Genomic DNA, 112,232 nt, shown 5'->3' with positions numbered 1-112,232 from the left:
CGCCGCGGGCGCCGAGGGCCCGGCGCCCTTGCGCGCGCCGCTTCCCGCCCCGCGGACCGAAGCGCGAATCGAGGCGCCCGCCCGCGCGGCCGCTTCGACGCCGGACGGCGCGGCCCCCTGGGCGACGCCCGCTCCGCCCGGCAGGGCCGCGGCCCCGGATGCGCGGGCCTCGGGCGCGGCGCCGCTTCCTTCCGGCCCCGCGGCGCGGATCGTCGCCGAGGGCCTCGCCGCCGCGCGCCGCGGCGACTGGCCCGCGGCCCTGCTGGCCGAACGCGCGCTGGATGCGGCCGCAGAGCCGGCGGGCGCCGACCTTCTGCGCTGGCTGCGTCTGCGCGCGGGCGAAGGGCGCTGGCGCGAATATGCCGACTTCCTCGCCCGCAACCCCGGCTGGCCCGACGCCGCCCGGCTGCGCCGCGCGGCCGAGCGCGCCGCCGCCGATGCGCCGTTCGATCAGGCCCCGCCCCCGGCCGAGATCGTCGCCTTCTTCGCCCGAACGCCCCCCGCCACGGGCGCCGGCGCGCTGATGCTGGCGCAGGCGCTGCGCGCCCAGGGCCGCATCGACGCCGCCCGCGCGGCCGCGCGCGCCGCATGGCGCCGCCTGTCCCTGACCCCGTCCGAGCAGCGCGCCTTCGAGCGCGAATGGGGCGCGGCGCTGGCCGGCGCCCATGCGGAGCGTCTCGACATGCTGCTCTGGCGCGGCCTGAGCGGCGAGGCCATGCGCATGGCGCCGCATCTGGACGCGGATCTGATGGCGCTGATGCGCGCGCGCATCGCGCTGCGCGAAGGCCGCCCGGGCGCCGAGGCCGCGCTGGCCGCCGTTCCCGCCCGGTTGGCCGCGGATCCGGGCCTTGCCCATGACCGCTTCGCCTTCCTGCTGGCGCGCGGCCGGCTGGACGAGGCCGAGGCGCTGCTGCTGTCCCGCCCGCCCTCCGAGCAGGGCCTCGGCCGCCCCGCCGCCTGGGCGCGCGGTCGGCTCCTGCTGGCGCGCGAGGCGTTGCAGCAGGGCCGCGCGCGCGACGCCCTGCGCATCGTCTCGGGGCACGGGCTTGACGATGGCGCGCGCATGGCCGAGCTGGAATGGCTCGCCGGCTGGATCGCCCTGCGACGGCTCGACGATCCGGCGCGCGCGCTGACGCATCTGCGCGCCTTCGACGCCGCCGTCTCGACCCCCGTCAGCAAGGGGCGGGCGGGCTACTGGCTGGGCCGCGCGCTCGAGGCCGCCGGCAAGGCGGACGAGGCGCGCGCCGCCCATGCCCGCGCCGCCGCCTTCCAGACCACCTTCTACGGCCAGCTGGCGGCCGAGCGGATCGGCGCCCCGCCCGACCCCGCGCTGACGGGCGCCACGCCGCTGCCAGACCCCGAACGCGCGCCCTGGCTGCGCGGCGGGCTGGCGCGCGCCGGGGCGCTGGCGGCCGAGGCGGGCGCGCCGGATCTGGCCCGAAGGCTCCTGACCGCGGCCGCGCGCCAGGCGCCGACGCGGCGCGACCGCGAGGCGCTGGGCGCGCTGGCGCTCGACCTCGGGCGCCCCGACATCGCCATCGCCATCGCCAAGACGACGCGGGCCGCCGAAGGCGACGCCCCGGCGGCGCTGCTCTACCCGATCGTCGATCTTGGCCCGCCCGAGCCGGGCGTGCCGCGCGCCCTGGCGCTGGCCGTCGCGCGGCAGGAAAGCGAGCTGGCCCCCGAGGCCGTCAGCCCCGCCGGCGCGCGCGGCCTCATGCAGCTGATGCCCGCCACCGCGCGCAAGGTGGCTTCGGCGCTGGGGGTGGACTACTCGCGCGACGCGCTGACCTCCGAGGGCCGCTACAATGCGCGGCTCGGGCAGGCCTATCTGGCCGAGCTCATGCGCGAATTCGGCGCCGAGCCCCTGGCCGCGGCCGCCTACAACGCCGGCCCCGCGCGCGTGCGCGAATGGCTCGAGCGGCTGGGCGATCCGCGGCGCGGCCAGATCGAGATGCTCGACTGGATCGAGTCCATCCCCTACCCCGAGACCCGCAACTACGTCATGCGCGTGATGGAAAGCGTCCATGTCTACGCCGCCCGCCTGAGCGGCGCGCCGCAGCCCCTGTCGCTTGGCGCAAGGCTGGGCCTGCGCTGACGCAACCGGCCACGCCGCATCCGCGCCCGGGCCGGAGCGCGCCGCCGACGCGCGCGCCCGGCGACGCATGCGAAACGCTCCCCGCGCCGGCCGCGCGGGCGGGCGACGCCGCCGCGCGGGCGACGGCCGGCGCCCCCGCCGCCGGCGCGCGGCCGGGCTCAGCGCGCCGCGCGGCGGGCCATCTGGCGGGCGACGAGCATCTGCTGGATCTGGCTCGTGCCCTCGTAGATGCGCAGAAGGCGCACGTCGCGGTAAAGCCGCTCGACGGGATACTCGGCCATGTAGCCCGCCCCGCCATGCACCTGCACCGCCCGGTCGGCGACGCGGCCGGCCATCTCGGTGCAGAACAGCTTGCAGGCCGACGCCTCGAGCTGCGCGCGCCCCTCGCGGTCGTAAAGCGCCGCGGTCTCGCGCACCATGGCGCGCGCGGCCAGAAGCTCGGCCTGACTGTCGGCCAGCAGCGCCTGCACCAGCTGGTGCTCGACGATCGGCTTGCCGAACTGCACGCGCTCCATGGCATAGCGCAGCGCCTCGTCCAGCATGCGCTGCGCGGTTCCCACCGCCACGGCCGAGATGTGGATCCGCCCGCGGTCCAGCACCTTCATCGCCGTGCGAAAGCCCTTGCCCTCGTTCCGGGGGCCGCCGATGATCGCGTCCTGCGGCACGCGCACGTCGGTCAGGCGCACGTCGCAGGTCTTGGCGCCGCGCTGGCCCATCTTGCGGTCGGGCGGGCCCAGCTCCAGCCCCGGCGCGTCGGCCGGAACCAGAAAGGCCGTCACCCCGCCCGCGCCCGGATCGTCGGGATTGGTGCGCGCCATCAGCGTGAACACCCCCGCGCGCGGCGCGTTGGTGATGTAGCGCTTGACGCCGTTGATGACGAAATCGTTCCCGTCGCGCCGCGCCGAGGTGCGGATATGCGCCGCGTCCGAGCCGTAATCGGGCTCGGTCAGCGCGAACGAGGCCGTCACCTCGCCCGAGGCCAGCCGCGGCAGCCAATGCGCCTTCTGCTCCTCGGTTCCATCCATCAGGATGCCCTGCGAGCCGATGCCCAGATTGGTGCCGATCAGCGAGCGAAAGGCCAGCGAGGCGCGGCACAGCCGCTCCACCAGCCGCACCTCCTGCGACATGCTCAGGCCAAGGCCGCCGTATTCCTCGGGGATCGTCAGGCCGTAAAGGCCCATCTCGCGCATCTGGGAGACGATCTCGGGGGGGATCTCGTCCTCGGCCTCGACGCGCGGCTCGGCCGGGATCAGGCGCTCTTCCACGAAACGGTCCACGGCGTCGATCAGCTGCGCGAAGGTCTCTTCGTCCACCATCGGGGTCTTCCTCGGTTGCCGGCTGCTGATGTCGAAATACGCGAAACGCCGTTCCGAATCCAGCGCCGCGCCGCCCCGCCGCGCCGCGTCTGGACGCGCCCGCCCCCGGCGCCCTACAAGCGAGGCCGACCACAGCGAAGAGGCGCATGATGAACATCCTGATCCTTGGCGGCGGCGGGCGCGAGCACGCCCTGGCCTGGGCGATCGCCCGCAGCCCCGATTGCGGCAAGCTGATCTGCGCGCCGGGCAACGCCGGCATCGCCGCCGTCGCGCGCTGCGTCCCGGCCGACATCGAGAACCCCGCCGCCGTCATCGCCCTGTGCCGGGCCGAAGACATCGACTTCGTCGTCATCGGCCCCGAGGCGCCGCTGGCCGCGGGCGTGTCCGACGCGCTGCGCGAGGCGGGGATCGCGGCGTTCGGCCCCTCGCGCGCGGCGGCGCAGCTCGAGGCGTCCAAGACCTTCGCCAAGCAGATCTGCGACGCCTGCGGCGCGCCGACCGCCGCCTGGGCCCGCTTCGAGGACCCCGAGGCCGCCAAGGCCCATGTCCGCGCGTCGGGCGCCCCCATCGTGATCAAGGCCGACGGGCTGGCCGCGGGCAAGGGCGTGGTCGTGGCCGCGACCGAGGACGAGGCCCTGGCCGCCATCGACGAGATGTTCGCCGGCGCCTTCGGCGCCGCGGGCGCGGCGGTGGTGATCGAAGAGTTCATGCCCGGCGAGGAGGCCAGCCTGTTCGTCCTGACCGACGGCGAGCACGTCCTGCCCCTGCCCGGCGCGCAGGACCACAAGCGCGCCTTCGACGGCGACAAGGGCCCCAACACGGGCGGCATGGGCGCCTATTCGCCCGCGCCGGCGCTGACCCCCGAGATCGAGCGCCGCGCCATCGACGAGATCGTCCTGCCAACGATCCGGGAAATGGCCCGCCGCGGCGCTCCCTATCGCGGCGTGCTCTACGCGGGGCTGATGATCGGCCCGTCGGGCCCGCGGCTGGTCGAATACAACGCCCGCTTCGGCGACCCCGAATGCCAGGTTCTGATGATGCGCCTGGCGGGCGACATCCTGCCCGCCCTGCGCGCCTGCGCCGAGGGCGGGCTCGAGGGCGTGCGGCTGGACTGGCGCCCCGAACCGGCGCTGACCGTGGTCATGGCTGCGAAGGGCTATCCGGGCGCCTACGCCAAGGGCGAAGAGATCCGGGGCCTCGAAGCCGCGGCGGCCGACCCGGACGTCGAGATCTTTCACGCCGGCACCCGCGCCGAAAACGGCCGCATCCTGTCGAATGGCGGGCGCGTGCTGAACGTGACCGCGCGCGGCGCGACGCTGGCCGAGGCCCGCGCCAAGGCCTACGAGGCCATCGCCCGCATCGACTGGCCCGGCGGCTTTTGCCGCAGCGACATCGGCTGGCGCGCGCTGTCGCGCTGAACGCGGCGCTTCGGCAAACGCGCCTGGCGCCGGACCGGCCCGGGGGCGCGCGCCCGGACGCGCCCGGCGGCGTGCTTGAACGAGCCGGCGCCGCGAACTCGCCGGAACGGCGCGCGCCGGGCCTCTCGGCCACCGCCAACGGTCGCCGCCGCGCAGCCGCACGCGCGACGGCCAGCCCGCCAATCAGCCGGTCGTGCAGCGCAAGACCGCCGTCAGCACCGAAGGGTCGGCCCGCATCGATTTCTCGACCGGCTCGCAACCCGTGGCGCGGCGCATGGCCTCGGCGCCGCGCAGGGCCATGAGCTCGGCGCTGGCGCCCCATGCCCTGCTGAGCCGAATGGCCTGCGCCTCGTCGCCCGCGCGATAGACGTCGAAGCTCCAGCCGTCGACCTCGACCCTTGTCGGCTCGGCGCCCACGAAGCGCATTCCCGGCGACGAGCACGCCGCCAGCGCCAGCGCCGCAAGCGCGGCCGCGATCCATGCCCTGAACATCGCGCCTCCTCGTTCCATCGGTCGGCGTCAGGGTGCGCGCAAGATGGTTTCCAAAGGGTGAACGCGCGGGCCATGTCCGCCGCGCGCCTCGTTGCGTCGCTTTTCGCCCTGCCCGCGCCGGCGCGCACGCGCTACCATGCCCGCGGCCGCCCGGCACGGCGCGGCGCGATCACCGGTGACGGGCACGGATGACGGGGCGAAGCATGGCGCTGGACGACGGCAAGGGCGTATGGAAGTCGGGGCGCGGCAAGGGCCGCAAGACCCCCAAGGGACGGCAGGTCTCGGACTCGGCGCTGGCCGAGCTGCGCGCGCTGCTGGGCGACCGGCCGCGCCGGCGCGACCTGCTGATCGAGCATCTGCACCTGATCCAGGACGCGCGCGGCCACCTGCCCGCCGATCTGCTGCGCGCCCTGGCCGAGGAGATGGGCCTGTCCCAGGCCGAGGTGTTCGAGGTGGCCACCTTCTACGCGCATTTCGACGTGGTGAAGGAGGGCGAGACCCCGCCGCCGGCGCTGACGATCCGGGTTTGCAGCTCGTTGTCCTGCGCCATGGCGGGCGCCGAGGCCCTGCGCGAGGCGCTTGCCCGCGGGACCGACCCGGCGCAGGTGCGCGTGCTGCACGCCCCCTGCATGGGCCGCTGCGACCTTGCGCCCACGGCGCAGCTGGGCCGGCGCCACATCGACCGCGCCACCCCCGAGGCCGTCCTGGCCGCCGTCGAGGCCGGCCTGACCGAGCCCGAGCTGCCCCGCTGGCAGGATCTGGCCGCCTATCGCGCCGAAGGCGGCTACGAGACGCTTCTGGCGCTGCGCGCGGGCGCGCGCACGCCCGAGCAGGTGCAGGACGCGCTGCTCGAGGCCGGGCTGCGGGGCATGGGCGGGGCGGGCTTTCCGAGCGGGCGCAAATGGTCCTTCGTGCGCGCCGAGCCCGGGCCGCGCTACATGGCGGTGAACGCCGACGAGGGAGAGCCGGGCACCTTCAAGGACCGCGCGCTGCTCGAGTCGACGCCGCATACGGTGCTCGAGGGCATGCTGATCGCCGCCTGGGCGATCGAGGCCGAGCGCTGCTTCTTCTACCTGCGCGACGAATACCCCGCCGCGCTCGAGATCCTGCGCCGCGAGATCGCCGCGCTGGAAGAGGCGGGGCTGATCGCGCCGGGCCATGTCGAGCTGCGCCGCGGCGCCGGCGCCTATATCTGCGGCGAGGAAAGCGCGATGCTCGAAAGCATCGAGGGCAAGCGCGGCCTGCCGCGTCACCGCCCGCCCTATGTGGCCCAGCGCGGGCTGTGGGGCCGCCCCACCCTGGTTCACAACGTCGAGACGCTGCACTGGACGACGCGCATCTGCCGCGAGGGGCCGCAGGTTCTGAACGGGGTCGAGCGCAACGGCCGCCGCGGCCTGCGCGCCTTTTCGGTCTCGGGGCGGGTGAAGCGGCCGGGGGTGCACCTGCTGCCGGCCGGCTCGACGATCCGCGACGTGATCGAAGCCGCGGGCGGCATGCAGGACGGCCACGTCTTCAAGGCCTATCAGCCGGGCGGCCCCTCGGCCGGGATCCTGCCCGCCAGCATCGACGACGCGCCGCTGGATTTCGACGCGCTCGACGCGCACGGAACCTTCATCGGCTCGGCGGCGATCGTGGTGCTGTCGGACAAGGACCGCATCCGCGACGCGGCGCTCAACATGCTGCGCTTCTTCGAGGAGGAAAGCTGCGGCCAGTGCACCCCCTGCCGCGTGGGCTGCGAGAAGGCCGTCAAGCTGATGGAGGCCCCGCGCTGGGACGCGCCGCTGCTCGAGGAGCTGTGCCAGACCATGGCCGACGCCTCGATCTGCGGGCTGGGCCAGGCGGCGCCCAATCCCATCCGGCTGGCGCTGCGCCACTTCGCCGACGAGCTGGACGCCGAAGGCTGAGCGCCCTACCCGACCAGCCGCGCCGGGATCAGCCCGCGCAGGGCATTGCCGACGAAAAGCCGCGCGCCGCGCAGATCCTCGGGGCGCAGCTTGGCCTCGCGCGCGCGCCCGGCGGCCAGCAGCTCGGCCCGCAGCACGCCGGGCAAGAGGCCGCAGGACAGGGGCGGCGTCTCGAGCCCCGCTCCGCGATCGACGAAGACGTTGGTGATCGCGCCCTCGCACAGCTCGCCGCGCAGGTTCAGCAACAGCGCCTCGTCCACGCCGGGGGGCGCGGCGGCGCGCGCGGCCTCGTAGGCGGCGCGGCGCGTGGTCTTGTGCCCCAGCCACGGATCGGCCGGGTCGAGCCGCACCGCCGAGATCGCCACCCGCCACACCGCGCCGGGCGCAAGCGGCGCGAAGGGCGTCCAGGCGACTTCGACGCGCCCGTCCGCGTCCAGCGTCAGCCGCACGCGCCACAGCCCGCCGGCGGGCGCGGCGTCCAGCGCCGCCTCGACCGCGGCCATGTCCAGCGGCCGCCCCAGCGCCGCGCAGGAGCGCGCCAGCCGCGCCATGTGCCCCGCGCGGCGCGGATAGACCCCGTCGCGGCGCAGCATGGTCTCGATCAGCGCCGGGGCCCCGTCCTGCGGCGCGGCGCGGCCGTTCAGGCCGGCCCCCGCGCCACGTCCGTCGCGAAGCGGGCCTTGAGCAGGCATTCCTCATACTCCTTGCGCGCGGTCGAGTCCTGAACCAGCCCGCCGCCCACATTGAACACCGCCTCGCCGCCCGGATGCAAAGACAGCGTGCGGATGGCGACGTTGAAATCGGCGCCCCCGTCGGGCGAGACCCAGCCCACCGCGCCGCAATAGACGTCGCGCGGCGCGTGCTCGAGCGCGCGGATCGCCTCCATGGCCCGCACCTTTGGCGCGCCGGTGATCGAGCCGCAGGGGAACAGGCCCGCGAACAGCTCGGCCAGCGTCAGGCGCCGGCGCAGCCGCGCCGTCACGCTCGAGACCATCTGGTGGACCGTGGCGTAGGTCTCGACATGGAACAGCCGCGGCACGCGCACCGAACCCACCTGCGCCACGCGCGCCAGATCGTTGCGCATCAGGTCCACGATCATCAGGTTCTCGGCGCGGTTCTTGGCGTCCTCGGCCAGCCAGCGGGCGATGGCGCGGTCGGCCTCGGGGTCGGGATCGCGCGGGGCGGTGCCCTTCATCGGCCGCACCTCGATGCGGCCGTCGGGGAACAGGCGGAAGAAGCGCTCGGGCGAGCGCGACAGCACCTCGGGCCCGACGCCCAGCGAAACCAGCGCCCCGTGGCGCACCGGCTGCACCGCGCGCATGCGCGCGAACAGATCCGCCGCCGCGCCGCGCGCGCGCGCGCGCATCGGGAAGGTCAGGTTCACCTGGTAGAACTCGCCGGCCCGGATCCACGCCGCGGCGCGGGCGAAGCGCGGCGCGTAGTCGTCGAAGCTCCAGTCCGGCGCGGGCGCGGACAGCGCTGCGCGCGAGGGGTCGGCCTGCGCGAGCAGCGCCGCGCCCTCTTCCGCCGGGGCCGGCGCGTCGAAGACGCCGAACAGCATCAGCGGCGCGCGCCGCCCGCGCGGCGTCAACGGCCCGAGACGGGGCTCGAGCGCATAGCCCAGCTCGTAGGAAGCATAGCCCGCCAGCCACGCGCCCTGCGCGCGCGCCGCCTCCATGCGCGCGAAGCAATCGGCGACCTCGGCCGGCTCCCACGCCGCCAGCAGCCGCCGCGGACGGGCGAACAGCAGCGGCGGGGCCTCGGGGCCGTTGTCGAACAGAACGTAGCGGCGCATGCGGCGACCTTGCGGCTTGGGCCGGCGGCCCCTGGGCGGGCGCCGGCGCGGGACCGGCGGCACGCTATGCCATCGAATCGCCGCCGACGAAAGCCGCCGCGCGACGCGCCGCGGTCCGAAGGCGGCGCGGCGCATATTTCGGCGCGCGCCCTTGCGGCGCGGCGGCAAAGGGCGTATATGGCGTGACACATAGCGGCGACGTCCCCGCCACGGGGGCCTCGACCGGACCGGGAAGGGCGGGCCGCTAAGGCCCGCCCTCCGCGTTTTCAGGAGACCCGACTTGACCGACCTGGTCGCCAAGACACCGCTGGACCAGCGCCTTGCGCGCATCCTGCGCCCCACCGTCGAAGGGATGGGGTTCGAACTGGTGCGCGTGCGCTTCACCGGCGCCGAGCGCAAGGCCACGCTTCAGGTGATGGCCGAGCGCCCCGACGGCGTGATGGAGGTGGACGACTGCGCGCGGCTTTCGCGGGCGCTGTCGGCGGCGCTGGACGTCGAGGACCCGATCGAGGGGCGCTACGCGCTCGAGGTCTCGTCGCCCGGCATCGACCGCCCGCTGACCCGCATCGCCGATTTCGAGCGATTCGCCGGCTGGGAGGCCAGGATCGAGACCGACGTCATGATCGACGGGCGCAAGCGCTTTCGCGGCGTCCTGCACGGGGTCGAGGACGGCGAGGTCCTGATCGAGATCGCCGAGGGCGTGATCGGCCTGTCCTTCGATCTGATCGCCGACGCCAAGCTGGTGCTGACGGACGAGCTGATCGCCGAATCGCTGCGCGCGCGCAAGGCGGCCGGGCTGGCGCCCGAGCCCGCGCCCGACGCCTTCGACGAGATCGAGACCGAAGAAGACGACGACGAGGATTCCGCCGCCGGCAAGGGCGGCGCCCGCGCGGCCGGGGCCGCGGACGAAGATGCGAACACGGAGGCCTGAGAATGGTCAGCGCGAACAGACTTGAGCTTTTGCAGATCGCCGACGCCGTCGCGCGCGAGAAGCTGATCGATCCCGAGCTGGTGATCGAGGCGATGGAGGACAGCCTGGCCAAGGCGGCGCGCTCGCGCTACGGGGCCGAGTATGACATCCGCGCCCATATCGACCGCAAGACGGGCGAGCTGACCATGGCCCGCGCGCGCGAGGTGGTCGAAGAGGTCGAGAACCACTTCACCGAGATCTCGCTCGAAGAGGCGCGCGCCATGAACCCCGAGGCCGAGGTGGGCGACTTCATCTCCGAGCCGCTGCCGCCGATGGATTTCGGCCGCGTCGCCGCGCAGACCGCCAAGCAGGTCATCGTGCAGAAGGTGCGCGAGGCCGAGCGCGAGCGCCAGTATGAAGAGTTCAAGGACCGCGTCGGCCAGATCATCAACGGCGTCGTCAAGCGCGTGGAATACGGCAACGTCATCGTCGATCTGGGCCGGGGCGAGGGCATCATCCGCCGCGACCAGCTGATCCCGCGCGAGATGCACCGCACCGGCGACCGCATCCGCGCCTACATCCGCGACGTGCGCCGCGAGGTGCGCGGCCCGCAGATCTTCCTCAGCCGCACGGCGCCCGAATTCATGGCCGAGCTGTTCAAGATGGAGGTGCCCGAGATCTACGAGGGCACGGTCGAGATCAAGGCCGTCGCGCGCGACCCCGGCTCGCGCGCCAAGATCGGCGTCGTCTCGCATGACAGCGGCGTCGATCCGGTGGGCGCGTGCGTGGGCATGCGCGGCTCGCGCGTGCAGGCCGTGGTGCAGGAGCTGGGCGGCGAGAAGATCGACATCATCCCCTGGTCCGAGGACCCGGCCGCCTTCGTGGTCAACGCGCTGCAGCCCGCGGACGTGGTCAAGGTGGTGCTGGACGAGGACGCGCGCCGCATCGAGGCCGTCGTGCCCGACGACCAGCTGTCGCTGGCCATCGGCCGCCGCGGCCAGAACGTGCGCCTCGCCTCGCAGCTGACCGGCTGGGACATCGACATCCTGACCGAAGAGGCCGAAAGCCAGCGCCGCCAGGCCGAGTTCGCCGAGCGCACCAAGCTGTTCCAGGAGCAGCTCGATCTTGACGAGTTCCTGGCCCAGATCCTGGTCTCCGAGGGCTTCGCCTCGCTCGAGGAGATCGCCTATGTCGATCGCGACGAGCTGCTCTCGATCGAGGGCCTCGACGAGGACACCGCCGCCGAGCTGCAGACCCGCGCGCAGGAGAAGCTCGAGGAAGCCAACGCGAAGGCGCTGGACGAGGCGCGCGAGCTTGGCGCGGCCGAGGACCTGATCGCCTTCGAGGGGCTGACCCCGCAGATGGTGCTGGCGCTGGCCAGGGACGGCATCAAGACCCTGCGCGACTTCGCCGAATGCGCCGACTGGGAGCTGGCGGGCGGCTACTCGACCATCGACGGCAAGCGGGTCAAGGATGACGGCATTCTCGAACCCTTCGACGTCTCGCTCGAAGAGGCGCAGGAGCTGATCATGCGCGCCCGAGTCGAGCTGGGCATGGTCGATCCGGCCGATCTCGAGCCCGCCGAGGACGAGGAAGGGGCCGAGGGCGAAGGCGAGGATGCCGCGACGCCCGCCGCGGAGGTCCGGGCCGAGGCGTGACGCCCCGGCCCGCACGGCGCGCCCATGACCCGGGGCGGACGGCTCAAGACGCGCGAGCAGCCCGAGCGGCGCTGCATCGCCACCGGCGAGAGCGCCCCGCGCGAGGGGCTGATCCGCTTCGTCCTCGGGCCTGACGGGCAGGTCGCGCCGGATCTGGCCGAGCGCCTGCCCGGCCGCGGCGCCTGGGTGACGGCGCGGCGCGACGCGCTCGAGAAGGCCGTGCGGCGGGGGCTTTTCTCGCGCGCGTTCAAGACCCGGGCCGCCGCCGCGCCCGATCTGCCCGAGCGGGTCGAGGCGCTTCTGGCGGCGCGGCTGACCGAACTGATCGCGCTTTGCCGAAAGGCGGGGCTTGCGGTCACCGGTTTCGAGAAGGTAAAGGCCCGGCTCAAGAAGGGGCCGGTCGCGGCGCTGATCGAGGCGCGCGACGGCTCCGAACAGGGGCGGGCCAAGCTGCGCCCCCTGGCCGGCAAGGCCCCGATCGTGGATTGCCTGAGCAGCCGCGAATTGGGTTTGGCCTTTGGCCGGGAATTTGTGATACATGCCGCCCTTGACGAGGGCGGACTGGCCCAGAGCGTGCTCCGCGAGTCGCTGAGGCTTTCCGGCTTTCGAACTTGCGACGACGCGCAGGACATGACGACTCCCGCACAGGGCGGGAAAAAGGACGGTTGATGAGCGATACTGACGGCGACAACAAGACGGGCGGCACCATCCGGACGCGAGGCGGCGGCGGCGGGGCCGGGCGCGTGCGGCCGGGCATCGGCCAGGGACGCTCGAAAACCGTCGTGGTCGAGACCAAGCGCAAGCGCGTGATCAAGCCCAAGGCGCCCGGCGCGGCGGCCAAGGCCGCGGGCGGCGCGAAGGCGGGCTCGGCCGCGGCGGCCGAGAAGCCGGCGGCGCAGGCTGCGACGCCCGCGCCCCAGGCGCCCCAGCAGGCCGGCGGCGCCGGCCGCGCGGCGCGCGCGGCGCAGGGGCCCAAGGGACGCGGCGCCATGCTGCAAAGCCTCTCGCCCGAGGAATACGAGCGCCGCAAGCGCGCGCTCGAGGCCGCCAAGCGCGACGAAGGCGCCCGCCGCGCCCGCGAAGAGGCCGAGGCCAAGGCCCGCGAGGAAGAGCGCCTGCGCCTTCTGGCCGAGAAGGAAGAGCGCGAGCGCCGCGAGAAGGAAGAGCAGATCCGCCGCGAGCGCGAAGAGGCCGCCAAGGCCGAGGCCGCCGCCGAGGAGGCCCGCCGCAAGCAGGCCGAAGAGCGCGCCAAGGCCGAGGCGCAGACCCGCGCCCGCCCGGCCGAAGAGGCCGCCGCCCCGCGCCCCGACGACCGCGGCCCCGCCCGCGGCCCGGCCGGCAAGCGCGGCAAGGACGGCGCCGACCGCCCCGGCCCCCGCGGCCGCGACGAGGAACGCCGCCGCTCGGGCAAGCTGACCATCTCGCGCGTGATGTCCGACGACGAGGGCGGGCGCCAGCGCTCGGTCGCCGCCATGCGCCGCCGCGCCGAGCGCGAGAAGCGCAAGATGCGCGGCTCGGAAACCCGCGAGAAGGTCGTGCGCGACGTGCAGGTGCCCGACGCGATCACGGTGCAGGAGCTGGCCAACCGCATGGCCGAACGCGCCGCCGACGTGGTCAAGACCCTGTTCAAGAGCGGCATGATGGTCACCATCAACGACACGCTCGACGCCGACACCGCCCAGCTGGTGGTCGAGGAGTTCGGCCATCGCGTGGTGCGCGTGTCGGAAGCCGACGTCGAGAACGTGATCGAGACCGCCGAGGACCGCCCCGAGGACCTCAAGCCGCGCGCGCCCGTGGTCACGATCATGGGCCATGTGGACCACGGCAAGACCTCGCTGCTGGACGCGATCCGCAACACCAACGTCGTCTCGGGCGAGGCCGGCGGCATCACCCAGCATATCGGCGCCTATCAGGTGACGACCGAGGGCGGCGCGAAGATCACCTTCCTCGACACGCCGGGCCACGCCGCCTTCACCTCGATGCGCGCGCGCGGCGCGCAGGTGACCGACATCGTGGTCCTGGTGGTGGCGGCCGACGATTCGGTCATGCCCCAGACCATCGAGGCGATCCACCACGCCAAGGCCGCCGGCGTGCCGATGATCGTGGCCATCAACAAGTGCGACAAGCCCGACGCCGACCCCGAGAAGGTGCGCCTCGAACTGCTCCAGCACGAGGTGGTGGTCGAGAAGCTGTCGGGCGACGTGCAGGACGTCGAGGTGTCGGCCAAGACCGGCAAGGGCCTCGACGAGCTGCTCGAGGCCATCGCGCTCCAGGCCGAGATCCTGGACCTGAAGGCCAACCCCGACCGCCCCGCCGAAGGCGCGGTGATCGAGGCCAAGCTGGACGTGGGCCGCGGCCCGGTCGCCACCGTGCTGGTGCAGCGCGGCACGCTGCGCCGCGGCGACGTGTTCGTGGTGGGCGAGCAGTGGGGCCGCGTGCGCGCCCTGATGAACGACCGCGGCGAGCGCGTCGAAGAGGCCGGCCCCTCGGTCCCGGTCGAGGTTCTGGGCCTTCAGGGCACGCCCGAGGCCGGCGACGTGCTGAACGTGGTCGAGGACGAGGCCAAGGCGCGCGAGATCTCGGACTACCGTCAGCGCAAGGCGCGCGAGATGCAGGCCGCCCGCGGCGCGCGCGCCACGCTCGACCAGCTCCTGGCCCAGGCCAAGGCGGATCAGGACGTGGCCGAGCTGCCGATCGTGGTCAAGGCCGACGTGCAGGGCTCGCTCGAGGCGATCGTCCAGGCGATGGAGAAGATCGGCAACGACGAGGTGCGCGTGCGCGTGCTGCATGCCGGCGTGGGCGCGATCACCGAATCGGACGTGACGCTGGCCGAGGCCTCTAAGGCCCCGATCATCGGCTTCAACGTCCGCGCCAACGCCCCCGCGCGCGAGGCGGCGAACCAGAAGGGCGTCGAGATCCGCTACTACTCGGTGATCTACGACCTTGTGGACGACGTGAAGGCGGCCGCTTCGGGCCTGCTCTCGCCGGAGATCAAGGAAACCTTCCTGGGCAACGCCCAGATCAAGGAGGTGTTCAAGGTCTCGGGCGTGGGCAAGGTGGCCGGCTGCGTGGTCACCGAGGGCGTCGCCCGCCGCGCCGCCGGCGTGCGTCTGTTGCGCGACAACGTGGTGATCCACGAAGGCCGCCTGAAGACGCTCAAGCGCTTCAAGGACGAGGTGGCCGAGGTCCGCGCGGGCCAGGAATGCGGCATGGCCTTCGAGAATTACGAGGACATCCGCCCCGGCGACGTGATCGAGATCTTCACCTCCGAGAAGGTCGAGCGCACGCTCTGAGGCGAAGCCGCCGCAAGGAACGGCGCGGCGACCCGCTCGCCGCGCCGTTCGCGTTCGCCCCGCCCGGCCCCGGCGCCGGACGCATTTGAAAGGATGAGGCATGAGCGCCAAACGCTTCGACGACGGCCGCGGCCCCAGCCAGCGCCAGCTGCGCGCGGGCGAGCTGATCCGCCGCGCCATGTCCGACGTGCTGATGCGCGGCGAACATCACGACCCCGAGCTTGCCCGGCACACCATCACCGTGACCGAGGTGCGCTGCTCGCCCGATCTGCGCCATGCGACCGTGTTCGTCATGCCGCTGGGCGGGCGCGAGATCGACCAGGCGCTGGACGCGCTCAAGCGCGCCCGCGCCACGCTGCGCCGCGCCCTGGCGCGGCATGTGACCATGAAATACCTGCCCGATCTGCGTTTCGTCCTGGATGAAAGCTTCGACCGCATGGACGAGACGCGCCGCCTTCTGTCCGAGGAGCGCGTGCGCCGCGACGTGGCGCATGACGACGCCGAGGCCGACGGCCCCGGCGATGCGGGCAAGGGCGGCCCCCAGGGCGACTGACCGCGCGGCGGGCCGGGCGCGACGGGCCGTTCCCCGCCCCCGCTCGGCCGCATGAAGGAGCTGCGAAGATGGCGCGACGCAAGAAGGGCCTGCCGATCGACGGCTGGCTGGTGGTGGACAAGCCGCAGGGCATGACCTCGGCGCAGGTGGTGTCGAAGGCGCGCTGGGCGCTGCGCGCGCAAAAGGCGGGCCATGCGGGCACGCTCGACCCCCTGGCGACGGGGGTTCTGGCCGTGGCCTTCGGCGAGGCGACCAAGACCGTTCCCTATGTGACCGACGCGCTCAAGGCCTATGCGTTCACCGTGCGCTGGGGCGCCTCCACGACGACCGACGACGCCGAGGGCGAGGTGATCGCCCGCTCGGACCTGCGCCCGGACCGCGCCGCCATCGAGGCCGCCCTGCCCGATTTCGAGGGCGAGATCATGCAGACGCCCCCCGCCTTCTCGGCGGTGAAGGTGGACGGCGAACGCGCCTACGACCTGGCCCGCGCGGGCGAGCAGGTGGCTCTCGCCCCCCGCCCCCTGTGGGTCGAGAGCCTGACCCTGACCGACATTCCCGACCCCGATCACGCCGTGTTCGAGATGGTGTGCGGCAAGGGCGGCTATGTGCGCGCGATCGCGCGGGATCTGGGCCGCGTCCTGGGCTGCGGCGGCCATGTCACGCAGCTGCGCCGCATCTGGGCCGGCCCCTTCGAGCTGGCCGACGCGGTTTCGATCGAGGCGCTCGAGGCCATGCGCGACGACCCGGACGCGGCCGCGCGCCTGCTGCCGGTCGAAGCGGGGCTGAGCGGCCTTGAGGAAATTCCCGTCACCGCCGAGGGCGCCGGCCGCCTGCGCGCCGGCCAGCCCGCCCCGGCCCTGCGCGCCGACGCCGAATACGGCGACGCCGTCTGGGCCTCGCATGACGGACGGGCGGTGGCGATCGGGGTCTACAAGGGCGGGCAGGTGCATCCGAACAGGGTCTTCGCCGCCGATTGACGCCGGCGCCGGCGCATTGACTTTTAGCGAATTTGCACCGAACATGAACGCTGATGATCTTTTACGGCACGGTGGGATTCGCATGATGAAAGGCATTTTCAGCTGGCTGGCCGCGGCCGCCCTGACGGCGACCGGCGCGCTTGCCGCGCCCATCACGGGCAACGGCGACCCCCTTTCCGATCCCGCCGCGGCGGGGGCGGTCAAGTTCGACTTCGAAAGCGTCGCTCCGGGCGCCTACACGGTCCTTGACCTGGGCCTGGTGAAGCTCAGCGGCTGGGACCTGCGCTTTGGCGGCAAGACCGCCGCGCCGCTGCATGTCGACAGCAAGTTTCCCATCGACCACGCCTCGGCGCTGCCGACGCCCTTCGGCCCCTACAGCCATTGCGGCGATTACGTCTGCTACGACACTTCGGGCAAATACAACACGCAGGGCCAGAGCCTGAGCAACGGCGAGGAATCGATCAACTACGACGACGGCGGCGCCCCCCTGCCCTACGTCACGCAGATCGAGTTCCTGTTCGCGGCCCCCGCCACCTTCTTCGCCATGAACCTGGGCGGGCTCGACAACACCTGGGAGCTCGCGACCTACGACGCCTCGGACGCGCTCATCGACTTCCTCGAGATCGCGCCGCAGTTTTCCAGCTCCACCGGGCAGTATTACGGCGCCAGTTCGGCGGCGGGCATCGTGCGCGCGACGCTGACCTCGCGGCTGGGGTTCGCGCAGAACGACCCCAATGGCGAGATGATCCTGCTCGACAACCTGACCGTCTCGGTTCAGCCGACGCCGGCGCCCCTGCCCGCGGGGCTGCCGCTGATGGCCGCGGCGCTGGCAGCGCTGGGCTTCGCGGCGCGCCGGCGCAAAAGCTGAGCCCGACGGGTGCGAACGGATGCGGGGCGGCGCGCCGGCGTCGCCCCGTTTCGTTCGGCGCGGCGCGATCGGCAGAATGGGCTTCCATTTTCCGCAGATCCGGGGCATATGACGGTCTTCTCCGACGACCTCGCTGGACGACATCCCGGCGCGCGCCGGCGGAGAACGGCGCATGACGCCGACCGCAACAACCATGACAGCCCAAGGAGGCCACGATGTCGATCGCTCCCGACGTCAAGGAAGCCGTGATCAAGGAATACGCGACCAAGGAAGGCGACACCGGTTCGCCCGAGGTCCAGGTCGCCATCCTGACCCACCGCATCAACGCGCTCACCGAGCATTTCAAGACCCACAAGAAGGACAACCACTCGCGGCGTGGCCTTCTGAAGATGGTGTCGCAGCGGCGCAAGCTGCTCGACTACCTCAAGTCGAAGGACGAAGGGCGCTACAAGTCGCTCATCGCCCGCCTCGGCATCCGCCGCTGACCCTGGCAAGGCGCGCTCCGCACGGGGCGCGCCTTGCGCAAACCGATGGGACCGGCCCCTGGGCCGGGCCCGCCGCCCCGCAAGGGGCACGGCCCCCGCGGGCCGCCGACGTCCGACGCGTTTCCTCCCCCGGCCCCGGGTTGAAGCGATGGGATATGGAAAATGGGGCCCGCCCCGAATGGGGGCGACACGCGGCCGACGCCACCGGGCGCCGACCGTCCGAAAAGGAAAAACGCATGTTCGACATCGTCAGGAAATCCATCCAGTGGGGCGGCGAGACGCTGACCCTCGAAACCGGCCGCATGGCCCGTCAGGCCGACGGCGCCGTGTTCGCCACGCTGGGCGAAACCTCGGTGCTGGCCACCGTGGTCTATGAAAAGAAGCCCAAGCCCGGATTGGACTTCTTCCCGCTCTCGGTCCACTACCAGGAGAAGTATTACGCCGCGGGCAAGATCCCCGGCGGCTTCTTCAAGCGCGAGGCGCGCCCCACCGAGAAAGAGACGCTGACCTCGCGTCTGATCGACCGGCCGATCCGCCCGCTCTTCGTTCCCGGCTTCAAGAACGAGACCCAGATCATCATCAACGTTCTGAGCCATGATCTCGAGAACGACCCCGACATCCTGGCCATGATCGCCGCCTCGGCCGCGCTGACCCTGTCGGGCGCGCCCTTCCTGGGCCCGATCGCCGGCGCGCGGGTGGGCTACGCCAACGGCCAATACATCCTCAACCCCAAGGTCGAGGACATGCAGCGGCTGAACGAGAACCCCGAGCAGAAGCTCAACCTCGTGGTCGCCGGCACCCGCGACGCGGTGATGATGGTCGAATCCGAGGCCTACGAGCTGTCCGAGGACGAGATGCTGGGCGCCGTCCAGTTCGGCCACGAGCAGATGCAGCCGGTCATCGACCTGATCATCGAGATGGCCGAAGAGGCCGCCAAGGACCCCTTCGACTTCCAGCCCGAGGACAACTCGGCCCTCATCGCCCGCGTCAAGGAGCTGGGCGAGGACAAGATGCGCGCCGCCTTCGCCATCACCGACAAGCAGGCGCGCCAGGCCGCCATCGCCGCCGCCCGCGCCGAGGTGATCGAGGCGCTGAACGAGGGCGCCGAAGAGCCGGTCGACCCCTCGGCCGCGATGGAGGCGCTCAAGAAGCTGGAATCGATGGTGCTGCGCGGCGACATCATCTCGGGCGGGCGGCGCATCGACGGGCGCGACCTGACCACCGTGCGCCCGATCGATTGCGAAGTCGGCCTTCTGCCGCGCACCCATGGCTCGGCCCTGTTCACCCGCGGCGAGACGCAGGCGCTGGTCGTGACCACGCTGGGCACCGGCGATGACGAGCAGATCATCGACGCGCTCGAGGGCGAGTGGCGCGAGCGCTTCCTGCTGCACTACAACTTCCCGCCCTTCTCGGTGGGCGAGGCGGGCCGCGTCGGCCCCGTCGGCCGGCGCGAGATCGGCCACGGCAAGCTGGCCTGGCGCGCGCTGCAGGCGGTGCTGCCGCCGGCGACCGACTTCCCCTACACCATCCGCCTCGTGTCCGAGATCACCGAGTCGAACGGCTCGTCCTCGATGGCGACCGTCTGCGGCGCCTCGCTGTCGATGATGGATGCGGGCGTGCCGCTCAAGGCGCCGGTGGCGGGCGTGGCCATGGGCCTGATCCTCGAGCAGGACGGCCGCTTCGCGGTGCTGACCGACATCCTCGGCGACGAGGATCACCTGGGCGACATGGACTTCAAGGTGGCCGGCACCGAGAAGGGCATCACCTCGCTCCAGATGGACATCAAGGTGGCGGGCATCACGCCCGAGATCATGAAGCAGGCGCTGGCGCAGGCCAAGGACGGCCGGCTGCACATCCTGCGCGAGATGTCGCGCGCCATCAGCTCGGCCAGCGGCTTCTCGGTCCATGCGCCGCGCATCGAGACCATGCAGATCAACCCCGACAAGATCCGCGAGGTCATCGGCGCCGGCGGCAAGGTCATCCGCTCGATCGTCGAGGAATCGGGCGCCAAGGTCGACATCAACGACGACGGCGTGATCAAGATCGCCTCGGCCGACGGCGCGGCGATCGAGAAGGCGAAGGAGCTGATCAACTCGATCGTGGCCGAGCCCGAGGTCGGCAAGATCTACACCGGCAAGGTGGTCAAGATCATGGATTTCGGCGCCTTCGTGAACTTCTTCGGCAAGCGCGACGGCCTTGTGCATGTCAGCCAGATGACCTGGGACCGCGGCGCCAACCCGCGCGACATCGTCAAGGAAGGCCAGGAGGTGAAGGTCAAGCTGCTGGGCTTCGACGATCGCGGCAAGGTGCGCCTGTCGATGAAGGTCGTGGACCAGGAGACGGGCGAAGAGATCAAGCGCGAAGACGCCTGATCGCCCGATCCCGCCCCAAGGAAGCCGGCCGCGCGCGATGCGCGGCCGGCTTTTTCGCGCCCTGGCTGCGCCGGCGGGCTGGCGCGCCGCCCGGCGCGGCACTATAAGGCGGCCATATGGTTCACGCGCGAATCCGCGCCGTCAGGATTTCCGACCGATGTCACCCGCCGCCAGGGGCCTTGCCTTCGCCGCTCTCGCCATCACCATCTTCGCCGTCCAGGACGGGCTGTCCAAGGCCCTGGCGGCCGAGCATCCGCCGCTGCTCATCGTCATGATCCGCTACTGGGCCTTCGCGCTGTTCGTGGTCCTGATGGCCGCGCGGCGGCCGGGCGGCCTGCGCGCCGCCGCGCGCAGCGCGCGGCCCGTGCTGCAGATCCTGCGCAGCACGCTGCTGGCCGCCGAGGTTGTGGTGGCCATCACCGCCTTCGCCACGGTGGGCCTGGTGGCGACGCATTCCATCTTCGCCTCGGCGCCGTTGGTGGTCGCGGCGCTGTCGGTCCCGCTCCTGGGCGAGCAGGTGGGCTGGCGGCGCTGGACGGCGATCCTGGTCGGTTTGTTCGGCGTTCTGCTGATCCTCAAGCCGGGGGCCGAGGTGTTCGACCCGCGCATCCTCATCGCCGTCGCGGCGATGATCGCCATGGCGCTCTACGGCGTGCTCACCCGTCTGGCCAGCCGGTCCGATCCGTCGCAGGTCAGCTTCTTCTACACCGGCGTCGCGGGCGCGGCGGCGCTGACCCTGGTCGGCCCGTTCTACTGGCAGCCGCTCGCGCCCGAGCACTGGCCGCTGATGGGCGCGCTGTGCGTGACGGGCATCGCCGGGCACTATTTCCTGATCCGCGCCTTCGAGGCGCTGCCCGCGGTGGTCGTCCAGCCCTTTTCCTACCTGCAGCTGGTTCTGGCGTCGATGATCGGCATCTGGTTCTTCGGCGAGTCGCCCGATGCGCTGACCATCCTCGGCGCGGCGATCATCGTCGGCGCGGGCCTGTTCACCGCCTGGCGCGAAGCGCGGCGCGGCGCGGGGCGCGTCGCGGCTTGACCGCGGCGCGAAAGCGGGGGCTCATGGGCCGTCGCCCCTGCGGAGCCGCCCATGCGCATCGCCACCTTCAACGTCCAGAACATGCGCCTGCGCATGCGGGACGGCGCGCCGCGGCTTGACGGCGCGCGCGACCGGGATGCGGACGAGGACGCCGGCGCCGACGCGCTCGACCCCATCGACCGCCGCCTGACCGCGGCGGTGCTTCGCGCCGCCGACGCCGACGTCGTCGCGCTGCAGGAGGTCTTCGACCAGGCGACGCTGGACCATTTCCACGACGCCTGGCTTGCGCCGGCCGGAGCGGCGCCCTACCCGTTCCGCCACTGCCTGCCGGGCAATGACGGGCGCGGGCTGGACGTGGCGCTGATGAGCCGCCTGCCGCCCTTGCGGATCCAGAGCCACGCGGCCGAGACCCCGCGCAGCCTGGGCGTGGCGCCCCCGCCCGGCATCGACCCCGACGCGCCCCTCTTTCGCCGCGATTGCCTCGAGGCCCGCATCGGGGCGCTGACGCTGTTCGTGTGCCACTTCAAGGCGCCATGGCCAGATCCCGAGCGCGCGGCCGCCCTGCGCCGGGCCGAGGCGGCCGGGCTGCGGCGGCTGATCGAGCGGCGCTTCGCCGAACCGGCGCGCGCCCTGTGGCTGGCTCTGGGCGACATGAACGAACCCGCCGGCCTTTCGGCAACGGGCGCCCTGGCACCGCTGGCGGACGGTTTCTGCGTGGACCTGCTCGAGCGCCTGCCCGAGGACGAGCGCTGGACCTGGGCCTCGCCCGACGGGCGGGGGGCCGGCAGACCCGACGCCATGCTCGCCTCGCCGGCGCTGGCGGCGCGCTGGCCGCAGGCGCGGCCCCGGATCATCCGCGCCGGGCTCGACCGCCTGGCGGGCCCGCCCGCACGCTCGGGGCCGCCGCGCTTTGCCCAGGTCGGCCCGCACCGCCCCCATGCCAGCGACCATGCGGCGGTGGTCATCGACCTGCCCGGGGCCGAAACGCAAACGGCGCCCGAAGGGGCGCCGTGAGCAAGGCAGGGTTCGCGCTTGCGGTCAGCTGCGCCGCCGCCCCAGCGCCGCAAGCCCGGCGAAGGCGCCGAGCAGCAGCGGCAGCCCGGCCGGCAGCGGCACGGGGCTGGGCGAGGGGTCGGAGAGCGGGGTGAAGCTGCTCACGCCCTTGGCCTGCACGGCGTAGTCGCCGGTGCGCAGCACGCTCTTTCCATCCACCACCCAGGAATCGCAGAAGAACGAGGTCGGATCGCAGAACCCCGACTGAAGGGTCGCGGTGTAATGCGGCTGGCCGTCATAGGTGAACCCGTCGGCCAGGGTCTTGCCCGGGTCGGTCGCGGCCAGGGGCGTGTTCTGATACTGGGTCAGCGCCAGAAAATACGTGCCGGCGCCCAGCGGCCCCGAGATCCGCGCGTCATAGGGCTGCCCGGTGACGGGGTCGGACCCGACGCCGGCGCCGTCATCGTTCCCGGCGAGGAAGGAGCCGTCGGCGGCGAACAGCCACAGCGCGGGATCGAACCCGCCCGCGGGGACCGACGTGCCGTCCTCCATCGTGCCGCCCGCATAGCCGAAGGTGCGCAGATCGACCGAGCCCGACGCGTCCAGCGTCAGCTGGAACAGCGCCACGCCGTCATCGGCGGCGAAGGTCCCGGTCGCCGTGAACACCGGCGTGACCGTCGCGGCCATGGCCGGCGCCGCGGCCAACCCCGCCATGAAACCCGCTGCGGCCACAACGCCCTTGATGCGGTCGACAATCATTTTCTCACCTCGGTCTGCAATCATGCCACGCCCGACCGGCCCCCGGTCACGCTTTCGGTTACGCTTGGCGCATTGTTAACACATCCGCGCGATCATTGCATGCCCGGATGCGGGCCGCTCAGATGTTTTCGGGCTGCGCCATGCCCAGCACGTGATAGCCGCCGTCCACATAGATCACGTCGCCGGTGGTCGAGGCGCCGTAATCCGAGCACAGGAACAGCGCCGCGCCGCCGACATGCTCGAGCGCGGCGTTCGCGCGCATGGGCGCGTTCGCCTCGACCTGCTTGTAGACGCGGCGCGCGCTGCCCACGGCCGAACCGGCCAGGGTGCGCATGGGGCCGGGGCTGATGGCGTTGACGCGCACGCCCTGCGGCCCCAGATCGTTCGCCAGATAGCGCACCGACGCCTCGAGCGCCGCCTTGGCCACGCCCATCACGTTGTAGTTGGGCATGACGCGATGCGCGCCCAGGAAGCTGAGCGTGACGATCGAGCCGCCCTTCTTCATCAGCGGCATGGCCCGGCGCGACAGATCGACCAGCGAGAAGCACGAGATGTCGAGCGAGTTGAGGAAGTTCGCGCGCGTGGTCTCGGCGAAGCGGCCCGTCAGCTCCTTCTTGTCCGAATAGGCGATGGCGTGGATGAGGAAATCCATCTCGCCCCACTCGGCCTCGATGGCGGCGAAGACGGCGTCGAGCGAGGCGTCGTCCTGCACGTCGGCGGGCAGGATGATCTTCGCGCCGACCGATTCCGCCAGCGGCCGCACGCGGCGCTCGAAATTCGCGCCCTGATAGGTGAAGGCCAGCTCGGCGCCATGCTCGTGCAGCACGCGCGCGATGCCCCAGGCGATCGAGTGATCGTTCGCCACGCCCATGACAAGCCCGCGCTTGCCCTGCATCAATCCGGTCATCGCGTTCCCGTCAACCATGATAGCGGCTCAGCACAAGCGAGGCGTTCGTGCCGCCGAAGCCGAAACTGTTGGACAGGACCGTGTCCAGCCCCGCGTCGTCGATGCGCTTCATGGCGATCTCGTCGGGGTGGATGGCGGGGTCCAGCTCCTCGATGTTGGCCGAGGCGGCGATGAAGTCGTGCTGCAGCATGAGCAGGCAGTAGATCGCCTCCTGCACGCCGGTCGCGCCCAGGCTGTGGCCGGTCAGCGACTTGGTGGACGAGGCCACGGGCTGGTCGTCGCCGAAGACGCGGCGGATGGCCTCGATCTCGCCCACGTCGCCCACCGGCGTCGAGGTGCCGTGCGTGTTGATGTAGTTCACCTTGCGGTCGCCCAGCCCCTCGATGGCCAGGCGCATGCAGCGCTCGCCGCCCTCGCCCGAGGGGGCGACCATGTCGTAGCCGTCCGAGTTGGCCGCGTATCCGGTGATCTCGGCATAGATCTTGGCGCCGCGCGCCTTGGCGTGCTCGAGCTCCTCCAGCACCACCACGCCCGCGCCGCCGGCGATGACGAAGCCGTCGCGGTTCTTGTCGTAGGGGCGCGAGGCCTTCTGCGGCGTGTCGTTGTATTTCGAGGACATGGCGCCCATGGCGTCGAACAGGCACGACAGCGTCCAGTCCAGCTCTTCGCCGCCGCCGGCGAAGACGATGTCCTGCTTGCCCCACTGGATCTGCTCGGCGCCCGCGCCGATGCAATGGGCCGAGGTCGAGCAGGCCGAGGTGATCGAGTAGTTGATCCCCTTGATCTTGAACGGCGTCGCCAGGCAGGCCGAGTTGGTCGAGGACATGCCGCGCGTGACCATGAACGGCCCCATGCGCTTGGGCGAGCCCTTCTCGATGACGGTCTTGTGCGCCTGGAACAGGTTCTTGGTCGACGGCCCGCCCGAGCCCATGATCAGGCCGGTGCGCGGGTTCGAGACCTCGTTCTCCTCAAGCCCCGCGTCGGCGATGGCCTGCTGCATGGCGATGTAGTTGTAGGCCGCGCCGTCGCCCATGAAGCGCAGCACGCGCTTGTCCACCAGCGCGGGGATGTCCACCTCCGGCTTGCCGTGGACCTGGCTGCGGAAGCCGTGCTCCTTGTATTCGGGGGCGAAGGAGATGCCCGAGCGCCCCTCGCGCAGGCTGGTCAGCACCTCGTCGGCGTTCGCGCCGATCGACGAAACGATGCCGAGCCCCGTGATCACAACGCGTCTCATCCGCGCCTCCGTGCGTTTGCGCCGCCTGCCGACAGGCCGTCACGCCTCGTCCTGAAAAAGCCCCACCCGCATGTCCCTGGTGGTGTAGATCAGCTCGTCGTCGGCGAACATGCGGCCGTCGGCGATGCCCAGCTTGAGCTTGCGGTCGATGATGCGCTTGAAGTCCACCTCGTAGCGCACGAGCCGCGTCTTGGGCGTCACCATGGCGGTGAACTTGACCTCGCCCACGCCCAGCGCGCGCCCGCGCCCCGGCATGCCCTTCCAGCCGAGGAAGAAGCCCGTCAGCTGCCACAGCGCGTCCACGCCCAGGCAGCCGGGCATGACCGGATCGCCGAGGAAATGGCACTGGAAGAACCAGAGGTCGGGCTTGATGTCGAATTCGGCCGTGACCTGACCCTTGCCATGCTCGCCGCCATCCTCGGTGATCGAGGTGATGCGGTCCATCATCAGCATGGGCGGCGCGGGCAGCTGCGCGTTGCCGGGGCCGAACAGCTCGCCGCGCGCGCAGGCCATCAGATCCTCGTAACCATAGCTGTTCTTGCGGTTGGTCATGAATCCTCCGAACGACCGACAAAGCGCCCCGGCGCGTGGGTTTCGCCTGCGCCGCGCCTCTTTCGCGCTTCCCTAGCACCGCGCCGCGCGGATGCGCAAGCGCGCGGGTCGGCGCGCGAAAGGATGCGCCTGCAACCGTTGCGCGCGGAACGGTCTTGATGCGAGCCGCGCGCGCGGGGTATCAGTCGGGCATGGAGCCGCTTGCCGACATCCGCGCGCCCGAGGCCGAGCGCCGCGCCGCCGCATGGCTGGCGCGCGGCGGCCTGCGCCCCACGCGCCAGCGCCGGCTTCTGGCGCGGCTGCTGGTGGGCGACGGGCGCAATCGCCACGTCACGGCCGAAGGGCTGTTCGAAGCCGCGCGCGCGGCCGGCGAGGGCGTGTCGCTGGCCACGGTCTACAACACGCTGCGCGCCTTCACCCAGGCGGGCCTTCTCAACGAGATCACCGTCGATGGCGGGCGCGCCTGCTTCGACACCTGCGTCGAGGATCACGCCCACTATTACTGGGAGGATGAGGGCCGCCTGACCGACGCGCCCCGCGGCGCGGTCGCGCTCAAGGCCCTGCCCGAAGCCCCAGAAGGCGCCGAGGTGGCGCGCGTCGACGTCGTGATTCGGCTGCGCCGGCGCGCGCGCTGAGGGCGCCTCAGTCGAAGGTCTCGTCCGGGTCCACGCCCCACAGCTCGGGCTTCGCGATCCAGCCCGAACGCCCCTCGACCCGCGCCTTGCACCAGCGCTCGCGGCACGAGTCGAGCGCCACGATCACCCGCTCTTCCAGCCAGGCGACCACGGGCGCGTCGGGCGCGGGGCGCGCGCGCAGCGCCGCGCGCGGAACCGTCACCGCCGCCGTGCGGTCGCCGCGCAGCAGCGAGTAATGCACCCAGCCCACCGCGCCGTCCATGTCGCGCACGCGCCGCCAGTGCTCGTGCTCGGCGATGACCTGCAGCGGCATGCCGCGGCGCACGAACACCCAGTCCACCCGGTGGTTCAGCCCCGGCCCGCGGCGGGCGTTGGCCCGCCCCGCCTTGAGGCTGACATAGCGCGGCAGCGGCAGCCCCGTGACCGGCCCGCGCCCCGCCGCCGCGGCCGCGCCGCGTCGCGCCGCCAGCGCCAGCCCGGCCCCCAGCATCATCGCGCGTCGCGAGATCGTCCGCCTCATCCGCATCGCCTCAGCCCGTCCGTCATGCGCGCGCCGGCGAACGGGCCGCATGGACCCCGCCCGCCTTTGCGGTTAAGTCTATTTCAGATTTCGCTGCGGAGGAGAAGCCCATGACATCAGGCAAGCTCAGGGTCGTCGTCACGCGTCGCCTGCCCGAGCCGGTCGAAACCCGGCTGCGCGAGCTGTTCGACGTGGACCTGAATCTGGACGACGCGCCCATGAGCCGCGAGCAGCTGGCCGACGCCATGCGCCGCGCCGACGTCCTGGTGCCCACGGTCACCGACCGCATCGACCAGCGGCTGCTGGCGCAGGCCGGACCGGATCTGAAGCTGATCGCCAATTACGGCGCGGGGGTCGACCACATCGACGTCGAGACCGCCCGCCAGCGCGGCATCCTCGTCTCGAACACCCCCGGCGTGCTGACCGAGGACACCGCCGACATGACCATGGCGCTGATCCTGGCCGTTCCGCGCCGCCTGAAGGAAGGCCTGCGGCTGATCGAGAACGACGAATGGGCCGGCTGGTCGCCCACCGGGCTGACCGGGCGGCGCATCACCGGCAAGCGGCTGGGCATTCTGGGCATGGGGCGCATCGGCCAGGCGGTGGCGCGGCGCGCGCGCGCCTTCGGCATGCAGATCCACTACCACAACCGCCGGCGCCTGCACCGCTCGATCGAGGAATCGCTCGAAGCGACCTGGTGGGAAAGCCTCGACCAGATGCTGGCGCGCATGGACGTCATCTCGGTCAACTGCCCGCACACGCCGGCGACCTACCACCTGCTCAGCGCGCGCCGGCTCAAGCTGCTCAAGCCGACGGCCTACATCGTCAACACCTCGCGCGGCGAGGTCATCGACGAGGCGGCGCTGGCGCGGATGCTGCGCGCGGGCGAGCTGGCCGGCGCGGGACTGGACGTGTTCGAGCGCGAGCCCGAGGTGAACCCCGAGCTCAAGGGCCTCGACAACGTGATCCTGCTGCCGCACATGGGCTCGAACACCATCGAGGGCCGCATCGAGATGGGCGAGAAGGTCATCATCAACATCAAGACCTTCGCCGACGGCCACCGCCCGCCGGACCTGGTTGTGCCCTCGATGCTCTGAGGATCGACCGGAAGGATTGACGGGCGCGCGGGGATCGCCGAAATTGGACTGAATTCTAAATGAATTTGGTCCATTTCGTCGCATGAGGTTCCCATGGCCACGCGGCTCGAGCAGATCCCCGTCGCGCATGACTACGCCCCCGGCGCGGCGCCGGGCTTCTGGGATCGCTATCTCGACGTTTTCCAGAAGCTGCTGCGCAATGACGGCTTCATGACCGTCATCGTCATCCTGAGCCTGCTGCTGGCCATGTATGCGGTCATCGCCGTGCTGCGCTGGCGCGCGCGGCGGGCGCCGCAGCACGCCCAGCCCGAGAAGGACAGGCTGAGCGAAGACCTGGCCGAGCTGCGCCGCCGGCGCCAGCAGAAAGCGGCCGAACTGCGCAAGATGGACGCCGCCTGACGGCGCGCAGCGCAGGCCGCGGCGGCGGGCCGAATTGATGCAAATTTTATGCGTTTACGATTAGAACGCTGGAGGAATCCCGCGTTCAGTGATATGTCATGTTCATTGACGGAGCTGAACAGGGGGCTGCCATGACCGGCAAGTTCGTTCACGCTCCGGGCCTCCTTGACGAGTCCCTGAGCGACGCGTTGAGTTGGTTGCTTACCGGCCATGTCGTCGAGTTGATTGTGGTGGCCATGATCGTCAGCACGGTGTGCGCCCGGGTCTTCAGCGGCAGCCGCTACTGAAGAGCGAGGGCCAGCCGCCGAAGCGCGGCCTGTGCGCGATCCTTGCACGATTTCCTGGTTTCGCCGCCATGACGCCGCCCCGCACGGGCGCGGCGTCATCGGCGTGCGCAAATCCCGGACCCGGGCAGGCGCGGCACGCGGGCCGTGGCCCCTGACGCCTGCGCACCGCCGAATCCGCCAGGGGCCTCAGGGGGCCGCCGGCGCGTCCCCCGTCCGCGCGAGCCCGGCGCACACCGCGCAGGCCGGATCGCGCGCCACGCCCATGACCCGCACCCGCGCCTCGAGCGCGTCGTAGATCAGCAGCCGGCCCGACAGCCCGCGCCCGGCGCCGACGATCTCCTTGACCGCCTCGACCGCCTGCATCGCCCCCATCACGCCGGCCAGCGCCCCCAGAACCCCCGCCTCGGCGCAGGCGGGAACCTGCTCGGCCGAGGGCGCGCGCGGAAAGACGCAGGCGTAGCACGGCCCGCCCTCCCACGGCTTGTAGGTCGAGATCTGCCCCTCCCAGCGGCCGATGGCGGCGGCCACCAGCGGCTTGCGCAGGCGCGCGCACACGGCGTTGACCAGGTGGCGGGTGGCGAAGTTGTCCGACCCGTCGACCACCAGATCGTATCGCCCGATCAGCGCCTCGGCGTTGTCCTCGTCCAGCCGCACGGGATGAAGGCGCACATCGACATGGGGGTTGATGCGCGCCAGCGCGTCGTGGGCGCTGTCGGTCTTGGGCCGGCCCAGATCGGCGACGCCGTGCAGGATCTGCCGCTGCAGGTTCGAGAGCGACACCGCGTCGTCGTCGGCCACGCCCAGAACGCCCACCCCCGCCGCCGCCAGATAGGCCAGCGCGGGCGATCCCAGCCCCCCCGCGCCCACCGCCAGCACCCGCGACGCGCGCAGGCGCGCCTGGCCGGGGCCGCCGATCTCGGGCAGGACGATGTGGCGCGCATAGCGCTCGAGCTCTTCGTCGCTCAGGGCCATGGGGTCAGACCCCGTCGAACAGCGGCGTCGAGAGGTAGCGCTCGGCGAAGCTGGGCAGGACGACGACGATGCGCTTGCCCTCCATGCCGGGGCGTTCGGCCACCTCGGCCGCCGCCGCGATCGCCGCCCCGGACGAGATGCCCCCCGCGATGCCCTCGGCGCGGGCCAGAAGGCGCGCCGTGTCGAACGCGTTCTCGTTGCCGATGGTCAGCACCTCGTCGATCACCTCGCGATCCAGGATCGAGGGCACGAAGCCCGCCCCGATGCCCTGGATCTTGTGCGGTCCGGCCTGGCCGCCGGACAGGACCGGGCTGTCTTCGGGCTCGACCGCGACCACGCGCAGCGCCGGGTTGCGGGCCTTGAGCGCGCGGCCCACCCCCGTCACGGTGCCGCCCGTGCCCACGCCCGCCACCAGAACGTCCACGCGCCCGCCCGCATCGGTCCAGATCTCTTCGGCGGTGGTCAGCTCGTGCACGGCGGGGTTGGCGGGGTTGTCGAACTGCTGGGGAATGACCGCGCCGGGGATCTCGGCGGCCAGCTCTTCGGCGCGGGCGATGGCGCCGGCCATGCCCCTGGCCGGGTCGGTCAGCTCGAGCCGCGCGCCCAGAAGCGCGACCATCTTGCGCCGCTCGAGCGACATGCTTTCGGGCATGCACAGGATCAGCCGATAGCCGCGCGCCGCGCACACGAAGGCCAGCGCGATGCCGGTGTTGCCCGAGGTCGGCTCGATGATCGTGGCGTCGGGACCGATGCGGCCCTCGCGCTCGAGCGCCTCGATCATGGCGACGCCGATGCGGTCCTTGACCGAGCTCATGGGGTTGAAGAATTCCAGCTTGCCCAGAAGCTCGGCCTTCAGCCCGAGCTCGGCGGCAAGACGCGACAGGCGCACAAGCGGCGTCGCGCCCACGGTCTGGGTGACGTCGTCATAGATGCGTCCGCGGGGCGGGTTCACATGCATGCGCTTTCTCCGGTTCGGGCGCGGGCCCTTCGGCCCGGCGGCGGGTCACGAGGCGGGTCAGATGGTGAAGTCGGGCACGTCCTTGCCCGCGCGCGGCACGCCCAGCTGGGCGGCGCGGCGGCAAAGATCCTCCATGGTGATCCGGTCGAGGCGGGCCAGGAACTCTTCCTCCAGCTCGTCCCACAGCGGCACGACGACCGCCCGGCCCAGCGCCCCGCGCGAGGGCGGCTCCTCGGCCTCCTGATCGATGGCCGAAACCACCCGCACCACGTCGCCGACCGTGACCTTGCGCCGCTCGCGCGCAAGGGCGTAGCCGCCGCGCGGGCCGCGCACGCCCTTGAGCACGCCCGCGCGCACCAGGCGCTGCATCACCTGTTCGAGATAGCGCTGCGGGATGCCTTGGCGTTCGGTGATGTCGCGCGCCTGCACCGGGTCGGGGCGGGCGTTGTAGGCCACGTCCAGAACCGCCTCGATGGCCAGCACGGTCTTGCGGGAAAGCTTCAGCATGATCGCGTCGCCGTCCTTTCGCTCATCGCTCGTCACCGCCGAGGCCGGTCGAGCCGAAGCCCCCCGCCCCGCGGCGCGTGTCGCCAAGCCGGGTCGAGAGCGTCCATCGCACGCGCGCGACGGGCGCCACGACCATCTGCGCGATCCGGTCGCCATGGCGGATGACGAAGGGCGCGTCGCTCAGATTGATCAGCAGCACGCCCACCTCGCCGCGATAGTCGCTGTCGATGGTGCCGGGCGCGTTGGCCACCGTCACGCCATGGCGCAGCGCCAGGCCCGAGCGCGGCCGGATCTGGGCCTCGAGCCCCGCCGGCAGCTCGACCGCCAGCCCCGTGGGCACGACCGCGCGGGCCATGGGCGCCAGGGCCATCTCGCCGCGCTCGGGCAGATTGGCGCACAGGTCCATGCCCGCGGCGCCGGCGGTGGCGTAGGCGGGCGGCGGCAGGTCGGGGTCGCGGCCGGGCAGCAGGCGCAGCGCGATCTCGATCTCGGGCGGGGCGGCGGAGATGCGGCTCATGGGGCGGCCTCGTCCTGCTTCAGGCGTTCGGCGATGCGGGCGGCCAGGCGGCGGGCCACCTCGGCCTTGCTGGCGCGGGGCCAGTCTTCGGCGCCCTCGGCGGTGATCAGCGTGACGGCGTTCTCGGCGCCGCCCATCACCCCCGTCCCGGGCGAGACGTCGTTGGCCACGATCCAGTCGCAGCCCTTGCGCAGGCGCTTGGCGAGGGCGTTCGCAAGCACGTCGTCCGTCTCGGCGGCGAAGCCGACCACCAGGCGCGGGCGCCCGGCCTCAAGGCGCGAGACGGTGCGCAGGATGTCGGGGTTCTCGGTCAGCGCAAGGGCGGGCGGGCGGCCGCCGGGGTCCTTCTTGATCTTCGAGCCGCTGAGCGCCTCGACGCGCCAGTCGGCGACGGCGGCGGCGAACACGGCCGCGTCGGCGGGCAGCGCGGCCATGACCGCGTCCAGCATCTGGTGCGCGGTCTCGACCTCGATCACCTGCACCCCAGCGGGACGCGGGGCGCTGGCCGGGCCGGTGACGAAGACCACCTCGGCGCCCAGGTCGCGCAGCGCCTCGGCGATGGCGGCGCCCTGCGCGCCCGAGGAGCGGTTGGCGATGTAGCGCACGGGGTCGATGGGCTCGTGCGTCGGGCCCGAGGTGACGATCACGCGCCGCCCGCGCAGGGGGCCGTCGCGCAGCATGGCGGCGATGGCCTCGAGAATGCGGGCGGGCTCGGCCATGCGGCCCGGGCCATGCTCGCCGCAGGCCATCTCGCCCTCGTCCGGGCCGACGGTGCGCACGCCGTCGGCGGTCAGCTGCGCCAGGTTGCGCTGCGTGGCCGGATGCAGCCACATGCGCACGTTCATGGCCGGGGCGACGAGCACGGGCTTGTCCGTGGCCAGAAGCAGCGTCGAGGCCAGATCGTCGGCATGGCCGCCCGCCATCCTGGCCATCAGGTCGGCCGTGGCCGGCGCCACCGCCACCAGATCGGCCGCGCGCGAGAGCTGGATGTGGCCCATCTGCGCCTCGTCGCCCAGGTCGAACAGGTCGTCGCGCACCGCCTCGCCCGCCAGGGCCGAGACCGACATGGGCGTGACGAACTGCGCCGCGGCGCGCGTCATGACCGGCGTCACCGCCGCGCCGCGCGCGCGCAGAAGGCGGATCAGCTCCAGCGTCTTGTAGGCCGCGACGCCGCCGCCGATGATCAGCAGCACGCGCCGGCCGGCCAGATCGGCGGCGCTCATGACGGTCGCCTCATGGGCTCATCTCCCCGGAAAAGGGCCTGGAACGGCGCGGCGGGAAATCCGGCCTTGTCCGAAACGCGACTGTAATTTGCATGAATGCCCAAGGCAACCGACGCCCGGCGCCGCCGCTCAGAGCAGCAGCGCCACCGCCGCGGCCGCCGCGGCGCCCGCCAGCGCGCCCGCCAGCGCGGGGCCCAGCCGCGCCGGCGCGTCGTCGGGCTCGGGCCCGGCGACGGCGGCGCGGCGCAGCGCGCGCTCGACCACGTCGGGCAGGCGCGGGCCGAAGCGCGCCAGCACCGTCGCCGTGCGCCGCAGGTCGCGCAGCGCCGCCGCGGGGCCCAGATTGGCGTGCATGAACTCTTCGACCACGGGCTGGGCGGTGCGCCACATGTTGACCTGCGGATCGAGCGTGCGCGCCACGCCCTCGACCACCACCATGGTGCGCTGAAGCAGGATCAGCTCGGTGCGGGTCTGCATGCCGAAACGCTCGGTCACCTCGAACAGATGCGACAGCAGCCGCGCCATCGAGATGCGGCTGGCGTCCTGGCCGAAGATCGGCTCGCCGATCGAGCGCAGCGCCTGCGCGAAGGTTTCGAGATCCTGCCCCTCGGGAACGTAGCCGGCCTCGAAATGCACCTCGGCGACGCGGCGGTAGTCCTGCTGGAGGAAGCCGTAGAGGATCTCGGCATAGACGCGCCGCGTATAGGGGTCGATCCGCCCCATGATGCCGAAATCCAGCGCGATCAGCGTGCCGTCGGGCGCCACCTTCAGATTGCCCTGATGCATGTCGCCGTGGAAGAAGCCGTCGCGCAGCGCGTGGCGCAGGAAGGTCTGGATCACCCTGCGGCTCAGATCGCGCAGATCCACGCCCGCCGCAGCGATGGCGGGCACGTCGCTCATGGGCAGGCCGTCCACCCATTCCAGGGTCAGAACCCGGCGCGCGGACAGGTTCCACACCACCTCGGGCACGGCGAAGCCGGGATCGTCGCGCGAATTGGCGCGGAACTCGGCGGCGGCCGAGGCCTCGAGCCGCAGGTCGAGCTCGGTCGCCACCACCTGCGCGAAGTGCCGGCACACCGCGCGCGGCCGCAGCCGGCGCGAGGCGGGCAGCATCAGCTCAATGACCTCGGCGATGAAGAAGAAGGCGTCCACATCCTTGCGAAAGGCGCGCTCGACGCCCGGGCGCAGCACCTTGACGGCGACCTTGCGCCCGGTGGCGCGATCGACCGCCGGGTGGACCTGCGCGATCGAGGCGGCGGCGACGGCGGGACCGAACTCGGCGAACAGCTCGTCGGCGGGCGCGCCGAGCTCGCGCGCGATCTCGGCGCGGGCCTCGGCCTCGGGGAAGGGGGCGAGCCGGTCCTGCAGCACGCTCAGCTCGGCGGCGAGCCGCGCGCCGACCACGTCGGGGCGGGTGGACAGGGTCTGGCCGAACTTGACGTAGGCCGGTCCCAGCGCGGTCAGCGCGCGCGGCAGCGGCGGCAGCGCCGGATCGCCCGCCAGCCCCAGCGGGGCCAGCGGCCAGCCCAGGATGCGCGCCGCCGCCCGCAGCGCCGGCGGCGCCTCGAGCGCCTCGAGCACCTCGTCCATCGCGCCGGTGCGCTGGAAGGTGGCGCCGGTGCGCGCCAGCCGCCACAGATTCGCCAGAACGCCCATCAGATGCGCCAGCCCGAATGCAGCGCCGCAACGCCCATGGTCAGGTTGCGGTAGGCCACGCGCCCGAAGCCCGCGTCGCGGATCATCTGCGCGAAGCTCTCCTGATCCGGGAAGCGGCGGATGGATTCGACCAGATACTGGTAGCTGTCGCGATCGCCCGCGATCACCTGCCCCATGCGCGGGATGACGTGGAAGGAATACAGGTCATACAGCTTCTGCAGCCCGCCCACGGGAATGCGGCTGAACTCGAGGCACAGGAACCGCCCGCCCGGGCGCAGCACGCGCCGCGCCTCGGCCAGCGCCGCCTCGATCCGCGTCACGTTGCGGATGCCGAAGGCGATGGTGTAGGCGTCGAAGCTGCGGTCGGGAAAGGGCAGCGACATGGCGTCGCCGCACACCCAGTCCAGGCTGTCGCCCATCTCGGCGGCGTCGGCGCGCTTGCGCCCCTCGACCAGCATCGATTCGGTCATGTCGCACACCACCGCATGCCCGCGCCCGCGCACCCGGCGCAGGAAGCGGAAGGCGATGTCGCCCGTGCCGCCCGCCACGTCCAGAAGGCGCATGCCCGGACGCGGCGCCAGCCAGTCCATCATCGCATCCTTCCACAGGCGGTGGACGCCGGCCGACATGACGTCGTTCATGACGTCGTATTTGCTGGCGACCGAGGTGAACACCCCGTGCACGAGGCGGGCCTTTTCGCGCTCGGGCACGTCGCGAAAGCCGAAATGGGTTGTGGCGTCGGGGCTGGGCCCGCTATCGGGATCATGGGTCATGGGGGTGGATATACCCCGCGCCGCGCCGGAGCAAAACATGCCAGAGCTGCCAGAGGTCGAGACAGTAAGACGCGGCCTTGCGCCGGCGATGGAGGGGCGGCGCATCGCGCGCGCGCGCCAGATGCGGCCGGACCTGCGCCGCCCCTTTCCGCCCGATTTCGAGCTGCGCGTGAGCGGAACGCGCGTGCTGCGCCTGCGGCGGCGGGGAAAATGCCTCCTGCTGGACCTCGATTCGGGCCAGACGCTGCTGATCCACCTTGGCATGAGCGGGCGCATGCTGATCGAGGACGCCGCCCCCGGCGCCTTCCATCACCAGCGCGCCGCGCCGCGCCGCCACGACCATGTCGTGTTCGAGATGGAGCACGGCGCGCGCATCGCCTTCAACGACGCCCGGCGCTTCGGCGCGATGGACCTGCTTCCCACCGATCGGGCCGAATCGCTGCCGCCGCTGGCCGGCCTCGGCCCCGAGCCGCTGGACGATTCCTTCGACGCCGCCGCCCTGCGCGCGCGCCTCGCGGGGCGGCGCACGCCGATCAAGACGGCGCTGATGGATCAGCGCGTGGTGGCGGGGCTGGGCAACATCTATGCGTCCGAGGCGCTGTGGCGCGCGGGAATCGCCCCCTCGCGCCCGGCGGGCCGAATCGGCGCGGCGCGTCTCGAGCGGCTGACGCAGGCGATTCGCGACACCCTGCGCGAGGCGATCGCGGCGGGGGGATCCTCGCTGCGCGATCACCGGCAGGCCAATGGCGAGCTGGGATATTTCCAGCACGCTTTCGCCGTTTACGGGCGCGAGGGCCTGCCCTGCCTGCGCCCCGGTTGCGCGGGAACGATTCGCCGCACCGTTCAGGGCGGAAGATCAAGCTTCCATTGCCCCGCCTGCCAGCGATAGCGTGCCACGAAGCTTGAACGCGCGGGCCGGGCGCCCTACCACGCCCCCCGCAGCGCCGCCCGACGGGGGCGGCGAAACGAAACGACGGCAAGGGAAGCCTCCGATGGCATATGAAACGCTGATCGTGGAAACGCGCGACCATGTCGGGCTGGTGAAGCTCAACCGCCCCGAGGCGCTGAACGCCCTGAACCAGAAGCTGCTCGGCGAGCTGATCTGCGCCCTGCGCAAGTTCGACGAGGACGACGCCATCCGCTGCATCGTCCTGACCGGTTCGGAAAAGGCCTTCGCCGCCGGCGCGGACATCAAGGAGATGTCCGAGAAAAGCTACGTCGAAGTGTTCCGCGAAGACCTGTTCACGGCCTTCCACGACGATTTCCTGCGCATCCGCAAGCCCATCGTCGCCGCGGTGGCGGGCTATGCGCTGGGCGGCGGGTGCGAGCTGGCCATGATGTGCGACTTCATCATCGCCGGCGACAACGCCAGGTTCGGCCAGCCCGAGATCAATCTGGGCGTGATTCCCGGCATCGGCGGCACGCAGCGCCTGACGCGCTTCGTGGGCAAGTCGAAGGCCATGGACATGAACCTGACCGGCCGCTTCATGGACGCGGCCGAGGCCGAGCGCTCGGGGCTGGTCAGCCGCGTCGTGCCCGCCGACAAGCTGCTGGACGAGGCGCTGTCGGTCGCCGCCAAGATCGCGGAAAAGCCCCTGCTGGCCGCCATCGCGGCCAAGGAGGCCGTCAACCGCGCCTACGAAACCACCCTGGCCGAGGGGGTGCGCCACGAGCGGCGGCTGTTCCACGCCCTTTTCGCCACCGAAGACCAGGCCGAGGGCATGGCCGCCTTCCTCGAGAAGCGCGCGCCCCAGTTCCGCGGCCGCTGAGCCCCAGCCGCCCGCCCCCGGGGGCGGGCATTGACGCATGGGGGGCGCGCGTGTATAGACGCCCCTCATCCATCGACAGATAGGAAACGGATCACACGCATGGCCAACTCGCCATCCGCTCGCAAGCGCATTCGCCAGACCGAGCGCCGCACCGCAGTGAACAAGGCCCGCCGCAGCCGCATCCGCACCTTCATCCGCAAGGTCGAGGAGGCGATCGCCGGGGGCGACCAGTCCGCCGCTCTCGAGGCGCTGCGCGCCGCGCAGCCCGAGATCATGCGCGGCGTGACCAAGGGCGTGTTCCACAAGAACACCGCCGCCCGCAAGATCTCGCGCCTGGCCCGCCGCGTGAAGATGATGGCCGCCGGCGCCGCCGACGCCCAGGCCTGAGCCCGGCGCCCGAAGCGCGGCCATGGCCGCTTGACGCCGCCGCCCCGCACCGCCGGGGCGGCGACGCTTTTGCGCGCGCCCGCCGGCGGGGAATGTTCGCATTTTCGCCCGCTTGATGAATCGCCCGCCCGCGAAGTATGATCTTGCGGCGCACGCTATCGCGATGATGCGCTCGAATCTGCAAGCACACGACAAGAACAAGTCGCCCCGCGCGAAGTAGATTTCGCGCGGAAACTTTGCGCGCACCGACCGAATCCCGCCGAATACTGCGGCTTTTCCGTTTCACGGAACGGGTTTACGAAATATCAACCAAGACCGGTCGCGAGTCGGCTTGCGAGTCACGCCGCTCAGGGCCTAGGATCGGCCGGCGATTCCCATCCTCGACCACAACCGAAAGCGTGCCGCGTTCATGACCGAACATGCCGAGATCGCCGTGGGCGAAGCCGACCCGACCGAAGCCTTCGCGACGCTGCAGAACGACGCGGGCGCCGCGCTCGTCGACGTGCGCACCCGCGCCGAGTGGACCTTCGTCGGGCTGCCCGATCTCAGCGCCCTGGGCAAGCAGGTCTGGCCCGTCGAATGGCGCTTCTTCCCCGGCATGTCGGTCAATCCGGCCTTCATGGACGAGCTGCGCCGCGCGCATGGCGACCAGCCGCCCTCGACGCTGTTCTTCCTGTGCCGGTCGGGCGCGCGCTCGCTCGAAGCGGCGCGGCATGCCGCCGCGGCCTATGCCGAGGCGGGGATGAAGGTGCGCTGCGTCAACGTGGCCGAAGGTTTCGAGGGCGATCTTGACGCCGAAGGGCATCGCGGAACGCTCAACGGGTGGAAGGCGCGCGGCCTTCCCTGGCGCCAGAGCTGACGGCGCCCGACCCCGCGCCGCCGCCGCCCCGCCGGGCGGCATGGGCGCCTTTTCGAGATTCGCGGGACAGGGCGCGGCAGACGCCCGGCCGACAGGTGAGAGAGAACATGGCTGACATGCTGGACGGCGACGCTGCGCATCTGACCCCCGCCTGGACCCGCATCCGCGAGATGACGCGCTCCGAGATCGGCTCGGCGGCGTTCGAAAGCTGGATCAACCCGCTCACCCTCATCGACGCGCGCGACGGCGCGGCGGTGCTGACCGCGCCGACCAACTTCATCGGCGACTGGGTCGAGCGCCATTATGGCGACGTGCTGGTGCGCAACATCGCCGCCGAGTTCGACGGCGTCACGCGGCTGAAATTCGTCGTCCGCCCCGCGCGCCGCCCCGCCGCCCGCCCGGCCGCGCCCGAAACCCCGCGCGCCCAGCCCGAGGCGGCCCCGCGCATGGCCGAGACGCGCGCCGAACCCGCCCCCCGGCCTCAGGCCCAGCGCCGCGCCGAGCCCGACGAGACGGCGCAGGAGGACCTGCCCTCCTCGCCGCTCGACCCGCGCTTCACCTTCGACCGCTTCGTGGTCGGCAAGCCCAACGAGCTGGCCCACGCCGCCGCGCGCCGCGTCGCCGAGGCGCCCGAGGTCACCTTCAACCCGCTGTTCCTCTATGGCGGCGTCGGCCTGGGCAAGACGCATCTGATGCACGCCATCGCCTGGAAGCTGACCGAGGACGGGTCCGAGCGCCGCGTGCTTTACCTGTCGGCCGAGCAGTTCATGTATCGCTTCGTGCAGGCGCTGCGCTTCAAGGACACGATCAGCTTCAAGCAGCTGTTCCGCTCGGTGGACGTGCTGATGGTGGACGACGTGCAGTTCATCGCCGGCAAGGACAGCACGCAGGAGGAATTCTTCCACACCTTCAACGCGCTGGTCGATCAGGGCAAGCAGATCGTCATCTCGGCCGACCGCGCCCCCGGCGAGATCGACGGGCTCGAGGAACGCATCAAGTCGCGCCTGCAATGGGGGCTGGTCGTCGACCTGCACCCCACCGATTACGAGCTGCGCCTGGGCATCCTGCAATCCAAGCTCGAAAGCATGCGCGCCGCGCATCCCGACGTCGAGATCCACCCCAAGGTGCTCGAATTCCTGGCCCATCGCATCTCGTCCAACGTGCGCGTGCTCGAGGGCGCGCTGACGCGGCTTCTGGCCTTCGCCTCGCTCGTCGGGCGGCCGGTGGACCTGGACATGACGCAAGAGTGTCTGGCCGACATCCTGCGCGCCAACGACAAGAAGGTCACCGTCGAGGAGATCCAGCGCAAGGTCGCCGCGCACTACAACCTGCGCATGTCCGACCTGCTGTCGCCGCGGCGCGCGCGCGCCATCGCCCGCCCGCGCCAGATCGCCATGTATCTGGCCAAGACGCTGACCTCGAAATCCCTGCCCGAGATCGGCCGCCGCTTCGGCGGGCGCGACCACACCACGGTCATCCACGCCGTCAAGACCATCGAGAAGCTCAAGGACACCGACAGCGCCATCGCCGAGGATATCGAGCTGCTGCGCCGCATGCTCGAGGCCTGAGCGCGCCGAAAGCGCTTGCGCCCGCCCCGGCCGCGGGGAATCCTTGCGCCCCGAGCCGCCGCCCGCATGCACGCAACGGGCCGCCGCGGCGCAACGGCCAGGAGCGCCCCATGTCCCACGTCTTTCCCCGCCACACGAAGGCTCGCCTGCCGCTCGTCGCGCGCGGCGAGGGCTGCTATCTGATCGACGCCGACGGCAAGCGATATTTCGACGGCTCGGGCGGCGCGGCGGTGTCGTGCCTTGGCCATGGCGACCCCGAGGTGACGGCCGCGATCAAGGCGCAGCTCGACAAGGTCGCCTTCGCCCATACGGGCTTCTTCACCTCCGAGCCGGCCGAGGCGCTGGCCGACCTGCTCATCGCCCATGCGCCCGGCGCGCTCGACCGGGTCTATTTCGTCTCGGGCGGCTCCGAGGCGGTCGAGGCGGCGATCAAGCTGGCGCGCCAGCATTTCCTGGAAATCGGCCAGCCCGAGCGGCGGCGCGTGATCGCGCGGCGCCAGAGCTATCACGGCAACACCCTGGGCGCGCTGGCCGCCGGCGGCAACGAGTGGCGCCGCGCCCCCTTCGCGCCGCTGATGATCGAGACCACGCACATCTCGCCCTGCTACGAATACCGCCTGCGCCGCGAGGACGAGAGCGCCGAGGAATACGGCCGCCGCGCCGCCGACGAGCTCGAGGCCGAGATCGAGCGCCTGGGGCCCGAATCGGTCATGGCCTTCATCGCCGAGCCGGTCGTCGGCGCCACCGCCGGCGCGGTCCCCGCCGTCGAGGGCTATTTCAAGCGCATCCGCGAGATCTGCGACCGCCACGGCGTGCTGCTGATCCTGGACGAGGTGATGTGCGGCATGGGCCGCACCGGCGCCCTCTTCGCCTGCGAGAAGGACGGCGTCGCGCCCGACATCCTGTGCATCGCCAAGGGGCTGGGGGCGGGCTACCAGCCCATCGGCGCCATGCTCTGCACCAGGTCGATCTACGACAGCATCGAAAACGGCTCGGGCTTCTTCCAGCACGGGCACACCTATGTCGGGCATCCGACGGCCTGCGCGGCGGGGCTGGCGGTGGTCTCGGCGATCTTGAACCGGGGCCTCGTGGCGCGCGTCAACGCGCTGGGCGCGGCGCTGAAGGACGCGCTGCACGAACGCTTCGGCCAGCATCCCAATGTGGGCGACATCCGCGGGCGCGGGCTGTTCCTGGGCCTCGAGCTGGTCGCCGACCGCGCGAGCAAGGAGCCCCTCGACCCAGCGCGCGCGGTTCACAAGGCGATCAAGGCCGCCGCCTTCGAGGCCGGGCTAATCTGCTACCCCATGGGCGGCACGATCGACGGGCGGCGCGGCGATCACATCCTTCTGGCGCCGCCCTTCGTGATGGAAGAGCGCCATGTGGACGAGATCGTCGACAAGCTGGGGCGGGCGCTGGACGCGGCGCTGGGCGCGGCGGGCTGAGCCGCGCCGCGCTCAGGCGCGCGGCGCGTAGTCGGCCGGATCGACCGTTTGCGGGCGCCCGTCCAGCGCCAGCGCGGTCACCCGCGCGGGCGTGCGCGCGATCACCTTGCCGCCGCGGATCACCGCCAGCCGCGTCGCCTTGAGGCGAATGGCCTCGATCGGGTCGGCCGCCTGCAGCAGCACCATGTCCGCCCGCCGCCCCGGCTCGAGCCCGTAATCCTCCAGCCCGAGAATGCGCGCGGGGATCGTGGTGACCGCCTCGAAGCACCAGCGCATGTCCTCGCGCGAGGAAAGCTGCGCCACATGCAGCCCCATCGACGCGACCTCGAGCATGTCGGCCTGGCCCAGCGAATACCACGGATCCATCACGCAATCGGCGCCGAAGGCCACGTCCAGCCCCGCGTCGCGCAGCTCGCGCACGCGGGTCAGGCCGCGGCGGCGCGGGAAGGCGTCGTGCCGGCCCTGCAGCATGATGTTGATGAGCGGATTGGGAATCGCGGCCAGCCCGGCTTCGGCCATCAGCGGGATCAGCTTCGAGACGTAGTAGTTGTCCATCGAATGCATCGAGGTCAGGTGCGAGCCCGCCACCCGCCCCTGCAGGCCAAGGCGCGTCGTCTCGAAGGCCAGCGTCTCGACATGGCGCGAAAGCGGATCGTCCGTCTCGTCGCAATGCATGTCCACGCGCAGGCCGCGCTCGGCCGCGATCTCGCACAGGCGCCGGACCGAGCGCGCGCCCTCCTCCATGGTGCGCTCGAAATGGGGAATGCCGCCGACGACCTCGACGCCCATGTCCAGCGCGCGCAGCAGGTTGGCCTCGGCCGTGGGGTCGCGGAACAGCCCGTCCTGCGGGAAGGCGACCAGCTGCAGGTCGATCCATGGCGCCACGCGGCGCTTGACCTCGAGCAGCGCCTCGACCCCGGCCAGCCGGTCGTCGCACACATCCACATGGCTGCGGATCGCCAGCAGCCCCTGCGACACGGCCAGGTCGCAGTAGCGCAGCGCGCGCTCGACGATCTCCTCGGGCGTCTGAAGGGGCTTGAGCTCGCCCCACAGCGCGATGCCCTCGAGCAGCGTGCCCGACGCGTTCAGACGCGGCCGACCCAGCGACAGGGTCGCGTCCATGTGGAAATGCGCGTCCACGAAGGGCGGCGAGACCAGCCGCCCGGCGGCGTCGATCTCTTCGCGCGCGCGGGCGTCGATGCGCGGCGCGATCTGCGCGATGCGCCCGCCCGCGCAGGCGATGTCCACCCCCGCGCGCCCGTCGGGCAGCGCGGCGTTGCGCACGATGAGGTCAAGCATCGAACCCTCCGGCATGGTCAGCGCTGGCCCTTGAACCACGGAACCAGCAGCGCGCGCGGGTATTCGGCCCGCCGCGCCGCCAGCACCAGCGCCAGAATGGACAGAAGATAGGGCGCCATCAGGAAAAGCTGCCCCGGAACCTGGCCGCCATAGGCCGTCTGCAGGCGCACCTGAAAGGCGTCGAACGCGCCGAACAGCAGCGCGCCCAACAGCGCCTTGCCCGGCCGCCACGAGGCGAAGATCACCAGCGCGATGCAGATCCAGCCGCGCCCGTTGACCATGCCGAAGAAGAAGGCGTCGAAGGCCGACATGGTCAGGAAGGCGCCGCCCACGCCCATCAGCGCCGAACCCGCCGTGACCGCCCCCATGCGCAGCCCATAGACCGAAAGGCCCTGCGCATCGACCGCGTCGGGGTTGTCGCCCGCCGCGCGCAGCGCCACGCCCAGCGGCGTGCGCGCCAGCGCCCACCACACCAGCGCCGTCATGGCGAAGGCCAGCCACGTCAGCGCGGTCTGCTGGAACAGCGCCGGCCCCAGAAGCGGAATGTCCGACAGAAGCGGCACGTCCATCGGCTGGAACGGCGTGATGCGCGGCGGCGAGGATACGTCGGGCAACGCCGTGCGATAGGCGAAATAGGCCGCCGACGTCGCCAGCATGGTCACGCCCAGCCCCGAGACGTGCTGCGACAGCCCCATCGGCACCGTCAGCGTGGCGTGGATCAGCCCGAAGGCCGCCCCGGTCAGCGCCGCGGCCAGCACGCCGCCCCACAGGCTTGCGCCCAGCCACACCGCCATCCAGCCGGCCATGGCGCCGGCGGTGAAGATGCCCTCGATGCCCAGATTGAGCACCCCCGCCCGCTCGCAGATCAGCGCGCCCAGGACGCCGAAGATCAACGGCGTGGCGATGCGCACCGCCGCGGCCCAGAAATTGGCGTTGGTCAGGATGTCGAGCAGCTCCATCACGCGCCCTCCCCGGCCTTGCCCGCGCGCACCGCCACCAGGCGGTTGCGCGCGAAGAAGCCGCCCACCAGCACCGACAGCAGCGACAGCGCCACCACCAGATCGGCCAGGTAGTTCGACACGCCCAGCGCGCGGCTCATCGAGTCGGCGCCCACGAACACCGCCGCGATATATGCCGCCGAGGCCGCCACCCCCAGCGGCGACAGCCCCGCCAGCATCGCCGCCACGATGCCCGCATAGCCGTAGCCGGGCGACAGATCGGCGGTCAGATAGCCCTTGAGCCCCGCGACCTCGCCCGCCCCGGCCAGTCCCGCCAGCGCGCCCGAAACCAGCGCCGCGCTCATCAGCGTGCGGCCCACGGGTATGCCGGCATGGCGCGCGGCGGCGGCGTTCTCGCCCACGGCGCGGATCTTGAGCCCCCAGACCGTGCGCGACAGCGCCACATGCGCCGCCACGACCAGCGCCAGCGCGATCGGCAGCCCCGCATGCAGGCGCGTGCGCTCGGCCAGGCGCGGCAGCGTCGCCTCGTCCAGCACCGGCGCCGATTGCGGCCAGCCCATGCCCATCGGGTCCTGCATCGGGCCTTCGAGCATCATCTGCACGAACAGGATGACCACGAAGTTCATCAGGAGCGTCGTCACCACCTCGTCCGCGCCGAAGCGGATCTTGAGCCAGGCCGGCCCGGCCATCCCGGCCGCCCCCGCCGCCGCGCCCGCCGCCAGAACCAGCGGGATCAGCAGCCAGGACGGCCCCGACACCGCGCCCGAGCCGACCGCCGCCGCGGCCAGCGCCCCAAGGTAAAGCTGCCCCTCGCCGCCGATGTTCCAGAGCCGCGCGCGAAAGGCCAGCGCCGCCGCCAGCCCGGTCAGGATCAGCGGCGTCGCGCGCGTCAGCGTCTCGGACAGCGCAAAGCGCGAGCCGAAAACCCCCTTGGCCATCAGCGCATAGGCCTCGGCCAGATCGGCCCCGGCCAGCGCCAGCGGTATCGCCGCCAGCGCCAGCGCGGCCGCGGCCGAAAGGACGGGAACGGCCGCGGCAAGCGCGCGGCTCGGCGTTCTTGGCTCGACGCGGATCATGCGGCCTCCTCGGCGCCGCGGCCGGCCATCATCAGCCCGATCTGCGCGCGGTCGCGCGCGGGCGCCTCGGTCAGCCGGCCCTCATGCATGACCACGACGCGGTCGGACAGGGCCAGGATCTCGTCCAGGTCCTCCGAGATCAGCAGCACGCCGGCGCCGCGCGCGCGCGCCTCGAGCAGGCGGCGCGCGACCTCGTTCGCCGCGCCCAGATCAAGGCCGCGCGTCGGCTGGTTGGCCAGGATCAGGTCGGGCGCGCGCTCGAACACCCGCGCCAGGATCAGCTTCTGCATGTTCCCCCCCGAAAGCAGACGCGCGGCGCCGTCCGGCCCCTGGCCGCGCACGTCATAGGCCGCGCAGGCGCGTTCGGCCTCGGCGCGGATGCGGCCGCGGCGCAGGAAGCCGGCGCGCGAGACGGCCGGATCGTCGAGCCGCTCGATGATCAGGTTCTCGGCCAGCGTCATCGAGCCGACGACGCCGTCATGGTGACGGTCCTCGGGGATGCGGCCGACGCCCGCTGCGATCATCGCGGCGGGATCGAAGCGCGCGGGCGCGGCGCCGCGCAAGAGCAGCTCGCCCTTCTCGGGCGCGGCCAGTCCCGAAACCAGCGCCGCCAGCGCCGCCTGCCCGTTGCCCGAGACGCCGGCCACGCCGACGATCTCGCGCGCATGCACGCGCAGCGAGGCGCCGCGCAGCCCCGCGCGCCCGCCCGCGCCCGCCAGCGTCACCTCGCGCAGCTCGAGCACCGGCTCGCCGGGGGTCATGGGCGGGCGGGGCGGCGATTCCACGTCCTGCCCCACCATCATGCGCGCGATGGCGGGCAGGTCGGCCTCGTCGGTGCGCATCTCGCCGACCTTGCGGCCGTGGCGCAGCACCGCGATGCGGTGGGAAAAGGCCAGCACCTCGCGCAGCTTGTGGCTGATGAAGATGACCGACAGCCCCTCGCGCGCCATGGCGCCGAGCGTCTGGAACAGGCCGTCGGCCTCTTGCGGGGTCAGAACCGCCGTCGGCTCGTCCAGCACCAGGATGCGGGCGTCGCGATAGAGGGCCTTGAGGATCTCGACCCTCTGGCGCTCGCCCACCGTCAGCCGGCCCACGGGCGCGTCAAGATCCACGTTCAGCCCGGTGCGGGCCATGATCGCGTCGATCTTGCGCCGCGCCGCGCCGGTGCGCCGGCGCAGCGCGAACAGCGGCTCGGCCCCCAGAAGGATGTTGTCGAGCGCCGACAGGTTCAGCGCCAGCGTGAAGTGCTGGTGCACCATGCCCACCCCGGCCCGCAACGCCGCCTGCGGGCGCCCCAACGGCAGCGCACGCAGCGCGCCGTCGGCCCCGTCGGCCACCTCGATCGCGCCCGAATCGGGCAGGTAGTGGCCGAACAGCATGTTCATCAGCGTCGTCTTGCCGGCGCCGTTCTCGCCCAGAAGGGCCAGGATCTCGCCCCTGCGCAGGTCGAGATCGATCGAATCATTGGCCAGGACGGGGCCGAAGCGCTTGGTCAGCCCGCGCAGCCGCAGCACATGCGGCGCATCGGTTGGCGGCATGGTGAGATCCGTTTCACGAGCGAAGACGGGCGCGCCCGGACCCGGGCGCGCCGCGAGCGCCGCGCCCGCGCGAGGCGGGCGCGGGCCGGTTCAGTTGTCCGAACGCGGGGCCTCGTCGTTGACCTTGACGCGGAACATGCCAGAGAGGATCTCTTCCTCCTTGGCCTTGACCATGGCGCGCACGTCCTCGGGAACCAGCGCGGGGTCCATGACCACCGAGCCGCCGCCATACTGCATGTAGCTGTAGACGCCGTAATCGGCGGCCTCGAACTTGCCTTCGCGCACCGCCTCGATGGCGCGGTCGATGGTCGGCTCCATGTGCCACAGGGCCGAGGCCAGGATCGTGCCCGGATAGTCGGCCGAGGTGTCGATCACGTTGCCGATGGCCTTCACGCCGCGCTCGACCGCGGCGTCGGCGACGCCGAAACGCTCGGCGTAAAGCACGTCGGCGCCGGCGTCGATCATGGCGAAGGCGGCCTCCTTGGCCTTGGGCGGGTCATACCAGGAGTTGATGAAGCTGACCATGAAGCGCACGTCCGGGTTCACCGCGCGGGCGCCGTCCATGAAGGCGTTCATCAGGCGGTTGACCTCGGGAATCGCGTAGCCGCCCACAAGGCCGATCAGGTTCGACCTGGTCGCCTTGCCCGCGACCATGCCGGTCAGGTAGCTGGGCTCGTGAATCCAGTTGTCGAAGACCGAGAAGTTGGGCTGGGCGGGGCCGAAGCTCGAGCCCATCAGGAAGGCCGTGTCGGGATAGTCCGCCGCCACCTTGCGCGCCGCGCGCTCGACCGCGAACACCTCGCCCACGATCAGCTGCTTGCCGGCCTCGGCGTATTCGCGCATGACGCGCTCGTAATCGGTGTTGGCGACGTTCTCGGAATAGACGTAGTCGATGTCGCCGCGCTCCTGCGCCGCGACCAGCGCCTTGTGGATGCGGCTGACCCACTGCTGCTCGACCGGAACGGTGTAGATGGCCGCGACGGACAGCTTCTCGGCCGCCCAGCCGGGCGCGGCCGCGGCCGCCGCGCCGGCGGCGGCCAGCGCCATCAGCCCCCGCCGGGTCATTCGCGTGAGAGAAAATCGCATGAAGGTCCTCCTTGCTGGCGGCGCCATGCCCGAGCGCCGGCGCAACAGGGATACTGCGCGATGTTTTACCGCATGGTCAACGGCGCCGCTAAGGCATGAACGCCTCGATGACGAAGGGCCCCGGCTCGCGCGTCGCGTCGGCGATGGCGCGGGTCAGGGCGGCGCAATCCTCGACGCGGCGGCCGGGCACGCCCATGCCGCGGGCGATCTCGACGAAGTCCAGCTCGGGACGGTCCAGCTCGAGCATGTTCAGCGCCTGAGGGCCCGGATTGGCGCCGACGTTCATCAGCTCGCCCTTCAGGATGCGGTAGGCGCGGTTGGCGAAGATGACGGTGGTCACGTTCAGCCCCTCGCGCGCCTGGGTCCACAGGGCCTGGATGGAATACATCGCCGAGCCGTCGGCCTGCAGCGCCACCACCGGCCGGTCGGGCGCGCCCAGCGCCGCCCCCGTCGCCAGGGGCGGACCGATGCCGATGGCGCCGCCGGTGATCGCCAGCCACGAGCACGGCGCCGCATGGGCGCAGCCCTCGAAGATCTTGCGGCCCGAGGTGATGCTTTCATCCACGACGACGGCGTTCTCGGGCAGGGCGGCGGCGATGGCGGCGGGCAGGGTGTCGGGCGAGATGACCCCGCCGGCCGGCGCGTCCGGCGTCCGGCGGCGCGGCGGCGCGGCGGGGCGCACGCCCATGCGCTCGGCCAGCATCCGCGCCGCGGCGGGGCCGTCCTGGTCGAAATCGGCCAGGGTCAGGACCTCGCATTCGGGCGGCAGGATCAGCGAGGGCTTGCCCGGATAGGCGAAGAAGGCCACGGGCGGCGCCGCCTCGATCAGCACCGCGCGGCGCACGTCGCGCAGCAGCGCCAGCGCCTGATCGACCGGATAGGGGATGCGGCGCGGCGCGCAGCGGCCGGCGCCGTGCTCGATGCGGCGGTTGGCGCCGGGCGCAAGGAACAGCGCCCCCGCCTTGTCGGCCGCCGCGCGCAGCACGGCCATCGCCTCGTGGTCCTCGAGCACCGCGCCGCCGGCGATGATCGCCGCCGGGGCGCGCGCGTCCAGCATCTGCGCGGCGCGGGCGACGGCCGCGTCCTCGACCGCGCGCGGGCCGGCCGGGGCGACGGGCGCGGGCGGGCGGTAATCGGCGGGCACGGGGTCCCATCCCGCCTCGCCCGGGGCGATCAGCGTGGCGATGCGCCCCGGCCGGCCCGCGGCGGCGGCCACGGCGGCGACGCCGTCATGGGCGATCTCGGCGGCCGAGCGCGCGCGCCGCACCCAGTCCGAGAACGGCGCCACGGCCGCGTCCAGATCCGCCGTCAGCGGCGCGTCGTAGGCCAGGTGGCGCGAGGCGTGATCGCCCACGAGGTTGACCATGGGCGTGCGCGCCTTGCGGGCGTTGTGGATGTTCGCCGCCGCATTGGCGAAACCCGGCGCCAGGTGCAGCAGCGTGACCGCCGGCTTGCGCGTCATGCGCGCATAGCCGTCCGCCGCCCCCGCGACCACGGTTTCGGCCAGGCCCAGCACGCAGCGGATCAGGCCCGTGCGGCCCAGCGCGTCGACGAACTGCATCTCGGAAGTGCCGGGATTGGCGAAGCACATCTCGACGCCCGCGCCATGCAGGGCGCGGACCAGGCTTTCGGCGCCGTTCATCGGCTGTTCGGTCATTGGCTTTCCTTGACTTTGCGCGTTCCGCGGCGAGGTCAGCGCGCCCCGCCCGATGCGGGATCGGCGGGCGCGGGATCGGCGGGCGCGGGATCGACGGGCAGGACGGGCGGCGAGCGCTGCTCGATCTCGGCGCCGGCGGCCAGAAGCACATCCTCGCGAAAGCGCGGGCCGATCAGCTGCACGCCGATCGGCGCCGGGCCGAGCGGCGTTTGCGCCGCGCCCGTGGTCACGACCAGGCCGGGCAGCCCCACCAGCGGCGTCGCCAGCTGGGTCAGCTGCGCGCGCCAGACGCGGGCGAAGCCCTCGGGGCCCGACACGTCCAGATGATCGGGAAAGGGCGGCTCGGCCGAGACGGGGCACAACAGCACGGGAAACCGCTCGAGAAACAGGTTCCACGCCCGCGCCAGGGTCACGCGCCGCTGCAGCGCGTCCATCAGCGCCTCGAAGCCGCTGCGCGGGCACATGCGCTCGAGCTGCGAGACGACGAACAGCGCGTCCGGGTCCCCCTCGCGCTCGAGCGCCTCGGGCCCCATGCGCCGCATCTCCGACAGCCACAGGATCAGCTGCAGCTCGGCGGCCTCGCGCATCGGGGGCGCGTCGGTCTCTTCGACCTCCCAGCCGGCGTCGGCCAGCTTCTCGGCCGCGCCGCGCAAGGCGGCCTCGACCGCGGGATCGGGCGCAAGCCCCTCGGGCGCCGGGCACAGCGCCGCGCGGCGCGGCAGGTCGGGACCCGTCAACGGAACCGGCGCGTGCCACGGATCGCGCGGATCGGGCCGCGCCATGGCCGCCAGCGCCAGGCCCAGATCCTGCACGCTGCGCGCCAAGGGCCCCGAAACCGCCATCAGCTGCGCGCCGATGTGCCGATCCCCGGCGCTGAGATTGGCCGCCGCCACCCGCCCCAGCGAGGGGCGAAGGCCATGCACGCCGCACGCATAGGCGGGATAGCGGATCGAGCCGCCGATGTCGGTTCCATGCGCCACCGCGCCGATGCCCGCGGCCAGCGCCGCGCCCGCCCCGCCCGACGAGCCCCCCGGCGTCAGCGCCGGGTTGCGGGGATTGCGCGTGGCGCCGTGCAGGCTGTTGCGCGTGAACCAGCGCAACGAGAAGGCGGGCGTGTTCGTCCGCCCCACGATCAGCGCCCCCGCCGCGCGCAGGCTGGCGACGACCGGGTTGTCCTCGGCCGCGATCAGTCCGGCCTGGATGCGCAGCCCGTTGGTGGTGGGATGCCCCTTCTGATCGACGTTCTCCTTGACGGTGACGGGAACGCCCGCCAGCGGGCCGGGGTCCTCGCCGCGGGCCACGGCCTCGTCCACCGCGCGGGCGTCGCGCAAGGCGTCCTCGGCCGTCAGGCGAACCACCGCGTTGATGGCCGGGTTCGCGGCCTCGATGCGCGCCAGCGCGGCCTGCGCCGCCTCGCGCGCCGAAATCTGCCCCGAGCGCACCAGCGCCGCGATGCGAAAGGCCGGCAGCGCCCAAAGGGGGGATGCGTCGTCGGGCATGGCTTCCTCCTGCAGCAAGCGCCTTGCGCCAGCGCAGCACAGGCGCGGCGGCTTGTCCAGCCTGCGGAACGGAGTTTCGGAAGATCCGGAGCCACGAGGGCCCGCCCCGCCCGGCGCGGCCCCAAGCCCCGGCCGGCGGCGCAAGGCGGAGCGCCCCGCGACAGGCCGCCGGCACGCGCACGCGCCGCCGCGCCGCGAGGCCCTGCGACGGACTTGCCGCGGCGATTCGCCCGGCGGCCCATCGCGACCCGGCCGGGCGGCGCGGCGAGGGCGCGCGTGGCTTCGCATTTCGGATTCGCATTTCGGATTGCGGCGACGCCAGGCCGCCTGTCGCGGCGCGGCCGCCTCGACAATGGCGGCGCGGCCCGCTAGGCGATGAAACATGAACACGCCGCGCGCCGCCTCCGCCACGCACCCGCCGGCTCCGCGCCTTGAATGGCGCGGCGTCGCGGCTTTCGGCGCGCGGCGCATCGACCCCGAGGAGGCGCAGGCGCGCATCCGCGAGCTGGCCGTGCGGCTGGCGCCCGCCGGACCCGCCCTGGCGATACCCGCCGAGGACCCCGCCGAAGCGATGCTGGCGCTGTTCGCCGCCCTGGCCGCCGGGCGCGACGCCTGCGTGGCCGAGGCGCGCCAGATCGAGCGCCTGGCCCGGGGCGGGGATGCCGCATGCCTCGAACCCTTCGCCGATGCGCTGTCGCGCGCGGCCGGCGCCGATCGCGGCCCGAAGGCCAACCCCGCGCCCGGGCGGCTGATCTGCTTCTCGTCCGGCGTCACCGGCGCGCCCAAGGCGGTGCTGCGCAGCCAGGCCTCGTGGATCGCCAGCTTCGGCGCCCAGGCGCCGGACGGCGCCCCGCAGGCGGGCGAGACCGTGGCCATCGTGGGAACGCCCGCCCATTCGCTGCCCCTGTACGCCGCAGCCGAGGCGCTGCACCTCGGCGCGACGGCGCTGTTCCTGACCGGCCTGGCGCCGCGCGCCCAGATGCGCGCCGCCCAGGAGGCCGACATCCTGTGGGCGACCCCGACGCAGCTGCGCCTGATGGCCGCCGCCGGCCCGCCCGCCGCGCGCCCGCGCCTGGCGCTGAGCGGCGGCGCGGCGCTTGACGCGGCCGCACGGGCCGAGACCGCGCGCGCCTTTCCGAACGCGCGGCTGATGAGCTTCTACGGCGCCGTCGAGACCAGCTTCGTCGCCATCGCCGGCCCCGACGACCCGCCCGAAGCGGCCGGGCGCCCCTTCGCCGGCGTCGAGCTGCGCCTGCGCGCCGAGGACGGCGCGCTTGCCGCGCCGGGCCGGCCGGGCCGCGTCGAGGTCCGCAGCCCCTATCTTTGCGAAGGCCCGGCCTTGGGCGCCCCCGCCCCCGAGCGCACGCCCGACGGCTTCGTGCGCCTGCCCGAAATCGGGCGGATCGACGGGGCGGGGCGGCTCATCCTGCTGGGGCGGGCCGCGCGCATGACCGTGATCGCGGGGCGCAACGTGCATCTGGAAGAGGTCGAAGCCGCCCTCGCCGCCCTGCCGGGCGTGACCGCGGCCGCCGCCCTTGCGCTGCCCGACCCGCTGCGCGGCGCGCGCCTTGCGGTGGCGGTGCACGCGCCGCAGGCGGACGATGCCGCGCGCGCCGCCCGGCTCGAGGCGCTATGCCGCGCGGCTCTGGGACCCGAGCTCAGCCCCCGCCGCGTCGCGGTGCTGACCAGCTGGCCCATGCTGCCGGCGGGCAAGACCGACCTTGAGCGGATCGCGCAGCTTCTGGGCGCCGAGAGCAGGCCGCCCGCCCGCCCGCCCCGACGCCGCGCAAGGCCGGCCGCCGGACGCGCATGAGCCCCGCGCGCCTCCATCGCCCGCGCGCTCCATGAGAGCGGCGCGCACCCCCGCCCGCGCCTTCATCGCGACGGCCTTCCGCACGGCCGTCGCGCCGCGCGGGGGCGCGCTGGCGCGGCTGGACGCAAGCGAGCTGGCGGCGCCGGTCATGCGCCGCTGCCTCGACGAGGCGGGCCTGCCCGACGAGGCGCTGGACGAGGTCGTGCTGTCGAACGCGCTGGGCGGCGGCGGCAATCCGGCCCGCCTCGCCCTGCTGCGCGCCGAACTGCCCGAACGCATCCCCGGCCTGACCATCGACCGGCAATGCTGCGGCGGGCTGGACGCGGTGATCCTGGCCGCGCGGCTGATCGAATCGGGCGCCGCGCAAGCCGTGCTGGCCGGCGGCGCGGAAAGCTGGTCGCGCCGCCCCATCCGCCTGCGCGTCGATCCCGACGGCGGCCCCCCGACGCCGTATGAACAGCCGCCCTTCGCCCCCTGGCCCGAGCGCGATCCGCCCATGCACGAGGCCGCCGAGGCGCTGGCCCGGCGCCTGGGCCTGACGCGCGCCGAGCAGGACGCCTGGACGCGCCGCAGCCATCATGCCGCCCTGGCCGAGCGCGCGCGCCTGCGCGACGAGATCGTCTCGATCCCCGAGGCGCCGCTCGAGGCCGACCCCTACGCGCGCCGCCTGACGCCGCGGCTGCTGGCGCGCGCGCGTCCGCTCTCGGGCCCCGACGGAACCGTCACCGCCGCCAACGCGGCCCCCGCGGCCGACGGGGCCGCCTTCGTGCTGGTGACGGCCGAGCGGCTGCTGACGCGGCTGCGCGTCGCGCGGCCCGTGCGCGTTCTGGCCGGCGCCAGCCGCGGCGGCCCGCCGGAACTGCCCGGCCTTGCGCCCGTCGCCGCCATCGAGGCCGTGCTGGCCGAGATCGGCGCCCGCCCCGCCGACCTGGCCGCGGCCGAGATCATGGAAGCCTATGCGGCGCAGGCCATCGCCTGCCAGCGCGGCGCGCGCATCGACCCGAGCATCGTCAACCGCGGCGGCGGCGCGCTGGCGCGCGGCCATCCGATCGGCGCCTCGGGGGCCGTGCTGGCGGTGCGGCTGACGCACGAGCTGCGCCGCTCGGGCGGCGGGACCGGCGTCGCCGCCATCGCGGCCGCGGGGGGCGTGGGCACGGCGCTGGCGCTCGAGGCCTGAGGGGGCGGGATTTTCGTTGACCTGCGGCGCGCAATTCTTAACTTCGCACTCGTTTTGCAGCGCAACAATCCAGGGCCGGGCCGAAGCCGCATGGACGAGGACGCCATCGAACTGACCGGGCTGCGCGTGCTGCGCGGCGGGCGCCCTGCCCTTGACGGCGTTACGCTGCGCCTGACCGAGCGGCGCATCGGCGTGGTCGGGCGCAACGGCTCGGGCAAGTCGACGCTGGCGCGCGCCATCTGCGGCCTGGCCGAGCCCGACGCCGGCCGGGTGCTGCTGGGCGGCGCCGACCCGGCGCGCGACCGGGCCGCGGCGCTCGAACGCGTGGGGATCATCTTTCAGAACCCCGACCACCAGATCATCTTCCCCACGGTCGAGGAAGAGATCGCCTTCGGGCTCGAGCAGCAGGGCCGCCCGCGCGCCCAGGCCCGCGCCGCCGCCCGCGCCGCGCTGGCCGCCCATGGCCGCGCCCATTGGGCCGAGCGCCCCTGCGCCGCGCTGTCCGAGGGCGAGAAGCACCTGGTGTGCCTGATCGCCGTTCTGGCCATGGCGCCGCGCACCATCGTGCTGGACGAGCCCTATGCCGGGCTCGACATTCCCACCTCGCGCCGCCTGCACCGGGTTCTGGACGCGCTCGAGCAACGGGTGGTGCTGGTCACCCACGACCCCGCCGCGCTGGCGCGCTACGACCGGGTGATCTGGCTCGAGCAGGGCCGCGTGCGCGCCGACGGCCCCGCCGGCCCCGTTCTGGCCGCCTTCGCGCAGGAGATGGAGCGCCTGGGCGCGCTTGACGCCGACCCGCCGGCGGAAGAGGCCGCCCAGGCGCCCGCCCCGCAAGCCGCCCCGACCCCCGCATCCGCCGATGCCGCGCCATGGCGCGCCGACGCAAGCGCCGGGTCCGCAGCGGCGGGGGCGGGGGGCGAAGGGGCCTCGCAGACCGAGGGGGCGGGGACGGGCGCGCCGGGCGGCGCGGAGGACGGCGAAGCCGAGGCCCGGAGCCGTGCAAGGGGAACGCCATGCTGACGCTGGCCCTGCCCTTTCGCACATGGGCGCATGACGTGCCCGCCGCGCCCAAGCTGGCGGCGCTGGCCGCGGCGACGGCCGCGCTGTTTCCGATCGACGACCTGGCGGCGCTGAGCGCGGCCGCCGCCGCCAGCGCGGCGCTGCACGTCTCGCTCGGCCCCGACCGGCGGCTGGGCGCGGCGCGCGAGGCGCTGCGCATGCTGCGGCCCTTCGTCTGGGTGCTGGCGCTGGTGATGGGCTGGCACCTGGCGACCGGACAGACGGCCGAGGGCGCGCGCGTGTGCCTGCGCCTCGTGACCGCGGTCAGCCTGGCCAACCTGGTCACCATGACGACGCGGCTCGACGATCTGACCTCGGTGGCCGAGCGCCTGGCCGCCCCGCTGCGGCCGCTTGGCGTGCAGCCGCGCGCCCTGGCGCTGGCGGCGGCGCTGGCGGTGCGCTTCACGCCGGTGTTGACGCTGCGCGGCGCCCAGCTGTCCGAGGCCTGGCGCGCGCGTGCGCGCCGCCGCCCCGGCTGGCGCCTGGCCGCCCCGCTGTGCCTGAGCGCGCTTGACGACGCCGAGCGCGTGGCCGAAGCCCTGCGCGCGCGCGGCGGCGCGGCGCCGCCGGGGCGCTCTTCTTCCCCCTCGCCCTTCCCCCAAGAGGGCGGATCCGCAACCTCCCCTCACCGGAGACCATGACCATGGAACGCAAGATCGCAATGACCGCGCTGTTCGCGGCGCTGACCGCGGCGCTGGGCCTGCTGCCCAAGCTCTCGCTCGCCTCGGGCGTGCCCATCACCGCCCAGACGCTGGGCGTCATGCTGGCCGGCGCCGTGCTGGGCGCGCGGCTGGGCGCGCTGTCGGTGCTGCTGTTCCTGGCGCTGACCGCGCTGGGCCTGCCGCTGCTGGCCGGCGGGCGCGGCGGGCTTGGCGTGTTCATGGGGCCGAGCGTGGGCTTCCTGCTGGGCTGGCCGCTGGGCGCCTATGTCACCGGCCTGGTCATGGAGCGCCTGCGCGTCGGCGGCGTGTTCGTCACCGCCACTCTGGCGGCCGTTCTGGGCGGGATCGTCGCCATCTACGTGCCCGGCATCATCGGCATGGCGGCGATGCTGGACAAGCCCCTGCCCGAGGCGGCGCTGCTGGCCCTGCCCTTCATTCCCGGCGACCTCATCAAGGCCATCTGCACGGGCCTTGTCGTCAACGCCATCTGGCGCGCGCGCCCCGAAGCGGTGGCGTCGCTGCGCTGACGCCCTTCACGCGCCGCCGCCCGGCGCCCGCAGGGCGGCGGCCTGCCGGAACAGCCAGCGCAGCTGCGCCGGGGTCTCGATCGCGCCGGGCCGCGCGGCGCGCACCTGCGCGACGGCCCGGCGCGGGGGCGCGCCGGCCTCGATGAGCAAGAGCGCGGCGATCGTCCCCGTCCGCCCCAGCCCGGCGCGGCAATGGATCGCCAGCCGCCCGCCGCCCCGCGTCAGGCGCCGCGCGCAAGCCGAGATTCCGGGCCAGCGCGCCATCGCCTCGGGGGCGGGAACGCCGAAATCGGCGATGGGAAAGCGCAGCCATGCCATGCCGCGCTCCTGCACGGCCGCGCCCAGCCCCGATGCGCCCAGCGCAGCCAGCTCGGGCTCGGGCAGCAGGCTCAGCACCGCGTCCGCGCCCCAGCGCGCCAGCGCGTCCGCATCCTGCGCCAGATCGCGCCCCTCGGCGCCGGGGCAGGCGCAAAGGCCCAGCCGCCCGGCGCCCAGCGGCAGCTGGTCGATGCGCAGCCAGGCTTGCGGCACGCGCTCAGCCCCGCGCCCGGCCCGCGAGCCGCGGCCAGAACAGCTCGACCAGCACCGAGCCCGTCACCGCCGCGATGGCCAGCGCCTGCAGCGCCGAAAGCGGGGTGCCCAGAAACGCCATGGCCAGCGCCGCCGCGATCACCGGCTTGAGGAAGAACAGATAGCTGGCGCGGGTGATGTCCGCCGCCGCCGCCAGGCCCCCGATCCACAGGAACTGCGTGATGGTGGTGTTCCACAGCGCCAGCGTCGCGATCCAGGCGGCCTCGGCGGGCGGGCGGTCGAACAGCGTGCGCGGATCGACCGCCACGCCGAAGGCCAGCGCCACGCCCAGCCACAGCCCGACGCCGCCGATCATCAGCGAGACCGCCGTCACCGGCAGCGCCCCGTGGCGCGCGATCAGCGGCTTGACCCGCACGGCGTAGAAGGCGGCCAGCACCGCGCAGGCCAGCGCCAGCAGAACGCCCCAGATCGAGTCGCGCCCGGCCAGCAGCTTGTCCAGCAGCCCGTCGGTGATCAGCAGCGCCAGCCCGGCCACCGCCGCAAGGCCGGTCACGATCTTGACCGCCGTCAGCCGCTGGCCGTTCAGGATCAGGTTGGCCAGCCCCACGAAGATCGGGATCGTGGTCACCAGCGTGGCGACCTGGATGGGCGAGGCGAAATCCAGCGCCCAGTGAAAGGCCAGATACGCGCCCGACACGCCCGCAAGCGACAGCCAGGTCAGCTCCCAGGGGCTTTCGCGCAGCGGCGCCAGCAGCGCCCGCGGCCCCGCCGCCGGCAGCGCCAGCAGCACCAGCCCCGCGCCGCCCAGCAGATAGCGCCAGACCGACAGCTCGGGCCCCGACACGCCCGAGGCCTTGGCCACGAATTCCGAAGAGGCATGGCCCAGCACGCCGACGAACACCGCCGCCAGCGCCAGGCGCGGAGGAATGTTCATGCGCCCGCCCCCCCTTTCGCCGCGCCCTCGATCTCGGCGCCGAAGCGGGCAAGGCTGCGCGCCAGGCGCTCGGGCCGCTCGGCGGGCAGAAGGTGGCCGGCGTCGGGCCAGTCCTCGCGGCGGGCGTCGGGCAGACGGGCGAACAGCTCGTCCACCACCTCGCGGTCGAGGAACACGCGGTCCTGCAGGCCGGTGACGTTGAGCACGGGCAGGGTCAGCCGCTCCCACGGCAGATCCCAGTCGGCGGCGCCCGCGTTGCGCATCAGGTTCATGTGTCCATGCGCGGGGTCGAGCGGGGCGTAGTCCGCGCGCAGGAAATCGGGGCGCACGCGGGCGGCGTGCTCTTCGTTGACCAGCAGCGGCAGCAGCGCGTCCAGGAACAGCGCCACGCCCCCGGCGCCGACGATGCGCGGCATGGCCTCGTTCACCCAGGCGATCCGCGGCCCGATCCGGCGCAGCGTGTTCAGAAGGACCAGCCCCCGCGCCCGCGCGCCGCGCAGAACCGCGTGAGCGGCGAAAAGCCCGCCGATGGACAGGCCGGTCAGGATCGGATCGTCGGGGGCCTCGGCCTCGAGCAAGCGCACCAGGTCGTCCACGATCAGATCCGGCGTCAGCTCGGTTCCCGGCGCGAAGTCCGAGCCCTCCTGCCCGCGGAAGTTCCAGCTGAGCGTGCCGAAGCCCCGGGCGCGCAGCGCGGGCGCGACCTCGGCCTCCCAGGCGGCGGCGCTGCCGGTCAGCGCGTTGACGAACACGAAGGTCGGCGCGCCCGCACGGGCGGGCCGCTCGTGGCGAAAGCGCAGGCGCTCGGCGGGGCCGAGCTCGAGATGGTCAAAGGTCATTGCGCGTGGTCCTCCCCTTGTCCCTTGCCCGCAAGCGCCGCGCCGGGTCCCTCGGCCGCGGGCGGCGTTCCCTCGGCCCGCCCGGCGCCCCGGCCAAGGCAGGCGCCGGCCTTGGCCGCGGCCGCGCGGCAATGGCGCAGGGCCAGCGCCTCGGCGCGGTCGGCGTCGGCGGCGCGCACGGCCTCGAGGATCGCGCGGTGCTCGTCCCAGGCCGGCGGCGGCGCCTGCGGGTGCGTCAGCACCGCGCGCATCGAGCGGCGGAAATGCACCCAGTGCGGGCGCGTCACGCGCTCGATCTGCGGATTGCCCGACAGCTCGTAGAGCGCGGTGTGAAAGCGCATGTCGGCGTTGATCCGCTCGGCCAGCCCGGCGCGCGCGCCCTCGGGGCCGGCGAAGCGCTCGGTCAGCGCCCCGAGCGGGGCCAGCTCGGCCTCGGTCAGCGCGCCGCGGCCGACCCGCTCGGCGCACAGCCGCGCGGCCAGCGCGTCGAGCGCGCCGCGCAGCTCGTAGAGCTGGGCGACAAGCGCGGGCTCCATCGGCGCGACGGTCAGCCCCTTGCGCCCGAGCGGAACCAGGATGCCCTGCGCGCCGAGCAGGCGCAGCGCCTGGCTGACCGGCTGGCGCGAGACGCCCAGCGCGGCGGCCAGGCGCTCTTGCGCCAGGCGCTGGCCGGGGACCAGGTCGCCGTCCAGGATCGCGTCCACGATCGCGTCGCAGACGCGGTCGGTCAGGGCGGCGTCGGGGCTGAGCGGCTGCATCGCGGCGGCGTCCTTCGGGGCGGCTTGCGCCGAACAAAACAGAATACGGAATTCAGAATTCCGCATTCGCCGACGCCCGTCAAGCGCCGCGGCGCGCGCGAGCCGAGGATGGACGGCGGCGCGGCGACATAATAAGAAGCCCTTATGTCCTTCGCCGAGCACGCCGCCGCGCCCGCGGGCGCGCCCCCGAACGCGCCGCAAGACGCGCCGCCAGCCCACCCGCCGGTCCGCTTCCTGGACCGCGCGACGCCGCCGCACATCGCCACGCTGGTGGCCATGGCGGCGCTGTCGGCGCTGGCGATGAACATGTTCCTGCCCTCGATGCCCGGAATCGCGCGCTGGTTCGGCGCCGATTACGCGCTGATCCAGCTGGCGGTGTCGGGCTATCTGGCGGTGACGGGCGTGCTGCAGCTGGTCATCGGCCCGCTGTCGGACCGCTACGGCCGCCGGCCGGTGGCGCTGACGGCCTTCGCCATCTTCACCCTGGCCAGCATCGGCTGCGTGCTGGCGCCCAATGTCGAGACCTTTCTGGCCTTTCGCGGCCTTCAGGGCGCGGTGGCGGCGGGCATGGTGCTGTCGCGCGCCATCGTGCGCGACCTGCACGAGCCCGCCGCCGCCGCCAGCATGATCGGCTATGTGACCATGGGCATGTCGCTGGCGCCCATGGCCTCGCCCATGCTGGGCGGACTGCTGGAAGAGCTGTTCGGCTGGCAGGCCAACTTCCTTGTCATGGCGGCCCTTGGCGCGGCGACGCTGGCGCTGGCATGGGCCGATCTGGGCGAGACGAACCGGGCGCCCTCGCCCAGCCTGCTGGCGCAGGCGCGCGGCTATCCCGAGCTGGTGCGCTCTCAGCGCTTCTGGGGCTATGCGCTGGTGACGGCCTTCACCTCGGGGGCGTTCTTCGCCTTTCTGGGCGGCGCGCCCTTCGTGGCCAGCGTCATGCTGGGCATGGAGCCGGCGCGGCTGGGCTTCTATTTCGGCTTCATCGCGCTGGGCTACCTGGCGGGCAACTTCGTCACCGGGCGCGTGGCGCGGCGCGCGGGCATCGACCGGATGCTGATCTGGGGCACGACGCTGACGCTGGCGGCGGTGTCGCTGCCGCCGATCCTTTACGCGGCGGGGCTGCGCCACCCCATGGCCATCTTCGGCCCGCTGCTGGCGGTGGGGCTGGGCAACGGCCTGACCATGCCCAACGCCATGGCCGGCTTTCTGTCGGTGCGCCCGCATCTGGCGGGCGCAGCCTCGGGATTGGGCGGCGCGCTGATGATCGGCGGCGGCGCGGCGCTGGCGGCGACGACGGGCGCGCTGCTCGGCCCCGAGACCGGACCCTATCCGCTGCTCCTGATGATGCTGGGCGCCAGCGCCATGGCGCTGGTCTGCACGCTGTGGGTGCTGCGCGTCTCGCGCCGCAAGGGGCCGGTCGGCGCAGAGCCCTGACCGCGCGCCCCTTTCGCGGGCGCGTCGGGGCGCTAGCCTGCAAGGAACGGGCCCGACGCCCGGCAAGGAGGATGCCATGCCCAGCCAGCCGCCCCGCCTCGAGCCCGACGCCGACGCGCTGGCGCGCCTTGCCCCCGACGGCGCGAGCGTCGCCATCGCCAAGGACCCCGGCGCGCCCATGGCGCTGACCCGCGCCCTGATCCGGCGCGGCGCGCGCGGGCTGCGCCTGGTCACCGTGCCGACCGGCGCCATGGCGGCCGACATGCTGATCGGCGCCGGATGCGTGGCCCGGATCGAGACCGCCGGCGTCTCGCTCGGCGAGTTCGGCCCCGCCGCGCGCTTCGCCGACGCCGTGCGCGCCGGCGCGGTCGAGATCCGCGACGCGACATGCCCCGCCGTCTACGCCGCCCTTCAGGCGGGCGAGAAGGGACAGCCCTTCGCGACCATCCGCGGCATCATCGGTTCGGACCTGATGCGCGCGCGGCCCGACTGGAAGGTGATCGACAACCCCTTCGCGCCGGGCGACAGGGTTGTGGCGCTGCCGCCGCTGCGGCCCGACCTGGCGCTGATGCACGTGGCGCTGGCCGACCGGCGGGGCAATCTGTGGGTCGGCGGACGGCACGAGCTCAAGACCATGGCGCATGCGGCCCATGCGACGCTGGCCACGGCCGAGCGCATCGTCGAGGGCGACCTGGCGGCCGACCCGGCGCTGGCGCCCAACCTGATCGGCGGGATCTACGTCGCCGCCCTGGCCGAGGCGCCGCGCGGCGCCTGGCCCACGGCCATGCCCGGCGCCTATGCGCGCGACGACGCCCATCACCGCCTTTACGCCGCCGCCGCGCGCAGGGCGGACTCGTTCGCCGACTATCTGCGCCGCTTCGTGCTGCCGCGCGAGCAGGCCGCATGAGCGCCGCGCCCCCCGCCGACCAGCCGCCCGCGCGGCTCGAGGAGCTGCTCATCGCCGCGACCGCGCGCCTTCTGTCGGGCTGCGGGCACATCGCCGTCGGGGTGCTGTCGCCCATTCCCGGCGCGGCCGCGATCCTGACCGGGCTGCGCGAGGGCGCGCGGGTGACGATCATCGGCTCGGAGCTGCCGCAGCACCGCTCGGATGGCGGGGTCGAGCTGTTCGACCTGGCCGCGCAGGGGCGCATCGACGCCTTCTTCCTGTCGGGCGGGCAGATCGACGGGCGCGCGAATGTGAACCTGACCGGCATCGGCGCGCATCCGCGCATGAAGGTGCGCTGGTCGGGGGCTTTCGGCTCGGCCTTTCTCTACTACATGGTCCCGCGCGTGATCCTGTTCCGGCAGGAGCACACGCGCCGCGTCTTTCCCGAGCGGGTCGACTTCGTCACCGCCCCCGGCGTCGGCCCCGAGGGCGTGCTGCGCCCCGGCGGCCCCCACGCGCTGGTGACGGGGCTGTGCGTGATGCGCTTCGACCGCGGGCGGGCGCGCTTCGCGCTCGAGTCGCTTCATCCGGGCGTCACGCTGGAAGAGGTGCGCGACAACACGGGCTTCGACTTCGACGCCCCGGCCCGCCCGCCGGTCACCGCGCCGCCGGATCCCGAGACGCTGGCGCTGATCCGCGGCGAGGTGCTGCGCCGCATCGCCGACCCCTACCCCGCCTTCGCCGCCGGCCTGGCCGCGGCCGCCGGGCCCGAACCGCGGGCCCAATGACGCCACGACACGCTTGCGCGCCCCGCGCCGCGCGGCATTGACTGTGCCCGCAACCGCTTTCATTTCGCCAAGAGGCCATCGCATGAAAACCCGCATCACCGAGCTTTTCGGCATCGAGCGCCCCATCATCCAGGGCGGCATGCACTATGTCGGCTTCGCCGAGCTGGCGTCCGCCGTCTCGAACGCCGGCGGGCTGGGCATCATCACCGCGCTCACCCAGGGCTCGCCCGAGAAGCTGGCCGCCGAGATCGCCCGCTGCCGCGAGATGACCGACAAGCCCTTCGGCGTGAACCTGACCTTCCTGCCCGCCTTCACCGCGCCGCCCTATCCCGAATACATCCAGGCCATCGTCGAGGGCGGGGTGAAGATCGTCGAGACGGCCGGCCGCTCGCCCGAGCAATACATGCCCGCGCTCAAGCAGGCGGGGATCAAGGTGATCCACAAATGCACCTCGGTGCGCCACGCCCTCAAGGCCGAGCGCATCGGCTGCGACGCGGTCAGCGTCGACGGCTTCGAGTGCGGCGGCCACCCCGGCGAGGACGACGTGCCGAACTTCATCCTGCTGCCCCGCGCGGCCGAAGAGCTGAGCATCCCCTTCGTCGCCTCGGGCGGCATGGCGGACGGGCGCTCGCTGGTGGCGGCGCTGGCGCTGGGGGCCGAGGGCATGAACATGGGCACGCGCTTTCTGGCCACGCGCGAGGCGCCGGTGCACGAGAAGGTCAAGCAGGCCATCGTCGCGGCCACCGAGCTGGACACGCGCCTGGTCATGCGCGGCCTGCGCAACACCGAGCGCGTGCTGGCCAACCCGGCGGTCGAGAAGATCCTCGAGATCGAGCGCGAGAAGGGCGACGCCCTGCAGATCGGCGACATCATGGAGCTGGTCGCCGGCGTCTATCCCAAGGTCATGCGCGAAGGCGACGTCGAGGCCGGCGCCTGGTCCTGCGGCATGGTGGCCGGTCTGATCCACGACGTGCCCTCGGTGGCCGAGCTGATGGACCGCATCATGGCCGAGGCCGAAGAGATCATCTCGCGCCGGCTCGCGGGCATGATCGCCCGCTGATCCCGCCGCCCGATCAGGTTCGCCGATCGGGCCGCCCGATCCGATGCGCGCCGCCCGCGCCGCGCCCCGCGGCCCCGGGCGGCGCCCCCGCCCCGGCGCCGAAACCGCGCCGGCCAGCCGCCGCCGCCCGAAGGCGGCCGCCCGGCCCGGCCCGGCCGCCTGCGCCGCTGCGTCGCCTGCCTCGCCTTGCGCCTGCGTCGCCGCGTCCGGCCGCATGCCCCGCCGCAGCCGGGCCGCCCAACCGCCCGCGCGCGGGCCGACCTGCGCACGCCGCGCACATGTTCGCGCCTGCGCCCCGCGCCGCTCCAACGCGCGCGCAAGGCGCCCCGCCGCATTCCGCCCGGGCCCGACCGGCGCCCGCGTCGCCTTCGGCCCGTCCATCCGCATGCCGGTCCGCCCACCCGCCCGCATGTCCGCCCATATCCCCGACCGCCCGATCGGCCGATGCCCGCCGACGGGCCGCCATGCCCGCCGACGGGCCGCCATGCCCGCTCCCGGTCCGTCCCGCCCGCCCCGCCCGCCCCGCCGGGCGGGCGAAAGGGTTTCGCCATCGCGCGCAAGCCACTATCTGTGCGCGGACAGAACTCGGAAGAGGACGCCATGAAGCTGCATCTGCGCGACGAGGCCCGCGCCACCGAGCGCCGCGCCCCCCTTGCCCCCGACGACGCCGCCGCGCTGATCGCGCAGGGCGCCAGCATCGCCGTCGAGCGCTCGGACAAGCGCGTCTTCCCCGACGAGGACTACGCCCGCGCAGGCTGCGCGCTGGCCGAGCCGGGCAGCTGGACGACGGCGCCGCGCGACGTGGCGATACTGGGGCTGAAGGAACTGCCGCCCGAGCCGCGCGACCTGCCCTGGCGCATGATCCACTTCGCCCATGTCTTCAAGCGCCAGTCGGGCTGGGCGGACGAGCTGGCGCGCTTTCGCCGCGGGGGCGGGGCGCTCTATGACCTCGAATACCTGACCGGCCCCGACGGCCGGCGCGTGGCCGCCTTCGGCTACTGGGCCGGCTGGACGGGCGCGGCGCTGGGGCTGTGGCGGCTGATGGCGCGCGAGCTGGGCGAGCCGGGCCCCGAGGCCGGCGTGGCCGCCTTCGAATCGCGCGCCGAGCTGGCCGAGCGGCTGCGGGCGCTGCGCGCGCGCCTCGGCCGCGCGCCGAAGGCCATCGTGATCGGGGCGCTCGGGCGCTCGGGCCGCGGCGCGGCCGACGCGCTGGCCGAGGGCGGCGCGCAGATCTCCCGCTGGGACATCGCCGAGACCGCCGCGCTCGACGCCGACCCGGCCGCGCGCGCCGCGCTGCTGGGGCACGAGCTTCTGGTCAACTGCGTGCTCATGACCGGGCCGGGCCTGACGCTGGCCACCCCCGAGATGCTGCCCCGCCCCGAGTGCCGGCTGCGCGTCATCAGCGACGTCTCGTGCGATCCGTTCAGCGACTTCAACCCGCTGCCGCTCTACCTTGCGCCCACCGGCTGGGACGCGCCCTTCATCAACGTCGGGACCAACGGCGCCGGCGAGCCGGTCGAGCTGACCGCCATCGACAACCTGCCCTCGCTGATCCCGCGCGAATCGTCGCTCGACTTCTCGGCCCAGCTGACCCCGGCCCTTGCGCGCTTCCCGGACGGCGAGGAATGGCAGGCCGCGCGCGCCGTCTTCCTGGCCCGCCTGGCCGAGGCCGAAGAGCTGGCCTGAACGCCTCGGCGCTGGCGCATCGGCGCGCCGGGGTCCATGATCGGCCCGAGGCGGACCGCAGGGAGGCGCAGGCATGAAGATCGAGGCGACGTTTCACGGCGGAGCCGGAACCGTGACCGGCTCGTGCACCCTGATCCGCGCCGGCGACGTGCGCTTCCTGATCGATTGCGGCATGTTCCAGGGCAACCGCACGGTGCGCGAGCTGAACTTCCAGGAGTTTCCCTTCGATCCGCGCGCCATCGACTTCGTGCTGCTCACCCACGCCCATATCGACCACAGCGGCCTTTTGCCCAAGCTCACGCGGATGGGCTTCAAGGGGCCGATCCACGCCACGCAGCCGACGCTGGACCTGCTCGAATTCCTGCTGCCCGACAGCGGCAAGATCCAGGAGGGCGACGTCGAGCGCCTGAACCGCCGCCGCCGCCGCCATGGCGAGCCGCCCGTCGCCCCCGCCTACACCGCCGCCGACGCCGAAGAATGCCTGCGCCATGGCGCGCCGCAGCCGCTCGAGACATGGTTCGAACCCGCGCCGGGCGTGCGCGCGCGGCTGTGGAACGCGGGGCACATCCTGGGCTCGGCCTCGATCGAGCTGGCGATCGAGGTCGGGGGCCCGCGCCCCCTGCGCATGATCTTCTCGGGCGATCTGGGACCGGACGAGAAGATCTTCCACGAGCCGCCCGAAGCCCCCGAGGGCTACGACTACGTCGTGTGCGAATCGACCTATGGCGACCGCGAGCGCGAGGACGTGACCACCGAGCAGCGGCGCGAGCAGCTGCGCGACGAGATCAACGCGGCGCTGGCGCGCGGCGGGAACCTGATCATCCCCAGCTTCGCCGTCGAGCGCAGTCAGGAGCTGCTGCACGACATCGGCGTTCTGCTCTCGCAAGGGCAGATCCGCCGCGTGCCGGTGTTCCTCGACAGCCCCCTGGCCAGCCGCGTTACCAAGGTGTTCATGAAGCACGCGCGCGAGCTGGAAGACATCGACCTGGACCCCTCGCAGCTGTTCCGCAACCCGAATTTCCGCATCGTCGAATCGGTCGAGGACAGCATGGCCATCAACCGCCTGCGCGGCGGGGCCATCATCATCTCGGCTTCGGGCATGTGCGAGGCCGGGCGCATCAAGCACCACCTGCGCAACAATCTGTGGCGCGACGACTGCACCGTGCTGTTCGTGGGCTACCAGGCGCCGGGCACGCTGGGTCGGCTGATCCTGGACGGCGCCGACATCGTGCGCATCCACGGCCATGACGTGAAGGTCAAGGCGCGCATCCGCTCCATCGAGGGCTATTCCGCCCATGCCGACCAGAAAGAGCTTCTGGCCTGGCTGCGCGCGCGCCTGCCCGTGCGCGCGGCCGTGTTCCTGAACCATGGCGAGGACGACGCGCGCCGCGCCCTGGCGGCGCTGCTGGCCGCCCAGGGCGTGCCCGAGAAGAAGATCCTGCTGCCCGGTCTGGACGAGCGTTTCGCGCTCAGCGCCGGGCGCGCGCCGCTGCGCCAGCCCGCAAGCCGCCGCGCCGCTCCCGAGCAGCTGACGCAGGACTGGATGAACGCCAAGGTGGCGCTGTGCCACCGGATGGACCGCGCGCTCGAGGCCATCCCCGACCCGCGGCGAAGGCTCGAGGTGCTGGCGCGGCTGCAGGCCGAGCTCGAGCGCGCGCTGCGCGATGCGCGCGCGCCCGAGAAGGACGGCTGACGCCTGGCGCGGCGCGGCGGATCAGATCTGCTTCTCGGGCATCCGCACGACAAGCCCCTCGAGCTCGGGCGTGACCTTGATCTGGCAGGTCAGGCGCGAGTTCTCCTTCGGCTCGTAGGCGAAATCCAGCATGTCCTCTTCCATCGGGTCCTTGGGCGGCAGGCGGTCCGTCCAGGCCGGATCGACGTAGACATGGCAGGTCGAACACGCGCAGGCGCCGCCGCAATCGGCCTCGATGCCGGGAATGCCGTTGTCGCGCGCACCCTCCATGACCGTCAGACCGACGGGAACGTCCACCACATGCTCGGTCCCGTTGTGTTCGACATAGGTGATCTTGACCATGCTGGGGAAGCCTCCTTCGCTGTGCCCGGCATACTTAGTCCGGCGCGCGCCACGGCGCCAGACGCAATGCGCGGCGCGCTCAGCGGCGCGGGGCGCCCCCATCGGCCCCATCGGGGCCGTCGGCCCCATCGGCGCAGTCGGCCCCGCCGGCCCCGTCTGGCTCGTCGCCCGCCGAGGGATGCACGCCCGCCGCCTCGGCCACGGGCATCGAGGCCCCCGCCCGCCCCGAGGGCGTCGGCGGCGCGGCGCCCCAGCCGGCGGCGGGCCGGGCGCCGGCCTCGAGCCGCCCGACCAGCCCCCAGGCCGCCGCCGCCGCCGCGATCCCGGCCAGCACCCCCGCCGCGGCCTGCGCATAGACCACGCCGGGCGCCATGAAGGGCCCGACGAACAGCGCCAGCATGACCGGCGCCGCGATCGCGTCGCGCGACCAGTTGAACAGCGCCGACCACATGGGCCGCCCCAGATTGTTGAAGGCCGAGTTCGCCACGAACAGCGCCCCCGCGAACAGAAAGCCCCCCGCCGCGATGCGCCCGAAGGCCGCCACCACCCGCGCCCCGTCCTCGGACAGGCTGAAGGCGGCCGCAAGGTGCGGCGCACTCAGCGCCAGAACGGCCCACACCGCCGCGACGTAGCCCGCGTTGAAGATCAGCGCGTCGCGCAGCGTGCTGCGCACCCGGTCCAGCCGCCCGGCGCCGTAGTTCTGGCCGATGATGCCCCCGATCGCGCCGCTCAGCGCGAAGATCCCCCCGAAGGCCAGCACGGTCATGCGGCTGACCACCGACCAGCCGGCCACGGCGCTGTCGCCGAACTGGGCGATGGCGCCGGTGAACAGGAAATTGCCGAAGGGCGTGGACAGCTGCGTCAGGCTGGCCGGCAGCGCCACCGCCAGCACCGGCCGCAGATCGCCCAGCGCAGCCCGCAGATCGAACGGCGCCAGCAGGTCGTGCACGCGGGCCAGGAACCGCAACGCCAGCACCGTGGTGACCGCGCGCGACAGCGCCATGGCCCAGGCGGCGCCCTGAACGCCCATGTCGAAGCCGAAAATGAACAGCGGGTCCAGCACCATGGCCGCCAGCCCCGCGCCCAACGTCACCATCATCGAGCGCCGCGCGTCGCCCTGCGCGCGCAGGATCGAGCCTCCGGCCATGCCCGCCGCCATCAAGGGCAGCGAGGGCAGCGTGACCGAGAGGAAATCGGCCGCCGCCTGCGCGGCCATGCCCTCGGCCCCCAGCAGCGCCAGCAGCTCGCGCCGGAAGGCCAGCGCCGCGCCGGCCGTCAGCGCCATGCCCGCCACCGCGATGCTCAACGACGAGGTCGCCAGGCGCCGCGCATCCTCGCGCCGGCGCGCGCCCAGCGCCCGGCTGACCGTGGCCGTGGCGGCGATGGCGAAGCCGATGCCGACCGAGACGGTGAAGAACTGGATCGTCCAGGCGTATCCGACCGCCGAGGTCAGCCGCTCGTCTCCCAGCAGCGAGACGTAGAACAGCGTGACGAAATCGACCAGGAACATGAAGGTCAGGCCCAGCGAGCCCGCCATGGTCATCACCGCCACATGCCGCATGGTCGAGCCGGTGACGAAGCGGCCCTGCGGCCCGCGCGCGCTCATGCCCGCCGCCCTCTCACGAAGGCGCCCCGGCCAGGCGCGGCGACAGGACGGTCTCGCGCCCCGGCTCGGGATGGCGCGGGATCAGCAGCGCCAGCCCCAGCGACACGCAGGCCATCGCCGCCGCCAGCACGAACACCGCCGCCGGCGAGACCAGCCACAGATAGCCCAGCGAGGCCGGCAGCGCGACCGCGGCGACATGGTTGATGGTGAAGGCCACCGCCGCCGTCGGCGCGATGTCGCCCGGCGCCGCGATCTTCTGGAAATACGTCTTTTGCGCGAAGGCCATGGCGAACAGCAGATGGTCGAGCACGTAAAGCGCGGCCGCGACCCATGCCGGCCAGTCGTTGAAATAGACCCCGGCATAGGCGCCGAACACCGCGGCAAGGCCGACATATTCCAGAACCAGCGCCCGCCGCTCGCCGAAGCGCGCGATCAGCCGCCCCACCGCCGGCGCAAAGGCCATGTTCGCGGCGTAGTTGATCAGGAACAGCGCCGTGACCTCGTGCACCTCGAAGCCGAAGCGCTCGACCATCATGAAGGCGGCGAAGACCACGAAGATCTGCCGCCGCGCCCCGGCCATGAATTGCAGCAGGTAATACAGCCAGTAGCGCCGCCGCAGGACCATGCGCTTCTCCTGCGGGTGGGGCGCCTCGAAGCGCGGATAAAGCGCCCATGCCGCCAGCGCGACCGCCGCCGTCGCCAGCCCGCCGGCCATGTAGACGCTCTGATAGCTCAGATCGAAGGTCTTCCACGCGCCCACGATCAGCGCATAGGCCGCCAGCGACGAGGCCGACCCCGCCGCCAGCAGCCAGCCCAGCGCCTTGGGCGCCTCTTCCTTGCTCAGCCATTGCAGCTGAAGCGACTGGTTGACCGTCTCGTAATAGTGAAAGCCCAGCGAGCCGACGAAGGTGGTGATGAGCAGCCCGCCGAAGCTGGGAAAGAACCCCGTCGCCGCCGTCGCCAGCCCCAGCAGCGCCAGCGAGATGACGGCCAGCGTCTGCTCGCGCACGAACAGGATAACGGCGATGACGCCGATGGCGGCGAAGCCGGGGATCTCGCGCACGGTCTGGAGCCAGCCGATGTCCGAGCCGTCGAAGCCCGCGGCCTCGATGACGAAGTTGTTGAGCAGGGCGTTCCAGGTGGCGAAGGCCAGCGGCATGCCGGCGGCCATCAGCGTCAGAAGGCCGATGGGCCGCCGCCAGGCGGGCAGGCTTGCGGCCTGCGCGATGGGGACGGGCGCGTTCTTCATAAGGCGTCCTTACTCCTTTTCCCGCGACCTTTCGAGCGCGATTTCGCCCGCCCCGGGATATTCCAATCTGCGCATGAGATGGATCAAGGCCCCGCGCCCCGAATCGCGCCATGCCATGGGCGGCATGAAACGTCGCGGAGCGGGACGCCATGGACATTTCCCTGGACCTGGAACCGGCCTTCGAGCTGCTGGGCGAAAGCGGCGCGCAGGTCGCCGCCGGCGCGCTGATCGGGGCGGTCTTCGGCGCCGCGGCCCAGCGCAGCCGGTTCTGCCTGCGCGCCGCCAGCGTCGAGTTCGCCGACGGGCGCCTTGGTCCGCGCATGGCGGTCTGGCTGCTGACCTTCTCGACCGCGCTGTTCTGGACGCAGCTCATGGCCCGGGCGGGCATGCTCGACCTGGCCGAGGCGCGCGTTCTGGCCGCGCCGGGCTCGATCTCGGGCGCGGCGCTGGGCGGGCTGATGTTCGGCGCGGGCATGATCCTGGCGCGCGGCTGCTCGGGGCGGCTTCTGGTGCTGGCGGCCGGCGGCAATTTGCGCGCCCTCCTGTCCGGGCTGGTCTTCGCGGTGGTGGCGCAGATGAGCCTGCACGGCATCCTCGCGCCGCTGCGCCAGAGCCTGGCCGAGCTGTGGACCACCGGACCGACCAATGTCGAGCTGTCGGCGTGGCTCGGGCTCGGCCCCGATTTCGGCCCCGCGCTGGGCGCGGCGTTTGCGCTGGCGGCGCTGGTCATCGCCGCGCGCAACCGGGTTTCGGCCACGACGCTGCTGGCCGGCTCGGGCGTGGGATTCGCGGTGGCGCTAGGATGGGCGGCGACCTCGGCCATCGCGGCGCAGTCCTTCGATCCGGCGCCGGTCAAGAGCCTGACCTTCGCCGGCCCCTCGGCCGACGCGCTGATGTTCGTCCTGACGCCGGGCGCGCGGGCGGATTTCGACATCGGCCTCATTCCCGGCGTCGCGCTGGGGGCGATGGCGGCGGCCGTGTGGGCGCGCGAATGGCGCTGGGAGGGCTTCGAGGACGTGGCCGGCCTGCGCCGTCGCCTGATCGGCGCGGCGCTGATGGGCATGGGCGCGATGCTGGCGGGCGGCTGCGCGATCGGTGCCGGCGTCACCGGGACCTCGGCGCTGGCGCTGACCTCGTGGCTTGCGCTGACCTGCATGTGGATCGGCGCCGTGGCGACGCGCCGCCTGGCCGACCGGCCCGACGCGGCGCCCGAAACCGCGCGCGGGGCCGCAAGGGCGTTTCCATAGCGGCGCGGAATCGCGTATGTGGCGGGGCATGAGCACCCGCACGCCACAGAACCCGCCGCAGCTGCGCCCCGACATCGCCCCCGCGCCGCGCTTCGACGCCGCCCGCCGCCCGGGCCAGCCGGCCATCGGCATGGTCTCGCTGGGCTGTCCGAAGGCGCTGGTCGACAGCGAGCGCATCCTCACGCGCCTGCGCGCCGAGGGCTACGCCGTCTCGCCCGATTACGAGGGCGCGGACGCGGTCATCGTCAACACCTGCGGCTTTCTCGACAGCGCCAAGGCCGAATCGCTCGAAGCCATCGGCGAGGCGCTGGCCGCCAACGGCAAGGTCATCGTCACCGGCTGCCTCGGCGCGGATCCCGAGTTCATCACCGGCGCGCATCCCAAGGTGCTGGCGGTGACCGGCCCGCATCAATACGAGCAGGTGCTTGACGCGGTGCACGCCGCCGTGCCGCCGGCGCCGAACCCCTTCGTCGACCTGCTGCCGGCCTCGGGCGTCAAGCTGACGCCGCGCCACTACGCGTATCTGAAGATCTCCGAGGGCTGCAACCACGCCTGCCGCTTCTGCATCATTCCCGACATGCGCGGCAAGCTGGTCTCGCGCCCCGTGCACGCCGTGCTGCGCGAGGCCGAGCGCCTGGCCGAGGCGGGCGTGCGCGAGCTGCTGGTCATCTCGCAGGACACCTCGGCCTATGGCGTGGACCGGCGCCATGACGCGCATGAGTGGCGCGGGCGCAGCTGGCGCACCCATGTCACGGACCTGGCCCGCGGCCTGCGCGAGCTGGGGCTGTGGACGCGGCTGCACTACATCTACCCCTATCCGCATGTCGATCAGCTGATCCCGCTGATGGGGACCGAGGCCGATCCGGGCGGGCTGCTGCCCTATCTGGACATTCCCTTCCAGCACGCCCATCCCGACACGCTGCGCCGCATGGCCCGCCCCGCCGCGGCGGCCAGGACGCTCGAGCGCATCCGCGCCTGGCGCGAGATCAACCCCGACCTGACCATCCGCTCGACCTTCATCGTCGGCTTTCCGGGCGAGACCGAGGCCGAGTTCCAGACCCTGCTCGACTGGCTGGAAGAGGCCCGGCTGGATCGCGTCGGCTGCTTCAAATACGAGAACGTCGCCGGCGCCCGCGCCAACGACCTGCCCGACCATGTGCCCGAAGAGGTGAAGGAAGAGCGCTACGCGCGCTTCATGGAGGTCGCGCAGCGCATCTCGGCCGAGAAGCTGGCCGCGCGCGTGGGCGCGCGGCGCAAGGCGATCGTCGATTCGGTCGACGAGCAGGGCGCCGTCTGCCGCACCATTTCCGATGCGCCCGAGATCGACGGCGAGCTGTTCATCGACGAGGGGTTCGAGGCCCTGTCCCCGGGCGACATCGTGACGGTCGAGATCGACGAGGCTTCCGAATACGATCTGTGGGGCCGCCTGATCGCGCGCGACTGAGGCGCCGCCAGCCCGACGTCAGGCGCCCCGGCTGTGCCGGGCGCCGCGCCGGGCCGCCTCGCGCGCTTGCGGCGGGATCGTCGAAGGCGGCGAAGGGGGTCGCAGGCCCGCCCCCGGCGCCCCGCAGCGCCTCGGCCGCGGACTGGGCCGACGGCGGACCGGGGCGCGACCGGCCGCGCGGCGGCCCCTTGCGCCGGCCCGTCGTTTCGCTGCGCGCCCCGCCCGGACGTCACGGCGGCCAGGCTCAGGCCCCGCGGCCGGCCAGGCGCGCGGCGCGAAGGCGGGCGAAATCCTCGCCCGCATGGTAGCTCGAACGGGTCAGCGGCGAGGCGCTGACCATCAGGAACCCCTTGCCCCAGGCGGCGCGCTCATAGGCGGCGAACTCGTCCGGCGTGACGAAGCGGCGCACGGGGTGATGCTTGGGCGTGGGCTGCAGGTATTGGCCGATGGTCAGGAAATCCACGTCCGCGGCGCGCATGTCGTCCATCACCTGCAGCACCGCCTGACGGTCCTCGCCCAGCCCGACCATGATGCCCGACTTGGTGAAGATGGTCGGGTCCAGCTCCTTGACCCGCTGCAGCAGCCGCAGCGAGTGGAAGTAGCGCGCGCCCGGGCGCACCTCGGGATAAAGGCCGGGGACGGTCTCGAGATTGTGGTTGAACACGTCGGGGCGCGCGGCCACCACGGTTTCCAGCGCCTCGGGGCCGCATTTGAGGAAATCGGGGGTCAGCACCTCGATGGTCGCGCCGGGGCTCTTGCGGCGGATGGCGCGGATGGTGCGGGCGAAATGCTCGGCGCCGCCATCCTCGAGATCGTCGCGATCGACCGAGGTGACCACCACATGGTTCAGCCCCAGCTTGGCCACGGCGTCGGCGACGCGGGCGGGCTCGAAGGGGTCGAGCGCGTCGGGCCGGCCCGTGGCGACGTTGCAGAAGGTGCAGCCGCGGGTGCAGATCTCGCCCATGATCATCATGGTGGCGTGGCCCTGCGACCAGCACTCGCCGACATTGGGACAGCCGGCCTCGGAGCACACGGTGACCAGGCCGTGCTCCTGCAAGGTGCGGCGGGTCTGGTTGTAGCCCTTGCCGCCGGGCGCCTTGACGCGGATCCATTCGGGCTTGCGCAGCACGGGGGCGTCGGGCCGGCGCGCCTTTTCCGGGTGGCGCTGGGCGCGGTCGCGCAGATCGCGCGCCTTGGCGCCGGCGCGGCCCGGTCCGGCCTCGGGCTCGGCGGTCGGCGCGCCCTGACGGACGGAATCGGCTGGGTTCATGTCGCTCATGCGGGGGCCCTCCTGGGCGCGAACATAGCCGCCGCGGCGTCAGCTTCCAAGCGGCGCGGCGCGCGCGGGCCATGCGCGGGGCGCAAAACGGATGCGGCCGGCGCGCAAGGCGCCGGCCGCGATGGCCGCAAGGCCGCTTCCGTCAGGACAGCTTCGACAGAAGCGCGTCGATCGAGGCCTTGGCGTCGCCGTAGAACATGCGCGTGTTCTCCTTGAAGAACAGCGGGTTCTCGATGCCCGAATAGCCCGTGCCCTGGCCGCGCTTGAGGACGATGACCTGCTTGGCCTTCCACACCTCGAGCACCGGCATCCCGGCGATGGGCGAATTGGGATCCTCCTGCGCGGCGGGGTTCACGATGTCGTTCGCGCCGATGACGATGACCACGTCCGTGTTGGGGAAGTCGTCGTTGATCTCGTCCATCTCGAGCACGATGTCGTAGGGCACCTTGGCCTCGGCCAGGAGCACGTTCATGTGCCCCGGCAGGCGCCCGGCGACGGGGTGGATGGCGAAGCGCACCTGCTTGCCCTGCGCGCGCAGGCGGCGCGTCAGCTCGGACACCGACTGCTGCGCCTGCGCCACCGCCATGCCGTAGCCGGGCACGATGATGATGCTGTCGGCCTCTTCCAGCGCGCTGGCCACGCCGTCGGCGTCGATGGCGATCATCTCGCCCGAGACCTCGGCCGCCGGCGCGCCCGTGCCGCCCCAGCCGCCGAGGATCACCGAGACGAAGCTGCGGTTCATGCCCCGGCACATGATGTAGCTGAGGATGGCGCCCGACGAGCCCACCAGCGCGCCGACCACGATCAGCAGGTCGTTGCCCAGCGTGAAGCCGATCGCCGCCGCGGCCCAGCCCGAGTAGGAGTTGAGCATCGAGACCACCACCGGCATGTCGGCCCCGCCGATGGCCATGATCAGGTGCCAGCCGATGGCCCCGGCCAGGATCGCCACCACGATCATGGTCCACAGCCCCGCGCCATCCAGATACATCCAGCCCAGCAGGAAGCACAGGACGAAGCCCGCCAGGTTGAGCTGGTGGCGGAAGGGCAGGGTCAGCGCCGCCGAGCTGATCTTGCCCGCCAGCTTGCCATAGGCGACCACCGAGCCGGTGAAGGTGATGGCGCCGATGAGGATGCCGAGGAAGAGCTCGACCTTCAGCATCGAAAGCTCGACCGACGACTTCTTGGCGATGGTGGCCGCAAAGCCGGCAAGCTGCTCGACCGTGCCCGCCTCCTTCGCCGCCAGCGCCGCCTTCATCTCGAGATCGGCGTTGATGCCGATGAAGACCGCGGCGAGGCCGACGAGGCTGTGGAAGCCCGCCACCAGCTCGGGCATCTGGGTCATCTGCACGCGGGTGGCGACGACCCAGCCGCCGATGCCGCCGAGCGCGATCATCAGCGCGATCGCCGCGTGGTTGCCCACGCCGGGCGTGACCACGGTCGCGCCCACCGCCAGCGCCATGCCGACGATGCCGTACCAGATGGCGCGCTTGGCCTTCTCCATGTTCGAGAGGCCGCCCAGCGCAAGGATGAAGAGGATGGCCGCCACCACGTAAGCGGCCGTCACGAAACCGATGCTCATCTCAGCCCCCTTAGCTGCGCTGGAACATTGCGAGCATCCGACGGGTCACCAGGAACCCGCCGAAGATGTTCACCGACGCCATGAGAATCGCCAGCGCCGCCAGGATCACGACCGTCGTCGACGACGAACCGACCTGCAAGAGCGCGCCCACGATGATGATCGACGAGATGGCGTTCGTGATCGCCATGAGCGGCGTGTGCAGCGCGTGCGCCACCCCCCAGATCACGTGATAGCCCACGAACACCGACAGCACGAAGACGATGAAGTGCTGCATGAAGCTTGCCGGCGCCACCAGCCCCACCAGAAGGCACAGCGCGCCGCCGACGCCCAGCATCCAGGCGGTGTGGTTGAGCGAGCGGCGCAGCTCCTCGGCCTCGCGCGCGGCCTTTTCCTCGGGGGTCGGCTCCTTGGGCTTGGGCTTGGGCTTGGCGATCGCCTGGACCTTGAGCGGCGGCGGCGGGAAGGTGATCTCGCCATCCTTGCACACGGTGCACGAGCGGATGACGTCGTCCTCCATGTTCACCACGCACACGCCGTCCTTGCCGGGCGTCAGATCCGTCAGCATGTGGCGGATGTTCGTCGCGTAAAGCGTCGAGGCCTGCGTCGCCATGCGGCTGGGGAAGTCGGTGTAGCCGATGATGGCGACGTGGTTGTCGGTGACGATCTTCTGATCGGGAACGGTCAGGTCGCAGTTGCCGCCGCGCTCGGCCGCCAGGTCGATGATGACCGAGCCGGGCTTCATCAGCTTGACCATCTCCTCGGGCCAGAGCTTGGGCGCCGGCCGGCCGGGGATCAGCGCCGTGGTGATGACGATGTCCACCTCGGGCGCCTGCTGGCGGAACAGCTCCATCTCCTTCTCGATGAATTCGGGGCTGGCGGGCTTGGCGTAGCCGCCCTCGCCCGACAGGTCGTCCGAGAAGTCGAGCATCAGGAACTCGGCGCCCATGGACTCGATCTGCTCGGCCACCTCGGGGCGCACGTCGAAGGCGCGCACGATCGCGCCCAGGCTGACCGCCGTGCCGATGGCCGCAAGCCCGGCCACGCCCGCGCCGATCACCAGCACCTTGGCCGGCGGCACCTTGCCCGCCGCCGTCACCTGGCCGGTGAAGAAGCGGCCGAAATTGGCGCCCGCCTCGATCACGGCGCGGTAGCCGGCGATGTTGGCCATCGAGGACAGCGCGTCCATCTTCTGCGCGCGGCTGATGCGCGGGACCATGTCCATGGCCAGCGCGGTCATGCGCTTCTCGTTCATGCGGCGCAGCAGATCCTCGTTCTGCGCCGGCCACAGGAACGAGATCACCGTCTTGCCCTCGGGCGCGGCGTCGATCTCCTCGATCTTCGGCTCGCGCACCTTGACCACGATGTCGGCCTCGGCCCACAGCGCGGCGGCGTCGGGCACGACCTTGACCCCCGCCTCGCGATAGGCCTCGTCCGAGAACATCGCGGCCTCGCCGGCCCCGCTCTCGACCAGACACTCATATCCCAGCTTCTGAAGCTGCCGGGCGCTGTCGGGCGTCAGCGCGACGCGCTTCTCGCCCGGATGCAGCTCCCTTGGCGCGCCGATCTTCATCAGCGTTCTCCCTCGTTCCCGTTCGCGGGGCGTCGGCCTCATGCCGCGGCGCCCGCGCTTGCGTCCGTTGCCTTCGCGCCGCCCGAAGGGGCGCAAACGCCAGCCATCCTAAAGCCGTCTTCGCCGCTCGTCACAGCCCATTTGCGCACGCGGGGCAAGAACTTCGCGCGCCGCCGGCGGCGTCGGGGCGCCGTCGGGGCGCCGTCGGGACGGGGCGCTTGACGCGGCTGCGCACTGGTTGCGACGCACAACGAAAGGGGGCTGCGGGCGCCGCGGCGCCGCAAGGCCGCGCCGGTGCGACATTTAGCCGCATCTGCGCGCGAGCCGGATCGAAACGCCAAGAGATGCGCCGCCAGCGCGAAAGAATCGCAACGATTCGCGCCGCCCGTCTTTGCGAATCATGCCCGCGCCGCCTCGCCGCATGGCGCCGCCCCCGCCGCCGCGCCATGCCCACCGCCGCGCAGGCGCGGCGCCGCCCGCGGACCGCGCCTGCGCGCGCGCCGAGGCTTGGCGGCGCATGGGACAAGCCCGCCGCCATGCGCTAGGATCGGCGCGCAAACGCCAACGAAAACCAACGGGAGGTTCCCAATGCGTCTTCTGACCATCGCGGCCGCGGCCGCCATGGCGCTCGGCGCCAACGCCGCGCTCGCCAATTGCGATCCGGGCGAGATCGTCATCAAGTTCAGCCACGTCACCAACACCGACAAGCACCCCAAGGGCATCGCCGCCGCGCTTCTGGCGCAGCGGGTGAACGACGAGATGAACGGCAAGGCCTGCATGGAGGTCTATCCGAACTCGTCGCTCTACAACGACGACAAGGTGCTCGAGGCGCTGCTCAACGGCGACGTGCAGATGGCCGCGCCCTCGCTGTCGAAGTTCGAGAAGTTCACCAAGAAGTTCCGCATCTTCGACCTGCCCTTCATGTTCAAGAACATCCAGGCCGTGGACGCCTTCCAGCAGTCCGAGGCGGGGCAGGCGCTCAAGCGCAGCATGGAGCGGCGCGGCCTGATCGGCCTGGCCTTCTGGCACAACGGCATGAAGCAGATGTCGGCCAACCGCCCGCTGCTGCACCCCTCGGACGCCAAGGGGCTGAAGTTCCGCGTCCAGTCCTCGGACGTGCTGGTGGCGCAGATGGAGGCGCTGGGCGCCATTCCGCAGAAGATGGCCTTCTCGGAGGTCTACGGCGCGCTTCAGACCGGCGTCGTGGACGGGCAGGAGAACACCTGGTCCAACATCTACGGCCAGAAGTTCTTCGAGGTGCAGGACGGCGTGACCGAGACCAATCACGGCATTCTCGACTATCTGGTCGTGACCTCGGTCGATTTCTGGGAGGGGCTGCCCGACGACGTGCGCGCCCAGCTCGAGAAGATCCTCGACGAGGTGACCGAGACCCGCAACGCCGAGTCGACCCGCGTCAATGAAGAGGCCAAGCAGGCCATCATCGCCGCCGGCGGCGTGGTGCGCACCCTGACCCCCGAGCTGCGGCAGGAGTGGGTGGACGCCATGAAGCCCGTCTGGGAGAAGTTCCGCGACGACGTCGGCGCCGAGAACATCGCCGCCGCGCAAGAGATCAACGCGCGCTTCTGACCCTGCCGGGGGCGGCGCGGTCCGCCCCCCATCTGCGCCCCGCGCCGCAAGCCGCGCGCGGGGCGCAGCCGCATCCAGCTGACGACGGAGCGACCGCCATGGCCGGCAAATCCCCCCGCTCGTGGACCGACTCGATCGAGGAGACGCTCATCGCCGTCATCCTCGGCGCGATGACCTTGCTGACCTTCGCCAACGTGGCCGCGCGCTACATGGGATCGAACATCCTCTGGGCGCTCGAGGCCACCAGCTTCCTGTTCGCATGGCTGGTGCTGCTGGGCGCCAGCTACGCGGTCAAGAAGCGCGCCCATCTGGGCGTCGACGTGGCGGTGGACATGCTGCCCCCCGGCCCGCGGCGCATCCTGGGGCTGGCGGCGGCGGCGGCCTGCATCGTCTATGCGGCGCTGCTGCTCAAGGGCGGCTGGGACTACTGGGCCAACTTCGCCAACCTGCCGGCCACCGAAGGGCGCTGGTTCCCGCTGGGGCTGGAGGAGCGCGTGCGCGAAAAGGGCTGGTACGAGGTCAACGACATCGACATGCCGGCCTTTCTCAACCCCTTCTTCGCGAACTGGTTCAACGAGGGCGAGCCCTACGAGAAGATCCCGCGGCTGATCCCCTATTTCGTCATGCCGCTGTCCATGACGCTGCTGCTGCTGCGCTTCGTCCAGGCCGCTCTCGCCATCGCCCGCGGCGCGCAGGACCGGCTGATCGCCAGCCACGAGGCCGAGGACATGATCGACGCCGCGCGCCCCGCGCGCCCCGCCGCGGAGGACTGAGCCATGGAAGCCGCCGCCCTTTTCGCGCTGGTGATCGTCCTTCTGCTGATCGGCGCGCCCATCGCCGTGGCGCTGGGGCTGAGCTCGGTGCTGTTTCTGCTCACGCAGTCGAACACCTCGCTGGCCGCCGTCGCCCAGACCCTGTTCGAGGCCATGGCCGGGCATTACACGCTGCTGGCCATTCCGTTCTTCATCCTCGCCTCGGCCTTCATGTCCACCGGCGGGGTGGCGCGGCGCATCATCCGCTTCGCCATCGCCTGCGTGGGGCATTTTCCCGGCGGGCTGGCCATCGCGGGCGTGTTCGCCTGCATGATGTTCGCCGCGCTGTCGGGCTCGTCGCCGGCGACGGTGGTGGCGATCGGCTCGATCGTCATCGCCGGGATGCGCCAGGTGGGCTACTCGCGCGACTTCGCCGCGGGCGTGATCTGCAACGCGGGCACGCTGGGCATCCTGATCCCGCCCTCGATCGTGATGGTGGTCTACGCCGCGGCCACCGACGTGTCGGTGGGGCGCATGTTCCTGGCGGGCGTCATCCCGGGCATCGTGGCCGGGCTGATGCTGATGGTCGGCATCTACGTCGCCGCCAAGATCAAGAAGCTGCCCGCCGAGCCCTGGGCCGGCTGGGCCGAGATCCGCGACAGCGCCCGCGACGCGGGCTGGGGGCTGTTCCTGATGGTCATCATCCTGGGCGGCATCTACGGCGGCATCTTCACCCCGACCGAGGCGGCGGCGGTGGCGGCGGTCTACGCCTTTCTCATCGCCAACTTCGTCTATCGCGACATGGGACCGCTGGCCCGGCCCGACGGCCCGCCCCTGCCGCTGACGGCGCGCCCCTGGGCGCTGCTGACCTGCTGGGTCCACCGCGACGCGCGCGACGCGCTGTTCGAGGCGGGCAAGCTGACCGTGACGCTGATGTTCATCATCGCCAACGCGCTGCTGCTCAAGCACGTCCTGACCGACGAGCAGGTGCCCCAGTCCATCGCCGCCGCCATGCTGGACGCGGGCTTCGGGCCGGTGATGTTCCTGGTCATGGTGAACGTGATCCTGCTGATCGGCGGCCAGTTCATGGAGCCCTCGGGGCTGATCGTCATCGTCGCGCCGCTGGTCTTTCCCATCGCGGTTTCGCTGGGCATCGACCCGATCCATCTGGGCATCATCATGGTGGTGAACATGGAGATCGGCATGATCACGCCGCCCGTCGGGCTGAACCTGTTCGTCACCTCGGGCGTGGCGGGCATGCCGGTGATGCGCGTCGTGCGCGCCGCCCTGCCCTGGCTGGGAATCCTGTTCGTCTTCCTGATCTTGGTGACCTATGTTCCGTGGCTGTCCACGGCGCTGCCCAACGCCCTGATGGGCCCCGAGATCATCATCCGCTAGCCCCGCGCGGGCCGGCGGCCCCCATTTGCAAACGCAAGGAACGGAGATCGAGATGGTCGCGCTCAACACCCCCGTCTGCGACTTCGGACGCCCCGCCCCCGACTTCAGCCTGCCCGACACCGAGGGGCGCATCGTCTCGCTGGCCGACATCCGCGGCCCGCGCGGCACGCTGGTCATGTTCATCTGCAACCACTGCCCCTATGTGAAGTCGATCGCGCACAAGCTGGTGCGCGATGCGCGCGATCTGGCCGAGCTGGGCGTGAGCACGGTCGCCATCTGCTCGAACGACGCCGAGACCTACCCCGAGGACAGCTTCGAGAAGATGGGCGAGTTCGCCCGCGCCCACGGCTTCCCCTTCCCCTATCTGCACGACGCGACGCAGGAGGTGGCGCGCGCCTACGGCGCCGTCTGCACGCCCGACTTCTTCGGCTACAACGCGGATCTCGAGCTGCAGTATCGCGGGCGCCTCGACGCCGCCGGCCGCGAGCGGCGCGACGACCTGCCGCGCGAGCTTTACGAGGCCATGAAGCAGGTCGCCCTGACGGGCCGCGGACCGGCCGAGCAGACGCCCTCGATCGGCTGCTCGATCAAGTGGCGCGCGGCGTGAGCGCGCCGCGCCTGATCTGCGACCTGGACGGCACGCTGATCGACAGCGCCGCCAGCCTGTGCGCGGCGGGCAACGCCCTTCTGGCCGAGCTGGGCCGCCCGCCGGTGACGGTCGAGACCTACAAGACCTTCATCGGCAAGGGCATGGACGTTCAGGTCGAGCGGCTTCTGGCCCATTCGGGCGGCGCGCCCGAGGCCGGGCTCGAGGCCTGCCGGCGCCGCTTTCGCGAGCTTTACGACCCCACCGCGCACAGCCGCGCCTATCCGGGCGCGGTCGCGGCGCTGCGCCGGCTGGCGGCCGAGGGCTGGCGGATCGGGGTTTGCACCCAGAAGCCGCAGGCCCCGGCCTGGCGCGTGCTGCGGGCGCTGGGCTTCGACATGATCGAATCCCTCGCCGGCGGCGATTCGGTTCCCGGCGCGCTCAAGCCCGATCCGCGCATGCTGGCCGCAGCGGCGGCGCCGCTGGGCGACGGGCCGGCCGTCTATGTCGGCGACAGCGAGACCGACGCCGAGACCGCCCGCGCCGGCGACATGCCCTTCCTGCTGTTTCTCGGCGGCTATCGCCACGGCCCGGCCGAGGCCATGCGCCCCGCCGCCGTCTTCGCCCATCACGACGCGCTGCCCGCGCTGGCGCGCGCGGCGGCGGGGCTGGCCCCGGGCGCCGGGGCGGCATGAGCGCGCGGCTCTTCATCGACGCCGACGCCTGCCCCGTGCGGGCCGAGGCGCTGCGCGTGGCGGCGCGCCGGGGCGTCGAGGTCTTCGTCGTCTCGAACGGCGGCATCCGCCCCGACCCCGACCCGCGCGTGCGCACGGTGATCGTCGCGCCCGAGGCCGACGCCGCCGATCGCTGGATCGCCGAGCGCATCGGCCCGGGCGATGTGTGCGTGACCTCGGACATTCCGCTGGCGGCGCGCTGCCTCGAGGCCGGCGCGCGCGCCCTGCGCCCGGACGGCGCGGCCTTCACCCCCGCCAACATCGGCGCGCAGCTGGCCATGCGCGACCTTGCCGCCGACCTGCGCGCCGCCGACCCGCTGCGCGCCGGGCGCGGCCCCAGACCCTTTTCGAAAGCCGACCGCTCGCGCTTTCTGGACGCGCTGGACCGCGAGCTGACCGCGGCCGCGCGCCAGGCCCGCGACGCGCCCGCATGACGCCCACATGACGCCCACATGACGGAGGCCGACATGGAGACCCTGAGCGAAAGCCTGTGCTTCGGCGGCGTGCAGCGCGTTCTGCGTCACGCCAGCGCCGCCACGGGCACGGACATGACCTTCTCGCTCTACACGCCGCCGCGCGCCGGGGCGGGCCCGACCCCGTGCGTGATCTTCCTGGCGGGGCTGACCTGCACGCACGAGAACGCCACCGTCAAGGCCGGCTTCCAGCGCGTCGCCGCCGAGCTGGGGCTGGCCGTGGTCTGCCCCGACACCTCTCCGCGCGGCGAGGACGCGCCCGATTCCCCCGCCTATGACCTGGGCCAGGGCGCGGGCTTTTACGTGGACGCGACGCAGCCGCCCTGGGATCGGAACTTTCGCATGTTCACCTACGTCGCCGAAGAGCTGCCCGCCCTGCTGCGCGATTCGTTCGGCCTTGGGGCGCTGGGGCTGACGGGCCACTCGATGGGCGGCCACGGCGCGCTGACCATCGCCATGCGCCGGCCCGAGACCTTCGAGTCGCTTTCCGCCTTTGCGCCCATCGTCTCGCCCATGAACTGCCCCTGGGGGCGAAAGGCCTTCTCGGCCTATCTGGGCGAGGACCGCGCACTGTGGGCGCGGCACGACGCCTGCGCGCTGGTGCGCGAGCTTGGCTGGAAGGGCGAGATCCTGGTCGACCAGGGCACGGCCGACCCCTTCCTCGAGGACCAGCTCAAGACCGCGCTGTTCGAGCAGGCCTGCGCCGAGGCCGGGCAGAGGGCGCGGATTCGCATGCAGGCGGGCTACGACCACAGCTATTTCTTCATCGCCACCTTCATCGAGGACCATCTGCGCCACCACGCCGCCGCCCTGCGCTGAGGGCGGCGGCGGCAGGGCGCATGTCCTGATTTATCGGCGATGCAGCATGTTCTTCTTCTGATTGCATTGCGCCGCAGCACGATCCGCCCCGCGAAACGGCAAGGGCTCTGACCCAACGTCACGTATGCGCAAGCCGCAAAACGGGTTTGCCGCAACGGCGATTGCGACCTTCCGCGAACGTAAGCATATTGCAGCGCAACAAGGACGCCGCGCCCGCAACCGGACGCCCCGCCCGAACGCCGGCCTCCGCAGCGGAGACCGGCGAGCAAGCAGAAAGGAACACGGTCATGGCTCACGTCGCCAACAACGCCCCCGCCGTCGGGGCCTCGCTCGCCTCGCTCGTCCGCGCCAAGGCCGAGGAGCTGGCCGCCCGCTACGCCAAGTGGCGCCTGTATCGCCGCACGCTGCGCGAGCTGTCGGCGCTCGACAACCGCGACCTGGCCGATCTGGGCCTGAGCCGCGCCTCGCTGCGCTCGGTGGCCTGGCACGCGGTCTACGACAACTGAACGCCATTCCCGCGTCGCCGGCCCCTCCCTCCGGCGAAACGGGTTTAGCGCGCGCCCTGTCCTCCTCCCCGGGGCGCAGCGCGATCAGCCGCGCGGGGGCCGTCCTCCTCCCCGGTCTCCTGCGCGACGGCGACGGCGCCTGCGGCAAGCTCCGCAGGCGCCGTTCTGCTTTCCAGCTCGGCGCTCTCGAAGGCCAGCATGGCGCGCTTGACCGACAGGCCCCAGCGATAGCCGCCCAGCTCGCCCGACTTGCGCAGCGCGCGATGGCACGGCACCAGCCAGCTGACCGGATTGCGCCCGACCGCGTTGCCCACGGCGCGCGCCGCGCCCGGCCGCCCCACCGCGCGCGCGATATCGGAATAGGTGGTCACATGCCCCGCCGGCACGGCCAGCAGCGCCTCCCACACCTTGATCTGGAACGGCGCCCCGATCAGGTGCACGCGCGCCTCGCCGCGCATGCCGAAGGCCGCTTCGACCCAATGGCGCAAGGGCGCGGGGTCATGCACGAAGCGCGCCGCGGGCCAGCGCGCGCGCATGTCGCGCACGGCCTCGTCGCGGCCCAGCTCGGCGGCGAAGGCCATGCCGCACAGGCCGCGTTCGGTCGCCATGGCCAGCGTCGGCCCGAAGGGGCCGTCGAACCAGCCCCAGCGAATGGTCAGACCTTCGCCCCCGGCGGCGTATTCGCCGGGGGTCATCGCCTCCCACCGCACGAACAGGTCGTGCAGCCGCCCCGGCCCCGACAGCCCGCTCTCCAGCGCCGCATCCAGCACCGAGCGGCGCTCGCGCAGCAGCCGGCGCGCGTGCTCGAGCGTCAGGAACTGCATGTAGCGCTTGGGGCTGACGCCCACATGGCGCGTGAACAGGCGGTGGAAATGGGCCGGGCTCAGCCCCATGCGCCGCGCAAGCTCGTCCAGCGAGGGCTGCTCGGCGCGCGTCTCCTCGATCAGGCGCAGCGCCTGCGCGGCCAGCCGGTGGCGGAAGCGGTCGCGCTCGGAGGCGGGCCAGTCGGCCTCATGCGCGGGTTCGGGCGGGGAATCGGTCGCGATGGGCGATGCGGTCATGGCTGGATCCTCCTGCCTGCGGATATGCCAGCCGGCGCGCCCGCCGCGCCACCCGAATCTTGCCCGCGCGCGCCTTGCGCCGGGGGGCGGCTCGGTGCATTGTCCGCCGCGTCATGACCGGCCAGCTCGACTACAGATCCATCAAGGAAGCGTTCCGCCGCTTCAAGCTTCACCGCCCCGAGCCCAAGGGCGAGCTCGAGCACGTCAACGCCTTCACCCTTCTGGTCGCCGTGGCGCTGTCGGCGCAGGCGACCGACAAGGGCGTGAACAAGGCCACGCGCCGCCTGTTCGAGATCGCCGACACCCCGCGCAAGATGCTGGAGCTGGGCGAAGAGGGGCTGATCGAGCACATCAAGACCATCGGCCTGTTCCGCAGCAAGGCCCGCAACGTCATCGCCCTGTCGCGCCGCCTGATCGAGGAGTTCGACGGCGAGGTGCCTTCCTCGCGCGCGGCGCTGGCCAGCCTGCCGGGCGTGGGACGCAAGACGGCGAACGTGGTGCTGAACATGTGGTTCCGCGTGCCCGCCATGGCGGTGGACACGCATGTGTTCCGCGTCGCCAACCGCACCGGCATGGCGCCGGGCAAGGACGTGCTGGCGGTCGAGCGCGCGCTCGAGGACGTGGTGCCGGCCGAATACGCGCTGCACGCCCATCATTGGCTCATTCTGCACGGCCGCTATGTGTGCAAGGCCCGCAAGCCCGATTGCGGCGCCTGCCTGATCCGCGATCTGTGCCTGTTCGAGGAGAAGACCGCATGACGGCCAAGACCTATGACGTGGTCGGCGTCGGCAACGCGATGGTCGACGTGCTGGCCCGCGTCACCGACGCCTTCCTGGCCGAGAACGGCGTGCGCAAGGGCGTGATGCAGCTGGTGGACGCGGCGCGCGCGCTCGAGCTTTACGACCGCATGGGGCCCGCGCAGGAGGTGTCGGGCGGCTCGGCGGCCAACACCATCGCCGGGCTGGGGATGCTGGGCGCGCGCACGGCCTATGTGGGCAAGGTCAAGGACGACCAGCTGGGCGCGATCTTCGCGCATGACATCCGCGCGCTGGGGGTGGATTTCGACACGCCGCGCGCGCCGCGCACGCTCGAGGGCGACGAGACGGGCCGCTGCATGGTGCTGATCACCCCCGACGGCGAGCGCACGATGAACACCTATCTGGGGGTCTCGGCCACGCTCTCGCCCGAGGACATCGACCCCGCGCTCATGGCCGATGCGCGCTGGATCTATCTCGAGGGCTACCGCTTCGACGGTCCCGACGGGCAGGCCGCCTTCGCCAAGGCGATCGCAGCGGCCAAGGCGGCGGGCGGCAAGGTGGCGCTGACGCTGTCCGACCCCTTTTGCGTCGAGCGCCACCGCGACGCCTTCCGCCGCATGGCGCGCGAAGAGGTGGACCTGCTGTTCGCCAACGAGCACGAGCTGATCTCGCTCTACCAGTCCGCGACGCTGGACGACGCCATCGAGGCGGCGCGCGCCGAGATCCCCATGACCGCCGTCACCATCGGCCCCGCCGGCGCCTATGTCGTGGCCGGCGCGCGCACGGTTCACGCCCCCGCCGCGCCGATGGAGCGCGTGGACGCCACCGGCGCGGGCGACCTGTTCGCGGCGGGGTTCCTCTATGGCCTGACGCGCGGGCGCGACCTGCTGACCTGCGGGACGATGGGCTGCGTGTGCGCGGGCGAGGTGATCTCGCATATCGGCGCGCGGCCGCAGACCGACCTGCGCCAGCTCTTCGACCGCTTCGGCCTGGGCTGAACGCCGCCGCCCCGAGCCAGGCCCGAGCCCGCCCCGAGCCAGGCCCGCCAAGGCCGCCCCCCGACGCCGCCGCGCCGACGCCGCCGGCCGGACCGGCGCTCGAGCCCGCCTCGGCCTTGCGGCTGATCGGCGCGCCGGATCTGCGCCGGCTCGACGGACCGTCCAAGGCCGACGGACCGGCCGAATTCGCCATGGACGCCAAGGTTCCGGGCATGGTCTGGGCCGCGATGCTGCGCCCGCCGCGCCCGCATCCGGGCCGCCCGCAACGCCGATCGCCCGGCCCCGGCGGCCGCCCGGCGCTCACCCCCCGCCGGCGAAGCCGCGCAGCGCCCGCGCCACCAGCGCCCGCGCGCGCGGCGGGGGAAGGGCGGCGAAGGGCAGCGGGCGGCAGACCTCGATCGCCGCGGCGCCCACGCGCGCGGTCAGCGCCCCGTTCACCAGCCCCTCGCCGAAGCGGCGCGACAGGCGCGCCAGCGCGCCGCCGCCCAGCACCGGCCCGAGCAGATCGTCGCCCACGGCCACCGCCCCGGTGGCGATCAGGTGGCCCGCCACCGCCCGCAGCAACCGCCACGAGCCGACCGCGCCCGCGCGCCCGCCATAGATGAAGGCCACGCGCCGGATCATGCGCAGGTTCAGCGCCAGCGCCGCCAGCACGTCGATCAGCGGCGCGGGGGCCAGCGCGGTTGCGGCGGCGACCTGGCGGGCCGCGGCCTCGACGGCGGCGCGCGCCTCGGCGTCGAGCCGCGCCATGTATTCGCGCTCGGCCAGGGCCAGAAGCCCCTCGGCGTCAAGCTCGTCGTGCTGGCGCTCGGCCATGCGGGCGCGCGCCCAGTCAAGATCGGCGCGCCCGGCGTAAAGGCGCTCGAGCCCCGCCGCCGCGGCGCGCGCCGCCGACAGCTCGCGCCGCGCCAGCGCCTCGGCCGCCGTCGCGCGCAGGCGCTCGACCCGGCGCAGACGCGCCAGCGCCGCCAGCTCGCGCGCGGCGATCCCCGCCAGCGCCAGCGCCGCCAGCGCCAGCAGCGCGTCGGCCGCCCAGCCCAGCGCCGGGTGCAGCTGCATGAGCCGCCCGGCCAGCTCCCACGCCCAGGCGCCCAGCGCCAGCGCCGCAAAGCCGCCGGCGCCCGCCCAGAACATGCGCCCGAGCCACCCGCCGCGCCGCGCGGCGAAGCGGGCCGCGCGCGCGCCGGCGCCCTCGCCGCCGGCCCCGGGGCCCGCCGCGCCGGCTTCGGCGGCGTCGGGCGAGGGCGCCTCGGCCGGCGAGGGGGCGGGCGCGGCCAGGGCCGGGTCGCCCTCCTCGATCAGGATCGGACCCTGGCGGGGGGCGGGGGGCGCATCGGGCGCGTCGGGGCGGCTCATGACAGCTTGTCTCCCAAAAGGAACTCGGCGGCCGCATCAAGGCGCAGATGCGGCGGACCGTCGCCCGGCGCCAGCCGCAGGCGCGGCGGGGCGAAATCCATGGCGCGGAAGTCGCCCTCGGGCCAACGCTCGGCGCCCAGCGCGTCGAGAAAGCGGCGCGGATCCTCGGGCAGATCGCCCGGATGCAGCGCCGCCTCGCGCCCGGTGGCCGCAAGCCTGCCGCGCACGCAATGCAGGACGCGGCCGTCGCGGCGCACGTCCTGCTCGACCGTGGCGCGCAGGCTGGCAAGCGCCATGGCCTCGACCCGCGCGCCCTTGAACGCCGCGCGCTCGCGCGAGCGGCGCAGCAGCTCGGCCGTCAGCGCCGCCAGGCGGTCATGCTGGGTGTGGTGGACATGGTCGGCCTTGGCGGCGGCGAACAGGATGCGGTCGACGCGCCGGCCGATGATCGGCGCCAGCCACGAATTCTCGCCCGGGCGGAAGGCGTCGAGCACCGCGGTCATGGACGCGCGCAGATCGGCCACCGCCTGCGGCCCGGCGCCGAGCGCCGACAGCACGTCCACCAGCACCACCTGCCGGTCGATGCGCGCGAAATGATCGCGGAAGAAGGGGCGCACCACGGCGCGCTTGTAGGCCTCGAAGCGCTTGGCCATCTCGGCGCGCAACCCGCCGCGGCGCTCGGCGCGCGGCAGCGGCGAGAAGGTCAGCGCCGGCGAGCCGGCCAGATCGCCGGGCATCAGGAAACGCCCCGGCGTCAGCCCCGACAGCCCCGCCCGGCGGCACGCCTCGAGATAGGCGGCGAAGGCCTCGGCCAGCGCGCGCGCCGGACCCTCGTCCCACGGGCCGGCGGGATCGACCGCGCCCAGACGCGCCAGCCAGGGCGCGGCGTGCAGGGCGCGGGCGGGGGCGCGGGCCTCGGCCAGGGCGCGCTCGGACCAGTCGTCGTAGCTCAGATCCAGCAGCGCAAGGTCCAGCAGCCACTCGCCGGGGTAATCCACGATGTCCAGATGCACCACGCGCGGCCCGGCCAGACCGGCCAGCCACCCCTCGGGGCGCAGGCGCAGCGACAGGCGCAGCTGGCTGACCGCGCGGGTCGATTCGGGCCAGCGCGGCTCGGGCGCCAGCAGCGCGCCCAGATGGGTTTCGAAATCGAAGCGCGGCGCCGCGCGGTCGGGCTGCGGGCGCAGCTGGGCCGCCTCGATGCGCCCCTGGGCGGCGGCGCGCAGGCGCGGCATCCGGCCCCGGTCCAGCAGGTTCGCCACCAGCGAGGTGATGAACACCGTCTTCCCCGCGCGCGACAGCCCCGTCACGCCCAGCCGCACCGTCGGCTCGAACAGCGCCGCCGCGCCGTCCTGCGCCGTCTCGACCAGCCGCGCGACCTCGTCCGCAATGTCCGCGATGCCCACGCCCGCTCCCGCCTTGTTCCTCGTCCGTCGATATAGGCGCCCCGCCGCGCGGGCGCGAGGCCTTGCCTTTTGTCGCCGATCGCGGCACGAGGCGCCATGCCTCGCTACAAGCTGACCATAGAGTATCACGGCGGCCCCTTCTCGGGCTGGCAGCGGCAGGAGGACCGGCCCTCGGTGCAGGGCGCGCTCGAGGCCGCGCTGGCGCGCATCGATCCGGCCGCGCCGACGGCGACGGGGGCCGGGCGCACCGATGCGGGGGTGCACGCCACCGGGCAGGTCGCCCATTGCGACCTGTCGCGCGAATGGGACCCGTTCCGCCTGGCCGAGGCCCTCAACTGGCATCTCAAGCCCGCGCCCGTGGCGGTGACCGCCGCCGCGCCCGCGCCCGACGATTTCCACGCGCGCTTCGACGCGATCGAGCGGCGCTATCTTTACCGCGTGATCTGCCGCCGCGCGCCGCTGACCATCGAGCGCGGGCTGGCCTGGCGCGTGCCCGCGGCGCTGGACGTCGAGGCCATGCGCCGCGCCGCCGCCCATCTGGTGGGCCGGCACGACTTCACCACCTTCCGCTCGTCCATCTGCCAGGCGAAATCGCCCGTGCGCACGCTGGACGCGCTCGAGATCGAGCAGCTGGGCGACGAGATCCGCTTTCATGTGCGCGCGCGCTCGTTCCTGCACAACCAGGTGCGCAGCTTCGTCGGCACGCTCGAGCGCGTGGGCGCGGGCAAGTGGCCGCCCGAGCGCGTGGCCCGGGCGCTGGCCGCGCGCGACCGCGCGCAATGCGGTCCGGTGGCGCCGCCCGACGGGCTCTATCTGGTGCAGGTGCGCTACCCGGACGGGCTCTGATCGCGCGCGATCACGATTGCGCGAGGAGCGCCCCGCGCCCCGTCACATTTCCGAGTTTTTTTGTCGATAAGCTTGCGGCCAGGGTGATCCGATCGCCATGTAGGGGCGTATCGCCATCACACGCCGGAAATCCGTCCGGCAAAGACGGGAAGGAGCACATCATGGCCACGAGCATCCCCGAAGGCGCCGGCATCGGCCGCGCCGCCATGTCGGCCGAGCTCCTCGACGCCGAGACCGAGCAGGAGCTGGCCCGCCGCTGGCGCGACAAGCGCGACGAGCGCGCGCTGCACCGGCTGGTCACCGCCTACATGCGGCTGGCGGTGTCGATGGCGGCCAAGTATCGGCGCTACGGCGCCTCGCTCAACGATCTGACGCAAGAGGCGGCCGTGGGGCTGATGAAGGCGGCCGAGAAGTTCGACCCCGACCGCGGCGTGCGCTTCTCGACCTACGCCGCGTGGTGGGTCAAGGCCTCGATCCAGGACTATGTGATGCGCAACTGGTCGCTGGTGCGCACGGGCTCGACCTCGGCGCAGAAGTCGCTCTTCTTCAACATGCGCCGCGTGCGCGCCCAGGTCGAGCGCGAGGCCTGGCAGGGCGACGAGCCCCTGGCCGGCGACCAGATCCGCGAGCGCATCGCGCAGGATCTGGGCCTGTCGCTGCGCGACGTCGAGATGATGGAGGGCCGGCTTGCGGGCTCGGACTTCTCGCTCAACGCCCTGCAGTCGGGCGAAGAGGGACGCGAATGGGTCGAGACGCTTGAGGACGAAGGCCCCCAGGCCGACGAGATCGTCGGCCGCCGGCGCGACCTGGCCGCCGCGCGCGCCTGGATCCGCGACGCGATGGGCGCGTTGACCGAGCGCGAGCAGCTGATCATCGCGGCGCGCAAGCTGCGCGATCCGGCCCGCACGCTGGAAAGCCTGGGCGCCGAGCTGAACCTGTCGAAGGAGCGGGTGCGCCAGCTCGAGGCGCAGGCGCTGCGCAAGATGCGCCAGCGCATGGAGGAATCGGTGGGCCCCGAGGCGCGCGAGCTGGTCGCCGCCCTCTGACGCCCGCCCCCGCGCCCCCCGGCGCCCGACATGCGAAACGCCCGCCGGAGTCCTTCCGGCGGGCGTTCTCGTTGCGGCGTTCGGCGAGGCGGGCCGGCGGCGCGCGCCGGCCCCCGCGGCGCTCAGGCCGCCTTCTTCGCCGCGTCGAAGCGGCCGTAGAAGGTCTCGCCCTTCGCGGCCAGCTCCTTGAGCAGCGCCGGCGGCGCGAAGCGCGGGCCGTGGCGGGCGGCGAGGTCCTCGCAGATCTCGACCACCTTCGCCGGGCCGGTCATGTCGATCCAGCTGAACGGGCCGCCCGACCAGGGCGCGAAGCCCCAGCCCAGGATGGCGCCCACGTCGCCCTCGCGGATGTCCATGAGCACCCCTTCCTCGAAGGCGCGCACGGCCTCGAGCACCTGGGCCAGCATGAGGCGGTTCTGCACCTCGGTCTTCGAGGGCTGATCCTTGCGCACGGGGAACAGCTCGCGCAGGCCGGGCCAGATGCGCAGGCGCTTGCCCTTCTCGTCATACTCGTAGAAGCCGGCCTTGGCCTTGCGCCCCAGACGGCCCAGCTCGTAGAGCTTCTGGATGACGGCGTCGCCGGGGTTGTCGGGATAGGCGTCGCCCAGCGCCGCCTTGGTGGCGTTCATGATCTTCACCGCCAGGTCGATCGAGGTCTCGTCGCCCAGCTGCAGCGGCCCCAGCGGCATGCCCATCTGGCGCGCCGAGTTCTCGATCAGCGCCGGCTCGACGCCCTCGGCCACCATGCGGTTGGCCTCGGCGCCGTAGGGGATGATGCAGCGGTTGGCGTAGAAGAAGCGCGCATCGTTGACCACGATCGGCGTCTTGCGGATCTGGCGCACGAAGTCCAGCGCCTTGGCCACGGCCTCGTCGCCGGTCTGCTTGCCCTTGATGATCTCGACCAGCGCCATCTTGTGCACCGGCGAGAAGAAGTGGATGCCGATGAAACGCTCGGGCCGCTTCGAGGCCTTCGCCAGCTCGGTGATCGGCAGGGTCGAGGTGTTCGAGGCGAAGATCGCGTCCTCGGGAATGACGGCCTCGGCCTTGGCGGTGACGTCGGCCTTCACGCCCATGTCCTCGAACACCGCCTCGATCACCAGGTCGCAGCCCTCGAGCCGGGCGTAGTCCGGCGTGGCCACGACGCGGCCCAGCACCTCGGCCTTCTGGGCCTCGGTCACCTTGCGCTTCTTGACCCCCTCGTCCAGCAGGCCGGCGATGGTGGCCAGGCCCCGGTCGGCGGCCTCCTGGTCGCGGTCCATGAGCACCACCTCGATGCCGGCGCGCGCGGCGACGAAGGCGATGCCCGCGCCCATCATGCCCGCGCCCAGAACGCCCAGCTTACGCACGCGCATGTCGGGCACGCCGGCCGGCCGCACGGCGCCCTTCTCGAGCGCCTCCTTGTTGATGAACAGCGAGCGGATCATCGCCTCGGAGGACGGGTTCATCAGCACCTTGGTGAACCAGCGCGCCTCGATCTTGAGCGCGGTGTCGAAGGGCACCAGCATGCCCTCGTAGACCGCCGCCAGCAGCGCCTGCGCCGCGGGATAGACGCCCTGCGTGCGCGCGTGGATCATCGCCGAGGCGCCGACGAAGGTCTGGAAGCCCGCCGGGTGATAGGGCGCGCCGCCCGGGATCTTGTAGCCCTTCTTGTCCCAGGGCTTGACGACGTCGTCGGGGCCGGCGTTCAGCACCCACTCCTTCGCGCGGGCCAGCAGCTGGTCGGCGGGAACGACCTCGTCGACGACGCCGGCGGCCTTGGCCTTGGCCGGCGCCAGCATCTTGCCCTCGAGCAGCAGCGGGGCCGCGGCCATGGCGCCCAGCATCCACGCAAGGCGCGTCGTGCCGCCGCCGCCGGGGAAGATGCCGACCAGGATCTCGGGCAGGCCGATCTTGGCCTTGGGGTTGTCGGCGGCGATGCGCCGGTGGCAGGCCAGGCCGATCTCGAGCCCGATGCCCGCGGCCGTGCCGGGGCAGGCCCAGACCACGGGCTTGCCGCCCTTCATGGTCTTGCGGTCGGCGCCGCCCAGCTCGATCTTGCGCAAGAGCTCGTGCATGCGCATCGTGCCCTCGAACAGCCCGCGCGCGGGGTCGTCGCCGGCCTGGCGCTTCATGCCGGCCAGGATGTTCAGGTCCATGCCGCCGGCGAAGTCGGGCTTGGCCGAGGTGATGATCAGGCCCTTGACCGCCGGATCGCCCAGCGCCTTGTCCACGCCCGCGTTCAGGCTTTCCAGCCCCTCGAGCGTCATGACGTTCATGGACTTGCCCGGCAGGTCCCAGGTCAGGGTGGCGACGCCGTCGGCGTCAACGTCGTATTTGAAGATGTCGGTCATGTCGGTCCTCACACGCGCTCGATGATGGTGGCGGCGCCCATGCCCGAGGCGACGCACAGGGTGCACAGCGCGGTGCCCTTGCCCGTGCGCTCGAGCTCGTCGAGCGCGGTGTTGATGATCATGGCGCCGGTCGCGCCCAGCGGATGGCCCATGGCGATGGCGCCCCCGTTCACGTTGACCTTGTCATGGTCCACGTCGAAGGCCTGCATGAACAGCAGCACCACCGAGGCGAAGGCCTCGTTCACCTCGAACAGGTCGATGTCCTTGATGGACATGCCCGCGTTCTCGAGCACGCGCTGGGTGGCCGGAACCGGCCCGGTCAGCATGATGGTCGGGTCGGTGCCCACCCGCGCCACGGCGCGGATGCGCGCGCGCGGCTTCAGGCCCATGGCCTCGCCCGCCTCTTTCGAGCCGACCAGCACGCCCGCCGCGCCGTCGACGATGCCCGACGAGTTGCCCGCGTGGTGGACGTGCTCGATGCGCTCGAGCTCGGGGTATTTCAGGATCGCCACCTTGTCGAAGCCGGGCATGGTCTCGCCCATGTCCTTGAAGGCGGGCTTGAGCGCGCCCAGGCTCTGCATGTCGGTGTCGGGGCGGATGTATTCGTCGCGCTCGAGGATCGGCAGGCCGTTCTGGTCGCGCACGGTCATCACCGAGCGCGCGAAGCGGCCCTCGGCCCAGGCGCGGGCGGCGCGCTTTTGCGATTCCACCGCGTAGGCGTCGCAGTCGTCGCGGCTGAAGCCGTATTTCGTGGCGATGATGTCGGCCGAGATGCCCTGCGGCACGAAGTAGCTTTTCCACGCCAGCGTCGGGTCCACGGCGATCGCGGCGCCGTCCGAGCCCATGGGCACGCGCGACATCATCTCGACGCCGCCGGCCACATACATGCCGCCCGCGCCCTTGGCCTGGTTGGCGGCGATGTTCACCGCCTCCATGCCCGAGGCGCAGAAGCGGTTGATGGACAGCCCCGGCGCCTTCTGGTCGTAGTCCGAGTAGAGCACCGCCGAGCGCGCCAGGCACGCGCCCTGCTCGCCGACCTGGGTGACGTTGCCCCAGATCACGTCCTCGATCTTCGAGGTGTCGAGCCCCTCGTTGCGGCGCTTGAGCTCGTTGAGCACCTCGGCCGACAGCCGCACCGAGGTGACCTCGTGCAGGCTGCCGTCCTTGCGGCCCTTGCCGCGCGGGGTGCGCACGGCGTCGTAGATGTATGCCTCGGTCATGTTCGAGTCCTTCCTTGCAGGCCGATCGCTCAGGCGGATTTCGGCATCAGGTCGTAGGGGGCCTTCCAGCCCGGCATCGCCTTGATGCGGTCAAGCCAGGCGACGATGTTGGGATAGGCGCCGAGGTCGAAGGGCAGCTCCTCGCCATAGTAGAGGTAGCCGCAGATCGACAGATCGGCGATGGACAGGCCCGGCGTGGCCACGAAGTCGCGGCCCGACAGGCGCTGGTCCAGGGTCTTGAGCGCGCCCTTCAGGCGCGACTGCAGAAAGCCGAGCACCGCGGGGTCGCGCTTGTCCTCGGGCATGAAGTGGCCGATGAAGCGCAGCGGGGCGACGATGGAGGTGAAGCTGTAATTGTCCCAGAACAGCCAGCGGAACACCTCGAGGCGCTCGTCCTCGTTCGCCCAGCGGAACTTGCCCTCGCGCTCGGAAACGTAGTCCAGGATCACGGCCGACTGGCTGATGCTGCGCCCCTCATGCTCGAGCAGCGGCACCTGGCCCATGTCGTTCTTCTCGAGGTAATCGGCCGAGCGGTGCTGCCCCTCGAAGAAGTTGACGAAGACGGGCTGCCAGTCGGCGCCGGCCAGCTCCAGATACAGCGCCGCCTTGTAGGCGTTGCCCGACTGGGCGAAGCAATGAAGCTTGTAGGTCATGCGGATCTCTCCCTGCGGCGCGGCGGGCCGCGCCCATGTGCGGCGCGCGCCCCTCCCGGCGCGCGCGGGCGGCGCGGGGCGCGGACGGGCCGCCCCCGCGCCGTTTGCTCAGAACGCCTCGGCGTCCAGCGCCATGACCGGGGCGGCGCCGGTCTGGATGCGCGCCAGGCGCAGCGCCGTCTCGGGCAGGTGACGGGCCATGTAGTAGCGCCCCGTGGCCAGCTTGGCGGCGTAGAACGGGTCGTCCTTGCCGGCGGCGATGGCCTCGCGCGCGGCCTTGGCCATCATCGACCAGGCGTAGCCAAGGCAGACATGGCCGAACAGGTGCATGAAGTCGGTCGAGCCGGCCAGCGCCTCGTTGGGGTTCTTCATGCCCTGCTGCATGAAGAACATGGCCGCGGCCTGCAGGTCCTTCGAGGCCTTCTTCAGCGGCTCGAGGAAGTCCTTCGCCAGCTCGGGGTCGCCCTCGTTCTGCTTGATGAAGGTCTTGACCATCTCGAAGAAGGCCATGACGTGCTTGCCGCCGTCGAGGCCCAGCTTGCGCCCGACCAGGTCCAGGGCCTGGATGCCGTTGGCGCCCTCGTAGATCATGGTGATGCGGGCGTCGCGCACGAACTGCGACATGCCCCATTCCTCGATGTAGCCGTGGCCGCCGAAGATCTGCTGCGCCTGGACCGTGGACTCGAACGCCTTGTCGGTCAGGAAGCCCTTGATGACCGGCGTCATCAGCGCGATCAGGCCGGCCGCGTCCTTGTCGCCGCCGCGCAGCTCGCGGTCGATCAGCGAGGCGCCCCACAGCACGAACATGCGCGCGCCCTCGACGAAGGCCTTCTGGTCCATCAGCATGCGGCGCACGTCGGGATGCACGATCAGCGGATCGGCCGGCTTGTCGGGCGCCGCGGCGCCGGTCACCGCGCGGCCCTGCAGGCGGTCCCTGGCGTAGGCGACGGCGTTCTCGTAGGCGACGGCGGCCTGCGCCAGGCCCTGCATGCCGACGCCGATGCGGGCCTCGTTCATCATCGTGAACATGGCGCGCAGGCCCTTGTGCTTCTCGCCCACCAGATAGCCCACGGCGCCGTCATAGTTCATGACGCAGGTCGCGTTGCCGTGGATGCCCATCTTCTCTTCGATCTTGCCGCACGAGACGGCGTTGCGCGCGCCAAGGCTGCCGTCCTCGTTGACCAGGAACTTGGGCACGATGAACAGCGAGATGCCCTTCACCCCCTCGGGGCCGCCGGGGATCTTGGCCAGCACAAGGTGGATGATGTTCTCGGACATGTCGTGCTCGCCGGCCGAGATGAAGATCTTCTGGCCGGTGATGCGGTAGGTTCCGTCCTCCTGCGGCTCGGCCTTGGTGCGCAACAGGCCCAGATCGGTGCCGCAATGGGGCTCGGTCAGGTTCATGGTGCCCGTCCACTCGCAGGTCACCATCTTGGGCAGATAGGTGCGCTTCTGCTCTTCCGAGCCATGGGCGCGGATGGCCGAATAGGCGCCGTGGGTCAGGCCCGGATACATGGAGAAGGCCATGTTGGCGGCCGAGTGCATCTCGCCCACCGCGGTGGCCAGGATGTAGGGCATGCCCTGCCCGCCATATTCGGGGTCGCAGTCAAGCCCGGTCCAGCCGCCTTCGCGCAGGGTGTCGAAGGCCTCCTTGAAGCCCTTGGGGGCGCGCACGACGCCGTTCTCGAAGGCGCAGCCCTCGACGTCGCCGACGCGGTTGAGCGGCGCCAGCACGTCGCGCGCGATCTTGCCGGCCTCTTCGAGGATGGCCGAGGTGAAGTCCTCGGTCATGTCCTCGTAGCCGGCGACGCCGGCGGCCTCCTGGATCTTCAGCGTCTCGTGCATCGCGAACAGCATGTCGCGGATGGGGGGGGTGTAGGTGGGCATGTCGCGCTCCCTGCGTGGTCATGTGCTGCGGCGCGCCGCGGCGGGCGCGGCCGGCGGAAAGGCTTGCGTGCGGTCGCCGGGCCAGGCATGCGGGCCGGCGGAGGTCGGTTGATTCGGGTCGGGCGTCACTCGGCCGCGTCGGCGCGGGCGCGGCGGGCGATCTCCTGGCGGGCGACCTCCATCAGGTCGCGCAGCTCCTGGATCGCCTCCTCGAGCTCGGTCTTCTGGGCTTCGAGCTTGCCGATCTGGCGGTTGGCGCTCTCGATCCAGACGGTCATCTGGGTCAGCTCGTCGACGTCGTAAAGCTCGAGCCACTGGCGGATCTCGTCCAGCGAGAAGCCGAACCGCTTGCCGCGCAGGATCAGCTTCAGCCGCGCGCGGTCGCGATGGGTGAACAGGCGCTTCTGCCCGTCGCGCAGGGGCTTGAGCAGCTCCTTGTATTCGTAGAAGCGCAGCGTGCGCGGCGTGACGCCGAACTCGGCGCACATCTCGGAGATGGTGCTGTATTTCTCGGTCATGCGGGCCTCCCGGTCCGTCGGCGAATCTCTGCGCGGACTATCGTTGACGTTGACGTAAGATGCAAGCGCCGAGCGCCGCGCGGGATGGACGCACCCGCGCGCCACGGTATACAGGATTGCGCGCAAGACGATGAAAGGACGGCGAAGATGACCGCGGCGGAGCCCGACAGACAGGCGAAGATCGGACAACAGTTCATCCAGGCCGTGCCCCACATGCGCGAGCTGGGCATCGAGCTTCTGGCCATCGGCGGGGGCGAGGCCAGGATGCGCGTGCCCTATGACGAGCGATTCGTGGGCGATCCGAAGACGGGGGTCATCCATGGCGGCGTGCTGACCGCGCTGCTCGACAGCTGCTGCGGCGCGGCGGTGATGAGCCACCCCGGCGGCCCCGCGGGCACGGCGACCATCGACCTGCGCATCGACTACATGCGCGCCGCGCGCCCGGGCCGGGCGGTGACCGCGCACGCCACCTGCTACCGGCTGACGCGCTCGGTCGCCTTCGTGCGCGCGCTGGCCTTCGAGGACGACCCCGACGACCCGGTCGCCGCCGCCCACGGCGCCTTCACCGTCGAGCGCCCCGCCAGGGCGGGCAAGTCGGGCGGAGGCAAGGCATGAGCGCGCGCCCCCCCATCGAGCCCGTCCAGGTGGTCAAGGCCCGCCGCGACGCGGCGCTTGCGCGGCTGACGGGCGGCATTCCCTACGCCCGCTTTCTGGGCGTCAGCTTCCAGCGTCTGGGCGACGAGATCACCGCGCAGCTCAGCTTCGACCCCAAGCTGATCGGCAACCCGATGCTGCCGGCGCTGCATGGCGGCGTGACGGGCGCGTTTCTGGAGCTGACCGCGCAGGTCGAGCTGGCCTGGTCCATCGTCTGGCGGCGCATGGAATCGGGCGGCGAGGCCGCCGCCGCCATCGAGCGCGGCGAGTTTCCGCCGATGCCCAAGACGGTGGATTTCACCGTGGACTATCTGCGCTCGGGCCTGCCGCGCGACGCCTACGCGCGCGCGCGCGTGAACCGGGCCGGGCGGCGCTACGCCTCGGTGCATGTCGAGGCTTGGCAGGACAATCGCGACAAGCCCTTCGCCGCCGCCACGGGGCATTTCGTGATGCCCCGGCTGGACGAAGCGGGATGAGCGCGCCGGCGCGCGGCGCCGGCGCCTCGGGCCAGATGCGCGGCCAGATGCGGGGGCGGATGCGGGGGCGGATGCGAGGTCGGCTTCGCGATCCGCTTCGGGACGCGATTCGGCGCCGCATGCGGGGCGGCGTCAGGGGCGGCGTCAGGGGCGGCGTTCGGGCCGGCGTTCGGGGCGGCGTTCGGGGCCGCATTCGGAGCGCGGGCCGGGGCGCGGCTCGGGACGCGATCTTAGGCGCAGTCTTGAGCGCGTGCCGTGGAGCGCCCCGGGGCGCAGTCCTGGGCGCGAGCCGAGGAGCGCCTCGGGGCGCGATTCGGGATGCGATCCGGGATGCCATCCGAGCCCGGGCGCCGCGCCCCGCGCGCGGCGCATGAGCGCGGCGTGCGGCGTCGCGGGCGCGCCGATCGGGCATCGGCGCATCCTGCGCATCGCCACGCCCATCATGCTGTCGAACGCCACCGTGCCGCTGCTGGGCGCGGTGGACACGGCCGCCGTGGGCCAGATGGGCGCCGCCGCACCCATCGGCGCCGTCGGGCTGGGCGCAGCCGCGATCGGGCTGGCCTACTGGGCGTTCGGCTTTCTGCGCATGGGCACGACCGGGCTTGCGGCGCAGGCGCGCGGCGCGGGGGACGAGGCCGAATCGGGCGCGGTCCTGGCGCGCGGGCTGCTGATCGCCTTGTGCGCGGGCGCGGCCATCGTCCTTCTGGGCGGCGCGATCGTGGCGGTGACGCTGGCGCTGTCGCCCGCCTCGGCCAAGGTCGAGGCCATGACCGCCGACTACCTGTCGCTGCGCCTTTGGGGCGCGCCGGCGGCGATCTCGGTCTATGCGCTCACGGGCTGGCTGATCGCGGCCGAGCGCACCCGCGCCGTGCTGGCGCTGCAGCTGTGGATGAACGGGCTGAACGCGGCGCTCGACGCCTGGTTCGTGCTGGGGCTGGGCTGGGGCGTGAGCGGCGTGGCCGCGGCGACGCTGGCGGCCGAGCTGTCGGGCGCCGCGCTGGGGCTGTGGCTGTGCCGCTCGGCCTTCGCTGCGCTCTGGCGCGGCGCGGCGGCGCGGGCGGGCGCGGGCGCGCGCGCCGGACGGCGGGCGCTGGCGCTGGTGCTGGACCGCGCGCGGCTGCGGCGCATGGCGGGGGTGAACGCCGACATCCTGGTGCGCTCGGTGCTGCTCGAGGCGGGGCTGGCCTTTTTCGTCTTTCGATCCGCCGCGGCCGGGGATGCGGCGCTGGCGGCCAACCAGGTGCTGCTGCAGTTCCTGATGATCTGCGCCTATGCGCTGGACGGCTTCGCCTTCGCCGCCGAGGCGCTGGTCGGCCAGGCCTTCGGCGCGCGCGACCCGGCCGCCCTGCGCCGCGCCGCGATGCTGAGCGCGCGATGGGGGCTGGGCTGCGCGACGGCGCTGTCGGGCGCCTTCGCGCTGGGCGGCGGCGCGGCGATCGACCTGATGGCGGCCGCGCCCGAGGTGCGCCTGACCGCCCGCGAGTTCCTGCCCTGGGTCGTGGCCCTGCCCCTGGCCGGCCTGCCCGCCTGGATGCTGGACGGCGTGTTCATCGGCGCCACGCGCACGCGCGACATGCGCGTGGCGATGATGCAATCCGTGCCCGTCTACGCGCTGGCCTGGGCCGCGCTGACCCCGCTGATGGGCGCGCACGGGCTGTGGGCGGCGCTGACCGTCTTCTTCGCCGCGCGCGGCGCGACGCTGGCGCTGCGCTATCCGGCGCTCGAGCGCGCGGCCGCGGGGTGCGAAAGCGGCGGCGCGCTCACAGAAAGCTCTGCGGGTCGATGTCGATGACCACGCTCACGCCCGGCTCGGGGCGCGTCGCGGCCCGCCAGGCGCGCAGCGCCGCCTGAAGGGGCGCGCCGCGCGGAGCCTTGACCAGAAGCCGCACGCGAAACCGGCCGCGGATGCGCGCGATGGGCGCGGGCGCGGGGCCGAACAGCTGCGCGCCCGCCTGCTCGAGCGCCGCGCCCGCGCGCGCAAGCGCCTCGGCGGTGCGCCAGACGCGCGCCTCGTCGGGCCCCGAGACGATCACGCCCGCCATGCGGCCGAAGGGCGGCGCGCCGGCGGCCTCGCGCTGGGCGGCCTCGCGCTCCCAGAAGGTTTCCTCGTCGCCCGAAAGGATGGCGCGGATCACCGGGTGATCGGGCGCATAGGTCTGCAGCAGCGCCGCGCCCGGCCGATCGGCGCGGCCCGCGCGTCCGGCCACCTGGCGCAGCAGCTGAAAGGTCTTCTCGGCCGCGCGCAGATCGCCGCCCTTCAGCCCCAGATCGGCGTCGATCACGCCCACCAGCGTCAGCAGCGGAAAGTTGTGCCCCTTGGCCACCAGCTGCGTGCCGATGATCACGTCCGCCTCGCCCGCCGCGATGGCGGCGATGCGCGCCTTGAGCTGCTCGGCGCTTTGCGCCAGGTCCGAGCTGAGCAACGCCGTGCGCGCCTTGGGAAAGCGCGCGCGCGCCTCTTCGGCAAGGCGCTCGACCCCCGGCCCCAGCGCCGCCAGCGCGTCGGCGCGCCCGCATTCGGGGCAGGCCTTGGGCACGGGGCGCGAGTGCCCGCACTGGTGGCACACCAGCCGCCCGCGCAGGCGGTGCTCGACCAGCCAGGCGTCGCAATGGGGGCAGCCCATATGCGCCCCGCAGCCCCGGCACAGCGTCAGCGGCGCATAGCCGCGGCGGTTGATGAACAGCAGCGACTGCTCGCCGCGGGCAAGGCGCTCGTTCACCGCGCGCGCCAGCGGCTCCGAGATCCACTCGCCGCGCGGCGGCGCGTGGCGGCGCATGTCCACCGCCTGCATGCGCGGCATCACCGCCGGGCCGAAGCGCTCGGGCAGGTCCAGGCGCCGATACTTGCCCGCGCGCGCATTCGCCCATGTCTCGAGCGCCGGCGTCGCCGAGGCCAGCACCGCCGTCGCCCGCCCCAGCGCCGCGCGCAGCACCGCCATGTCGCGCGCGTTGTAGCGCGGGCCGTCCTCCTGCTTGTAGGAGCCGTCGTGCTCTTCATCCACCACCACCAGGCCAAGATCGCGGAAGGGCAGGAACACGGCCGAGCGCGCCCCCACCACCACCTGCGCCTGACCCGAGGCGGCCGCGCGCCAGCAGCGCCGCCGCCCCGCGTCGCCGGCGGCCGAGTGCCACTCGGCCGGGCGCGCGCCGAAGCGGCGCTCGAACCGGTCCAGAAAGGCCGCCGTCAGCGCGATCTCGGGCAGCAGAACCAGCGCCTGGCGGCCCTGGCGCAGGCATTCGGCGACCGCCTCCATGTAGACCTCGGTCTTGCCCGAGCCGGTGACGCCCTTGAGCAGGAAGGTCGCGTAGCCGCGCGCGGCGACGCTTTGGCGCAGGGCCTCGGCGGCCTCGTCCTGCGCGGGCGAAAGGGCGGGCGGCGCGAAGGCGGGGTCGAGCCGCGCGAAGGGCGGATCATGGGGGGCGAGGCGGGCGCTCAGGGCGCCCGCCGCCTCCAGCCCCTTGACCACGCCGGGGCCGACGCCGGCCTGGCGGGCCAGCTCGGCCGGCTCGAAGGGCATGCCGTCATGGGCCTCGAGAAAGGCGATGACGCGCCGCCGCGCGGGGGTCATGCGCTCGGGCCGCTCGGGCCCCAGGGTCAGCAGGCGGCGCATGCGCGGCGCCTCGCGCAGCCCGGGCGCGCGCGAGGCCAGGCGCAGGACCTGCCCCAGCTCGATCAGCGTGTAGTCGGCCGCGCGGGCCAGAAAGCGCCGGGTCTCGGGGGTCATGGGCGGCAGGTCCAGCCGCCGCGCCAGCGGCTTGAGCCGATCGGGCGGCAGCTCGGCCGAGGGCGGCCCCCAGACCAGCGCCAGGGCCCGGCGCGGGCCGATCGGCGCCTCGACCCAGTCGCCCGCGCGCACGCCCCCGGGCGGGGCGAGGTAGTCCAGCGGCTTGTCCACCGGCAGGGCCGGCAGCGCGCTCAGCGGGGCGCCCTCGGGGAAGAAGGCGTCCTCGTCCGGCGCGGCTTCGCCCCGGGCGCCCGCCTTCGCGGGCCGCGCCGCGCCCGTCAAAACGGCTGTGGCCGCGCCGGCGCGGCTGGTCTATTGTGCGCGCCCATCAACAGGCCGCGCCCGGACGGGCGGCGCGGCGCATGGGCGACAAGGATCGGAACGCGCATCATGAAGTTCTTCGTTGACACTGCCGAGATCGACGAAATCCGCGACCTTGCCGAAACCGGCATGGTCGACGGGGTGACCACCAACCCCTCGCTTATCATGAAATCCGGGCGGAACATCCTGGAAGTGACGCGCGAGATCTGCGCGCTGATCGACGGCCCGGTTTCGGCCGAGGTCACGGCCACCGAGGCCGACGCCATGATCGCCGAGGGCCGCAAGCTGGCCGAGATCGCCCCCAACATCGCCGTCAAGGTGCCGCTGACCTGGGCCGGGCTCAAGGCGTGCAAGGTCCTGTCGGACGAGGGCAAGATGGTCAACGTCACGCTCTGCTTCTCGGCCAGCCAGGCGCTGCTGGCGGCCAAGGCGGGCGCGACCTTCATCTCGCCCTTCATCGGCCGGCTGGACGACATCGGCCTGGACGGGATGCAGCTGATCGCCGACATCCGCCAGATCTACGACAATTACGACTTCAAGACCGAGATCCTCGCCGCCTCGATCCGCACGGTCAACCACGTGCAGGAGGCCGCGCGCGTGGGGGCCGACGTGGCGACCATTCCGCCGGGCGTGCTGCGCAAGCTGGCCGACCATCCGCTGACCGACAAGGGTCTGGCCGCCTTCCTGGCCGACTGGGAGAAGACCGGTCAGAAGATCATCTGACCCCGGGGGACGCGCGCCCAGATGACCGACGCCGCCGATTCGCCCCCCGCCGCCGCGCCGCGCGACCCAGAGCTGACGGCGCGCGTGCGCGCGCTGCTGACCGCCGATCCGGGCCTTGTCCTGGACGACATGGAGGTGATGCGCGCGCTCGTCGCCGCGCAGGGAGCGGCGGCGGGGCGCAACGTGGTCGATCTGCGCGGCGCGCTGGTCCAGCGGCTCGAATCGCGGCTGGCCGCGCTCGAGGCGCTGCACCGCTCGGTGCTGTCGGCCGCCTACGAGAACCTGGCCGGCGCCGCGCAGATCCATCGCGCGGCGCTGGCCATGCTCGAGGCGCCCGACCTGACCGAGGCGCTGACGACGCTGGAGGCGCGCGTGCCGGCCATGCTGGGGGTCGAGGCGATCCGCCTCGGGCTCGAGGCCGCCGGCCCGGCGCGCGCCGCCGCGCCCGCCGTCGCGCCGCTGCCGCCGGGCGGGGTCGAGGCCTACATGAATCTCGGGCGCGAGGATGCGCATCGCCGCGTCGTCCTGCGCCGCTTTCCCGCCGGGCTGCGCGGGGCGGGCGCGCTGTTCGGGCCGGCCGCGTCCGGGCTGGGCTCGGAGGCGCTGGTGCGGCTGGACCTGGGTCCCGAGGCGCCGCCCGCGCTGCTGGCCTTCGGCGCGCGCGACCCCGGGCGCTTCACGCCCGACCAGGGCGGCGACCTGCTCGACTTCTTCGGCGGCGTGCTCGAGCGCCTGCTGCGCCGCTGGGCGGGCTGAACATGCCCCCCGCCCCGGCCGAGCTGCTGGAGCGTTTCCTCGACCATCAGCGCGGCGTGCGCGCGGCCTCGCCGCACACGCTGGACGCCTACCGGCGCGACGTCTCGTCCTGGCTGGGCTTCGTGGCCGCGCGCCGCGGGGGGGCGCTGAGAGCGGCGGATCTGGGGCGCGTCGCGCTGGCCGATCTGCGCGCGTGGATGGCGGCCGAGCGCGCCGCCGGCCTTGGCGCGCGCTCGCTGCGGCGGCGGCTGTCGGCGGTGCGCAGCTTTCACCGCTGGCTGGCCGAGGCCGAGGGGATCGAGGCCACGGCGCCCCTGGCCATGCGCGGCCCCAGGGCGCCGCGGCGCCTGCCGCGCCCGGTCTCGGCCGAGGCGGCGGCCGCGCTCATCGACCATGCCGCCGAGGCCGACGCGCCCGACTGGATCGCGGCGCGCGACGCGGCGGCGCTGACGCTGCTTTACGGCTGCGGGCTGCGCATTTCCGAGGCGCTGGCGCTGCGCTGCGCCGACGCGCCGGGGGGCGTTGCGGGCGACTGGCTGCGCATACGGGGCAAGGGCGGGCGCGAGCGCATGGTTCCGGTCCTGCCCGCCGCGCGCGAGGCGGTGCGCGCCTACATGGCGCTGCGGCCCGGACCGGCGCGCCCCGAAGATCCGCTGTTCATCGGCGCGCGCGGCGGGGCGCTGGGGCCGCGGGCGCTGCAGCGGCGCATGGCCCAGGCGCGCCAGGCGCTGGGCCTGCCGCCCAGCGCGACGCCCCATGCCCTGCGCCACGCCTTCGCCACGCATCTGCTGGCGGCCGGCGGCGATCTGCGCGCGATTCAAGAGCTGCTGGGCCATGCCTCGCTGTCCACCACGCAGATCTACGCGGCGGTGGACGAGGCGCATCTGATGGCGGTCTACGACGCGGCCCACCCGCGCGCCCGCGCGACGGGCGCCGACGCCCCCGACGCGGGGGACGGAACGGGGGACGGGACGGGGGACGGGACCAGCCCCTCCGCCGACCGCCCGGCCCCGCGCCGGCGCCGACGGCCCTAGCCCTGCTCCGAGTCCTGCCCCGAGCCCTGCCCCGAGCCCTGCCCCGCGCCCTGCCCGTAGCGCGCCAGGATCATGCGCACGGCGCTGTCGACCACCGCCTCCATGGCGCGTTCGTCCAGCGGAGCGCCGCCATGGATCACCGGCCAGAAGCCCTGCCCCTTGAGCAGGCTCAGGAACTCGGCCGCCGCGCGCTCGGGATCGTCGATGCGCAGCGCGCCCGCCCGCGCCGCATCGGCCATGAAGGCGGCGATGGGGGCGCATTTGTCCAGCCGCTCGGCCATCTCGGCGGCCAGGGCGGGGTCGCGCATGGTCTCGCCCATCACCATCCGGGCAAGGCGCATGAAGTCGGGCGACATCATCAGCCGCCCCTCGGCCCAGGCCAGCGCGCGCAGCTGCGGCGCGACCGGCGCGGCGGGGTCGAAGCGCAGGTCCAGCGCCACCGACAGCTGCGCCGACATGCGGTCCACGATCGCGTTGAACAGCGCCAGCTTGCCGTCGAAATGGTTGTAGACGGTGCGTTTGGACACCTGCGCGCGCGCGGCGATGCGGTCCATCGAGGCGCGCAGATAGCCGCGCTCGAGGAACTCGTCCACCGCCGCCTCGACAATCTGCTCGCGCTTGCCCGCCGCAGGGCCCATGGGCCGCCCTCCCGTCGCCGGCGCGCCGCCGCGCGCCGCGCTGATGCCGCCGTTCATGCTGCGTAGCACCGCGCGGGCGCAAGGTAAACGCGCGGGTTTACACGTTGCGGCCCGCAAGTATACTGCACCGTGCAGTTTACCTGCCCCCAAGCTGTCCCGCCGCGTCGCTGCCGGCGCCGGGCGACAAGGAATGCGACATGACCATCGAACTGACCGTCAACGGCCGACGCCGAAGCGTCGAGGCCGACCCCGACGCCCCCCTTCTGTGGGTCCTGCGGGACGAGCTGAACCTGACCGGAACGAAATTCGGCTGCGGCGTGGCCGCCTGCGGCGCCTGCACCGTGCATCTCGACGGCGAGCCCGTGCGCGCCTGCCAGACCGCGCTGGCCGACGCCGCCGGGGCCGAGATCGCCACCATCGAGGGCGTCTCGGGCAAGGCCGCCGAGGCCGTGCGCGCCGCCTGGCGCGAGCTTGACGTGGCCCAGTGCGGCTACTGCCAGTCGGGGCAGATCATGTCGGCCGTCGCGCTGCTCGAATCGAACCCCGCGCCGGACGACGCCGCCATCGACGCGCACATGAGCGGCAATGTGTGCCGGTGCGCAACCTATCCGCGAATCCGCGCCGCGATCCATCGCGCCGCCCGCATGATGGAGGGCTGACATGACCGTTCGCACCGACCGACGCGGCTTTCTTGGCTTGGCCGCCGCCGCGGGCGCGGCGCTGGCCGTCGGCTTCGACGCGCAGGGCGCGCTGGCCGCCGGCGCCGCCGATGCGCCCGGCGCCGCCTTCAACCCCTTCGTGCGCATCGCGCCCGACGGCGCGGTGACCGTGATCGCCAAGCATTTCGAGATGGGCCAGGGCGCCTCGACGGGCCTCGCCACCCTTGTCGCCGAAGAGCTGGGCGCCGACTGGGCGCAGATGCGCGTCGCCTTCGCGCCGGCCGATCCGTCGCGCTACGCGAATCTGCTGTTCGGCACGCAGGGCACGGGCGGCTCGACCGCGATGGCCAATTCCTGGCTGCAATACCGCAAGGCCGGCGCCGCCGCGCGCGAGATGATCCGGCGCGCCGCCGCCGCCCGCTGGGGAGTCGATCCAGCCGAGCTCGACATCGTCGAAGGCCAGGTCCGCGGCGCGGGCCGCTCGGCCGGGCTGGGCGAATTCGCCGCCGACGCCGCCGCGCTGACGCCGCCGGCCGAACCGGCGCTCAAGCCCGCCTCGGCCTTCCGGCTGATCGGCGCGCCGGATCTGCGCCGGCTCGACGGACCCTCCAAGACCGACGGAACGGCCGAATTCGCCATGGACGTCAAGGTTCCGGGCATGGTCTGGGCCGTGATCCTGCGCCCGCCGCGCCACGGCGCGCGCCTGACGGGCTTCGACGCCGCGGGCGCGGAGGCCGTGCGCGGCTTCGTGGACGCGCGCGCGCTGCCCAACGGGGCCGGCGTCGCCGTCTATGCGCGCTCGACCTGGGCCGCGATCAAGGCGCGCGAGGCGATCGAGGCCAGATGGGACGAGGCCGAGGCCGAGACGCGCTCGACCGACCGGATGGAGGCCGAGCACCTGGCCCTGCTCGACGCGCCGACCTATCAGGCGCGCGGCGAGGCCGCCCAGGCGGCCGCCGCCCTGTCGGGGGCCGCGCGGGTGGTCGAGGCCGACATGCTGCTGCCCCATCTTGCGCACGCGCCGATGGAGCCGCTCAACTGCGTCATCGAACCGCTCGAGGACGGCGTGCTGATCCATGACGGCTGCCAGTTCCCCGGCCTGACCCAGCCCATCGTCGCCGCGGTTCTGGGCCTTCGGCCCGAACAGGTGCGCATCCGGACCGTGTTCGCCGGCGGCTCGTTCGGGCGGCGCGCGAACCCGACCAGCGACTACCACGTCGAAGCCGCGCTGGCCTTCGCCGCGCTGGGCGGCAAGACGCCCGTCAAGCTGATCTGGACGCGCGAGGACGACCTGGCCGGCGGCTACTACCGCCCCATGGCCGCGCACCGCGTGCGCGTCGGGCTGGACGCGGACGGGCGCGTCGTCGGCTGGGATCACCGCATCGCCGCGCAGTCGATCATGAAGGGCACCGCCTTCGAGAGCGTGACCGTGCATGACGGCGTGGACCACAGCTCGGTCGAGGGCGCGGCCGACACGCCCTACGCCATTCCGGCCATGTCGGTGGGGCTGAGCGACTGGACCTCGCCGATCCCGGTTCTGTGGTGGCGCTCGGTCGGACACAGCCACACCGCCTTCGCCATGGAGACGGCGCTGGACATGGCCGCCGAGGCGGCGGGGCGCGACCCGCTCGAGCTTCGGCTCGAGCTCTTGTCGGGCGAGTCCGACGACCATCGCCGCCTGTCGGGCGTGCTGCGCCTAGCGGCCGAGAAGGCCGGCTGGGGCGCGCCGTTGGCGGCCGGACGCGGGCGCGGGCTGGCGGCGCACAAGTCCTTCGGCAGCTACGTCGCGACGGTGGTCGAGGTCACCGCCAGGGACGGGCGGGTGCGCATCGACCGGGTGGTGTGCGCCGTCGATTGCGGCACGGCGATCAATCCCGACATCGTGCGCGCCCAGGTCGAGGGGGCGGTCGGCTTCGGCATCGGCCACGCGATGCGCAACCGCATCACCTTCGACAACGGGGCGGTCGAGCAGACCAACTTCCCCGACTACGAGCCCCTGCGCATGGGCGACATCGGCGCGATCGAGGTGCATGTCGCGCCCTCCGAGGCGCCGCCCTCGGGCATCGGCGAGCCGGGCACGCCGCCCGCCGCGCCGGCGCTGGCCAACGCCATCGCGGCGGCGACGGGGGTGCGCCCCCTGAAGCTGCCCATCACGCGGGCGGGGCTCTCCTTCGCCTGAGGCGCGCGGGGCCGGGGCGCGCGCCGTCCCGGCCCTTGCGCCGAATCTCGCGCGGCGCGCCGGCCCTTTCCACGCCGCGGGATTCGCTCCCCTCGCCCGCGGCGCGCTCTTGATCGGGTCCGCGCCCGGCCGCACCATCCCCGCAATCGCGCGGCCGGAAGGCGCGCCGGCGAACGGAGCAAGCGGCATGAGCGAGACCGGCGAGGCGCCCGTCCCATCGGGCGGCGAGATCTTTCCCCGCCTTCAGGCCCTGGGCGTGACGCACGTCTTTTGCAACTCGGGCACCGATTTTCCGCCGATCATCGAAGGGCTGGCCCGCGCCGCCGCCCAGGGGCGCGCCCTGCCGCGTCCCGTCGCGCTTGCGCATGAGCACGTCGCCATGGGCATGGCGCATGGCGCCTGGCTGGCGACGGGGCGGCTTCAGGCGGTCATGCTGCACACCAATGTGGGCCTGGCCAACGGCGCCATCGGCGCGATCAACGCCGCGCATGACCGCGCGCCCATCATCCTCATGTCGGGCCGCACCCCGGTCGTCGAGCAGGGCCGCTTCGGCGCGCGCACCGTGCCCATCGGCTGGGGGCAGGAGATGCGCGACCAGGCCGCCCTGGTGCGCGAATCGGTCAAGTGGGACTACGAGCTGCGCTTTCCCGAGCAACTGCCCGCCCTGCTCGACCGCGCCGCGGCGATCGCCCGCTCGACCCCCGCGGGGCCGGTCTATCTGAGCCTGCCGCGCGAGGTTCTGTGCGAGCCCATCCCCCCCTCGTCGCCCGCGCCGCCGCCCATGGCGCCCGCCCGCGCCGCGCCCCCGCCCGACGACATCGCGCGCCTGGCCCGCTGGGTCGCCGAGGCGCGCAACCCTGTGGTCATCGCCCAGCGCGGCGCCGGATCGGCCGAAGGGTTCGCCGCCATGGACCGGCTTGCGCGCGGCTGGGGGCTGCCGGTGTGCCGCTGGTGGGCCACGGCGCTTGCCCTGCCGACCGATCATCCCATGGACGTCGGCGCCGATCCGGGGCCATGGATCGCCGAGGCCGACCTGATCGTGGCGCTCGACTGCCTCGCGCCCTGGCAGCCCGACCTGCACCGCCCCGCGCCCGATGCGCGGGTGGTCCATCTGGGACCCGACCCGCTGCAGATCCGCACGCCCGTGCGCGGCTTTCGCGCCGACATGGCGCTGGCGGGCGAGACGGCCGAGATCCTGACCATGCTCGAGGCCGCCCTGGCGCCGCTGCGCAAGGGCCGCGCGCAGGCGCTGCAGGCGCGCGCGCGCAAGGTCGCCGCGGCCGCCGCGCGCAACCGCCAGGCGGCGATCGCGCAAGCGCGGGCGGGCGGACGCGCCGCGCCCATGAGCAAGGCCTTCGTCGCGTGGCGCCTGTCGGCGGCCATCGCCCGCGCCGGGCGCGAAGAGGACGCGGCGGTGTTCTCGGAGCTGGGCTGCCCGCTCGACCCGCTGACGCTGCGCCGCCACGACGCCTGGCGACAGGAGCCGCATTCGGGCGGGTTGGGCTTTGGCCTGCCGGCGGCGCTCGGCTTCCAGCTGGCCGCGCCCGAAAGGCTGGTCTTCGCCACCATGGGCGACGGCAGCTACATGTTCGCCAACCCCGTCGCCTGCCACCAGGCGGCCGAGGCGCTGGGCCTGCCGGTGATCGGCGTCGTGCTCAACAACGCCGAATGGGGCGCGGTGCGCCAGTCGGCGCTCGGCCTCTATCCAGACGGCCACGCGGCGCGCGCCAACGCCGCGCCGCTGACCTCGCTCGACCCGAGCCCGGACTTCGCCATGGTCGCCGCCGCCAGCCGCGCGCATGTCGAGACCGTCGAGACCCCCGACCAGCTGGACGACGCGCTGGACCGCGCCATCGCCGTCGCCACCATCGAGCGGCGCCAGGCGCTGCTCGATGTCCGCGTGCAGCGCAGCATGAACGGCTGAGCGGAAATTTCCGTTGCATTTTGGCTACATGGCAGCGAAGCCGGCGCCCCTGACGCCAGGGCGCTGTTGCGCCGCACGCAATGGCGCGGCATCCATCAGGCTGCGGAGCCCAGCCGGCAGCCAGGACTCCCCCCCTTTCTTTCGTAACCAGATGCGAGCAACGACATGACCCTTTTCAAGGCAACCAGCTCGGCGATCGCCCTGTGCGCCTTCGCCGCCGCGCCGGCCTTCGCGGCCGAACCGCTCAAGGCCTCGGTCGGCGGCTACATGGCCGCGGGCTTCGGCTATCTGAAGGAAGCCGGCTCGACCGAGGACGGCTCGTTCGGCGTGATGCGCGACGGCGAGATCCACTTCAAGGTCAAGGGCGCGGCCGACAACGGCCTGACCTTCTCGGCGCAGGTCGAGCTCGAGGCCTTCACCACGACCGACCAGATCGACGAGAACTTCGTCAAGGTCGGCGGCAAGTTCGGCGAGGTGATGATCGGCGGCAACGACAGCGCCAAGACCCACCTGACCGTCGGCGTGCTCTATGCGCCGCTCACCAAGGTCGGCTACTATGACGACGACGTGATGCAGGGCCTGTCGGGCGGCATCGACGGCGCCTCGGACTCGGTCGGCATCCACTACTTCTCGCCGAACTTCTCGGGCCTGCGGCTGGCCGCCTCGTGGCAGCCCAACGCCACCGCCGACGGCGCTTCGGACACCAACGCGCTCTCGACCGGCGGCGACGACGTCTACGCCATCGCCGCCTCCTATGCGCGCGAGTTCGACGGCCTGGACCTGGCCCTGTCGGCCGCCTACGAGAAGACCGATCGTTCGACCAACGACGACACCTACGGCTTCGGCGCCCAGCTGGGCTGGCAGGGCCTGCGCCTGGCCGCCTATGTCGAGCAGAACTATGACGAGTCGTGGGACTACACCGGCGGCGTCGGCTACAAGACCGGCCCCTGGACCATCGCGGGCGGCTATGCGCGCACCGAGACCGCCGGCCAGGACGACGTCGACACCGTGTCGGGCTGGGTGACCTACGCGCTCGCGCCGGGCGTCAGCGCCACGGCCGCCGCCGCCTACGCCACCGGCGGCGCCGTGCCCGCCGGCACGAACGACGACGGCGTGGTCGCCATGACCTACCTGTCGCTGAACTTCTGATCGCTCGGATCAGGCGACGTCTCTTCGGGGGAGCGGGCCGCGCGTCCGCTCCCCCTTTCGCGTCCGAGGCCGGCGGCGCGGGGCGGAAAGCGCTTGAAATCCCGGCCTTGGCCCGGCACAGCTCGGAGCTCAGGCGGGGCGGCGCCCGCGCGGGCGCGCCCGACCCAACGCAGGAGCCAGCAGACCATGTCGCTTGCCGAGATCCGCAACCGCATCGCCCAGGCCGAGCGGCGCGCCGGGCGGCCCGAAGGGTCGGTGACGCTGGTCGCCGTATCGAAGATGCAGCCGCTCGAGCGCGTGATCGAGACGCTCGAGGCCGGCCAGCGCGTGTTCGGCGAGAACCGCGTGCAGGAGGCCGCCGGCAAGTGGCCGGCCCTGCGCGAGCGTTTCGCCGGCGTCGAGCTGCACCTCATCGGCCCGTTGCAGACGAACAAGGTTCGCCAGGCGCTGGAGCTGTTCGACGTGATCCAGACGCTCGACCGGCCCAAGCTGGCGCGCAAGCTGGCCGACGAGGCCCAGGCCCGCGGGGCGTGCCCCCCGCTCTACGTTCAGGTCAACACGGGCGAAGAGCCGCAAAAGGCCGGCGTG

Annotated in this window: 103 protein-coding genes (2 of these 103 only partly in view); 60 read left to right on the top strand and 43 right to left on the bottom strand. The window is 72.7% G+C overall.

Annotated elements, in window-relative coordinates:
* On the top strand, positions 1-2,098 hold the 3' portion of the coding sequence (locus LY05_RS04250) for a lytic transglycosylase domain-containing protein (protein ID WP_148922208.1). 95 nt of this gene lie to the left of the window's left edge; 2,098 of the gene's 2,193 nt are visible here — the last part of the coding sequence; its start codon lies off the left edge, out of view; the stop codon is at positions 2,096-2,098.
* A gap of 158 nt (positions 2,099-2,256) precedes the next feature.
* Here the strand turns inward: LY05_RS04250 and LY05_RS04245 are convergent, their stop codons facing one another.
* Positions 2,257-3,414: an acyl-CoA dehydrogenase family protein gene (locus LY05_RS04245; RefSeq protein ID WP_148922207.1), complete on the bottom strand. Its 1,158-nt coding sequence runs from the start codon at positions 3,412-3,414 to the stop codon at positions 2,257-2,259.
* 149 nt (positions 3,415-3,563) lie between these two features.
* On the opposite strand from LY05_RS04245, the gene purD reads away from it, so the two are divergent.
* Positions 3,564-4,832, top strand: a complete 1,269-nt coding sequence (gene purD / locus LY05_RS04240) for a phosphoribosylamine--glycine ligase (RefSeq protein WP_148922206.1) — start codon at positions 3,564-3,566, stop codon at positions 4,830-4,832.
* A 183-nt stretch (positions 4,833-5,015) separates the two neighbouring features.
* Here the strand turns inward: purD and LY05_RS04235 are convergent, their stop codons facing one another.
* Positions 5,016-5,324 (bottom strand): hypothetical protein, encoded by a 309-nt coding sequence (locus LY05_RS04235; protein ID WP_072746775.1) that lies wholly within the window; start codon positions 5,322-5,324, stop codon positions 5,016-5,018.
* 203 nt (positions 5,325-5,527) lie between these two features.
* On the opposite strand from LY05_RS04235, the gene LY05_RS04230 reads away from it, so the two are divergent.
* The gene (locus LY05_RS04230) at positions 5,528-7,228 is read left to right on the top strand and encodes an NAD(P)H-dependent oxidoreductase subunit E (RefSeq protein WP_148922205.1); all 1,701 of its coding nucleotides are present in this window, start codon (positions 5,528-5,530) and stop codon (positions 7,226-7,228) included.
* 5 nt (positions 7,229-7,233) lie between these two features.
* Here LY05_RS04230 and LY05_RS04225 read toward each other — a convergent pair whose 3' ends face one another.
* Positions 7,234-7,920 (bottom strand): aminotransferase class IV, encoded by a 687-nt coding sequence (locus tag LY05_RS04225; RefSeq protein WP_083581208.1) that lies wholly within the window; start codon positions 7,918-7,920, stop codon positions 7,234-7,236.
* A complete protein-coding gene (locus LY05_RS04220; RefSeq protein WP_072746777.1) occupies positions 7,869-9,023 on the bottom strand; it encodes an aminodeoxychorismate synthase component I in 1,155 nt (384 codons plus the stop codon). The genes LY05_RS04225 and LY05_RS04220 overlap by 52 nt, the downstream gene beginning before the upstream one ends.
* A gap of 280 nt (positions 9,024-9,303) precedes the next feature.
* Here LY05_RS04220 and rimP point away from each other — a divergent pair, with 280 nt between their 5' ends.
* The 11 genes from rimP to LY05_RS04165 all read left to right on the top strand — a co-directional run bounded on the left by rimP (position 9,304) and on the right by LY05_RS04165 (position 22,189).
* The gene (gene rimP, locus LY05_RS04215) at positions 9,304-9,954 is read left to right on the top strand and encodes a ribosome maturation factor RimP (protein WP_148922204.1); all 651 of its coding nucleotides are present in this window, start codon (positions 9,304-9,306) and stop codon (positions 9,952-9,954) included.
* A complete protein-coding gene (gene nusA, locus LY05_RS04210) occupies positions 9,951-11,591 on the top strand; it encodes a transcription termination factor NusA (protein ID WP_072746779.1) in 1,641 nt (546 codons plus the stop codon). The genes rimP and nusA overlap by 4 nt, the downstream gene beginning before the upstream one ends.
* A 24-nt stretch (positions 11,592-11,615) precedes the next feature.
* The gene (locus tag LY05_RS04205) at positions 11,616-12,260 is read left to right on the top strand and encodes an RNA-binding protein (protein ID WP_072746780.1); all 645 of its coding nucleotides are present in this window, start codon (positions 11,616-11,618) and stop codon (positions 12,258-12,260) included.
* Entirely contained in the window at positions 12,260-14,884 is a 2,625-nt protein-coding gene (gene infB / locus LY05_RS04200) for a translation initiation factor IF-2 (protein ID WP_148922203.1), read from the top strand. The genes LY05_RS04205 and infB overlap by 1 nt, the downstream gene beginning before the upstream one ends.
* 100 nt (positions 14,885-14,984) lie before the next feature.
* Complete coding sequence (rbfA, locus tag LY05_RS04195; protein ID WP_148922202.1) at positions 14,985-15,437, top strand: 30S ribosome-binding factor RbfA; 453 nt, start codon at positions 14,985-14,987, stop codon at positions 15,435-15,437.
* Between the two features lie 68 nt (positions 15,438-15,505).
* A complete protein-coding gene (truB, locus tag LY05_RS04190) occupies positions 15,506-16,414 on the top strand; it encodes a tRNA pseudouridine(55) synthase TruB (RefSeq protein ID WP_072746783.1) in 909 nt (302 codons plus the stop codon).
* Between the two features lie 82 nt (positions 16,415-16,496).
* On the top strand, positions 16,497-17,282 hold the full coding sequence (locus tag LY05_RS04185; protein WP_148922201.1) for a hypothetical protein: 786 nt from the start codon (positions 16,497-16,499) through the stop codon (positions 17,280-17,282).
* 215 nt (positions 17,283-17,497) lie between these two features.
* Positions 17,498-17,767 carry a 30S ribosomal protein S15 gene (gene rpsO, locus LY05_RS04180; RefSeq protein WP_072746785.1) on the top strand — a complete coding sequence of 90 codons (270 nt, stop codon included), beginning with the start codon at positions 17,498-17,500 and terminating at the stop codon, positions 17,765-17,767.
* A 236-nt stretch (positions 17,768-18,003) separates the two neighbouring features.
* Positions 18,004-20,139, top strand: coding sequence for a polyribonucleotide nucleotidyltransferase (pnp, locus tag LY05_RS04175; RefSeq protein WP_072746786.1), 2,136 nt, complete (start codon positions 18,004-18,006; stop codon positions 20,137-20,139).
* A gap of 157 nt (positions 20,140-20,296) precedes the next feature.
* Entirely contained in the window at positions 20,297-21,175 is an 879-nt protein-coding gene (locus tag LY05_RS04170; protein ID WP_148922200.1) for a DMT family transporter, read from the top strand.
* A gap of 51 nt (positions 21,176-21,226) precedes the next feature.
* On the top strand, positions 21,227-22,189 hold the full coding sequence (locus LY05_RS04165; protein ID WP_148922199.1) for an endonuclease/exonuclease/phosphatase family protein: 963 nt from the start codon (positions 21,227-21,229) through the stop codon (positions 22,187-22,189).
* Positions 22,190-22,213: 24 nt separating this feature from the next.
* Here LY05_RS04165 and LY05_RS04160 read toward each other — a convergent pair whose 3' ends face one another.
* The 4 genes from LY05_RS04160 to fabA form a co-directional block, all read right to left on the bottom strand.
* Positions 22,214-22,927, bottom strand: coding sequence for a DVUA0089 family protein (locus LY05_RS04160; protein WP_170258813.1), 714 nt, complete (start codon positions 22,925-22,927; stop codon positions 22,214-22,216).
* 118 nt (positions 22,928-23,045) lie between these two features.
* Positions 23,046-23,834: an enoyl-ACP reductase FabI gene (locus LY05_RS04155; RefSeq protein ID WP_072746790.1), complete on the bottom strand. Its 789-nt coding sequence runs from the start codon at positions 23,832-23,834 to the stop codon at positions 23,046-23,048.
* 10 nt (positions 23,835-23,844) lie between these two features.
* Positions 23,845-25,068, bottom strand: a complete 1,224-nt coding sequence (gene fabB / locus LY05_RS04150; RefSeq protein ID WP_072746791.1) for a beta-ketoacyl-ACP synthase I — start codon at positions 25,066-25,068, stop codon at positions 23,845-23,847.
* A 39-nt stretch (positions 25,069-25,107) separates the two neighbouring features.
* Positions 25,108-25,620: a bifunctional 3-hydroxydecanoyl-ACP dehydratase/trans-2-decenoyl-ACP isomerase gene (gene fabA, locus LY05_RS04145; RefSeq protein ID WP_148922197.1), complete on the bottom strand. Its 513-nt coding sequence runs from the start codon at positions 25,618-25,620 to the stop codon at positions 25,108-25,110.
* Positions 25,621-25,811: 191 nt separating this feature from the next.
* Between fabA and irr the strand changes: the two genes are divergently transcribed.
* Entirely contained in the window at positions 25,812-26,255 is a 444-nt protein-coding gene (gene irr, locus LY05_RS04140) for a Fur family transcriptional regulator Irr (protein ID WP_072746957.1), read from the top strand.
* Positions 26,256-26,262: 7 nt separating this feature from the next.
* On the opposite strand, the gene LY05_RS04135 is transcribed toward irr, so the two are convergent.
* Positions 26,263-26,775 carry an SH3 domain-containing protein gene (locus LY05_RS04135; protein ID WP_249041850.1) on the bottom strand — a complete coding sequence of 171 codons (513 nt, stop codon included), beginning with the start codon at positions 26,773-26,775 and terminating at the stop codon, positions 26,263-26,265.
* 110 nt (positions 26,776-26,885) lie between these two features.
* On the opposite strand from LY05_RS04135, the gene LY05_RS04130 reads away from it, so the two are divergent.
* From LY05_RS04130 to LY05_RS15085, 3 genes are all read left to right on the top strand, one after another.
* Positions 26,886-27,872 (top strand): 2-hydroxyacid dehydrogenase, encoded by a 987-nt coding sequence (locus tag LY05_RS04130; RefSeq protein WP_148922196.1) that lies wholly within the window; start codon positions 26,886-26,888, stop codon positions 27,870-27,872.
* A gap of 93 nt (positions 27,873-27,965) precedes the next feature.
* Entirely contained in the window at positions 27,966-28,271 is a 306-nt protein-coding gene (locus LY05_RS04125; protein ID WP_072746794.1) for a hypothetical protein, read from the top strand.
* 131 nt (positions 28,272-28,402) lie between these two features.
* Positions 28,403-28,558: a hypothetical protein gene (locus tag LY05_RS15085; protein WP_170258809.1), complete on the top strand. Its 156-nt coding sequence runs from the start codon at positions 28,403-28,405 to the stop codon at positions 28,556-28,558.
* Positions 28,559-28,744: 186 nt separating this feature from the next.
* Here LY05_RS15085 and LY05_RS04120 read toward each other — a convergent pair whose 3' ends face one another.
* From LY05_RS04120 to ubiE, 7 genes are all read right to left on the bottom strand, one after another.
* Positions 28,745-29,530, bottom strand: a complete 786-nt coding sequence (locus LY05_RS04120) for a HesA/MoeB/ThiF family protein (RefSeq protein ID WP_148922195.1) — start codon at positions 29,528-29,530, stop codon at positions 28,745-28,747.
* A gap of 4 nt (positions 29,531-29,534) precedes the next feature.
* On the bottom strand, positions 29,535-30,488 hold the full coding sequence (gene cysK, locus LY05_RS04115) for a cysteine synthase A (protein WP_148922194.1): 954 nt from the start codon (positions 30,486-30,488) through the stop codon (positions 29,535-29,537).
* A 57-nt stretch (positions 30,489-30,545) separates the two neighbouring features.
* The gene (locus LY05_RS04110; RefSeq protein WP_148922193.1) at positions 30,546-30,995 is read right to left on the bottom strand and encodes an RrF2 family transcriptional regulator; all 450 of its coding nucleotides are present in this window, start codon (positions 30,993-30,995) and stop codon (positions 30,546-30,548) included.
* Positions 30,996-31,017: 22 nt separating this feature from the next.
* Positions 31,018-31,512 carry a dUTP diphosphatase gene (dut, locus tag LY05_RS04105; RefSeq protein WP_148922192.1) on the bottom strand — a complete coding sequence of 165 codons (495 nt, stop codon included), beginning with the start codon at positions 31,510-31,512 and terminating at the stop codon, positions 31,018-31,020.
* Positions 31,509-32,735, bottom strand: coding sequence for a bifunctional phosphopantothenoylcysteine decarboxylase/phosphopantothenate--cysteine ligase CoaBC (coaBC, locus tag LY05_RS04100; protein ID WP_148922191.1), 1,227 nt, complete (start codon positions 32,733-32,735; stop codon positions 31,509-31,511). The genes dut and coaBC overlap by 4 nt, the downstream gene beginning before the upstream one ends.
* Before the next feature lie 129 nt (positions 32,736-32,864).
* Positions 32,865-34,391 carry a 2-polyprenylphenol 6-hydroxylase gene (ubiB, locus tag LY05_RS04095; protein WP_148922190.1) on the bottom strand — a complete coding sequence of 509 codons (1,527 nt, stop codon included), beginning with the start codon at positions 34,389-34,391 and terminating at the stop codon, positions 32,865-32,867.
* Entirely contained in the window at positions 34,391-35,164 is a 774-nt protein-coding gene (gene ubiE / locus LY05_RS04090; RefSeq protein WP_072746802.1) for a bifunctional demethylmenaquinone methyltransferase/2-methoxy-6-polyprenyl-1,4-benzoquinol methylase UbiE, read from the bottom strand. The genes ubiB and ubiE overlap by 1 nt, the downstream gene beginning before the upstream one ends.
* Before the next feature lie 37 nt (positions 35,165-35,201).
* Between ubiE and mutM the strand changes: the two genes are divergently transcribed.
* The 6 genes from mutM (at position 35,202) to LY05_RS04060 (ending at position 41,189) form a co-directional block, all read left to right on the top strand.
* On the top strand, positions 35,202-36,053 hold the full coding sequence (gene mutM, locus LY05_RS04085; protein WP_148922189.1) for a bifunctional DNA-formamidopyrimidine glycosylase/DNA-(apurinic or apyrimidinic site) lyase: 852 nt from the start codon (positions 35,202-35,204) through the stop codon (positions 36,051-36,053).
* A 103-nt stretch (positions 36,054-36,156) separates the two neighbouring features.
* Positions 36,157-36,933, top strand: coding sequence for an enoyl-CoA hydratase (locus LY05_RS04080; RefSeq protein WP_072746804.1), 777 nt, complete (start codon positions 36,157-36,159; stop codon positions 36,931-36,933).
* Between the two features lie 99 nt (positions 36,934-37,032).
* Complete coding sequence (gene rpsT / locus LY05_RS04075; protein ID WP_072746805.1) at positions 37,033-37,320, top strand: 30S ribosomal protein S20; 288 nt, start codon at positions 37,033-37,035, stop codon at positions 37,318-37,320.
* Positions 37,321-37,729: 409 nt separating this feature from the next.
* Positions 37,730-38,179, top strand: a complete 450-nt coding sequence (locus tag LY05_RS04070) for a rhodanese-like domain-containing protein (protein ID WP_072746806.1) — start codon at positions 37,730-37,732, stop codon at positions 38,177-38,179.
* A gap of 107 nt (positions 38,180-38,286) precedes the next feature.
* Entirely contained in the window at positions 38,287-39,747 is a 1,461-nt protein-coding gene (gene dnaA / locus LY05_RS04065; RefSeq protein ID WP_256598368.1) for a chromosomal replication initiator protein DnaA, read from the top strand.
* Positions 39,748-39,857: 110 nt separating this feature from the next.
* Positions 39,858-41,189: an aspartate aminotransferase family protein gene (locus LY05_RS04060; RefSeq protein ID WP_148922188.1), complete on the top strand. Its 1,332-nt coding sequence runs from the start codon at positions 39,858-39,860 to the stop codon at positions 41,187-41,189.
* Positions 41,190-41,201: 12 nt separating this feature from the next.
* Here LY05_RS04060 and LY05_RS04055 read toward each other — a convergent pair whose 3' ends face one another.
* From LY05_RS04055 to LY05_RS04025, 7 genes are all read right to left on the bottom strand, one after another.
* Positions 41,202-42,488: an amidohydrolase family protein gene (locus LY05_RS04055; RefSeq protein ID WP_072746809.1), complete on the bottom strand. Its 1,287-nt coding sequence runs from the start codon at positions 42,486-42,488 to the stop codon at positions 41,202-41,204.
* Between the two features lie 17 nt (positions 42,489-42,505).
* Complete coding sequence (locus LY05_RS04050) at positions 42,506-43,447, bottom strand: ABC transporter permease (RefSeq protein WP_148922187.1); 942 nt, start codon at positions 43,445-43,447, stop codon at positions 42,506-42,508.
* Positions 43,447-44,520, bottom strand: coding sequence for an ABC transporter permease (locus LY05_RS04045; protein WP_428842388.1), 1,074 nt, complete (start codon positions 44,518-44,520; stop codon positions 43,447-43,449). The genes LY05_RS04050 and LY05_RS04045 overlap by 1 nt, the downstream gene beginning before the upstream one ends.
* Positions 44,520-46,061 carry an ABC transporter ATP-binding protein gene (locus LY05_RS04040; RefSeq protein ID WP_148922185.1) on the bottom strand — a complete coding sequence of 514 codons (1,542 nt, stop codon included), beginning with the start codon at positions 46,059-46,061 and terminating at the stop codon, positions 44,520-44,522. The genes LY05_RS04045 and LY05_RS04040 overlap by 1 nt, the downstream gene beginning before the upstream one ends.
* Positions 46,062-46,151: 90 nt before the next feature.
* On the bottom strand, positions 46,152-47,147 hold the full coding sequence (locus LY05_RS04035; protein ID WP_083581210.1) for a BMP family protein: 996 nt from the start codon (positions 47,145-47,147) through the stop codon (positions 46,152-46,154).
* A gap of 88 nt (positions 47,148-47,235) precedes the next feature.
* Complete coding sequence (locus tag LY05_RS04030; protein ID WP_148922184.1) at positions 47,236-48,804, bottom strand: acetolactate synthase large subunit; 1,569 nt, start codon at positions 48,802-48,804, stop codon at positions 47,236-47,238.
* Between the two features lie 35 nt (positions 48,805-48,839).
* Positions 48,840-50,303, bottom strand: coding sequence for an amidase family protein (locus LY05_RS04025; RefSeq protein WP_148922183.1), 1,464 nt, complete (start codon positions 50,301-50,303; stop codon positions 48,840-48,842).
* A 382-nt stretch (positions 50,304-50,685) separates the two neighbouring features.
* Between LY05_RS04025 and LY05_RS04020 the strand changes: the two genes are divergently transcribed.
* From LY05_RS04020 to LY05_RS04000, 5 genes are all read left to right on the top strand, one after another.
* The gene (locus tag LY05_RS04020) at positions 50,686-52,116 is read left to right on the top strand and encodes an AMP-binding protein (protein WP_148922182.1); all 1,431 of its coding nucleotides are present in this window, start codon (positions 50,686-50,688) and stop codon (positions 52,114-52,116) included.
* 31 nt (positions 52,117-52,147) lie between these two features.
* A complete protein-coding gene (locus LY05_RS04015) occupies positions 52,148-53,293 on the top strand; it encodes a thiolase family protein (RefSeq protein WP_148922181.1) in 1,146 nt (381 codons plus the stop codon).
* A 90-nt stretch (positions 53,294-53,383) separates the two neighbouring features.
* Positions 53,384-54,316, top strand: a complete 933-nt coding sequence (locus LY05_RS04010) for an energy-coupling factor ABC transporter ATP-binding protein (RefSeq protein WP_148922180.1) — start codon at positions 53,384-53,386, stop codon at positions 54,314-54,316.
* Entirely contained in the window at positions 54,310-54,996 is a 687-nt protein-coding gene (locus tag LY05_RS04005; protein ID WP_148922179.1) for a CbiQ family ECF transporter T component, read from the top strand. Before LY05_RS04010 ends, LY05_RS04005 begins: the two co-directional genes overlap by 7 nt.
* Before the next feature lie 2 nt (positions 54,997-54,998).
* Positions 54,999-55,544 carry a biotin transporter BioY gene (locus LY05_RS04000; protein WP_072746818.1) on the top strand — a complete coding sequence of 182 codons (546 nt, stop codon included), beginning with the start codon at positions 54,999-55,001 and terminating at the stop codon, positions 55,542-55,544.
* A gap of 6 nt (positions 55,545-55,550) precedes the next feature.
* Here LY05_RS04000 and LY05_RS03995 read toward each other — a convergent pair whose 3' ends face one another.
* The 4 genes from LY05_RS03995 to LY05_RS03980 are packed head-to-tail and all read right to left on the bottom strand — an operon-like array spanning position 55,551 to position 58,606.
* Positions 55,551-56,075 (bottom strand): cyclin-dependent kinase inhibitor 3 family protein, encoded by a 525-nt coding sequence (locus tag LY05_RS03995; RefSeq protein WP_249041849.1) that lies wholly within the window; start codon positions 56,073-56,075, stop codon positions 55,551-55,553.
* Between the two features lie 4 nt (positions 56,076-56,079).
* Entirely contained in the window at positions 56,080-57,009 is a 930-nt protein-coding gene (locus LY05_RS03990; RefSeq protein ID WP_148922178.1) for a DMT family transporter, read from the bottom strand.
* The gene (locus tag LY05_RS03985; protein ID WP_148922177.1) at positions 57,006-57,848 is read right to left on the bottom strand and encodes an alpha/beta fold hydrolase; all 843 of its coding nucleotides are present in this window, start codon (positions 57,846-57,848) and stop codon (positions 57,006-57,008) included. The genes LY05_RS03990 and LY05_RS03985 overlap by 4 nt, the downstream gene beginning before the upstream one ends.
* On the bottom strand, positions 57,845-58,606 hold the full coding sequence (locus tag LY05_RS03980) for a GntR family transcriptional regulator (RefSeq protein ID WP_148922176.1): 762 nt from the start codon (positions 58,604-58,606) through the stop codon (positions 57,845-57,847). Before LY05_RS03980 ends, LY05_RS03985 begins: the two co-directional genes overlap by 4 nt.
* 144 nt (positions 58,607-58,750) lie before the next feature.
* Between LY05_RS03980 and LY05_RS03975 the strand changes: the two genes are divergently transcribed.
* The 6 genes from LY05_RS03975 to LY05_RS03950 all read left to right on the top strand — a co-directional run bounded on the left by LY05_RS03975 (position 58,751) and on the right by LY05_RS03950 (position 66,156).
* Positions 58,751-60,043: a multidrug effflux MFS transporter gene (locus LY05_RS03975; RefSeq protein ID WP_148922175.1), complete on the top strand. Its 1,293-nt coding sequence runs from the start codon at positions 58,751-58,753 to the stop codon at positions 60,041-60,043.
* A gap of 76 nt (positions 60,044-60,119) precedes the next feature.
* Positions 60,120-60,950 carry a CoA transferase subunit A gene (locus LY05_RS03970; RefSeq protein ID WP_083581214.1) on the top strand — a complete coding sequence of 277 codons (831 nt, stop codon included), beginning with the start codon at positions 60,120-60,122 and terminating at the stop codon, positions 60,948-60,950.
* Positions 60,947-61,717, top strand: a complete 771-nt coding sequence (locus tag LY05_RS03965) for a CoA-transferase (RefSeq protein ID WP_148922174.1) — start codon at positions 60,947-60,949, stop codon at positions 61,715-61,717. Before LY05_RS03970 ends, LY05_RS03965 begins: the two co-directional genes overlap by 4 nt.
* Before the next feature lie 82 nt (positions 61,718-61,799).
* Entirely contained in the window at positions 61,800-62,777 is a 978-nt protein-coding gene (locus LY05_RS03960) for an NAD(P)H-dependent flavin oxidoreductase (RefSeq protein ID WP_072746823.1), read from the top strand.
* A gap of 600 nt (positions 62,778-63,377) precedes the next feature.
* Entirely contained in the window at positions 63,378-64,463 is a 1,086-nt protein-coding gene (locus LY05_RS03955) for a Rossmann-fold NAD(P)-binding domain-containing protein (RefSeq protein ID WP_148922364.1), read from the top strand.
* 73 nt (positions 64,464-64,536) lie between these two features.
* Complete coding sequence (locus LY05_RS03950; RefSeq protein ID WP_148922173.1) at positions 64,537-66,156, top strand: MBL fold metallo-hydrolase RNA specificity domain-containing protein; 1,620 nt, start codon at positions 64,537-64,539, stop codon at positions 66,154-66,156.
* A 21-nt stretch (positions 66,157-66,177) separates the two neighbouring features.
* On the opposite strand, the gene LY05_RS03945 is transcribed toward LY05_RS03950, so the two are convergent.
* The 3 genes from LY05_RS03945 to LY05_RS03935 all read right to left on the bottom strand — a co-directional run bounded on the left by LY05_RS03945 (position 66,178) and on the right by LY05_RS03935 (position 69,353).
* Positions 66,178-66,498, bottom strand: a complete 321-nt coding sequence (locus LY05_RS03945) for a 2Fe-2S iron-sulfur cluster-binding protein (RefSeq protein ID WP_072746826.1) — start codon at positions 66,496-66,498, stop codon at positions 66,178-66,180.
* A 79-nt stretch (positions 66,499-66,577) separates the two neighbouring features.
* Positions 66,578-68,104, bottom strand: a complete 1,527-nt coding sequence (locus tag LY05_RS03940; protein ID WP_211356275.1) for an MATE family efflux transporter — start codon at positions 68,102-68,104, stop codon at positions 66,578-66,580.
* Between the two features lie 13 nt (positions 68,105-68,117).
* Positions 68,118-69,353 (bottom strand): MFS transporter, encoded by a 1,236-nt coding sequence (locus LY05_RS03935; RefSeq protein WP_148922172.1) that lies wholly within the window; start codon positions 69,351-69,353, stop codon positions 68,118-68,120.
* 149 nt (positions 69,354-69,502) lie between these two features.
* On the opposite strand from LY05_RS03935, the gene LY05_RS03930 reads away from it, so the two are divergent.
* Positions 69,503-70,600, top strand: coding sequence for a YeeE/YedE family protein (locus LY05_RS03930; RefSeq protein ID WP_148922171.1), 1,098 nt, complete (start codon positions 69,503-69,505; stop codon positions 70,598-70,600).
* 28 nt (positions 70,601-70,628) lie between these two features.
* Positions 70,629-72,044 (top strand): 30S ribosomal protein S12 methylthiotransferase RimO, encoded by a 1,416-nt coding sequence (gene rimO, locus LY05_RS03925; protein ID WP_072746964.1) that lies wholly within the window; start codon positions 70,629-70,631, stop codon positions 72,042-72,044.
* A gap of 244 nt (positions 72,045-72,288) precedes the next feature.
* On the opposite strand, the gene lipA is transcribed toward rimO, so the two are convergent.
* The 3 genes from lipA to LY05_RS03910 form a co-directional block, all read right to left on the bottom strand.
* Positions 72,289-73,323 carry a lipoyl synthase gene (gene lipA, locus LY05_RS03920; protein ID WP_249041848.1) on the bottom strand — a complete coding sequence of 345 codons (1,035 nt, stop codon included), beginning with the start codon at positions 73,321-73,323 and terminating at the stop codon, positions 72,289-72,291.
* 142 nt (positions 73,324-73,465) lie between these two features.
* Positions 73,466-74,902 carry an NAD(P)(+) transhydrogenase (Re/Si-specific) subunit beta gene (locus LY05_RS03915; protein ID WP_148922170.1) on the bottom strand — a complete coding sequence of 479 codons (1,437 nt, stop codon included), beginning with the start codon at positions 74,900-74,902 and terminating at the stop codon, positions 73,466-73,468.
* Between the two features lie 10 nt (positions 74,903-74,912).
* On the bottom strand, positions 74,913-76,472 hold the full coding sequence (locus LY05_RS03910; protein ID WP_148922169.1) for a Re/Si-specific NAD(P)(+) transhydrogenase subunit alpha: 1,560 nt from the start codon (positions 76,470-76,472) through the stop codon (positions 74,913-74,915).
* A 588-nt stretch (positions 76,473-77,060) separates the two neighbouring features.
* Between LY05_RS03910 and LY05_RS03905 the strand changes: the two genes are divergently transcribed.
* From LY05_RS03905 to LY05_RS03870, 8 genes are all read left to right on the top strand, one after another.
* A complete protein-coding gene (locus LY05_RS03905; protein ID WP_148922168.1) occupies positions 77,061-78,059 on the top strand; it encodes a TRAP transporter substrate-binding protein in 999 nt (332 codons plus the stop codon).
* A gap of 98 nt (positions 78,060-78,157) precedes the next feature.
* A complete protein-coding gene (locus tag LY05_RS03900; RefSeq protein WP_148922167.1) occupies positions 78,158-78,832 on the top strand; it encodes a TRAP transporter small permease in 675 nt (224 codons plus the stop codon).
* Positions 78,833-78,835: 3 nt separating this feature from the next.
* Complete coding sequence (locus LY05_RS03895; RefSeq protein WP_072746834.1) at positions 78,836-80,209, top strand: TRAP transporter large permease; 1,374 nt, start codon at positions 78,836-78,838, stop codon at positions 80,207-80,209.
* 52 nt (positions 80,210-80,261) lie between these two features.
* Positions 80,262-80,816 carry a thioredoxin family protein gene (locus LY05_RS03890; RefSeq protein ID WP_072746835.1) on the top strand — a complete coding sequence of 185 codons (555 nt, stop codon included), beginning with the start codon at positions 80,262-80,264 and terminating at the stop codon, positions 80,814-80,816.
* Entirely contained in the window at positions 80,813-81,490 is a 678-nt protein-coding gene (locus LY05_RS03885) for an HAD-IA family hydrolase (RefSeq protein WP_170258806.1), read from the top strand. The genes LY05_RS03890 and LY05_RS03885 overlap by 4 nt, the downstream gene beginning before the upstream one ends.
* Positions 81,487-81,963 (top strand): YaiI/YqxD family protein, encoded by a 477-nt coding sequence (locus LY05_RS03880; protein ID WP_072746836.1) that lies wholly within the window; start codon positions 81,487-81,489, stop codon positions 81,961-81,963. The genes LY05_RS03885 and LY05_RS03880 overlap by 4 nt, the downstream gene beginning before the upstream one ends.
* Before the next feature lie 33 nt (positions 81,964-81,996).
* Entirely contained in the window at positions 81,997-82,821 is an 825-nt protein-coding gene (fghA, locus tag LY05_RS03875; protein ID WP_177174469.1) for an S-formylglutathione hydrolase, read from the top strand.
* Positions 82,822-83,108: 287 nt separating this feature from the next.
* Complete coding sequence (locus LY05_RS03870) at positions 83,109-83,327, top strand: DUF1127 domain-containing protein (RefSeq protein WP_072746838.1); 219 nt, start codon at positions 83,109-83,111, stop codon at positions 83,325-83,327.
* Positions 83,328-83,371: 44 nt separating this feature from the next.
* Here LY05_RS03870 and LY05_RS03865 read toward each other — a convergent pair whose 3' ends face one another.
* Positions 83,372-84,388, bottom strand: coding sequence for a bifunctional helix-turn-helix domain-containing protein/methylated-DNA--[protein]-cysteine S-methyltransferase (locus LY05_RS03865; protein ID WP_148922165.1), 1,017 nt, complete (start codon positions 84,386-84,388; stop codon positions 83,372-83,374).
* Positions 84,389-84,501: 113 nt separating this feature from the next.
* Between LY05_RS03865 and nth the strand changes: the two genes are divergently transcribed.
* Both nth and LY05_RS03855 read left to right on the top strand, forming a co-directional pair.
* A complete protein-coding gene (gene nth, locus LY05_RS03860; RefSeq protein WP_072746840.1) occupies positions 84,502-85,146 on the top strand; it encodes an endonuclease III in 645 nt (214 codons plus the stop codon).
* Positions 85,143-86,144, top strand: a complete 1,002-nt coding sequence (locus LY05_RS03855) for an adenosine kinase (RefSeq protein WP_148922164.1) — start codon at positions 85,143-85,145, stop codon at positions 86,142-86,144. Before nth ends, LY05_RS03855 begins: the two co-directional genes overlap by 4 nt.
* A 300-nt stretch (positions 86,145-86,444) precedes the next feature.
* Here LY05_RS03855 and LY05_RS03850 read toward each other — a convergent pair whose 3' ends face one another.
* Together LY05_RS03850 and LY05_RS03845 are read right to left on the bottom strand one after the other, a co-directional pair.
* Positions 86,445-87,500, bottom strand: a complete 1,056-nt coding sequence (locus LY05_RS03850) for a YcjF family protein (protein WP_148922163.1) — start codon at positions 87,498-87,500, stop codon at positions 86,445-86,447.
* Positions 87,497-88,906 carry a YcjX family GTP-binding protein gene (locus tag LY05_RS03845; protein WP_148922162.1) on the bottom strand — a complete coding sequence of 470 codons (1,410 nt, stop codon included), beginning with the start codon at positions 88,904-88,906 and terminating at the stop codon, positions 87,497-87,499. The genes LY05_RS03850 and LY05_RS03845 overlap by 4 nt, the downstream gene beginning before the upstream one ends.
* Positions 88,907-89,002: 96 nt before the next feature.
* Here LY05_RS03845 and truA point away from each other — a divergent pair, with 96 nt between their 5' ends.
* Together truA and LY05_RS03835 are read left to right on the top strand one after the other, a co-directional pair.
* Complete coding sequence (gene truA / locus LY05_RS03840; protein ID WP_148922161.1) at positions 89,003-89,752, top strand: tRNA pseudouridine(38-40) synthase TruA; 750 nt, start codon at positions 89,003-89,005, stop codon at positions 89,750-89,752.
* A 161-nt stretch (positions 89,753-89,913) separates the two neighbouring features.
* Entirely contained in the window at positions 89,914-90,798 is an 885-nt protein-coding gene (locus tag LY05_RS03835) for an RNA polymerase factor sigma-32 (RefSeq protein ID WP_245728422.1), read from the top strand.
* A gap of 122 nt (positions 90,799-90,920) precedes the next feature.
* Here LY05_RS03835 and LY05_RS03830 read toward each other — a convergent pair whose 3' ends face one another.
* The 5 genes from LY05_RS03830 to LY05_RS03810 all read right to left on the bottom strand — a co-directional run bounded on the left by LY05_RS03830 (position 90,921) and on the right by LY05_RS03810 (position 97,406).
* Complete coding sequence (locus LY05_RS03830) at positions 90,921-93,128, bottom strand: 3-hydroxyacyl-CoA dehydrogenase NAD-binding domain-containing protein (protein WP_148922160.1); 2,208 nt, start codon at positions 93,126-93,128, stop codon at positions 90,921-90,923.
* A gap of 8 nt (positions 93,129-93,136) precedes the next feature.
* On the bottom strand, positions 93,137-94,348 hold the full coding sequence (locus tag LY05_RS03825; RefSeq protein ID WP_072746846.1) for an acetyl-CoA C-acetyltransferase: 1,212 nt from the start codon (positions 94,346-94,348) through the stop codon (positions 93,137-93,139).
* A 29-nt stretch (positions 94,349-94,377) separates the two neighbouring features.
* Entirely contained in the window at positions 94,378-95,001 is a 624-nt protein-coding gene (locus tag LY05_RS03820) for a glutathione S-transferase family protein (protein ID WP_072746847.1), read from the bottom strand.
* 108 nt (positions 95,002-95,109) lie between these two features.
* On the bottom strand, positions 95,110-96,888 hold the full coding sequence (locus tag LY05_RS03815) for an acyl-CoA dehydrogenase C-terminal domain-containing protein (RefSeq protein WP_148922159.1): 1,779 nt from the start codon (positions 96,886-96,888) through the stop codon (positions 95,110-95,112).
* Positions 96,889-97,013: 125 nt separating this feature from the next.
* Positions 97,014-97,406, bottom strand: a complete 393-nt coding sequence (locus tag LY05_RS03810) for a MerR family transcriptional regulator (RefSeq protein ID WP_072746849.1) — start codon at positions 97,404-97,406, stop codon at positions 97,014-97,016.
* 147 nt (positions 97,407-97,553) lie between these two features.
* Here LY05_RS03810 and LY05_RS03805 point away from each other — a divergent pair, with 147 nt between their 5' ends.
* The 3 genes from LY05_RS03805 to LY05_RS03795 all read left to right on the top strand — a co-directional run bounded on the left by LY05_RS03805 (position 97,554) and on the right by LY05_RS03795 (position 100,328).
* On the top strand, positions 97,554-98,021 hold the full coding sequence (locus LY05_RS03805) for a PaaI family thioesterase (RefSeq protein WP_072746850.1): 468 nt from the start codon (positions 97,554-97,556) through the stop codon (positions 98,019-98,021).
* Complete coding sequence (locus LY05_RS03800) at positions 98,018-98,536, top strand: PaaI family thioesterase (protein WP_072746851.1); 519 nt, start codon at positions 98,018-98,020, stop codon at positions 98,534-98,536. Before LY05_RS03805 ends, LY05_RS03800 begins: the two co-directional genes overlap by 4 nt.
* A 370-nt stretch (positions 98,537-98,906) precedes the next feature.
* Entirely contained in the window at positions 98,907-100,328 is a 1,422-nt protein-coding gene (locus LY05_RS03795) for an MATE family efflux transporter (RefSeq protein WP_148922158.1), read from the top strand.
* On the opposite strand, the gene LY05_RS03790 is transcribed toward LY05_RS03795, so the two are convergent.
* A complete protein-coding gene (locus tag LY05_RS03790; protein WP_148922157.1) occupies positions 100,297-102,543 on the bottom strand; it encodes a primosomal protein N' in 2,247 nt (748 codons plus the stop codon). The genes LY05_RS03795 and LY05_RS03790 overlap by 32 nt on opposite strands.
* Before the next feature lie 108 nt (positions 102,544-102,651).
* Here LY05_RS03790 and fsa point away from each other — a divergent pair, with 108 nt between their 5' ends.
* From fsa to LY05_RS03775, 3 genes are read left to right on the top strand one after another with little or no spacing between them, the layout of a single operon-like run.
* The gene (gene fsa / locus LY05_RS03785; RefSeq protein WP_148922156.1) at positions 102,652-103,305 is read left to right on the top strand and encodes a fructose-6-phosphate aldolase; all 654 of its coding nucleotides are present in this window, start codon (positions 102,652-102,654) and stop codon (positions 103,303-103,305) included.
* A gap of 21 nt (positions 103,306-103,326) precedes the next feature.
* Positions 103,327-104,061, top strand: coding sequence for a DUF484 family protein (locus LY05_RS03780; RefSeq protein ID WP_148922155.1), 735 nt, complete (start codon positions 103,327-103,329; stop codon positions 104,059-104,061).
* Positions 104,062-104,063: 2 nt separating this feature from the next.
* Positions 104,064-105,095: a tyrosine recombinase XerC gene (locus LY05_RS03775; RefSeq protein WP_148922154.1), complete on the top strand. Its 1,032-nt coding sequence runs from the start codon at positions 104,064-104,066 to the stop codon at positions 105,093-105,095.
* On the opposite strand, the gene LY05_RS03770 is transcribed toward LY05_RS03775, so the two are convergent.
* Complete coding sequence (locus tag LY05_RS03770) at positions 105,092-105,733, bottom strand: TetR/AcrR family transcriptional regulator (protein ID WP_148922153.1); 642 nt, start codon at positions 105,731-105,733, stop codon at positions 105,092-105,094. The genes LY05_RS03775 and LY05_RS03770 overlap by 4 nt on opposite strands.
* A gap of 197 nt (positions 105,734-105,930) precedes the next feature.
* Here LY05_RS03770 and LY05_RS03765 point away from each other — a divergent pair, with 197 nt between their 5' ends.
* The 5 genes from LY05_RS03765 to LY05_RS03745 form a co-directional block, all read left to right on the top strand.
* Positions 105,931-106,392 (top strand): (2Fe-2S)-binding protein, encoded by a 462-nt coding sequence (locus LY05_RS03765; RefSeq protein WP_148922152.1) that lies wholly within the window; start codon positions 105,931-105,933, stop codon positions 106,390-106,392.
* Between the two features lies 1 nt (position 106,393).
* Positions 106,394-108,571, top strand: a complete 2,178-nt coding sequence (locus tag LY05_RS03760) for a xanthine dehydrogenase family protein molybdopterin-binding subunit (RefSeq protein ID WP_148922151.1) — start codon at positions 106,394-106,396, stop codon at positions 108,569-108,571.
* A 187-nt stretch (positions 108,572-108,758) separates the two neighbouring features.
* On the top strand, positions 108,759-110,495 hold the full coding sequence (locus LY05_RS03755) for a thiamine pyrophosphate-requiring protein (RefSeq protein ID WP_148922150.1): 1,737 nt from the start codon (positions 108,759-108,761) through the stop codon (positions 110,493-110,495).
* 165 nt (positions 110,496-110,660) lie between these two features.
* On the top strand, positions 110,661-111,644 hold the full coding sequence (locus tag LY05_RS03750; RefSeq protein ID WP_148922149.1) for a porin: 984 nt from the start codon (positions 110,661-110,663) through the stop codon (positions 111,642-111,644).
* A 186-nt stretch (positions 111,645-111,830) separates the two neighbouring features.
* Positions 111,831-112,232, top strand: partial view of a YggS family pyridoxal phosphate-dependent enzyme gene (locus LY05_RS03745; protein ID WP_148922148.1) — the 5' portion only. The gene runs 270 nt beyond the window's last position; only the first 402 of its 672 coding nucleotides appear in the window; it begins with the start codon at positions 111,831-111,833; the stop codon falls past the right edge of the window.

This window comes from Oceanicella actignis (assembly GCF_008124525.1).
In the GTDB taxonomy this organism is placed as follows: Bacteria; Pseudomonadota; Alphaproteobacteria; order Rhodobacterales; family Rhodobacteraceae; genus Oceanicella; species Oceanicella actignis.
This window is presented reverse-complemented; position numbering and strand designations above follow the sequence as displayed.

Coding starts and splice junctions, on each gene's coding strand:
- LY05_RS03880 (WP_072746836.1), top strand. CDS start 81,487: ATGAGCGCGCGGCTCTTCATCGACGCCGACGCCTGCCCCGTGCGGGCC.
- LY05_RS03770 (WP_148922153.1), bottom strand. CDS start 105,733: ATGGGCCCTGCGGCGGGCAAGCGCGAGCAGATTGTCGAGGCGGCGGTG.
- LY05_RS03970 (WP_083581214.1), top strand. CDS start 60,120: ATGCCCAGCCAGCCGCCCCGCCTCGAGCCCGACGCCGACGCGCTGGCG.
- truB (WP_072746783.1), top strand. CDS start 15,506: ATGGCGCGACGCAAGAAGGGCCTGCCGATCGACGGCTGGCTGGTGGTG.
- LY05_RS04165 (WP_148922199.1), top strand. CDS start 21,227: ATGCGCATCGCCACCTTCAACGTCCAGAACATGCGCCTGCGCATGCGG.
- LY05_RS04005 (WP_148922179.1), top strand. CDS start 54,310: ATGCTGACGCTGGCCCTGCCCTTTCGCACATGGGCGCATGACGTGCCC.
- LY05_RS03950 (WP_148922173.1), top strand. CDS start 64,537: ATGAAGATCGAGGCGACGTTTCACGGCGGAGCCGGAACCGTGACCGGC.
- LY05_RS03935 (WP_148922172.1), bottom strand. CDS start 69,353: ATGAAGAACGCGCCCGTCCCCATCGCGCAGGCCGCAAGCCTGCCCGCC.
- cysK (WP_148922194.1), bottom strand. CDS start 30,488: ATGCATGTGAACCCGCCCCGCGGACGCATCTATGACGACGTCACCCAG.
- LY05_RS03900 (WP_148922167.1), top strand. CDS start 78,158: ATGGCCGGCAAATCCCCCCGCTCGTGGACCGACTCGATCGAGGAGACG.
- LY05_RS04135 (WP_249041850.1), bottom strand. CDS start 26,775: ATGAGGCGGACGATCTCGCGACGCGCGATGATGCTGGGGGCCGGGCTG.
- rpsT (WP_072746805.1), top strand. CDS start 37,033: ATGGCCAACTCGCCATCCGCTCGCAAGCGCATTCGCCAGACCGAGCGC.
- LY05_RS03800 (WP_072746851.1), top strand. CDS start 98,018: ATGAGCGCGCGCCCCCCCATCGAGCCCGTCCAGGTGGTCAAGGCCCGC.
- LY05_RS04155 (WP_072746790.1), bottom strand. CDS start 23,834: ATGACCGGATTGATGCAGGGCAAGCGCGGGCTTGTCATGGGCGTGGCG.
- fabA (WP_148922197.1), bottom strand. CDS start 25,620: ATGACCAACCGCAAGAACAGCTATGGTTACGAGGATCTGATGGCCTGC.
- LY05_RS03835 (WP_245728422.1), top strand. CDS start 89,914: ATGGCCACGAGCATCCCCGAAGGCGCCGGCATCGGCCGCGCCGCCATG.
- LY05_RS03825 (WP_072746846.1), bottom strand. CDS start 94,348: ATGACCGAGGCATACATCTACGACGCCGTGCGCACCCCGCGCGGCAAG.
- LY05_RS03855 (WP_148922164.1), top strand. CDS start 85,143: ATGACGGCCAAGACCTATGACGTGGTCGGCGTCGGCAACGCGATGGTC.
- dnaA (WP_256598368.1), top strand. CDS start 38,287: ATGGCTGACATGCTGGACGGCGACGCTGCGCATCTGACCCCCGCCTGG.
- LY05_RS04235 (WP_072746775.1), bottom strand. CDS start 5,324: ATGTTCAGGGCATGGATCGCGGCCGCGCTTGCGGCGCTGGCGCTGGCG.
- fghA (WP_177174469.1), top strand. CDS start 81,997: ATGGAGACCCTGAGCGAAAGCCTGTGCTTCGGCGGCGTGCAGCGCGTT.
- LY05_RS04170 (WP_148922200.1), top strand. CDS start 20,297: ATGTCACCCGCCGCCAGGGGCCTTGCCTTCGCCGCTCTCGCCATCACC.
- LY05_RS04110 (WP_148922193.1), bottom strand. CDS start 30,995: ATGCTGAAGCTTTCCCGCAAGACCGTGCTGGCCATCGAGGCGGTTCTG.
- LY05_RS04050 (WP_148922187.1), bottom strand. CDS start 43,447: ATGGAGCTGCTCGACATCCTGACCAACGCCAATTTCTGGGCCGCGGCG.
- LY05_RS04230 (WP_148922205.1), top strand. CDS start 5,528: ATGGCGCTGGACGACGGCAAGGGCGTATGGAAGTCGGGGCGCGGCAAG.
- LY05_RS03760 (WP_148922151.1), top strand. CDS start 106,394: ATGACCGTTCGCACCGACCGACGCGGCTTTCTTGGCTTGGCCGCCGCC.
- LY05_RS04120 (WP_148922195.1), bottom strand. CDS start 29,530: ATGGCCCTGAGCGACGAAGAGCTCGAGCGCTATGCGCGCCACATCGTC.
- LY05_RS03805 (WP_072746850.1), top strand. CDS start 97,554: ATGACCGCGGCGGAGCCCGACAGACAGGCGAAGATCGGACAACAGTTC.
- LY05_RS03940 (WP_211356275.1), bottom strand. CDS start 68,104: ATGAGCGCGCGCGGGCCGCAGGGCCGCTTCGTCACCGGCTCGACCATG.
- LY05_RS03795 (WP_148922158.1), top strand. CDS start 98,907: ATGAGCGCGGCGTGCGGCGTCGCGGGCGCGCCGATCGGGCATCGGCGC.
- rimO (WP_072746964.1), top strand. CDS start 70,629: ATGAGCACCCGCACGCCACAGAACCCGCCGCAGCTGCGCCCCGACATC.
- LY05_RS04070 (WP_072746806.1), top strand. CDS start 37,730: ATGACCGAACATGCCGAGATCGCCGTGGGCGAAGCCGACCCGACCGAA.
- LY05_RS03815 (WP_148922159.1), bottom strand. CDS start 96,888: ATGCCCACCTACACCCCCCCCATCCGCGACATGCTGTTCGCGATGCAC.
- LY05_RS04205 (WP_072746780.1), top strand. CDS start 11,616: ATGACCCGGGGCGGACGGCTCAAGACGCGCGAGCAGCCCGAGCGGCGC.
- LY05_RS04035 (WP_083581210.1), bottom strand. CDS start 47,147: ATGCGATTTTCTCTCACGCGAATGACCCGGCGGGGGCTGATGGCGCTG.
- LY05_RS04000 (WP_072746818.1), top strand. CDS start 54,999: ATGGAACGCAAGATCGCAATGACCGCGCTGTTCGCGGCGCTGACCGCG.
- LY05_RS03810 (WP_072746849.1), bottom strand. CDS start 97,406: ATGACCGAGAAATACAGCACCATCTCCGAGATGTGCGCCGAGTTCGGC.
- LY05_RS03915 (WP_148922170.1), bottom strand. CDS start 74,902: ATGAGCATCGGTTTCGTGACGGCCGCTTACGTGGTGGCGGCCATCCTC.
- truA (WP_148922161.1), top strand. CDS start 89,003: ATGCCTCGCTACAAGCTGACCATAGAGTATCACGGCGGCCCCTTCTCG.
- LY05_RS03895 (WP_072746834.1), top strand. CDS start 78,836: ATGGAAGCCGCCGCCCTTTTCGCGCTGGTGATCGTCCTTCTGCTGATC.
- LY05_RS03965 (WP_148922174.1), top strand. CDS start 60,947: ATGAGCGCCGCGCCCCCCGCCGACCAGCCGCCCGCGCGGCTCGAGGAG.
- LY05_RS03775 (WP_148922154.1), top strand. CDS start 104,064: ATGCCCCCCGCCCCGGCCGAGCTGCTGGAGCGTTTCCTCGACCATCAG.
- LY05_RS04030 (WP_148922184.1), bottom strand. CDS start 48,804: ATGACCGAACAGCCGATGAACGGCGCCGAAAGCCTGGTCCGCGCCCTG.
- LY05_RS03820 (WP_072746847.1), bottom strand. CDS start 95,001: ATGACCTACAAGCTTCATTGCTTCGCCCAGTCGGGCAACGCCTACAAG.
- LY05_RS03870 (WP_072746838.1), top strand. CDS start 83,109: ATGGCTCACGTCGCCAACAACGCCCCCGCCGTCGGGGCCTCGCTCGCC.
- LY05_RS03960 (WP_072746823.1), top strand. CDS start 61,800: ATGAAAACCCGCATCACCGAGCTTTTCGGCATCGAGCGCCCCATCATC.
- LY05_RS15085 (WP_170258809.1), top strand. CDS start 28,403: ATGACCGGCAAGTTCGTTCACGCTCCGGGCCTCCTTGACGAGTCCCTG.
- LY05_RS03990 (WP_148922178.1), bottom strand. CDS start 57,009: ATGAACATTCCTCCGCGCCTGGCGCTGGCGGCGGTGTTCGTCGGCGTG.
- coaBC (WP_148922191.1), bottom strand. CDS start 32,735: ATGAGCGCCGCCGATCTGGCCGGCCGGCGCGTGCTGCTGATCATCGGC.
- LY05_RS03750 (WP_148922149.1), top strand. CDS start 110,661: ATGACCCTTTTCAAGGCAACCAGCTCGGCGATCGCCCTGTGCGCCTTC.
- LY05_RS04130 (WP_148922196.1), top strand. CDS start 26,886: ATGACATCAGGCAAGCTCAGGGTCGTCGTCACGCGTCGCCTGCCCGAG.
- LY05_RS04185 (WP_148922201.1), top strand. CDS start 16,497: ATGATGAAAGGCATTTTCAGCTGGCTGGCCGCGGCCGCCCTGACGGCG.
- LY05_RS03945 (WP_072746826.1), bottom strand. CDS start 66,498: ATGGTCAAGATCACCTATGTCGAACACAACGGGACCGAGCATGTGGTG.
- LY05_RS04020 (WP_148922182.1), top strand. CDS start 50,686: ATGAACACGCCGCGCGCCGCCTCCGCCACGCACCCGCCGGCTCCGCGC.
- LY05_RS04025 (WP_148922183.1), bottom strand. CDS start 50,303: ATGCCCGACGACGCATCCCCCCTTTGGGCGCTGCCGGCCTTTCGCATC.
- LY05_RS04010 (WP_148922180.1), top strand. CDS start 53,384: ATGGACGAGGACGCCATCGAACTGACCGGGCTGCGCGTGCTGCGCGGC.
- LY05_RS03755 (WP_148922150.1), top strand. CDS start 108,759: ATGAGCGAGACCGGCGAGGCGCCCGTCCCATCGGGCGGCGAGATCTTT.
- LY05_RS03765 (WP_148922152.1), top strand. CDS start 105,931: ATGACCATCGAACTGACCGTCAACGGCCGACGCCGAAGCGTCGAGGCC.
- LY05_RS04060 (WP_148922188.1), top strand. CDS start 39,858: ATGTCCCACGTCTTTCCCCGCCACACGAAGGCTCGCCTGCCGCTCGTC.
- LY05_RS04220 (WP_072746777.1), bottom strand. CDS start 9,023: ATGCGCCGCTACGTTCTGTTCGACAACGGCCCCGAGGCCCCGCCGCTG.
- LY05_RS04225 (WP_083581208.1), bottom strand. CDS start 7,920: ATGCCTGCTCAAGGCCCGCTTCGCGACGGACGTGGCGCGGGGGCCGGC.
- LY05_RS04015 (WP_148922181.1), top strand. CDS start 52,148: ATGAGAGCGGCGCGCACCCCCGCCCGCGCCTTCATCGCGACGGCCTTC.
- LY05_RS03985 (WP_148922177.1), bottom strand. CDS start 57,848: ATGACCTTTGACCATCTCGAGCTCGGCCCCGCCGAGCGCCTGCGCTTT.
- rbfA (WP_148922202.1), top strand. CDS start 14,985: ATGAGCGCCAAACGCTTCGACGACGGCCGCGGCCCCAGCCAGCGCCAG.
- LY05_RS03980 (WP_148922176.1), bottom strand. CDS start 58,606: ATGCAGCCGCTCAGCCCCGACGCCGCCCTGACCGACCGCGTCTGCGAC.
- LY05_RS03890 (WP_072746835.1), top strand. CDS start 80,262: ATGGTCGCGCTCAACACCCCCGTCTGCGACTTCGGACGCCCCGCCCCC.
- ubiB (WP_148922190.1), bottom strand. CDS start 34,391: ATGGGCGTTCTGGCGAATCTGTGGCGGCTGGCGCGCACCGGCGCCACC.
- LY05_RS03975 (WP_148922175.1), top strand. CDS start 58,751: ATGTCCTTCGCCGAGCACGCCGCCGCGCCCGCGGGCGCGCCCCCGAAC.
- ubiE (WP_072746802.1), bottom strand. CDS start 35,164: ATGACCCATGATCCCGATAGCGGGCCCAGCCCCGACGCCACAACCCAT.
- LY05_RS04080 (WP_072746804.1), top strand. CDS start 36,157: ATGGCATATGAAACGCTGATCGTGGAAACGCGCGACCATGTCGGGCTG.
- rpsO (WP_072746785.1), top strand. CDS start 17,498: ATGTCGATCGCTCCCGACGTCAAGGAAGCCGTGATCAAGGAATACGCG.
- LY05_RS03955 (WP_148922364.1), top strand. CDS start 63,378: ATGAAGCTGCATCTGCGCGACGAGGCCCGCGCCACCGAGCGCCGCGCC.
- LY05_RS04245 (WP_148922207.1), bottom strand. CDS start 3,414: ATGGTGGACGAAGAGACCTTCGCGCAGCTGATCGACGCCGTGGACCGT.
- lipA (WP_249041848.1), bottom strand. CDS start 73,323: ATGAGCGACATGAACCCAGCCGATTCCGTCCGTCAGGGCGCGCCGACC.
- LY05_RS04040 (WP_148922185.1), bottom strand. CDS start 46,061: ATGCCGCCAACCGATGCGCCGCATGTGCTGCGGCTGCGCGGGCTGACC.
- fsa (WP_148922156.1), top strand. CDS start 102,652: ATGAAGTTCTTCGTTGACACTGCCGAGATCGACGAAATCCGCGACCTT.
- LY05_RS03850 (WP_148922163.1), bottom strand. CDS start 87,500: ATGAGCCGCCCCGACGCGCCCGATGCGCCCCCCGCCCCCCGCCAGGGT.
- LY05_RS03865 (WP_148922165.1), bottom strand. CDS start 84,388: ATGACCGCATCGCCCATCGCGACCGATTCCCCGCCCGAACCCGCGCAT.
- nth (WP_072746840.1), top strand. CDS start 84,502: ATGACCGGCCAGCTCGACTACAGATCCATCAAGGAAGCGTTCCGCCGC.
- irr (WP_072746957.1), top strand. CDS start 25,812: ATGGAGCCGCTTGCCGACATCCGCGCGCCCGAGGCCGAGCGCCGCGCC.
- LY05_RS04055 (WP_072746809.1), bottom strand. CDS start 42,488: ATGCTTGACCTCATCGTGCGCAACGCCGCGCTGCCCGACGGGCGCGCG.
- LY05_RS03905 (WP_148922168.1), top strand. CDS start 77,061: ATGCGTCTTCTGACCATCGCGGCCGCGGCCGCCATGGCGCTCGGCGCC.
- fabB (WP_072746791.1), bottom strand. CDS start 25,068: ATGAGACGCGTTGTGATCACGGGGCTCGGCATCGTTTCGTCGATCGGC.
- LY05_RS04160 (WP_170258813.1), bottom strand. CDS start 22,927: ATGATTGTCGACCGCATCAAGGGCGTTGTGGCCGCAGCGGGTTTCATG.
- LY05_RS03910 (WP_148922169.1), bottom strand. CDS start 76,472: ATGAAGATCGGCGCGCCAAGGGAGCTGCATCCGGGCGAGAAGCGCGTC.
- mutM (WP_148922189.1), top strand. CDS start 35,202: ATGCCAGAGCTGCCAGAGGTCGAGACAGTAAGACGCGGCCTTGCGCCG.
- dut (WP_148922192.1), bottom strand. CDS start 31,512: ATGAGCCGCATCTCCGCCGCCCCGCCCGAGATCGAGATCGCGCTGCGC.
- infB (WP_148922203.1), top strand. CDS start 12,260: ATGAGCGATACTGACGGCGACAACAAGACGGGCGGCACCATCCGGACG.
- LY05_RS03930 (WP_148922171.1), top strand. CDS start 69,503: ATGGACATTTCCCTGGACCTGGAACCGGCCTTCGAGCTGCTGGGCGAA.
- LY05_RS03780 (WP_148922155.1), top strand. CDS start 103,327: ATGACCGACGCCGCCGATTCGCCCCCCGCCGCCGCGCCGCGCGACCCA.
- purD (WP_148922206.1), top strand. CDS start 3,564: ATGAACATCCTGATCCTTGGCGGCGGCGGGCGCGAGCACGCCCTGGCC.
- LY05_RS03830 (WP_148922160.1), bottom strand. CDS start 93,128: ATGACCGACATCTTCAAATACGACGTTGACGCCGACGGCGTCGCCACC.
- LY05_RS04125 (WP_072746794.1), top strand. CDS start 27,966: ATGGCCACGCGGCTCGAGCAGATCCCCGTCGCGCATGACTACGCCCCC.
- pnp (WP_072746786.1), top strand. CDS start 18,004: ATGTTCGACATCGTCAGGAAATCCATCCAGTGGGGCGGCGAGACGCTG.